This is a genomic window from Flagellimonas algicola (assembly GCF_005937185.1).
Classification (GTDB): Bacteria; Bacteroidota; Bacteroidia; order Flavobacteriales; family Flavobacteriaceae; genus Flagellimonas; species Flagellimonas algicola.
The window spans coordinates 1-115343 of record NZ_VCNI01000001.1 but is presented as its reverse complement, the minus strand read 5'-3'; the positions used below and the strand labels follow the sequence as shown (position 1 = coordinate 115343).

Sequence of the window (115343 nt, the reverse complement as noted above, 5' to 3'; positions counted from 1 at the left end):
CAAAATTTTGAAAAGTGCCCAGTACTTTTTAAAAAAAGGCAAGGGCTTTAATCTGGAGGATGTAGCCAAAAAGTCAGGGGTATCCAGAGCCACCATATATCGTTATTATTCCAACGTGGAAATCTTGACCACAGAGGCCAGTTTGGATATCAATACCCTGGATTCGGAAGTAATCTTGGAAAGGTATCAAGATAAAAGTTTAAAGGATAAGGTCATGGGCATCCAAGAGTATTTCAATGAACTTTCTTTAGATAACGAACCGTTATTCCGAAGATATTTGAGTGCAGTAATCGTTCCAACCACTCACAAATCTGTCCGTGGTGCCCGCAGAATCAAGGCTTTGCGCTTGGCCTTGGAAAAGGAAGACATTGCTCCCAAACAAAAAGAGGATTTAGCCAACCTACTCACACTTTTCATGGGCATTGAACCCATGATTGTGGCCAAGGATGTGGCCAATTTGGATAATCGAGAATCCATCAGATTGCTAAAATGGGGATTGGAATTGGTTCTAAAGGGTTACCTTACATCTTGAATATTATAGCATTACAGCGACCACAGTAAGGAAATCAAGGCCAAAATCATGCAGCAAACCATTCAAGTAAAAGTCGGGAAATTAATCTTCGATTGCCGCACTGAAGGCAATAAGGAGGATGAGCTTGTCATGTTTTTACATGGTTTTCCTGAGAGTTCCTATATGTGGAGAAAGCTCATGTCGCATTTGGTAGAAAAAGGGTTTTATTGCGTTGCACCTAATTTAAGGGGATTTAGCAAAGGGGCTAGCCCCAAAGGTAAAAAGCACTACAGTCTGGATAAATTGTCCAAGGATGTTCTGGACATTTCCAAGTCGCTTGGTAAATCAAAATTCCATTTGGTGGGCCATGATTGGGGAGCTGCCATTGGCTGGAAAGTGGTTCATGATCATAGGGATGCTATTTTAAGTTGGACGGGGATTTCCGTCCCCCATCTTCAAGCGTTTGGAAAAGCCATTGTGGTTGATGAACAACAGCGTAAAATGAGTCAATACATCAAAAACTTTCAATGGCCCTATTTACCTGAGCGGGGTATCAGAAAAAATGATTTTAAGGCCTTCAAAAGGTTATGGAAACATAGTGAACCAGATGAAGTAGAGGCCTATTTAAAGATTTTCAGCGTTCCCAAACAATTGACCGCCGCATTGAACTATTACCGCGGAAACTATAAGCTGCTAAAGAAGGCTGCTGAGAATCAAATATTAGGAGATATTCATGTTCCCACCTTGTTCATCTGGGGAAAAAAGGACGTTGCCATTGGATCCTATGCTGTAGAAGAGGGTCATCAATACATGAAAGATGACTATCAATATCTGGAATTGGATGCGGGTCATTGGTTGATTCAAACCAACTATCAAGATTTACAACAGGCCATAAGTGTCCATTTGGACAGAAACAGCCTTGGCAATTAGCCTCCATAACTTACTTTGCAATTACATAACTAACTGATTTAGAAATAAATCGTATTTTATCCTTGTTGATTATTGCAACATTTAAAAGGGCAAGATAGATATGTGCCAAATGCCCTATCATTTCAAGTAACTCCGCAACAACCCTATAATTATGAAAAAGACACTGCTTTTTTTAATCGTTCTCATTGCTTTTTCAACTATACATGCCCAAAGTATTTCTGAAAATGACAGTATTTTAATCGTTAACAAAATTGATGACTGGAATAGGGCCTGGAAAACCAAAGATGCTGTTTTAGCGGCCAAATGGTACTCGGATGATGCCGATTTTACCAACGCTTTTGGTTTTAGTATGATTGGTAAAGATTCCATTGAATCCTTTCTTACCAGAGTTTTTAAAATGAATTTTGTAATGGCCGGCGACTCGGAGCAAACTTCCTTGAAACTGCGTCCCATGAGCGAAAATGTGGTTCTTGTGGTTTCAACCATTTCCAGGAAGGGTCAAAAGATGAGTGACAATTCTGAGTTGGGTGATCGCAGGACCACACATCACAGACTGTTCAAAAAGCAAAACAGTTGGAAAATTGTGGCGCACTTAATTTCTGATGCTCGAAAAATAGGAACCAGCAAACATTAAATCACAGTATGGCAACAACCCCGGAACATGATCAGCGCATGGCCAGTATGACCTTTACCTCTGTATATCCGCATTATCTGGCAAAGGTGGAGAAGAAAGGCCGTACCAAGGAAGAACTGCATCAGGTAATCACCTGGCTAACGGGTTACAATGAAGCCACCTTGGCCAAACATATCTCTGAAAAAATCACGTTTAAGGAGTTCTTTGAAAATGCAACCCTGAACCCTAAGGCCCAAATGATCAAAGGGGTCATCTGCGGATATCGCATTGAGGATATTACCACTCCCTTGACCCGACAAGTGCGTTACTTGGACAAGTTGGTGGAAGAACTTGCTAGAGGACGTAAAATGGAAAAGGTTTTGAGAGTGTCCTGAACGGTTTAAACACATCTTTCTCAGTTGCTTTCAACATACTCGGAGGGCGAATGTCCAAACTCCTGTTTGAACACCGTAGAAAAATAGGCGGGTTGGTTAAATCCTGTGGCGTATGCCACCTCAGCAATGCTACTATGCCCTTCTTCCAATAGCTGAGCAGCAAGCTTTAAACGTTGGCTTCTAATAAATTCCGTTGTGGAAAGTCCGGTTAGCGCCTTTAGTTTACGATGCAAGTGCATACGACTCAATCCAACTTGTTCAGCAAAAGTTTGGGTATTAAACTCCGGATTGGTCAACTCTGTATCCAATATGTGCTGGATTCGGTTCAAAAGCTCGGTGTCCACATGGGTAAGTTCAATGTTCTTTGCTTTGAAAAATGGTTGATTTCCAAACTTTTCCTGGATAGCCGTTCTAGTGGCAATTAACTTATCAATAACCACCCTTAATTTCTCTTCTTTAAACGGCTTTACCATATAGGCGTCCGCACCGGTTTTGAGTCCTTCCAGCTCGTTTTCCTCCCCAGATTTTGCGGTCAACAATATTATGGGAATATGGGAGGTCCTTTCATCGGTTTTAAGGGTATTGCTTAGTTCGATTCCATTCTTTACCGGCATCATCACATCGGAAATAATCAAGTCAGGAATCGTTTCCAATGCAATGTTCTCCCCGTCTTTTCCATTTTCGGCCTCCAGTATTTTATACTCTTTTTTGAACAGGGTTTTGATAAAAAGTCTAATTTCTGAGTTGTCATCCACAACCAGAAGTACGGGTAGGGAGCTTTCTTCAACGTATTTGTCCTCCATATCGGGTTCGAGTCCAATATCAGCATTATCCGTTTTATTGCTTGACAGCAGCTCATCCTCAGCTACTATCTCTGCTTTGGAAAAGGCATTTTTTGTGACGGGCAATGTTACTTCAAAGGCCACCGTTGCGTCATTGGGTTTGTATGCGCGTACTGTTCCCTTTGCAAGATTTGCCAATTCCTGAACCAGGGAAAGGCCAATGCCAAAACCTTGGTTCATCGTATTGGTTTGGTAAAAGCGGTCAAATAAGAGCGGTAGTTCTTTTTCTGACAGGTCATTGTTTTGGTTCATCGTAGTGATGTTCAATTGCTGCCCAAGTTGAACAGCCTTGAATTGGATTTGACCTTTTTGTTGATTGTACTTAATGGCATTGGACAGGAGATTCGTAACAATTTTATCCACCACATCCCTATCAAACCATGCCTTGTTGGCGACATCAATCTGACTATTGAAAACCACATCTGTTTGTTGGGCCCGGTACTGAAACGGCTCTACCAAATGCGTCATAAAAAGTTCCATGTTCCCCTTAGAAACCCGAAGTTTTCTGCTACCTGCCTCAATTTTGGACAAATCCAATATCTGATTTACCAGTTTTAGCAAACGGTTGGCGTTTCGTTGGATCAATCCTAAATCTGTTTTATCATCCACAGAAAGTCCCTTTTTGGACAACTGATGGGCAACAGGACCAGAAATTAAGGTGAGCGGTGTTCGGAATTCATGGGAAATATTGGCAAAGAACTTGGATTTGGCCGCCTCCAGTTCCTTTAATCTTTGATTGGTTTTTTGTTTGTTCCTAAAAAGAAAAAACAAGGTGATAAACGCCAATCCCAAAACTGAAATACTGCCAACGAATAGATTCTGTTGATTTTTGGATTTTTGCTCGGCCAATTCCGATTGGGAAGTCAGTAGCTCTATTTCCTGTTGTTGTTTGTCCGTCTGATATTTTTTGTTGAGTTCCTCGACTTCCAACTCGTTTTGGGAATTTTGCACAATAGTTTCCAATTCCATTTGGTTTTCAAGCGCTGTCAAAGCATTCTTGAAATCCTTGCTGTCTTTGTAGGCTCCATACAATCCTTGATACACATTGAGAAGCTGCATGCGCATGGTCTCCTCCTTACCATCCTCTTTAATAAGCTCCAAAGCCTTTTCAAAATGGATAATAGCTTTTTGGTATTGCTTTCTATGCCAATATAAATCTCCTAAGTTGGTCTGGTTAGTAACCTTGCGTATTCCTCGCTGAGAACTTTCTGGAATCGCAGAAGCTTTTAAAAGATACTTCTCCGCATCTGCGAAGTTGTCTATTTCCAAGTAGGTTTCACCCAATCTTCCATAAATGCTTCCTAGGATTAGCAAATCTCCATAAGATTCATAATACTCCTCAGCCTTAAGCAAGTGTTCAATGGCCTTTTCATTCTCCTGTAATAGATCGTAATGTGTACCTAAGGCAAGTTCGCCATAATGTACTCCCTCTTCCAATCCCAAGGTCTGGTAGATATCAATACTTTTTTCAATGTACGGTACTGCTTCTTGGTTTCTTAGTTCGGAATATATCATCCCAATATTGGTATAAGCAACCGCTAAGGATTTGTCCAATTCATTTTGAGATGTGTAAATAGAATCCAGCTTTAAATAATACGTAAGTGCCTCTGGGTATTCTGCACGTTCAAAGTGTTGATTTCCCAATAAGATATATATGGAGGAAAGGGTTCTCCAATCGTCGGTTTGCTTTGCATTGAACAAGGCCAACTTCGCATACTTTTTAGATAAGGAGTCGTTTCTTCGGATGTTGTAAATTACCCCTATTTTCTTATAGCAGTCCGCCAAATAGGATTTGTTCTGGAGTTCTTCGGCAATTTTTGAGGCCTTTTCGATATGGTAAAAGGCACTGTCAATATCGGATTTAGCAAATTGATAGCGCCCGCTGAGCGATTGATAGAGATACTCGCCATTCGTGTAGTTGTTTTTTTCGGAAATCTCTCGAATATTCTTTCTATAGCGGTCTGCGGAATCCGGGTAAGTATAGAGATAGGCCACAAAAAGCTGCTCATTTATTTCCACCGATTCCTCAACATTGGTATTTCCCTTCAGCAACTGCCTCAAAGAATCAATTTCCCTTTCGGTTTGACCCCACGATACGGAAAGACCGAGGAGCAGGAGCGTTATGGAAACTACATGCTTCATTTTAAGGTTGAATCATAAAAAGGTACAAAAACCATATGAATGAAAGTTAGCTGAATTTCAAGCTTATCGATAATAGGTAATGTATCCAGAAGAGGGAAATTCGGATGGGCAACTACCTGAAGTCTCCCTGGCAACCCGCAACGTACCATCTGCCTGCAACTGAAGGTAGAAATATCCCCCCGATTCCACTTCGTAGCAGTGTTCAGTGGTCACATCTTCAGGATCGGCATGGGTAGCAGCTCCCAGAAGAGTTCTATGTACATTGGATTCGGTACCTCGGACAAGCTTGACCGTTCCATCCAAGGTTGTAGCCACAAGCAGAGGTGAAAATTCGGTTTGCCCGTGATAGGGTGTTGAAAAAACTTCTTCCGTGTCAAACCAAGGCCCGGCAATGGTGCCAGCCCTTCCTCGTGGGCCTCTACAACTTAAGGGCTGTGCAAGAGGTTTGGGGCCAAAAAGGTCATACATCTGATTTCGCAAGTCGGATGTGAAATAATCATACGGACAAGTGGCATGTCTGAAAGTTTCTACGGGATGGAAGCGATCATTGTTCAGAAACGTTAGTTGTCGCTCCGAGTGATACACGCCAAAATCGAAGCTCTTTGCCTGAACAGTACCGGAGGTGGTTCCTATCAGTTCTCCAGCAGAAAAACTAACCAGTGTTGAAGCCTGTGCATCAAACAAAGGTATACCTTGGGTCACCACTGCATCCCGAATTGTAGAAACAGGATTGGTAATATGTCCAAATCGTAACACCACCTCACAACTGGCCCGGAACATGGGCTGATAGTCCGTGCCATTAAAAGTAACGTTTACCAAATCCATGTCAACCGGAGCATAAACAGGTACTTCCGTAACCCCGGGCTTGATAAAAACATAGGTATGCGCCGAAAAATTATGGAACGCCTGTAATTCACCCAGCGGTTCTATATGGGCAATAGCATCAAGGTCTGTAAATGAAGTCGTAAAGGTTATATTGGGATTGGAACCTGTTTCACAGCCCGACGACGGAGGCGGTTCCCCGCCATCATCGCTTCCGCAGGCAAGAAGGAAGAAAACTACGGAGGTTTTCCAAAGTTGCTTAGCCCAAATTTTAGCTCCATAACTTTTCACAATACCTCTCATCGTTTAGCTACAAAAGAATTGCTCTTATCCGTAAAGCGGTGCAAACGGGTATCGTTGGAACCGCGTTTGTAATAATCCCTGTCCCTGCTAGTTCCCTTAAAAGCTTCAATATGTAGAGCATTCATATTCCAGTTGTCGCCACCTACTCCCCCTCTAAAAGTAGTCTGCAAAACCACTTTAGAAATGTCTGAAGTAGCATAAATCTTTTTATTCAGCGTTACGTCCACAGAAGTAGTAGCATGGTCTTTCCATCTAGTGCTTTTATTCACATTCCGTATGGTCTGTGTTCCCCCACTTCTGTAATGCACCACAATATTTAGATTGTCGTTTCCTCCCCTTAGGTCATCATCCCCGGTCCTAATCCAGAATCGTAACCTATCAATTGGTTTTCTTGCTGGTACAGTCTTAGCCTTGATTGGACCTGAGGTGGATGTGCTGGTGGCAGTTCTTGCTTGGGGTGGTCTGTTGTTGATCACAGCTAAAAAAGTTTTGTCCTGACCAGTAAAGCGTTTGAGTGGGGCACCACGCTTTTCAAAGACTTTCCTATTTCTATTGAACCCTTTGACATGTATACGTAACAAATCAAGATTGAAATTGTCGTTCCCTGAAATTGTATTCAACTGGACAGATTTAATCGTATTTAGAGGAACAGGTCTGCGCAAGGGGATGGTAATGTATTGCGAATAGTCATCTATCCATTTGTTCCCTTTGTTTACATTATACACCCTTTGCGGGGCGGCGTTATGATATAAAATCGTCAAGTTTAAATTGTCGTTTCCTCCCCTTAAGTCGTCCTTACCCACTCCAAATTCGAAAACCAGTTCGTGTATTTTGCCATCGTTTGGGTAATCCCTCAACGAAGTTCTCAAAGGTGTCTTTTTCCGGTAATTCTTATCCACAAAATAGGTTCTCCACCGCATATGTGGTTCTTCTTCGTAATAAAAAACCTCATCTTTGAAATTGGGTCGGAGGGTCATGATTTTATTGGGGTAGTTGGGATCATAGGTATAGATCTTCATTTTGTGTTTGTATGTCCCTTTTGCCAGATCTTGGGCAGTTCCAAAATCATAGCCAATAGCTACCACCTGATGGTTACCTGGGTCGGAATCTTTCTCCCCAACGCTTTGAAGACCCAGAGGTACGGGCTGCCCACTGTTAATAAAAGGACGAAGTTCATTGATCCGGCTTCCCTTTTTGTTTTCTACACCCCAATTGAAAAATTCACTATTTCGGATGCCCTCTATATTGATCCCGATTTCTCCCCATTTGTCCAAATTGGAAGTTATGGAGGTTACTTGACGGTCATAGAGATACTTCTGTAAAGGACTCCCTTCCGTGGGGCGAAGCGTGGTTTTTGGAGTGGAAATGCCTCTAGCGTGATAATAATCCAAAGCGGAATAGGACATTCCCCCGCAAAGGCCTCCCGTTCTCCAATCTATAGCGTCAATAAAGATGTTCTTAAAACTATTGTTGAATTTAAATCCATGCTGAACTGGATTAAAGGGTGTCATTTTTTTGGTCTGGCTCCAAATAGGGCTTACCAAAGTGCAAAAAAGAACGAATCCTATTATTTTTTTCATTGTTACTGATTTAAAAGTGTTAATCTGGAAGGCTGTAAAAAGATTTTACCGCCTCATAGTTGGAATAGTCCAATTTACCCGATTGGGCACTTTCAGGAATCAACACATATCGAAACCTGTTTCCTCTGGAGCCTGAGTACTGAAATTCAGTTAAATCAACCCCGTTGGTACTTACAAGCGTTACGGTAATACCGTTTAAGGTTATCCCATTATTTCCAAACGTATAGGAGTACAATGTGTTTGACCAACGACCAGCATTGGGCATGGGATAAATACTTGAAGTTCCCCATTGTTGTAGATATACAAACACCAAGCTTCTATTCCTAAGCTCAATATTGTCTATCTCTGTAATCAATATGTTCATTGATTTTGCCCTGGGGTCGTCTTGTACATTCCAATCCGCGTCCATCCAATTGGAAAAAATTACATTGGCGTTGCCATCTTGCCCGTCAGTTCCGTCCTGGCCATCTGTTCCATCTAGCCCATCTTGTCCGTCAATTCCAGGAATTCCTTGTGGGCCTTGGGCTCCTGGCGGCCCGGTCTCACCATCTTCCGCAGAACAGGCAATCAAAACTGTACATGCCATTGCAACAACGGCCAAAAAAATGAAGTGTACTTTTTTCATGATTTTAGATTTAATGTTAACCTTGTTTTTAGGGGGAAGTTTTCTTAGATATTTCCATCCATTACAGCATGGAGGTCGTCGCTGTTTCAAAATTAGAAGCGACTACTTTTGGGGCATTCTCCATATGTAACAAATGCTTTTGGAAATGTAACAAGGGAGCCCAAAAGTGAATGGGAAAGGGAGCTGGGATTGTATTTATTCACTATATTAAATCAAAAAAATGGACAAACTAACTACTCCCCAGATAGAAGCCCAATTGAAAAACCTGGATGGATGGACCTATGATAATGGTAGCATCTGCAAATCTTTTGTTTTTAAGGACTTTAAAGAAGCCTTTTCAGTCATGACCCATATTGCTTTTGTAGCCGAACAACAAAACCACCACCCCAATTGGGAAAATGTGTACAACCAGCTGACCATTAAGCTGAATACCCACGATGCGGGAGGCATTACCCAATATGATTTTGACCTAGCCAACGCTATTGAACAGATTGTGTCCAAAGGGTAGTACTTCAGCTTGACAAGGAGGCTTTTTTTGCTAAATTTGTCGCTGTCCAAAATCAAGATAAATGGGAAGAGCATTTGAATTCAGGAAGGCACGGAAAATGAAACGCTGGGCTGCTATGTCCAAAGCGTTTACCCGCATCGGCAAGGATATTGTTATTGCGGTAAAAGAAGGCGGTCCAGACCCGGATTCCAATTCCAGATTGCGTGCTGTAATTCAGAATGCCAAGGCAGTCAATATGCCCAAGGACAATATTGAAAGGGCTATTAAAAGGGCTTCCGACAAGAGTCAGGGCGATTTCAAAGAAGTACTTTTTGAAGGTTATGCACCTCATGGTATTGCCATTTTAATCGAGACAGCTACGGATAACAATACCCGAACCGTGGCCAACATCCGCAGTTACTTTAACAAGTGCAACGGTAGTCTGGGCACCTCCGGCTCTGTAGAATTTATGTTTGATCATACATGTAACTTCGCCATAAATGGAGAAGGTCTTGATCCTGAAGAACTGGAATTGGAAATGATCGATTTTGGAGCAGAAGAGGTATTCGTGGATGAAGATGGCATTCATATCTATGCTTCGTTTGAAAGTTTTGGTGCTATTCAAAAGGAGCTGGAATCCCGTGAAATTGAGATTATTTCCTCCGGTTTTGAGCGTATTCCCCAAGTTACAAAGGAACTTTCCGAAGAACAGATTGCAGATGTGGAAAAACTCTTGGAAAAGATTGAGGAGGACGATGATGTGCAGAATGTTTACCACACCATGAAGGAATAGCCACATTTGTACCGTTTCCATATTTAACTTTCAGCATTTATTTTTTACTGATATAGTTTGTAACTTATTACTCATCAACGAATTATATCAATCATGAAAGTAATCACCAGATTTTTTGGATGTGCCTTACTTCTCATATGTCTTTATGCATGTGGAGAAGACGAAGGACTTGACCTAGACGGATCGGAAATTTCCATCAGTGATATTGCGGGAAGTTGGAATGCTACTCGAGCGGAATTTGATATTGCAGGTAGCGGAGCTTCCTTGGCAATTGATGTGGTGGAACAGGGAGGCACAGTAACCCTTGTCATTCAATCCAATGGAAGATTTACATTGACCATTACTGAAACGGGGGAAGATCCTGAGATTAGCACCGGGCAAATGTCATTCGATGAAGACCTATTGGTAGTTGAATTTGATGACTCTCCAGGGGATGACGAGTTTTTTAGCATACAAAGTACGGCCAATACCCTTTCCATCAGTGGTCCTGCAGAATTTGATTTGGATGGGGATGGTACAGATGACCCTGCAAGGGCAGAACTTGATTTTGAGCGAGCCTAGTTAAATTCCTGATTAGTAATGGGCCGCTGTTGAACACGTTTTAAAATTTAGGTTGTTATTCCACAACCAATATTCCCCCTTTGACCAATTCTGAATGCCTGATTTCAGACTCAGGGATTTCTTCATGGTTAAACACCAATTTAGAAATGGCATCCAATGTGCTATCCTCGACCTCAATAACAAGTTCTTTTCCTGGAAAATAGTTCTGATCTAGTTGAATGGTGAGCCTGTCAAAAATGGGTTTGGTTACAATGTATTTGGGCTCCGCCTCCACTCCAGCCGTCATTTGGAATAAGCCCATTTTGAGAAGAACTGCTAAAGATCCCATTAACCCCTGATCTTCGTCACCGTTATAGCCTGTTTCTGGACTCAGTCCACTATAAACGTCATCCACTACCTTCCGTACCCATAATTGCGTCAAATCTGGTCTGTCCAAAAAATAGAACACATGTGCGGTCTGCATGGAGGGTTGATTGCCGTAATTGATAGGAATGCGTTTATATTCAGGGTGGGTCTCCACGGCATGCGAAGTGCCAGAGGTAAATCCCATTTTTTCGGCCTCCATGAACTGATCTTGCAATTTTTTCACTGCTGCTTGCTTGCCGCCCATCAATTGGGCCAAGCCTTCAAGATCATGCGGGACAAACCATGTTGCTTGGGAACCATTGGCCTCCACAAAACCATTTTGATAGTCGTGCGGATCAAAATCAGGTTTCCATTCTCCTTTATCATTTTTAGGTCTGATCCAGTTGGTCTTGGAATCAAAAACATTCTTGTAAGTTTTTGATCGCTCCAAAAAGTACTTTTGATCCTCAATTTTTCCTAGAGATTCTGCCAATTGGTCCAAAGCGTAATCCTGATATGCATACTCCAAAGTCATGCTCGCGCCATCCTGGTGGCCTCCAAAATCTCCCTCGGGATTGGGATACGGCACATAACCCTCACTGATATAATGTTCCAATCCTCCTCCTTTCGTTGTCTTATGCTCGTATCCAGCCCGGGCCATAATTCCCCCAGACATATGATTTTTTCTAAGTCCCTCATATAATAGTTCCGGGTCATAGCCACGAATCCCTTTTTGATAGGCGCCCACCATGAAAGGCGTTGCGGACGCTCCCGTCATCACGTACGTATAATTGCCTCCTGAGGGACCACGGGGTACCATCCCTCCATCTTGATAATACTGTAAAAGAGATTGGACAAACTCATCCGCTATTTCAGGGTACACCAACTGCCAAAGTACCGCAATGGTCCACTGTGCACCCCAAAAAGAATCGGAATTGTAATGGTTGAACTTGGGATTGCCCTCTTGATCAAGAGGTATCTGCCCAATTCGAACATCTTTATTTGTGTTATCTGGATATGCTCCATTTACATCACTTATGATTCTTCTTCCTTGCAGTGCGTGCCATAAATCGGTGTAAAAACGTCTCCGTTGCTCTTGGGTATTGCCCTCCACCTTAACCCTACCCAACATTTGGTTCCATTGGGAGCGGGAATCTTGAACAACTTCATCAAAATCCCAATGGGATAGTTCAGCCTCCATGTTTTCTTTGGCATTGGCAATGGACGTATAGGATATGGCCAGCTTCATCTTAACCTTTTTTCCTTCGTCATCCAATCTAATCAGGAATTTCCCCTCCTTGCTTTCCAAAGTTTCAATGGCAGTATCCAAAAGTGCATGGAAATAAACAGTAATGGGTTTTGGCCTTCTGCTTGTAGGGGCATTGACCACTTTTCCAGAAATCATCTTATTGCCGACAATTTCCAACTCGGGTTCAATCATTTTGGATGGGCCATTCTGCCCCTCCAGATTAAACATAATAACTTTATTGGACTTGGATGGGAAGGAATATTGATGAAAACCCACTCGCGTTGTACTGGTTAGCTCTACGTTTATTCCGTGTTTCTGCAATTCAACGTAATGATAACCAGGATGTACTTTCTCTGTTTCGTGTGTAAAATCAGAATGAAAATTGGCATAATCTTTTTGCGTTCCATCTGAAATTAACGGCATAACTGATGGGCCTGACATTTGCCAGGCATGCACATGCGAAAATCCTTTAATGTTGGTAGTTTTATATCGGTAGCCACTCCCCCATGCCCCCTCGGTTTCTGTGTCTGGGCTTAAATTGACCATGCCAAAAGGACGGCTAGCAGACGAGAAGAAAAACCAGCGGGAATTGGCCGTATCCAAAAATGGGTATACCAAATCTACATAGTCCTCTTGCGCTGCAACCGGAGTTTCCTTTACTTGGGAACAGCCCAAAATTAATACTGAAACGAGCAGGATAAAACGGTTTTTTCTCATTTTGAATTTATAAAAATGGGAAGTTAATTAATCTTTAGGGAATAGATCGTTATAGACCATAACCGTATAAATGTTTAATTTAAGGGTTGTAAGAAATTGGATTTTGCCAAGAATTCAGGGGTTTGGAAATTTGCCACTCTAGGTTTCCTTGTAAAGTAATTTGCAATCTCGCGACCAAAAAACAAAGCTTGTCCTATGCGTAATTATATCTTAGCATTTTTCATGTTCCTTGGCTTCGGGATACTATCTGCCCAAGAAATGACCCCGGCCAAACTCTATGAAATTATTGAAAAAGAGGCGGATACCGTCAAAGTAAATGGGAATCAATACCAGTTTTTATTTAATGAAGCCATGTTAATCTGTGTTTTTGATGAAAATGCGAATCGGATGCGGATCATTTCGCCCATTGTGGAACGGGAAAAGCTTGGTGAAGAAGAGTTATTGAATGCCCTGGTAGCCAACTTTCATTCAGCTTTGGATGTAAAATATGCCCTCAGTGATGAGATTATTTGGTCCGTATATACCCATCCCCTGAAAGAGCTTTCAGAACATCAGGTGGTGGATGCCATTCAGCAAGTATATGCTGCGGCACTGACCTTTGGCGGCAGCTATTCAAGTACCAACTTGGTATTTCCGGGAAATAAGAAAAAAGTGGAAAAACCCAAGGCGAAACCGCTTAAAAAGACCTAGTAGCTATATTCCGGAATCCTCCCCTGAACCCCCTTGAAAAAGGCACGGATTTTTTTAAAATCCTGTTGAATATCCTCGGTTGGTAGAAATGGCTCGGCAATCTTTACCTGTTTATTTCCAAAGTCAAACGCCACCATAACTATGGGAACTTGAGCCTTTTTGGCAATGTGATAGAATCCGGTTTTGAGTGCGGTTACTTTTTTCCGGGTTCCTTCTGGTGCCAATGCAAAACGGAATACCTTCCTTTCCTTAAAAATTTCAGCCACACTGTCCACCGTATTGGAGTTTTTGGTTCGATCTATGGGAGCGCCGCCAGTCCATCTGAAAAACCAGCCAAGAGGAGGTTTGAAAAGGCTCTTTTTTCCAATATAGTTCATCTCCTTATTGATAACCTTACGCACTAAAAGTCCTAAAAAGAAATCCAACCAATGGGTATGGGGAACTACAATTATCACGCATTTATCCAAATCCGGAAAGACACCTACCAGCTTCCAACCCAAAACCTTGAAGTATAAAAATTTGGCGAGCTGGTGCATCATAGCAATACAGTTTTAAACAGATAGGAAGATCTTCCTAGATACGGGAGTAAAGTTCCTGAAGTCGTTGGGGAGTCATAATGCTTTTCCAATCCTTCCCCAGTGCATTTTCCCACAATGCACACATTCCCAGTGACACCTCTACCATGGTATCAAAATCACTTTGTGAAAGGTTGGAACAGATACCTTTGGGCATTTGAATATTGTGCTTGGAAAGCATCTGGTTAAAGAGTTTCACTCCCTCTGGATAAAACTCCTCCAAGTGTTGAAACACCAAACAGTTGCCAATACCATGTTTGATTCCCAAAAGATAGGACAGACCATAACTCATGGCATGCGCTATCCCCACCTGGGAGTACGCAATGCTCATCCCTCCATGCCAAGAGGCCATCATGAGCATATCTCTAGAAGCTTCCTCTGGATGGTCCTCCAAGAAAACTTCCTTGCATAAATCCAATGCCTTTTCGCCATAGCTTTGACTAAAAGCATTCAAATAGGTCCCTTCCAAAGACTCTATGCAATGGATAAAACAGTCCATTCCCGTGTAGAACCATTGTTCCGTAGGTACCGTTTGTGTCAAATCTGGATCTAGAATTACCTGGTCAAAGGTGGTATGGTCAGAGTTGATGCCCAGTTTTTTCTCTGGCCCCAACAATACCGTTGTGCGTGAGACTTCAGCTCCCGTTCCGCTTATAGTTGGAATACCAACATGATATATAGCGGGGCGCTGTACCAAATCCCACCCTTGATAATCCTGCGCCAAGCCATCATTGTTCAAGAGGATGGACACTGCTTTGGCCAAATCCAGTAGGGTTCCCCCTCCGATTCCAACAATTCCTGAAGGAAGTTCATCAAAGTTCTGCTGAATCCTTGCAACCAAGGCGTCCACCTGTGCGGTTTTTGGCTCTTCATCTGCTGAAATAAAGATAAGTTCATCATTGAACAACAAAGGAATTTCATTGGCCAAACTCCTGTTTTCAAAAAAGTCATCCACTAAAAAGATGAAGGGAGCTTCAGAATTTCGCCTTTGCGGCAATAGTATTTCGCCCAGTTGGGAAAAACTTCCCTTTCCAAAAATCACTCTGGGAACCATGGGGAAGTTCCGGTACGAGGTATTTTTTGATATGGTCTCCTTGCTTTCCAAGTTATAGTTCGTGTTCATTAATTTTCCAAGTACTTTAGAACATCCTTGAGGTTGTTCAATTTTAGATGATTGTTTATCTGTTCATCTTCGGTGACCATTTCGTGAGCCCATGTGGTGTGAAAGGGTACATGAATGGCTTTGGCCCCGATATTCAAAATGGGTAGGACATCCGACTTAAGGGAGTTACCGATCATCAGGAATTCCGTAACGTCTATCTCCAAATGCTCTAATAGATTTCGGTAATTGTTCTCTTTTTTATCACTTAAGACTTCTACGTGATGAAAATATTTGGAAATTCCTGACTTTTCCAGCTTTCGCTCCTGATCCAACAAATCGCCCTTGGTAAGTACAATAAGCCTGTACTTGTTCTCTAATTTGGACAATACTTCCTGCACCCCATCCAATAGTTCCACAGGATGGGAAATCATTTTTTTTCCCAAATCCAAAATCTCGGTTAGGGTTTGCTGGGAAATTCTGTTGTTGGACAAATCCAATGCGGTTTCAATCATGGACAGCACAAATCCTTTTACTCCATATCCATAGAGTTCCAGGTTTTGCATTTCGACCTTGAAAAGTTCCTGGTCTATCTTGTTCTTGGTCTCATATCCCTCCAACAACTCGGCAAAGCGTTCCTCGGTCTCCCTAAAATAGGTTTCGTTTACCCAGAGTGTGTCGTCAGCATCAAAGCCAATGACCTTTATGTCTTTAAAATCTATATCCATGCTTTTTTGGCGCGTTCTAGGTCTTCGGGGGTATCAATTTCTATGCCGGTCACGTGAGTTTCCACCATTTTTATTTTTTTTCCATATTCCAAAAATCGGATGGCCTCAATTTTTTCCTTGGCCTCCAAAGAGCGCATTGGCAGTCTTTGGAAATCCATTAGGGCCCTTTTTCTAAAAGCATAAATGCCCTTGTGTTTGTAATAAGTGGCTTCTACCTCTTCATCCCTTGGATAAGGAATGGGTGATCTTGAAAAATACAGGGCAAAATCCTCCTTGTCCACAATGACTTTTACCGTGTTGGGATTTGCTATTTCATCCCAATCCGTAATTGGAGTCATCAAAGAGGCCAAGTCTATCTCTTCGGTATCATCGTTTTTGAACACCTCAATTACTTTTGCCAGACTTACCTTGTCTATAAAAGGCTCATCGCCCTGAACATTGATTACGATATCCACATCCATTTCTTCCACAGCTTCAGCGATGCGGTCGCTTCCGCTTTCGTGTTCCCTTTGGCTTCGAAGTGCTTTTCCACCGATACCTGAAATCACATCATAAATAACATCACTGTCCGTAACCACATACACTTCGTCAAACAAACCCGTTTGGACTGCGGCTTCGTAAGTGCGAACAATAACCGGTTTGCCATTTAAATCCTGCATTAGCTTAGCCGGAAATCTAGAGGCCTGGTACCGGGCCGGTATCATGGAAATAATCTTCACCTGAATTGCTTAAAGGTTTATCTATCTACTTTTTGGCCGCAATTTGCGATAAATTCTAAAAATGACAACCAAAATAATGATTACTAGAATAGCGGCAATGGGTGGTACCAAAATAGAGGCAGTGGATACGACCACGGCCGTACCTGTCTCCACGGTAGATACCACGGGGTTCGCCACACCGCCGGTAGTTGCTGTTGAGGTTAGTCTTCCTGCTGCGTTGGCCCCTTTTATGGCGGTGGCCGTACCACCTCCTGCTATAATGGCAAGAGACCATGTTACCACAGGATCAAGGTTGGCTACAGTAGATACCACTACTGCTGTTCCGGCAATAGCAGCCAAAGGAACGGCCAAACTGTCCAAGGCATTGTCCACCCAAGGGATGAAATAAGCAAATATCTCAACCACGGTGGCCACGCCCAAGGTAATCAAGGCGACCAAACTGCCAATCCATTCCCAATTTTCATTGAGATCCCAAACTCCAAGATATGCGGCCAAACTCAACGCAAATAGGGGCAGAAAAACCCTAAATCCTACCGAGGCGGCCAGGCCTATGCCCAAGAAAATGCTTATTATGGTATCTGGTGTCATGCCCATGGCTTTGTCTAAAATAGAATATTCCTAGTCAAGAAAAAAATCATCCTTGAATCCGATCAAAAATAGCTTTTCCTTGGCCCGGGTAACCGCCGTATACAACCATCTTAGATAATCCTTATCCACTCCATTTGGAAGATAGGGTTGTTCCACAAAGACATTGTTCCATTGCCCACCCTGCGACTTATGACAGGTTATTGCATAGGAAAACTTCACCTGCAGCGCGTTAAAGAACTTATTGTTCTTCACTCCCAAAAACTTTTTGTATTTGGATTTTTCATGATCGTAATCCTTCATAACCTCTTGATACAGTCTATTACCATCTTCATAGGAAAGTGAAGGGGTCTCGGCCTTTATCGTGTCCAACAGCAAGACCGTTTCAAAAGGTCTTTGATTAGGGTAATCCACCATTTTAACCTTGACCTCGGCAAATGAAAACCCATACAATTCCTTGATGGAAAAGAGTTCCAGGATTTCCAAAATGTCTCCGTTGGCAATAAAGCCTGCTTCGGAACTGGGCCGTAGCCAGAAATAATTGTTCTTCACCACCATCATATAATCCCCTACGGCAATTTCGTTGTCCAGAAAAAGAATGCGCTCCCTAATGTTTTGATTATATAGGTTTGCCCTTTTATTGGATCGCACCACTATAGCTGTTTCCTCCTTGCCATCATTTGCATAAGAGGAATCAATGGCTTCCTGGATTTCGGTTCCGTCCACCAATCGAATGATATCCTTAAAGGATCCCAATTCAAATTGAAAGGTATCATAGTATTGGGTTTGTAATTGCTCCCTTAAATGCGTTGCATTATATAGGATACCCGAATCATGGGTTTGCCGCATTACTTCATCCAATTCCAGACTCTCCACTTCCTTATTGTAATTGAGTGCAATCCTGTCCTGTTCCAAAGCGGGACTTAAATCCAGTTTAACTGGGGGCAACTGCGCAGTATCCCCTATCAATAGTAATTTACAGTTGTGGCCAGAATACACATAGTACATCAGATCATCCAGGAGAGATCCATTTTCAAATAATTTGGAATCTGCAGGGGTATCTGGAATCATGGAGGCCTCATCCACTATAAATAGGGTATTGCGGTGCTTATTGGGAGCCAATACAAACTGAATACCTCCTCCGGATTGCTTTTTGGGAAAGTATATCTTTTTATGAATGGTGAACGCTTTTGTTCCGGAATAGACGGACATGACCTTGGCAGCCCTTCCGGTTGGAGCCATTAAAACGGAACCCATTCTTATTTTCCACAAGCTATTGACCACAGTTCCCACCAAGGTTGTTTTACCGGTTCCTGCGAATCCTTTTAAAAGGAAGACTTTCTCTTCCTTCTTAGTAAAAACAAAGTTGGAAAGCTTCTCCAATGCAATGTTCTGCTTAAGGGTCGGCTCGTGTGGAAATTTCTGGTATAGAATCTTTAAAAATCCAGAAGGTGTAGGGTCTGTCATAGGCTCGTTTGGAAGGTATGGATTTTTAAAGCAAAAAGTTTCGTGATTAAAAAAAAATTGTAGATTTGTCAGTAACCGCTAAATTAACTAAGAAAGACAATATTCGCATGTTAAACTTAATTCTTATTGTTGTTGTTATTTGCCTTGTGACCATAGGCCTTGTATTTCTAATTGACAGATTTTTGCCTCAAAAAATCAAGCCTGTTTTGGTAATAACCTTTGGCCTTTTGAGCATTTTTCTTGGCTACAAAATCTATCAATCCATCAATGCCCCTATTGAGTTCAAGAAGGTAAGAAAAGAAAGGTTTTCCCGAGTTATCGCCAAGCTAAAGGATATCAGGGATTCCCAAGAAGCCTATAAAACAGTAAACGGACGATTTGCCGGTAATTTCAATAGCTTGGTTCAGTTTGTGGATACCGGTAGTTATACCATTACCAGCCAGAAGGATTCTTCCTTTATGCGTTATGACAAGGTGTACCAAATTGACTTGCAAGTGGACACCATAATTATAGATACTTTAGGGTTTATTAAGGTGAAGGATTCCCTTTTCAAAAATGATGATCGCTATAAGACCATGATGGACATTCCTTATGCCCAAGGCGGAGAAAAATTTGAAATGAAAGCTGATATCATTGACAAGCAAGGATATAAAGCACCAGTTTTTGAAGCCAAAGCAAAAAAGGATTTGGTATTGTATGATCAGCCTGTGGATCTATTGGCTAGAGAAAATGCCCATCAAAGTGTGGAAGAGGTAAATGGAACAGAAATTAAGGTTGGTTCACTTACCGATGTAAGTACCAATGGAAACTGGCCTCCAATCTATGACAGAAAAGACCAATAATATCTCGGAGCAAAATTCCGAAAACACTTTTAAGAAATTGTCCATTCAAGTTGGTTTGAATGGACTTTCTTTTTGTGTGCTGGATACCATTTCCAATGAAATCCTTGCATTTGAAAAGGTAAGCTTCAAAACGGCTTCCACACCCTATTTGCTCCTTAAAGAACTCAAAGCAGTGCTTAATAAGAATAGCACGGTGGGCACCAATTTTTCAGAAGTGGTGGTTATCCACAAAAATGGCCTATTTAGTCTGGTGCCAAAAGCTTTGTTCAAAAAAGAGGAGCTTGCCAACTATTTAAAGTTCAATGCCAAAATAATGGCAAATGATCATATTGCGCATGATGAAATTTCCAATCACGACCTTATTAACGTTTATGTTCCGTTTGCCAATGTGAACAATCATATTTTTGATCTTTTTGGAGCCTTCGAATTTAAACATACCGGTACCGTTTTAATTTCCACATTATTGAACCAAACCCGTGCTACATCCCAACCTGTGTGCTATGTTCACGTGGCGGAAAAGGAAATGGAAATTGTGGTCATATCAGATAAAAAGCTGCTCTTTTACAACCACTTTGAATACAAGACCAAGGAGGATTTTCTGTATTTCTTGCTCTTTAGTTTGGAGCAACTCCAGATTGATTTGGAACAGGTACAACTCAAGTTGTTTGGACTTGTGGAGGAAGGGGATGCCATTTTTGAGCTTTGCTATTCGTATATCCAATCGGTTTCAGTTTTCGTTCCTGTTGATTCCAACTATCCATTAGATCAATTGGAAAGTCAAGCCATTGATTTTACCTCCTTAAGCAAGTTGTAATGCGTATTATTTCCGGCAAGTACAAGGGTAAAAGGCTTTCCGCGCCAAAAAAACTTCCCGTCAGACCTACGACCGACATGGCCAAAGAAGGGCTTTTCAACATTTTGAACAATCGATATTATTTGGATGATGTCAAGGTCATGGATTTGTTTGCAGGTACCGGTAACATCAGCTTTGAATTCGGCTCTAGAGGAAGTAAGGAAATAATCGCTGTTGACCGTTTTTCGGGCTGTGCCCAGTTTATTTCCAAGACCGCAAAAGAACTGGATTTTCCCATTGTTGCCATCAAATCGGATGTATTCCATTTTTTGGAGCGCACCAAGGAACAAGCCAACATCATCTTTGCAGACCCGCCTTATAATTTTGATACTGATCAATTTCTGAAAATTGTAGATTTGGTCTTTGAGAATAACCTATTACTGGATGAGGGACTCCTGATTATAGAACACGCTGCCCAGACCGATCTCTCCCAACACCCCAGTTTTTCTGAACAAAGAAAGTACGGGGGAAGCGTTTTTAGTTTTTTTGAGATGGGAGTATCAGAATAACCCAATCCGAGTGCATAATCAGTTATTTAGAAAAGCAGGCCATAAGCCGGATTCTGTATGTCCTTATCATTTATCTAGGCATTTGGTTGCCCAAAAGCTCTAACCGCCTACCCTCCAATTTGGGCGTGCAGCCCTCAAACACTGGTATACGTGACGTTTCACCGCATAGAGTTTACCTGATTTCACTACAGCCTAACTGTACTTGCTTTCTGTTGCACTGGTCCTCGTTTTTCAACGGACGGGCGTTACCCGCTATGCCGCACTATGGTGTCCGGACTTTCCTCCCCAATCCCAAAGGGATTGCGACGATAAGGTGGCCTGCTGGCGGCAAAGGTAAACCAATTGTTAATAAAAAAAAGCGATGAAGTACCTCCCCCTATTTCTTTGCCGCTTCCTATTTTTATATTTGTAGTAAAGCAAAACCTTACCCCTTTGGAACCGTTTATAGTATCGGCACGAAAATACAGACCCCAAACCTTTAAAGATGTTGTGGGGCAAGGTGCCATTACTAATACTTTAGACAACGCCATTGAAAATAATCATTTGGCCCAAGCCTTGCTGTTTTGTGGACCAAGGGGGGTGGGAAAGACCACATGCGCCAGAATTCTGGCCAAAAAAATCAACCAGGATGGTACGGAACGGGAAGATGAGGATTTTGCCTTTAATATTTTTGAGCTTGATGCGGCCTCCAACAACTCTGTAGACGATATTCGAAGTCTTATTGACCAAGTTCGCATACCCCCACAGGTAGGTAAATACAAAGTCTATATTATAGATGAGGTACATATGCTATCTCAGTCAGCCTTCAATGCATTTTTAAAGACCTTGGAGGAACCTCCAAAGCATGCCATTTTTATTCTGGCCACTACTGAAAAGCACAAGATTATTCCAACAATTCTCTCTCGCTGTCAAATTTTCAATTTCAAGCGGATTACAGTCAAGGATGCTGCGGAGTACCTGAAATATATAGCAGAAGAACAAGGGATTGAAGCTGAAGAAAGTGCACTTCATATCATTGCGCAGAAAGCGGATGGTGCCATGAGGGATGCTTTGTCCATTTTTGATAGAGTAGTTAGTTTCTCGGGGAAAGAATTGACGCGAAAAGCGGTCACCGAAAATCTGAATGTGCTGGATTACGATACCTATTTCTCCACCACTGATTTGATTTTGGACAATAACATCCCGGATTTGTTGATCTTGCTCAATAAAACGTTGTCCCTAGGATTCGATGGGCATCATTTCATCACCGGTTTGGCATCCCATTTTAGGGATTTGATGGTTTGCCAGCATCAAGATACCCATGCCTTATTGGAAGTTGGTGAGGATGTAAAGCAGCAGTACAAAGATCAAGCGAAGAAGGCAGATCAGCAGTTTTTGTTGAGAGCCTTGGAAATTGCCAACGATTGCGACCTCAAGTATAAGGGCAGCAAAAACCAACGTCTTTTAGTTGAACTTACTTTGATGAAATTGGCCTCCATTACGTTTAATGGAGAAAAAAAAAACCTTGATTTCATAGTCCCTGCTTTTTTCTTCAAAACCACTGAGGAAAGAATTGATGCTCCGGTACCAAAACAAGAACCCGAAGCAAAGGAGGTAAAGGTATCCGAACCAGAGGCCGTTCCAACAGAATCACCTGAGGTTGAAGATAAGGCTGAGATATCTTCGCCATCACCAACCCCAGCTCCAAAAATCCATATAAAGTCTCCTGAAAGAAGAGTATCCGGTTTATCACTGCGTAGTATTCAAACCAAGAAAGCGCATGAAAACGTTAAGGCACCCGCCATAAATCAGGAAGATTTACCCAAAGAAAAGTTCAGTGAAGCGGACATGCAGGCCCATTGGAATGATTTTGTGCAACATTTGGAGGATAAGGGTCGTAAAATATTGGCAAGTAACCTTCAATGCGATATTCCCAAGCTCAAGGATGAGCAAACCATCTGGATCGAGCTACCCAACGGCACCATGAAAAAGGAAGTCGAGCGGGAACAAAGCCTCATGATGGATTACCTGAAGCAAAAACTGAACAACCATTCCATCAGTTTGTACATCACGGTCAATGAGGAGGTTGCCAAGAAATTTGCGTTTACGCCAGAGGAGAAATATGAAAAGCTTAGGGAAAAGAATCCGGCTATTGACATGCTTCGCCAAGAGTTTGACCTAGACTTTTAAGACTGCCTCTTTTAGCGAATACGATTATCTTTACGCTCTAAAATAAATTCAAGAACAATGCTGGGATTAAAGCTGCCAACAGACCCAAGATGGGTAAATATTGTGGAGAAGAACATTGAAGAAATTCTTACCGATCATGCATATTGTGAGCAAAAAGCCGCCAGTATGGCCATCTCGCTGATTATAGGGTTCCCTGAAAAATCTGAATTGGTCAAGGAAATGACAGCTTTGGCAAGAGAGGAAATGGGACATTTTAATATGGTCCATGACAAAATACTAAAAAGAGGCTGGGTGCTTGGTAGGGAACGCAAGGATGAATATGTGATTGAACTTATGAAGTTCTTCCCAAAGGGGGGCAGTAGGGAAACACACCTTGTACATAAGTTACTCTATGCAGCCATGATCGAAGCAAGAAGTTGTGAGCGATTTAGACTGCTTTCCGAAGAAATCAATGATGCGGAACTATCTGAGTTCTATAGAAGTCTGATGGCCAGTGAAGCCAATCATTATACCATGTTCCTAAAATTTGCACGTAAATATGGAAATCGTGAGGAAGTGGATGAAAAATGGCAACAATTATTGGATTATGAAGCTGAACTCATGAAAAATCTGGGCAAAAAGGAAACCATGCATGGTTAATTCTCCTGATAATACAGCGTCTTGATCATCCCATCTGCCAATCCAATTTTGGGTACATGAATTTTTTTGGCACCACTCCATTTGGCTGCCGATAGAAATATTTTGGCTGCCGGAATAATTACATCCGCCCGGTCCTGATTTAACCCCAGCTCAGAAATCCTGTCTTCATACTCCATGCTGTTCAAAAAATGATATTGGGCATTGAGCCAAATATAGGATAAGGGCTGACCTATTTTCCTTCCGGACATCTTGTGTAATTTATTGATGTTTCCTCCAGAACCGATAATCTCAACTTTGGTCTCCCCTTTTAAGTTTGCCGAAATCCAATCTTGGACAACATCCCACAACTCCTCCTCCACCAAGTCTTCTAAAATTCTGACCGTACCAATTTTAAAGGATTTTGAAACTTTGAGCTCTCCGCTACTAAATATGGTGAACTCCGTACTTCCCCCTCCCACATCCACATAGAGGTAGGCCCTATCTTTTTTGATGAGTTCCTTCAAATCGGTGGAAGCGATGATGGCAGCTTCTTTTTTGCCATCAATAATCTCTATCCCAATCCCAGATTCTTGGAGTACCGCGGCAACAACTTCATCACCATTTCTGGCTTCCCTTAACGCAGAAGTTGCAGTGGCCATATATTTTTCAACTCCATAGATATCCATCAGTAAATCGAAGGATTTCATGGTTTTGATCAGGCGTTGTAAGCTGTTTTCCGAAATTTCCCCTTTGGTAAAAGAATCCTCCCCTAACCTGACCGGTACACGGATAAGGGCACTTTTTTTGAACGCTGGAGGTTTATCCTCATGCTCAATAACGTTATGCACCAATAGCCTAACGGCATTGGAGCCAATATCAATCGCTGCCAGCTTGCGAATAATCAATTTGGAAGAATTAGGATTCTAGTTTCTGTTTGTAATAATCATATAGGGCAAACTGGGACCTTGTTTCGGTGTCTTCCGCGGTTTTCTCACGATATGCATTGTCCTGATTTGCGGAAAAAACTCGGGCCTTTTGGTTATCCTTCCATGAAATATCGAAGGTATCCAGTAGTTCTTGTTTGATATCCGGATCGTAAATAGGACAGCCCACCTCTACCCGAAAATCAAGATTCCTTGTCATCCAATCCGCAGAAGAAATATAGATTTTGGGATCTCCTTCATTACCAAAAATGAAGAGTCTTGGGTGTTCCAAAAACTTGTCCACCACACTTATGGCCTCAATATTTTCACTCATGCCATCAACACCAGGGACCAAACAACATACACCCCTAATGATAAGCTGAACTTTTACCCCTGCCCTACTTGCCTCATATAATTTATCCACCATCTTGTAAGAGGTAAGACTGTTCATCTTAATCCTGACAAAGGCTTCCTTGCCCACCAGCGCATTGGCAATCTCATTATCTATGAGTTTCATAAAGGTGGTCTTGGTATAGTGTGGAGAAACTACCAGATGCTTGTACTTGTGAATCTTGTAATTGGTTTCAAAAAAGTCGAATACCCTGGCCATTTCCTTTAGGATTCCCTCATGGGAGGTAAACAGGGTATAGTCCGTATAGATTTTGGCAGTAGATTCATTGAAGTTTCCAGTACTAATGAAGCCATATCTTTTGATACCTTCGGACTCTTCCCGCTCAACCAAACAAATTTTACTATGCACTTTAAGCCCAGGTACACCAAATATGAGGCGGATGCCCTCTGCCTGGAGCTGATTGGCATATTTGATATTGGCTTGTTCGTCAAATCTGGCCTGCAATTCAATTTGTACCGTGACCTGCTTCCCATTTTTGACCGCATTGATCAATGCAGATGCTATTTGGCTATCATTCGCGAGTCTATAAATCGTGATTTTGATGGCCCTGACCTTTGGGTCCAACGCTGCCTCCCGTAAAAACTTGGTCACATAGGAAAAGGTATGATAAGGTGTATAGATCATGTAGTCCTTTTGGGCTATCAGTTCCAACAAACTCCCGTTCATACTGAATCCCTTTACAGGTAATGGCTCTATTTTTTCGTACATAAGGTCATCGCGCCCCAAACTTGGGAATCCCATATAATCCCTACGGTTGTGATAACGCCCTCCAGGAATAACACTATCGGTATCCACAATGTTCATCTTCTCTTTAAGAAACTGAAGGGTGTCCTTGTCTATACTTTTGTCATAAACAAAGCGGACGGGATCACTTATTTTTCTATGCTCCACGCTGGAAGAAATCTTTTGGATAAAACTTTTGGTCAAATCATTGTCAATATCCAACTCCGCATCTCGGGTAATCTTAATCATATGTGCGGAAATCGACTCAAACTCGAACATGGTAAACACACTGTCCAAACAAAAGCGAATGAGGTCATCAAGAACAATGATGTAGTTTTTATCCCCTTCTTTGGGAAGCACAATAAACCGGTCTATCCCTTTGGGTATCTCAATAAGTGCATATCTGTTGTTGTTAGAGGCCCCATTTTCATTTTTGGTCATGACTATTTTTACCGCCAGATAAGCAGCCGTATCCTTTAACAATGGGAATTCAGTGAGATCATTAAGAATAATGGTCATCAGTTCCTGGTTCACCTTCTTGAAAAAGTAATCCCGAATGAACTCAGCCTGGTTTTCATTAATCTCATTCTCGTTGATGATAAAAATGTTCTCCTCCTTAAGCTCTTCCTCTATATTTTCCAGAATTTCTTGACTACGTGTTTGCTGCTCAATAACAATCTTGGTGATTTCCTCCAACAAATCCTTGGCCTTTTCACCACCCAAAACACTCTTTCCTTTTTTTCCAGCATCCACAATGCGTTTGACAGTTGCATAGCGCACTTTGAAAAACTCATCCAGATTATTACTGAATATACCCAAGAACCTTAACCGGTCAATCAGCGGAACTTTTTTATCCACACTTTCCTGAAGTACCCTTGCATTAAAATGCAACCAACTGATTTCCCTGTTTACGTATTCGTTCTTTACTTTAATCATGAATTATTTAAGGTGTTTTGGAAAAATTATCGTTTCTGAAGTTCCTTTTGCTACTTTATCCCAACTATCCGTGTTGAATTTGATGTGAACCAGTCCAGACGTGGGAACGTTATCAATATACTGATCTCCCCAAGTATTTGCAAGCGTTGTGAAGGCATAATTATGCCCGAATATCATGACGGTTTGGTGTTGGTTATCCAAGCCCTGAACAAAGTTCGCGACGCTGTTACCAGAAAAATCATAAAGTGCTTCCTGGACCTGAAAATTGCTTAAATCAAAACCGATATTCCTTAGCACGATCATACTGGTATGGAGTGCCCTATTGGCTGGGCTTGAAAAAGCAAAATCAATTGACAGATTACTTTCAGCAAATTTATTGGACACCAAGCCAGCATCCCTTATCCCGCGTTCTTTTAATGGTCTGTCTTTGTCCGAAACATCGTACTCCCAAGACGATTTCCCATGCCTGACCAGAATTAATTGTTTCATTGTAATCGCTTTATGGTGCCAACCGTTCTATCTTCCAATTCAAATCTTCCTGAAGTTCATATCTAATTCTGTCATGAAGTCTGTTGGGTCTTCCCTGCCAAAATTCAATGGAAACTGGTCGTACCAAATAACCGCCCCAATGCTTGGGTCTTTCAATTTCTTTTCCCTCCAGTTCTTTCTCCAGTTCAGCAAGCTTCTTTTCCAACACTTCCCTTGAACCAATAACTTCACTCTGATCCGACACTATGGCACCCAGTTGACTTCCCGCAGGTCTTGATTCGAAATAGCCGTCCGACAGGTTTTCAGCAATTTTTTCAGCTTTTCCCTTTATGATCACCTGCCGCTCCAAATTGGGCCAAAAAAAGGAAAGGCACACCTCAGGATTTGCCAAAATAGCCCGGCCCTTTTCGCTATTGTAGTTCGTATAAAAAATAAACCCCTCATGCGTGTATTTTTTCATCAGAACCACCCGATTTTTTGGAAAGCCATCCAAACCGATGGTGGAAATAGTCATGGCGTTAGGTTCATCTGGGCCGCCAGCAGCCTCAATCTCATAAAACCACTTTTGAAACTGCTCCAACGGATTTTCCTTAATGGAATCTTCCACCAAGTTACTTTTCTCGTATGTTTTGCGATAACTGCTTAAGTCTTCTTGCATATCCCCAAGGTTCTACACAAATTTCAGCAAAAGAAGGCAGAATAGAAAGGCAGAAGGGCTAGATATCAAAAGATTTTCCGTCATCGGCCAATGCCACTCTGGGAAATACCTCCAAGGCTTCCTCTTTGAACAAGTCGATGGACTTATATCGGGTAGAATAATGTCCCAAAATCAAGTTTCCAACTTGAGCCTTATGCGCAATTTGGGCAGCCTGCTTGGCGGTGGCATGTTTGGTTTTTTGACACAATCTTGATTCGGATTCCAAAAAGGTGGATTCATGGTACAACACATCCACATTTTCAATTAGGGGCAAGATAGTTTCGTTATATGCAGTATCACTGCAGAAGGCGTAACTCTTGGGATTCGGTGGATCCAAAGTGAGTTTTTGGTTTGCCACCTCAACCCCGTTGGCAGTTTTCCCATTGGCCCCGTTTTTAATGTTGTTAAATTGGCTGCGATCAATATTATGTTTGGTCGTGGCTTTTACGTCCAGTTTTCTTGGTGCTGGTTTTTCCTTAAAAAGGAAGCCGTTGGTGTATACCCTATGGTCCAATGGAATTGTTGACACACTTACGGAATCATCTTCAAACAACAACTCTGTATCCTTGGATTCAAGCTCGTGAAAAATCAATGGATAGTTGGTCCAAGAATCCCCTAGTTTTAAAAACAAGGTCACTGCTTCTTTGATCCCCTTAGGACCGTAAATATGTAGTTCGGATTCCCTGCCCAGTAACCTAAAGGTGGAAATAAGGCCTGGAAGTCCAAAAAAATGATCTCCGTGCAAATGGGAAATGAAAATATGTTTGATTCGGGAAAACTTAATCTTGTATTTCCTCAACTGCACCTGGGTACCCTCTCCGCAATCAATCAAGAAAAGGTGATTTCTTACTTCAAGAACTTGGGAGGTAGGGTTGGTAAAGGTACGTGGGGTGGCGGAATAACAGCCAAGAATCGTTACTTTCATTTACCATTTAACATTTATCATTCAACATTAGATTCCCAAATCGCGTTCAATTTCTTCCATTTCAATAATATCCTTGGCCTCCTGAATGGTTGGCACCACACTTATTTGATCAGGAATTTCGTCATACGAAACCTTGTTCGTGACCAAGATAAATGATTTACCGGTGTTTTTGTGTGCATTTGAAATATCCAAAAACTCCAAAACATTCCCAGCTGACAGCTTACTGAACGAAAACAAATTCACGATAATGTTATCGTGCTTGATTTTGGGATACCCTTTTCTCAAGTTATCCAGGAAGGTTTTAAGGGAGGTCTTTTCCTGGAAAACAATGGTTGTTGTTCCTTCCTTATCAAAAATCATGATATTATTTTTTTGCCGCAAGCAAGTAAATTACCGCCATGCGTATGGCTACTCCATTTTCAACTTGCTCTAAGATAATGGATTGATTTGAATCTGCCACATCACTGGTGATTTCAACCCCGCGATTGATAGGTCCCGGATGCATGATCACAATCTGTTTGTCCAGACTATTAAGCAAAGCCTTGTTCACCCCAAATTGTTGGGTGTATTCCCTGGTGGATGGGAAATAACTAATGTCCATGCGTTCATTTTGGACGCGGAGCATATTGGCCACATCGCACCATTCCAGTGCTTTCTTGAGATTGGTCTCAACTTGTACCCCCAAAGATTCAATATGCTTTGGAATCAGCGTCTTTGGGCCACATACCTTTACATTGGCGCCTTGTAGCTTTAGTGCGAAAATATTAGAGAGTGCTACACGGGAGTGCAAGATATCCCCAACAATCACCACATTTTTTCCGCCCACATCTCCCAATTTCTCTCGAATGGAATATGAATCCAGCAAAGCTTGGGTAGGATGTTCATGGGCACCATCCCCGGCGTTAATAATGGAAGCATCCACGTGTTTTGACAAAAAGATTCCTGCTCCCGGATTCGGATGACGCATTACAACCATATCCACTTTCATGGAAAGGATATTGTTTACGGTATCTATTAAAGTCTCCCCTTTCTTGACCGAAGACTGGGAAGCCGAGAAGTTGACAACATCTGCGGACAGTCTTTTTTCCGCCAGTTCAAAAGAAAGTTTGGTACGGGTGCTGTTTTCAAAGAAAATGTTGGCAATGGTAGTATCCCTGAGCGTGGGTACCTTTCTAATGGAACGGTTTATGACTTCCTTAAAGTGGTCTGCTGTTTCAAAAATGAGCTCAATATCCTTCTTGTTCAGATACTTAATTCCTAATAAGTGGTCTACACTTAGTTCGCTCATTTCAAATTATTTATTTACTAAATACACAACATCTTTCCCATCGTTCTCCTCCCACATTACCTTGACCTTTTCCTCATTGATGGCATCTACCTGTCGCCCCCTATAATTGGGCTGGATGGGCAGGTGCCTACTAAATCTTCTATCTATAAGAGTCAAAAGTTCAATATCAGAGGGCCTGCCAAAAGATTGGATTGCGGTCAGTGCAGCTCTAATGCTTCTCCCGGTATAGAGCACATCATCAATAAAGACCACGTTTTTATCTTCCACCAAAAAGTCAATTTTGGTGGTGTTGGCTTTCAAGGTCTTGTCGCCCCGACCAAAATCGTCCCTGTAAAAAGTGATGTCTAAAAAACCTAGCTCAATATTCTTCACCTTATAATCTTCTCGAAGAATCTTCGTCAATCGCTCTGCAAGAAAAACCCCTCTGGGTTGTATTCCGATTAAAGCTGTATTGGAAAAATCGAGATGATTTTCTAACAGTTGGCAAGCCAAACGATGCAGTATGATGTTTATCTCTTTGGAGGTAAGAAGTACTTTTTGGCTCATTTGCTAGGCTACCAACTGGGTTGCATGCAAAAGTAAACATTTCTACCAAAGATTACGGCACAAAAAAAGCCCCGACTGTTACCAGTGGGGCTTTGTTTTGGTAATAGAACCGGATTACTTTTTCTTCGAATCCGCTTCCATTTTATCCTTCAACGCCTGTAATTGTGCATTGGCATCACCAAAAGTAGTTTTGGTCTCCTCTGCGGATGCTGCAGCCTTTCTTCTGGCAGCACTGATATTGCGTTCTTCTTGCTCTCTAAAGATGGCTGTGTGACTTGCCACAACTCTCTTGAAGTCCTTGTTGAATTCAATGATCTTGAAATCAACCTCTTCTCCTTTGCCAAGTTTTTTACCATCCTCTTTTTCCATGTGTCTTGAAGGAACAAATCCTACAATATCCTCATTGAAATTAATGGTAGCTCCTTTGTCAACAACCTCTGCGATAGCTGCCTTGTGAATAGTTCCTTCAGCAAACTCATCAGCATATTTGTCCCATGGGTTTTCAGTGGTCTGCTTGTGACCCAAGCTCAACTTGCGTCCTTCCACGTCCAATTCCAACACTTCCACTTCCAAAGTGTCACCAACGGTAACGAACTCAGATGGATGCTTGATTTTCTTGGTCCAAGATAGGTCAGAGATATAGATCAATCCGTCAATACCTTCTTCCATTTCTACAAAGACTCCGAAATTGGTAAAGTTTCTAACAATTCCTTTGTGTTTTGATCCCACAGGGTATTTGGAAGTGATATCGGTCCATGGGTCTGGCGTCAATTGCTTGATACCCAACGACATTTTACGATCTTCACGATCCAAGGTCAACACAACCGCTTCAACTTCATCTCCAACTTTCACGAAATCCTGTGCAGATCTCAAGTGGGTAGACCAAGACATTTCAGAAACGTGAATCAATCCTTCAACACCTTCAGCAACTTCGATAAAGGCACCGTAGTCTGCAATAACAACTACCTTACCTTTTACTTTGTCTCCAATTTTGATCTCATCGCCCAAGGCATCCCATGGATGTTTCTCCAATTGCTTAAGACCCAACTGGATTCTGGATTTATTGTCATCAAAGTCAAGGATTACAACGTTCAATTTCTGATCCAACTCAACAACCTCGTTCGGGTGGTTGATACGGCTCCAGGAAAGATCGGTAATGTGAATCAATCCGTCTACACCACCAAGGTCGATAAAAACCCCGTAAGATGTAACGTTTTTGACCACACCTTCCAATACTTGACCTTTTTCAAGCTGACCGATGATCTCCTTCTTCTGCTCTTCAATATCAGCTTCGATAAGTGCTTTATGGGAAACCACAACGTTCTTGAACTCGTGGTTGATTTTCACCACCTTGAACTCCATGGTCTTCCCTACATACTGGTCGTAATCGCGAATTGGCTTCACATCAATTTGAGATCCAGGCAAGAACGCCTCGATTCCAAATACATCCACGATCATACCACCTTTGGTTCTGCATTTTACAAAACCGGTAACAATTTCCTCTTTGTCATGGGCAGCATTTACGCGATCCCATGCCATGATGGTTCTTGCTTTTCTGTGCGACAATACCAATTGACCGGTTTTGTCTTCACGTATATCTATTAGAACCTCAACTTTGTCCCCTACCTTAAGATCTGGATTATAACGAAATTCGTTTAGGGAGATAACTCCTTCGGATTTTGCGTTGATATCGATGATAGCTTCACGGTCCGTCATGTGAACTACGGATCCTTGAACTACTTCCTCATCGGCAGTATCCACAAAATTCTCCTCAACAAGTTTCTCAAACTCGTTTAATTTGCTGTCTTCAACCTTCTCAATACCCTCTTCGTATTTGTCCCAGTCAAAGTTGTCCAAAAATTCTTGGGGATCTTGTTGGGTTTGAACCTCTTCTTTAACTTCTACAGTCGCGGTAGTTTCCTCTACCTCAACTTTTGCTTTTTCTTCAGCCATGTGCTGATACAAATTTGTATTCCACAGTTTTCAAGAGCTTGGCGATGCTGTGAAAGTGATTAATAAATATTTAGTTTCTATAACAGTTCCCTTTCTTCTCTTGTGGTTCGCCAAAAAAGGAGTGCAAAAATACAATTAATTCCTTGTTTTACAAACCCTTGTTGGCACTATTTCAAATCCTTGGATTATTCATGGAAATTTAATCTGAAATGTGACTTTATTTGATATCTTGTTTCTTAATATTAACCATTAAAACATTAAAGAACATTATGAGTGTAAAAGCAAAATATCAAGCAGTTTTGGATTTGGGCCAAGAATTGGCAATCAAGGGTGGTGACGTGTCGGAAGATGGTGGCGTTTTGAAAATCAAAGGTGAGGCCGCTACCCCTTATGAAAAGAACGTTATTTGGGATAAAATCAAGGAAATTGGAGGGCAAAGTCCTTCGGATATCAAAGCCAATATCACTGTGGGCGATGAATCTGTTTATCACAGACATACAGTAAAAAGCGGAGAATCCTTAAGCAAGATTGCCAAACATTATTACGGGGATGCCATGAAGTACAAGCAAATTTTTGAGGCCAATACCAATATTTTAAAGAATCCGGATTTAATCCATCCTGATCAAGAATTGGTGATTCCGAATCTATAAGAATCCACAGGCATTTGTTCCGAAACTTTGGGTATTGAAAGTTTTAAGCTTCTGGAACCTATTGAAAGGCACGATTTTATTTATGTAAGATCGTGCCTTTTGTATGCCATTAATTATAACTTGTGGGCATCATTCAATCTCGAAACTAAACGTCATGGTAAAATTTAACTTGAAACCACTTATAGTAGGTGTTATTTGCTCTCTGCTATTTTCGTCTTGTGAAAATAAGGTCAATGCACAGGCGCTATCTGCCCAAATCGCGGATCATGCGGTTCAAATACAGTCCATTTCTCCTGACGCCACTGATTTTTCGGACTTAACACCTTTAAAAAAAGTCATTGGGGATTCCAGAATTGTGCTTTTGGGCGAACAATCCCATGGTGGGGGTTCAACCTATTCAGCAAAGGTTAGGTTAATCAAGTTTCTACATCAGGAAATGGGCTTTGAGGTCATGGCTTTTGAAAGTGGCATGTATGATTGCGCCGAAATAAGTAGAAATATGTTGGCGGGGAACCCAATGGAAGATGAAGTTTTAGGCAGCATGTTTTATATGTATGCCACCAGTACAGAAGTTAAGCCGCTGTTTGGTTATATGGATGAACAAATAAAAGGCCCTAAACCTTTGTTATTCTGTGGGATGGATAGTCAGCATACAGGTGAAAAGTCGCAAAAGAATTTAGTAGCCAATTTAGAAACTTTTCTAACGCAAAATGAATCCGAAATTCAAAACCATAATAACTGGGAAGTTTTTGTGAGAAAGGTTGGGGATATTATAAAAATGGATAGGAGCGCATCAAAAAAGGATAAAGCCAAATTTTATGAGGTTATTGATCTTCTAAAATCCGAGCTGAATAAGTTTAAATCCAATGACACTGCAGTATTAAGCAATCCTGCTTTTTGGGGACAAATTGTTTTAAGTCTCGAATCACAGGCCAAAAGGTACTGGGGAGACATTCCGGATATGGACCGTGACCGACAAATGGCCAGCAACATGAGTTGGTTGCTGAATAATCCCTATAAGGACAAAAAGATAATCATCTGGGCCCATAATTTTCATATTGCAAGAGGATTGGATCCTGCGCTGCCCATGGGCCACTTTCTTAAAAACGAGTTCAAGGACGAAATGTATGCCATTGGTTTTACAGGATATGACGGTGAGTTTATCAATTTTGTGAATGACAAAAAAACGTCGATAGTCAAATCCTCTAAATCAAGTATTGAACAGTCCTTTAAAAATTTAGGCTGGCCCTACGCCATGCTTGATTTTGGTGGTTTGGAAGAAAGTTCTCTTTTAAAACAAGAACAGAAATGCCGATTGTTCAATTTTGGTGAGAATTCTGTTGTAATGCCCAATATTTTTGATGGCCTTTTTTATATAGAAACGACTACGCCCACGGTCAGGGAATAGAAAATCATAAATCACTTTAAGGTGATACGGGCTAAATTTGACGAATATCGCTAGGCGCTCCGCCATAAATTTTCTTCCAAACCCTTCCTAGGTTCTTTAATTTGAGAGGCCAGAAAGCCGTGCGGACTCATCCACGGTATTGTTCGAAAAGTTTATCAAGTTTTTGGCCAATTCCAGTTTTACGATTTGACTAAATTCAGTAATGGTTACGCCCGTTGCTTCTTTAAACTTACGGGTCAGATTGCGCGAGCTCATGTTTGCTTCCTCAGCTAACCTGTCCAAGTTGAACTTTCTTTTAGGAAACCGTGTGATTAGGTTCTGCACTTTATGAATTCCCCCATAGGGATGATTTCTATAATTGAAATAGGTACTTACTTGATGATCCTCAGGATTTCTTCTATAATAGACAATCAACTTAGCTGCAACATCGGATGCTATATAGGGTCCGTAATCTTCCTCAACAAGTGCAAGGGAAAGATCTATTCCCGAGGCGACTCCCGCACTGGTATAAACAGGAAATTCTTTGGTATATAGCACATCGGGCATAACATTGATCTCCCGATAACTTTTCTGAAAAATTTCCTGACACGTCCAATGGGTTGTGCAGGATTTCCCATTTAAAAGTCCTGCTTCCGCAAGAAAAAAAGAGCCGGTGCAGACAGAACAAATCCTTACATCTTCATTGTAAAGTGACCACAACCACTCCCAAAGGCTTTTGGGCAGCTGGTCGTAATAGTTTTGATTAAGCAGTTCTGGCCTGGTTCCTGGGATAAAAAGCGTATCTCCCTTATTAAGTTCAACTTCCTCAAAATACCGTAGTTCACTAAAAACAGGTCCTTGTGCCGTAACAATTCTATCTGATACACCCACAAATTCGATTTCGTAATTGGCACCCGAATCATTGGCTTGATCATAGACTTGAGCGGGACCGGCCAAATCTAAAATCTGCAATCTGGGCAGCAACAGAAATACAGTTTTTGACATATTTGTTTCTCAGTATTAATTCAAGATAACTTTTCCTTTATAAAGATCAACACCCTATTGATCCAAAAGTCCTTGCTTTTTTAGGTATTCTGGATAAACTCCTTTAGATGATTCTTCCTTCGCCTGCTTAATCCCTTCGAAAGAAGTAGGTCTAAGGTGAGTCCCTATAATGGTAAAATCATCCAGCTTATTTGCACGGACCCAATCCAAAAAAAAGCAGAAAATATCACCCCATGGTGAAAATTCAAAAAAACTGTCGGCCTCAATCACAACTTCATCCGAATTCACTATAACATAGAGCATATCATCCACATGGGGAGTCCTGCCAACATTTTCCACCGTTAACTCTACGTTGCCATCCGATATGCCCTTAGACCTACCCGGGTCAATAGTCTCTATCATACACTTTCGATTTTCTTCAGCTATGTACTGACCTACCCGACCTTGGGTTTTCTTGGATGTCAATACGGTAACCCCTTCTAAATTATATCCACGTAACCCGCTAACATGATCAGTGTGATTATGACTCAGCACCACATACTTTACGGGTTTATTGGGAAAATCCTTTTTTATTAAGTCCAAGAATTTATTGGTGATTCCAGGACTAAGTATGGCATCATAGACCAATATAAAATTGGGAAAAACAACAAATGAAATATTGTAGAGCTGCCCGCCCAGACCCTGATATTGAAATACATTTTTAGATACGGCTTTCAACACCCATGAATCCTTATCAAACAAGGATAAATCTTTATCCAATCTAAAGGTATCTTCCAACAATTTATCAGACTGGACTCGTTTTATAGTTCTTATCTGTCGCTTCTCATCATCAACATATTTTTCAATGCTATTAGGCACCTTAAATCCGTACAAATTAATTCTTTTACCATAAGAAATGGTATTCTGTCTCTTACCCCTTATAAGGTCATTGGTCACCCAGCTCACCTTTTGAAGCATATTGGAATCATTGATGTAAAGTCTCCTCCTCAATCCATTAAAGGTCAACTCAATAATCTCTTGGCCCTGCTCAGATTTGCCAATATATGACAGTCCTAGATTTTCATCATCCAATTTGGACAGCCACAGACCAGGGATATTCATACAATCGTCCTTAGTATTTTCAAATGGGTTGCTCGCTGAATTGTACTTCCTCAATTGAGTGGTTATGTAATAGGAGGTATCTTTATGATTGAGTTCTTCAAACCGAAGGTCATGACCACCATGATATAATGCCCGGGTGTAGTTCCTATATTTTTTATTTTCAAAGTCGTAGAACCAATGACCTATAAAAGTTTCTTTGGAATCTTCAATTTTGACCTTTTTGGTCATATCATAAGCTTGTCGTGGGTTATTGTTCAAGCCTATTAAGGTGAAGCTTACTTTTTGAACTCCTTTATACCATTCTGAATGCTCAACTTCCTTCAAGCTTTTAAATAATGTCACAGCTTGCTGTTGATCCCTTTTATGGGAAATATCCTGACCTATTGCAAAGTAAGAAAGTAGGCATTGAATGAGTAGCATCAACCCCAGAGATTTACGATGGAACATCATAGAATTTTCAATTTATCCAAAGGCTAAAACTATTCAAAAAACAAGCGTAAAGAAGGACAAATGATACTCGGATATGGCCAAAACTGCAAGTTAAAGAACACCGGAAACCTACTCCAGGACACATAAAGGTGGATTTCAAACATTTATTCTCGTTTCTGTTAGTCAGCATCTATAAAAAAGGAAGACGTTTTCCCCATCCGTCAACTCAAAAGGGGCATTCATCAATTTGTAATGGATTCCAAACGTAAGAAGTTTGAACTTCACTTATCGCATGCTAAAAAATCATTACATACAATTTTTAGCTTGATGTTGTAAAGCAGTACCAAACTATAACATTACTATGAAAACTAAGTTAGGTGAAATAAGAATTACTAATAATAAACTCCAAATAATAGATCTTGACTCCATGGACTATTATAGTGAGGACTTTATTAATGATGATGTTACAGATAAATATGGTATTATCGAGTTTGGTGAATACAATTTATTTTTTGCGGCTGTTGAAAATAAATTGTACAACGTATTTGGTATTAAATCAAAAAACGAGTTTCAAGAATGGGACGAACTCGTTGTTGAATTGAATGATGAAGAAATATCTTCTACTGAAAAAATAGGTGAACTCTATACAGATTCAACCTCATTAATTATTTATGATTCAAGTCTAATAAATAATTGGAGTGTAGCGTCTGTTGACGGTTTGGCTAATGTAGTTTGTTGGGGCCGTCATGCTTCGAAGATCGCTAATAAATTAGACCTCGAACAAAAAAGAAATGTTTATGGATGGTTTGGCATTCCATCTGAGAAAGCAGATGAATACATTAAAAAAATCAAAAGAAAAAAAAGGTTTTGGTACGGTCTTCAGTATTTTTCAGAACCACATTCTTCTAAAAATATCTTGAGATATTCCATAGAAGAATCAAAAAACAATGTGAGTGATTTAGCCTTTGGATCAAACAAGGTTATAGGTCTTGGTCTTCATCAAGATGGAATTTGGCCTATCTATATAGATTTTTCTAAAAATACTAAACCATGTAGGATTAGAATTTCACTCAAATAAACTATTGCTATAGGATGCTTTTGTTAAAAAAAGCTTTACAGCACAATGTAAAAATGCATTAAAACGAATTTTACACAAAACGATGGGTGAGCACCAAAAAAACTAACTCTTTTGGGGAGGAATTTCTACTTCTGATTTGCAATCACTCTTTTGGCACTCGCATAAACCCGCTCAAACTGCTCTTCCAGTCCCATATCACTATTATCAAATTCTATGGCGTCATCCGCCTTCCGTAAAGGGGAGACTTCTCGGGTGGAATCTATAAAATCTCTTTTCTGGACGTTTTCCAAAACCTCTTCATAAGATACTATTTCCCCTCGATCTAAAAGTTCTTTATAACGCCGTGTGGCCCTAGCTTTTGGGGAGGCAGTCATGTAGATCTTCAGCTCCGCATCCGGGAAAACCACCGTTCCAATGTCCCTTCCGTCCATAACTAGACCTTTGTCCATTCCCATTTGTTGTTGCATCTCTACTAGCTTATGCCGTACTTCGGGAATGGTAGCCACCTTGCTCACATGCCTAGACACTTCCATAGCTCTAATTTCCCTTTCAACATTTTTCCCGTTCAAGAACATTTCCGACATCTCCAATGCTGGGTTGGGAACAAAATTTAAATCAATCTTGGGTAAATCGGCAATCAAGGACGGAATATCTTCTTCACTACCCAAGTAGTTATTGTTCAATGCATGAAGGGTAACTGCCCTGTACATGGCACCAGTATCCACGTAAATATAGTTAAGCGCATTGGCCAATTTTTTAGCTATGGTGCTCTTTCCGGTGGAAGAATAGCCATCTATGGCTATGGTTATTTTTCCCATATCCCAAAAATAGATAGAATTGGAGGAAATTCCCGTACGTTAAATTAAATTAGAGTGCTTTTGCGTTCTTTACTTTTCTGCTGGTAACAGCAATGTCGATGACCTCACTCATATCCGACACATAGTGGAACGTAAGACCTTTGAGATAATCTTGTTTGATTTCCTCAATGTCCTTACGGTTATCCTCGCATAGAATAATTTCCTTGATTCTTGCCCTTTTTGCAGCCAGGATTTTTTCTTTGATTCCACCAACGGGAAGTACCTTTCCACGAAGTGTTATCTCCCCTGTCATGGCCAAGCTCTTCTTCACCTTTCGTTGCGTAAACAAGGAAACCAAGGAAGTCAACATGGTAATTCCCGCACTGGGACCATCCTTTGGCGTTGCACCTTCAGGCACGTGGATGTGCACGTTGTATTTGTCAAACACATCAGGGTTAATTCCAAACAAATCGGAATTGGACTTGATATACTCCATGGCAATTGTGGCGGACTCTTTCATTACTTTGCCCAAGTTTCCTGTAATGTTTAAGGTTCCTTTTCCTTTGGAAAGAATGGACTCGATAAACAGAATGTCGCCACCAACACTAGTCCAGGCCAAACCGGTTACTACACCGGCAACATCGTTGTTTTCGTATTTATCCCGTTCCAAACGTGCGGGACCCAATACCTTTTCCACATCTTCGTTAGTTACCTTTATATGGTATTCCTCTTCTATCGCAATGGATTTGGCTGCATAGCGCACCATTTTAGCCAATTGTTTCTCCAGATTTCTAACTCCGGATTCCCGTGTGTAACCTTCAACGATTTTTTCCAATTGGGGTTTCCCAATTTTCAAATCCTTGGTAGAAAGTCCATGTTCTTTCAATTGCTTGGGAAGCAAATGCTTTTTGGCAATCTCCACCTTTTCCTCAATGGTATAACCCGTTACATTGATAATCTCCATTCTATCCCGCAGTGCAGGTTGAATGGTTCCCAAATTATTGGCCGTTGCAATGAACATCACTTTGGATAAATCATAGCCCATCTCCAGAAAGTTATCGTAGAATTCGCTGTTTTGTTCAGGATCTAAAACCTCCAGCATAGCGGAAGAAGGATCACCTTGATGACTGTTTGAAAGTTTATCGATTTCATCCAGGATAAAAACTGGATTGGAAGTACCCGCCTTCTTCAAACTTTGTACAATTCTACCTGGCATGGCACCAATGTAGGTTTTTCGGTGACCACGGATTTCGGCCTCGTCCCTGAGTCCACCCAAGGACATACGCACATATTCCCTTCCCAACGCTTCCGCTACGGATTTCCCAAGGGATGTCTTACCTACCCCAGGAGGGCCATACAGGCAAAGGATGGGCGATTTCATGTCATTGCGCAGCTTTAAGACTGCCAAATATTCTATGATTCTTCGCTTTACGTCCTCCAGACCGTAATGATCTCTATCCAGGATTTGTTGGGCCCGCTTTAAATCAAACTTATCCTTGGAAAACTCGTTCCAGGGGAGATCTAAAAACAGGTCCAAATAGTTCCTTTGAATGGAATATTCAGCAACTTGGGGATTCATGCGTTGCATTTTGGACAATTCCTTTTCAAAATGCTCTTTTACTTTCGTATCCCATTTTTTCTTTTTGGCCTTGACGCGCATCTCGTCCACTTCCTCTTCATAGGAAATTCCTCCCAATTCTTCCTGAATGGTTTTCATCTGTTGGTGAAGGAAATATTCCCTTTGCTGCTGATCCATATCGTTGCGCACCTTGGACTGGATGTCATTCTTTAGCTCCAGTTTTTGAAGTTCCATGTTCATGTACTTCAATGTGGTCAAAGCGCGATCTTGCAGATTAGGGATTTCCAACAAGTTTTGTTTCTCAGCAACCGTCAAATTCAGATTGGAGGAAACAAAGTTGATCAAGAAGGAATTGCTCTGGATGTTCTTGATGGCGAAGGTGGCTTCGCTGGGTATGTTGGGGTTGTCCTTGATTATTTTAAAGGCCAGCTCTTTGATGGAATCAATGATAGCAGCAAATTCTTCACTGGACTCATCCGGGCGTTCTTCCGAAGCTTCTCTCACGGTTGCCGTAAAATAAGGTTTCTCCGTGATGACCTCCGCAATCTCAAAACGCTTTTTACCCTGGATGATCACCGTAGTGTTCCCATCTGGCATTTGTAGGACCCGTAAAATCCTTGCAACAGTACCCAAAGTATTGATATCCTCTACCCCTGGGTTTTCGGTTTCCTCATCTTTTTGGGATACTACCCCAATGGTCTTTGAGCCGTTGTTGGCATCCTTGATCAAATTAATGGATTTGTCCCTACCCGCCGTAATGGGTATAACAACTCCAGGAAATAAAACGGTATTGCGCAACGGAAGCACAGGAAGGGTTTCAGGTAGCATTTCCCGATTCATCTCCTCCTCATCTTCCGGGGTTAGCAAGGGTATCAACTCGGCATCTTCCTCCAAACCTTGCATGGATATATTGTCTAAACTTGAAATTTTTATCTCTCCCATATCTAATTTTCGGTCATTTTGTCATCAATGACATATATCTTCAGTCCATTTATGGGCTATAAACCTACAAATCACACTCAAAGTGGGTGATATCAAGGCTTTTGAACCCTTATTCTTAGCTACAAGGGCAATTCTTGTGCCATTAAAAATTAAAATTTCAGAAAAAGTGTAACAATTGATAATTTCATCCCTCTATAAGACAAACCATTCATTTTTTGAGCCACCAAAATGAACATATAGATGCGCTGCTTCAATCGTGCTTAATAGGCAAATCTAGTGCACAGATGGAGGTTTACAACCGCTATTACAAGGCCATGTACAACACAGCCTTTAGGATTGTAAAGGACTCCGCCGAAGCTGAAGATGTGATGCAGGAATCGTTTTTGAATGCGTTTACGAAACTGAACACTTTTAAAGGAGACGTCACTTTTGGAGCTTGGTTGAAACGTATTGTGATAAACAATAGCATCTATCATTACAAAAAACAGCAAAAAACAAGAGCTGTTGATTTGGATGATGTAATGTACAAGGTCGAAGATAATGACGGAGTTGATCTTGATCACAATGGTTATACAGAACTGAAGGCTCAAAAAGTGATGGAGACCATGAAAAGTTTGAAAGACAATTACAGAGTTTCTTTGACCTTACATTTAATTGAAGGGTACGATTATGAAGAAATCAGTGACATCATGAACATTAGCTATGCTAATTGCAGAACCACAATTTCCAGGGCAAAAGAAAGCCTCAGAAAAAAATTGACAATAAACGTTTGATTATGGAAAAGGATAATCTAGAAGAGTTGTTCGGAAGACTTCAAGGGAAGTTAGACCTTGAGGAGCCCCAAATGGGCCACCAAGATCGTTTTTTGGAGAAATTGAATCAATCCAAAGGGGTAACCCACTTGAATTCCAAAAAGTCCAATTGGTGGAAACCACTTTCCATTGCGGCATCCATTGCATTTCTCTGCTTACTTGGCATTCAGGTAATCAATACCAAGCCCAGTATAAAGGAACAGGTTGTGGAAATTGCACCGGAGGTGTCACAGACCGAATTTTACTTCGTAAACCTCATTGAAGAACAGGTGCAACAGTTACGGAACGAAAAATCTCCTGAAACTGCCCAACTTGTAGACGATACCTTAGTTCAGTTGGAAAAATTGGAAACTGATTACGAAACCCTTGAACAAGAACTGGTAAACGGAGGTAACAGCAAAATTATCCTGAATGCCATGATAACCAACTTCCAAACCCGGATAGACCTTTTGAAAGAAGTGCTGTCCAATATTGAAAATATAAAGAATATAAAATCCCATTATGATGAAAACATTACGATATAAATATGTCTTTTTGACATTGGCTCTACTTCCTCTGATGCTGGTTGCCAATAATGGCAAACTAAAAGGCAGGTATACCAAGGAAAAGACTATTAAAAAGGAGTTCAATGTAAATTCAGATGCGCTATTTAAAGTACGCAACAGCTACGGCAACCTAAACATTACCTCCTGGAACGAAGACAGGGTGGTAGTGGAAGTCCATATCAAGACCAATGGCAACAACGAGGAAAAGGTCCAGGATAGATTGGATGAAATTGATGTGGATTTTGAAAATAGCAGTAGCCTTGTGTCGGCCAGGACCATGTTTGGTGACCGTGGAAAAAGTTGGGGCTGGAAATGGGGCAGACGAAACAACGTGAGCGTACAGGTTAACTATACAGTAAAAATCCCGGTAAAAAATAGTGTGAGTCTTAGCAATGATTACGGAAACATTTATTTGGACCGTGTAGATGGCCATGCGAAAATCAGTTGTGATTACGGCAAAATAGATATTGGGGAATTACGGGGGCGGAACAACGAACTTAGATTTGATTATACTTCACGATCCAATTTTGAATACATCAATAGTGCAGAGATCATAGCGGATTACTCCGGATTTACCGTAGAAAAAGCAGGCAACTTAATTATCAAGGCCGACTATACCAATAGTGTGGTACGCGAGATGGAAAACCTTGAATATGCCAGTGATTATGGTTCCTTGGAGGTGAACGAAGTGAACAATGTATCTGGAAATGGGGATTATGTTGGGGTAAAATTGGGTACTGTACATGGAGATGTGAGTATTACTTCAGATTACGGTTCCTTAAAAATTAACCAAATGGCATCTGATGCTGGAGACGTCAACATTAAAACAGATTACACCGGAATGAAGATTGGCTACCACCCCGATTATCACTTTGATTTTGAAATATCTGCGGAATACGCTGGGGTTAGTGGTAAGGAGGCATTCGAAATCAACATTAGCAAGGAAAAATCCAGTGAAAAGTACTATAAGGGATATTACGGTTCCGAAAACTCTGGAAATACTGTACTGATCACCACCGATTACGGGGGGATTACTTTTTATCAAAATTGAAAATCAAAAAACAAAAATTAAAACACAATCATGAAAAAACTAATCACATTAACACTTGCGCTGTCCATGGTGGCAGTGACCAATGCCCAATGGGGAAAGCGAGTAAAAGGGAACGGGAACGTAGTTACCATAGAGCGTTCTGTAGGCGAATATGATGCCGTTGCTTTGGCAGGCTGGTTCGATTTAGAGCTGGTTGCCGGGCAAGAGGGAGAAATTACCTTGAAGGGGGAATCCAATCTTTTGGAGCACATTAAAACCGAAGTCAAAAATGGCAAATTGGTTGTAAAACAAGAACGAGGGGTTAATCTAAGACCATCCAGCTGGAATTCGGGCATCATAGTAACGGTACCTATCGAGGACATCAACTCTGTTTCCCTATCAGGTTCTGGAGATGTGGTAAGCCGCACTACTATCAAAGCTGATGACTTTCATGCGGGCATGTCAGGCTCGGGAGATGTTTCCCTGACTATTGAGGCCGAAAGTGTGGATGCTTCTTTGTCTGGTTCAGGAGATATTAATTTAGAAGGAAAAACTACCGACTTAAACGTTCAAGTTTCCGGTTCTGGAGATGTAAAAGCTTATGCTTTGGAAGCGGAATTTGTGACCGCACAGGTTTCGGGCTCTGCTGACATCAAAGTTACAGCTAACCAGTCCTTGGATGCACGTGTATCTGGATCAGGAGATATCAGCTACCGCGGGAATCCTAAAAAAATCAATAGCAAATCATCAGGCTCAGGAGATATTTCCAAAGGATAATAGGAGTTTATTACCAATCAAAAAACTTAAAACCGGGCCGATGTCCGGTTTTTTTATTGTCTTTTCTTTACCTTATTCACCCTAAGCAATAAGAATACCCCGATTAAAAAGAAAAGCCCCAAAAAGATGGTACTGTTCCTCATACTTCCAGTAAGTTGAGCCACAGCGCCATACAAAAAGGTACCAATAACGATTCCTATTTTCTCAGCCACATCATAAAAACTAAAGAAAGATGTAGTATCTGTGGTTTCAGGTAGAAACTTGGAATACGTAGATCTTGACAATGCCTGGATTCCTCCCATTACAATCCCCACTAGCCCAGCGGCTATGTAAAAATCCATGGGTGTTTGCAGAAAATAGGCATACACACAAAGTAGTATCCAAATAATGTTGATTACGATCAGGGTTCTCACATTCCCATACAGCTTAGATGCATAGGCCGTAAACGTAGCACCGGCAATGGCCACAATTTGAATCACCAGAATACTTATGATCAATCCGGTGGTTCGCTCCGTATCCGTTCCCCAAGCAATTTCTTCTTCACCAAAATAAGTGGCAATCAGCATAATGGTCTGTACGGCCATGCTATAGACGAAAAAAGCACCCAGATAGCGTTTCAATCGGGTTTCGCCACCCAATTGTTTCCAAACGCTCTTCAACTCCCTAAAACCATTGAGAACTATATTGGTTCTTTCCCCTTCTCGTTTGTATCCCTTAGGTAAGTGGTAAAAAGTATACTGACTAAACAAAATCCACCAAATACCTACTGAAATAAAGGAGTACTTCATGGCCTTGATTTCGGCCACTTCGCCTCCACTATCTGTAATCCCAAAAACAGCAGGCTGCATCACCATGGCCAAATTAAAAACGAGTAGAATCACACTTCCCACATAGCCAAGGGAAAAACCTTTGGCACTTACGCCGTCTTGTTGCTCTGGAAACGCTATATCGGGCAAGTAGGAATTGTTTATAGCAAAGCTTACCCAAAAACCAACCAATCCAAAGAAATAGCAGACCAAACCGAAATAGATATTCTCAAGGGAAAACCAGTACAACCCTATACAGGAAGCAGCCCCCAAATAACAGAAAAACTTAAGGAATATTCGCTTGTTCCCCATATAATCGGCAATACCAGAAACCAAGGGAGTCACTATGGCAATAAACACAAAAGCAAGTGAAGTAACGTAGCTAATTAAGGGAGCCCGGGCTATTTCACCACCAAAAATGGTCACTTTTTCTATCTCCGCCACCCTAAACAAGGCCCCGTAAAAAATAGGGAATATGGCCGAGGAAATAACCAGGCTATACACCGAATTTGCCCAGTCGTAGAAGGCCCAAGCGTTCAACAATTTCTTGCTTCCTTTAAGTGCCAATGCTCGTGCCATACCTTTTAAAATAAAAATGTCATTTACAGCAGCAGATGAAGACTTTTACATCTTCTTTGCACTATAAATGACATTAAATGTTGGTTTATCAATTGGTTATTTAAATGTTGTTACCCCATACTTGGCGGCTTCCTGCTTTGCAGCCGGCGCCCAAACCGTAAGGTTGTTGATTCTTGTATCGTTGGACGGGTGCGTGCTCAAAAACTCAGGTGGAGCCTGACCTCCGGCCTTGGCCTTCATTCTCTTCCACAATTCAGCCGCCTCATCAGGATTATACCCTGCAATGGCCATAATTTGAAGGCCGATTCTATCTGCTTCAGTTTCATGACCTCTACTAAATGGTAACATTACCCCCACCGTAGAACCCAATCCATAAGCTTGATTGAACGTATTTCGTTTCTCAGGATCTTTGATGGCAACGTTACCTGCCACAGCTCCTATTTGTTGCAACATTCCGGCACTCATACGTTGTGCACCATGATCGGCCAAAGCATGGGCCACTTCGTGTCCCATAACCACTGCAACTCCGGTTTCTGTCTGTGTTATGGGCAATATACCGGTATAGAAAACGATCTTACCTCCTGGCATACACCAAGCATTTACTGTTTCATCGTTGACCAAATTATACTCCCATTTATAGTCTTTCAAATAACCAGGATACCCGTTGGCATCCAACCATCGTTCTGCGGCAGTGGATATCCGCTGTCCCACCTTGGTAATCATTTGGGCATCAGAAGTGCCAGTTATTACCTTGTTTTCATTCAGGAATTGATCATACTGAGCAAATGCCATGGGGAAAATCTGGCTATTAGGGTAAAAATTGAGCGTACTTTTCCCTGTGAACGGATTCACCTTACAGGCCGTAATAGCCACAAAAACCGCTACGGTTAGAATAAATTTTTTCATATGTGTTAATAGTGTTTAGTAAAGGAAAATTACAAAAAATTATTTTCCAACCAGATGCAGTTCCGTAAAATCCTTACTGACCTCAATACTATTGTTTCCATTCAGTTTAATGTCCTTGGGATCTACCTGTTCATTATCCAATTCCACAACTCCAATTTGAAAGGGGAGCCCGTGAAAAGTGAGTTTGATCCTCTCATAAGGAGTAATGAAATTTCCGTCTTTGAACTGTTGGATGATCAATTCGTTTTCCTTGCCTCGTAACCTAAATCGTCTTAGGCTGTATCTTCCTTTCTTATAGTCGTACCCGTCTTGTTGGTCCTCATATACCTCGGAAATTTCAATTCCTTCCTTGAAATACACATCAATGGCCAACTCCGTTATTTCCTTTTCCCCAACATATTGCTGCACTGGATACTTTGGAATCATGGAGCCTTCCTTGATAAACATTGGGATTTTCTGAATATCTGCGGCGACCCATTTTTCAACGCCGCCTTCCACAACTTCTTCAGTCCAATAATTATACCATTTCCCTCGGGGAACGTACATTCGCCTACCTTGGGCATTGGGTTCTTGAACCGGACAAACCAATATCTGTTCCCCAAAAAGAAACTCATCTGTCCTAAAATGGGTTTGGGTATCTTCCTGATCATAAAACACCAAAGATTGCAGCATGGGCATACCACTTTTGATGTACTTATAGAACATTGTATACAGATACGGCAAAAGTTGATAGCGTAACTCTATGTAATTTCTTGTAATGTCTGTAATCTCATCACCAAACGACCAAGGTTCCTGATCTCCGTGGTCTCCACTGGAGTGTACACGACAGAACGGATGGAACACAGCCAACTGTATCCATCGAGCAAAAAGTTCCCCATTAGGTTGCTCAGCGAAGCCTCCAATATCTGAGCCAACAAAGGAATATCCGCTCATACACATGCGTTGCATCTGTACATTGGCAATCCATAAATGCTCCCAGGTAGCTACGTTATCCCCAGTCCAAGTGGCACAATATCTCTGGGTTCCTGCATAGGCAGCCCTTGTTAATACAAATGGTCTCTTTGGAAACATAAACTTTTTGACCCCATTATAAGTAGCACGCACCATTTGCATTCCGTACACATTGTGGGCCTTCCGATGGCTACAAGGATGGCCGTCATAATCATGTCGAACGTCCAAATTGGCCGTTTTAGTAGGAACTTCCATAACAGCAGGTTCATTCATATCATTCCAAACCCCGTGAACCCCCAAATCAGCAATCATTTCTTTATAGAGTCCAGCCCACCAGTCCCTTACTTCTGGATCGGTGAAATCTGGAAATTTGCACTCCCCAGGCCAAACTTTGCCCTTAAAATGGGGGCCATCTGCCCTTCTACAGAAAAAGCCATTGTCCATAGCTTGTTGGTATACCCAATAATCCGGGTCAATCTTGATTCCTGGATCAATCATGGTAATGGTCTTAAAACCATCCTCTTCCAATTCCTCAATCATTTTTTTGGGGTTGGGAAAACGCTTATTGTCCCAAGTAAAGCAACGGAATCCCTCCATATAATCGATATCCAAATAAATGGCATCACAGGGAATCTTCATTTTTCGGAAGGTAGAAGCTATGTTTTTCACCTTTTTCTCTGGGAAATAACTCCATTTGGACTGATGAAATCCTAGCGCCCATAGCGGTGGAAGTTCCGGTACCCCGGTTAAATCCGTGTAGGCCTCTACCACCTGGCTCATTTTGGGTCCGTAGAAGAAATAGTAGTTCATCTCTCCCCCATCGGCCCAAAAACTGGTTACATTCCGCTTTTCATGGGCAAAATCAAAATAAGTGCTGAAGGAATTATCAAAGAATATACCGTAAGCAATACTTTCTTTTAGTCCCACATAAAAGGGAATGGACTTGTACAAAGGCTCTTGATCTTTTCCATAGGCATAGGAATCCGTGACCCAATTGTTTACCCGTTTTCCTTTTAAATTGGTATGTGAAGCCTTGTCGCCCATTCCGTAGTAACTTTCCCCAGAATGGCTCACCTTGCCCATTTTAACAATGTTTCCCCCGTAATCATAATTCTCCTCCCAATGGAATCCAAGCTCATCCTCCAAAATCACGGTTCCTTCCAAATCCTCAATTTGAATCTTTAAATCCGCCTTGCGGACATAAACCTTCACTTTGGAAGTGGTAATCACATACTCCGGAATTTCCTCTTTTACCTCTAATTCATTGTATCCCAAATTCACATCGTCACTAAGGGCGTATGAAAAGTCGGGTTCAAAAACATGTTCCGTGGCAAATCTGAAACGAATGGCACTATCCCGTAAAATGGTCAACTCTAGGATAACCCCATTGTGGGTGGTGAAAAAAAGCTTATCGTTCTCCTGCTTAAAATCAACTATATGGTTGGGAAATTGATTTCCCCTTTTTTCTATTTCGGTGTTGGTAATCATCAATGTTGGGTTATGTAACCCACAAAAGAAAGACTTTAGGGCGAGAAATTAAAAAGATGTTTTGAACACCGGTGAACTACAACGTTTGCGTCTCGTATCTATTTGTAAATAAGCACTCCAAGAGGTGGTAATGTAATAGTTACCGATTGTTTACGCCCATTCCATTCCTTGGCGGTGGGTTTTAGCGTTTTCTTGGCCACTCCACTACCAGAATATTTGGTGTCGTCGCTGTTAAAAATAAGCTTCAGCTGGCTAGTTTTAGGAACCCCAACCCGGTAATTTTCCCGAGGAACAGGCGTAAAATTACAAGCTATGATTAGGTCATCCTTGGGTTCTTTGCCCTTTCTGATATAGGTCAATACGGTGTTTTCCTGGTCGTTGTGCTCTATCCATTCAAAACCATCCGGACTGAACTGCTTTTCGTACAGTGCTGGATTGTTTCTGTACAATTTGTTCAAGTCTTTGATAACTTCTTGAATTCCCGAATGGTAATCATATTGGGTCAAGTGCCAATCCAAGCTTTCTTGGAAATTCCATTCCGAAGATTGTCCAAACTCCGCTCCCATAAACAAGAGATTGCCACCTGGGTGTGTGAACATATAACCATATAATAGTCTCAAATTGGCAAAGCGTTGCCATTCATCGCCCGGCATGCGGTAGAGCAGTGAATTTTTCCCGTATACTACCTCATCATGGGAAAAAGGCAGCATAAAATTCTCTGTAAAGGCATAGGTCATGCTAAAAGTGATCTTATTTAGATCATAGGATCGATGGATGGGTTCCTTTTTGAAAAATTCCAGAGTGTCGTGCATCCATCCCATCATCCATTTCATTCCGAAGCCCAAACCGCCTAAATCTACTGGTTTGGAAACCCCGTTAAAGGCGGTGGATTCTTCCGCAATGGTCTGAATCCCTTTAAAACTAGCGTAGATTTCGGTATTCATTTCACGCAGAAATGACATAGCCTCAAGATTTTCATTGTTCCCATACATATTGGGTTCCCATTCCCCATCTTCCCTGGAATAATCCAAGTACAGCATAGAGGCCACGGCATCCACCCGAAGTCCATCCACATGAAATTGATCTAGCCAAAACACAGCATTACTAATCAAAAATGCCCGAACCTCATTTCTCCCATAATTAAAAATCAAACTCTTCCAATCTGGATGATATCCTCGTCTTCTGTCTGGATGTTCGTAAAGGTGCGACCCGTCAAAAAATCCAAGTCCATGGGCATCTTCAGGAAAATGGGAAGGTACCCAGTCCAAAATCACCCCGATGCCTTTCTCGTGGAACTTGTCCACCAGTATTTTGAATTCTTCAGGAGTACCAAATCTAGAAGTTGGTGCAAAGTATCCTGTTAGTTGATATCCCCAACTGGGATCAAACGGATATTCCATCACCGGCATAAACTCCACATGGGTAAAACCCATATCACTGACATAGTTGACCAGCTCATCTGCCATTTCGGTGTAGGTCAAAAACTCCCAACCATTCTTTTTCTTCCAGGAACCCAGATGCACCTCATAAACCGAGTATGGTTTATCCAGGGCATTGTGTTGTTCCCGGGTTTCCATCCAAGCTTTGTCTTTCCAGGTGTAGGGAGCCTCCCATACCACAGAAGCAGTATTTGGAGGTTGTTCGCAATAGCGGGCAAATGGATCTGCCTTCTCCGTCCAAATATCGTTATTATGGGAATGGATCTTATATTTATACTTATCGCCCTTCTTTACATCAGGAATAAATCCCTCCCAAATACCGCTTGCATCCCATCGCACATTTAGTTGGTGCTCCTTTCCATCCCAAAAATTAAAATCCCCAATCACGGAGACCGATTGGGCCGTGGGCGCCCAAACCGCAAAATAGGTGCCTGTCGCTCCATCCTTTTCCGTAAGGTGGGAACCCAACTTATCATAAAGTCTGAAATGTTTTCCCGATTTAAAAAGATTGATGTCAAACTCAGTAAAAAAACTATGGGCAACTACTTTGGACATAGGTGGTGGTTTAGCAATTACAATATTACACATCTTTGGCAAAGTATCCGATTTTAAGGCCTTCACATCACAAAATAGCCTAGATTTTAAAAAATGGAATGCTTTTTGATTTTCATCCCCCAAGAAGATAAATGAACACAAATCTAAAATCAAAAATCATGACAAAATTCAATACAATACTTGGAGTATTTCTTATCCTACTAATATCCGCCTGTGAAGGCCCGGCAGGCCCTCCCGGATTTGACGGACTTGATGGAAGAGATGGTCTTGACGGGCTTGACGGTCAAGATGGAATCCAAGGTCAAGTTGTTGAAGTTGACGGGGTTAACTTCAACTATGATGTAGCCGGAAACATATACAGTATAATAATCACTTTTAGTGATGTTACGGATTTCGAGGTCTTTGAATCGGATGCTGTTTTAATATACAGGTTTGATGGAACCATTGATCTGGACGATGATAGTACCGCAGATGCCTGGAGCCAAATCCCTCAGAGCTTTTTCCTTCCAGAAGGAACCATTCAATATGTTGCGGCCCACACTTTTGTGGATGTAGAACTTTTTATTGACGGAAATTTTGACCTTTCCGCCTTGGATACCAGTTTTACCGATAATCAATCCTTTAGGATTGTTTTTGTGCCCAGCGTATTTGCCAATTCCTCTAAAATGGATACTTCCAAACTCTCCAATGTGATGTCTGCATTGGGAATCCAGGAAGATGGGGTGAAGAAAATAGATCTACAATAGTCTTTCAAAAATGCTAACTTAAGGTCCCGTTGATTGCAGCGGGACTTTTTTATTTTAGGATTGAAAGGATTTTAACAAATACACGTCTACCTATAAAAAGAAATGGGAAAAAAGTTGTTTTTAGCGATGTTTTTGGTTCTTGTAGGATGCAAGGGCGTATCCCAGGAAGAGCCAAAAACCAAGGAAAAAGAAAAAGTTTATAAGGTCACCAAGACCGATGAAGAATGGCGTGCGGAGTTAACGGAAATGGAATATTACGTGCTCCGCAAAGCCGCTACCGAAAGTCCATTTACCAGCGAGTTGTTGGAAAATAAGGAAAAGGGAACCTACATTTGTGCCGGATGCGCTACTCCTTTATTCCGAAGTGAACACAAATACAGGTCAGGAACCGGATGGCCAAGTTTTGATCGGGAAATTGAAGGCAATGTCGACTATGATGTGGATTACAAAATAGGATATAAGCGCACTGAGGAGCATTGTGCAACCTGCGGTGGACATTTAGGGCATGTATTTGATGATGGCCCAAGAAGAACAACTGGCAAGAGACATTGTATCAACGGGGTGGCGCTTAATTTCATTCCAGATTCCAAGTAATTCCATATTTTAAATCCTGTGGAATTCGCTCAAAAGTAAAGCGGTTTCCTATTTATGTCCTTTAGGACAAACACCCTCTTTGTACATTATTAATTGATAATTGTAAATTGTCATATGGAAAACAAATTCACTTTAAATAAGTCGGAGGAAGAGTGGAAAAAAGAACTCTACCCGGAAGAGTATTATGTACTTCGCCAAAAAGGCACCGAAAGACCATTTACCGGGAAATACAATTTACATTTTGAAAATGGGGATTATCACTGCAAAGCGTGCAACACCAAATTGTTTGAGAGTGAGAACAAGTTTGAAAGCGGTTGTGGTTGGCCCTCCTTTGACCAAGCGGTAGAAGGCGCCATCGAGTACATCCGGGATACTACACATGGAATGATCAGAACAGAAACGGTCTGTGCCAACTGCGGAAGCCATTTAGGACATGTCTTCAACGACGGACCCCAGGAAACCACAGGACAACGTTATTGCATCAACTCGGTGAGTATTGGCTTTAATCCTGAAGAAGAAAAATGAATTTCCAAGAAAACTATTTAAAAAGTGTCCGCTCCGAATTTCTTCGGTACAAATCCCTTGGGGAAAAAACTTTTGACCAATTATCAGAGGAGGAAATACATTGGAAATACGCAGATTCTGACAATTCCATCGCCATCATTGTAAAGCATATTGTTGGAAATATGCTGAGTCGCTGGACCAACTTCCTTACTGAAGACGGAGAGAAAACATGGCGGAACCGTGATACTGAATTTGAGGGGCCATACACCTCCAAATCCGAGATGCTGGATGCCTGGGAAAAAGGATGGGACTGTCTCTTTGCCGCATTGGATGGTATTGACAACACGAACTTTAATTCCAAGGTCAAAATCCGGAATGAGGATCACTCCATAATCGAAGCCATAAATCGTCAATTGGCCCATTATCCAAGTCATGTGGGTCAAATATTATTCTTGGGGAAAATGATAAAACAGCAGGATTGGGTATCCCTATCCATTCCTAAAGGGCAATCCGAAGCATTCAATAAAAAAATGTTCGGGTAGACGTCCCGTTACCATTTCACATTTATAACAATTCTGCAAAACCAAAGCTTGGTATTTGGCACCCGAATTGCGTATTTTTGCACCTGCCTTTCAAAAGGCGGGTTTCTAATTTTTATTCAACTAAAATCAAAATCTGATGAGCAACTTCGATGTAATTGTTTTGGGTAGTGGTCCTGGCGGATATGTAACGGCGATACGAGCGTCGCAACTAGGATTCAAAACAGCCATTGTGGAAAAGGAAAGTTTAGGGGGTGTATGTCTTAATTGGGGCTGTATCCCAACCAAAGCCTTGTTGAAGTCCGCCCAGGTTTTTGAGTACCTAAAACATGCTGAAGACTACGGATTGAATGCCAAAAAGGTAGAGCACGACTTTGGAGCCGTGGTAGGAAGAAGTAGAGGTGTTGCCGAGAGCATGAGCAAAGGTGTTCAGTTTTTGATGAAAAAAAATAAAATTGAGGTACTCAATGGTTTTGGAAAGGTTCAACCTGGAAAAAAGGTTTTAGTTAAAGGAGAGCATGGAGATACCGCCGAGTATACAGCAGATCATATCATTATAGCTACCGGAGCCCGAAGTAGGGAATTACCAAGTTTGCCCCAAGATGGTAAAAAAGTAATCGGTTACCGAGAAGCTATGTCCTTGGAGACCCAACCCAAGAAGATGATTGTGGTGGGAAGTGGCGCCATTGGGGTGGAGTTTGCCTATTTCTATAACTCCATGGGAACCGAGGTAACCATTGTGGAATATCTTCCCAATATTGTTCCTGTTGAAGATCAGGATGTGTCCAAGCAGTTGGAACGTACGTTTAAGAAAAATGGAATCAAAATAAAGACCTCTGCGGAAGTAACCCAAGTAGACACTTCTGGTGATGGAGTAAAAGCTACCGTGAAAACAGCCAAAGGGGAAGAAGTTCTGGAAGCGGATGTTGTGTTGTCCGCTGTTGGAATTAAAACCAACATTGAAAACATAGGTTTGGAAGATGTGGGAATCGCCGTGGATCGAGATAAAATTTTGGTCAATGACTACTACCAAACCAATATTCCTGGATACTATGCCATTGGGGATGTTACCCCTGGACAGGCATTGGCCCACGTGGCCTCAGCGGAAGGTATCCTATGTGTGGAAAAAATAGCTGGAATGCATGTGGAAGCCTTGGATTACGGCAACATTCCAGGATGTACCTACTGTATACCAGAAGTTGCATCTGTGGGTATGACCGAGCAGCAAGCCAAAGAACAAGGATACGACCTTAAGATTGGAAAATTTCCTTTCTCCGCCAGTGGAAAGGCCAAAGCGTCGGGAACTCCAGATGGCTTTGTAAAGGTGATTTTTGATGCGAAATACGGTGAGTGGCTGGGTTGTCATATGATCGGAGTTGGGGTTACCGATATGATTGCGGAAGCTGTTGTGGCCCGTAAATTGGAAACCACGGGCCATGAGGTACTAAAAGCCGTACACCCGCACCCAACTATGAGCGAGGCTGTTATGGAAGCTGTTGCAGATGCTTATGACGAAGTAATTCATCTTTAATTATGTTAAAGGCTTTTCGGGTAACGGCAATTCTAGAAGGAATATCCTATCTCCTCTTGTTTAGTATTACCATGCCATTGAAGCATTGGGCACAAATATTAGAACCCAATTTGGTTGTGGGTTATGCCCATGGCGGATTGTTTATCCTGTATGTATTGTTGGCCGTGGTCCTCAGTTGGGAACGCAAATGGGGCTTTAAACGGTTTATGATTTTGTTTATAGCCTCCCTACTCCCCTTTGGGACGTTTTATGCGGATAAAAAATACCTGAAAGTAGCGGATTTATCCATCTCGGGATAACCTCTGGTTTGTTGGGTTCCGGCTAACAGGGGTGTACTTGTTTATAGGAAACTTTGTACGGCCAGGTCATAACTTTGAAGCCCGAATCCCAAAATCACACCTTTGGCGCCTGAGGATATATAGGAGACATGTCTAAAATCTTCCCTTTTGTGCGTATTGGAAATATGAACTTCAACTACAGGGGCAGAAACCGCTTTAACAGCATCACCGATACCAACGGAAGTATGCGTGTATGAAGCAGCATTTAACACAATTCCATCATAGGTAAATCCAACTTCCTGAATCTTGTCAATTAGCTCCCCTTCAATATTGGATTGATAATAGTCCAATTCCAAATCTGGAAAATTACTTTGCAATTGACTAAAATACGCTTCAAAAGTAATGCTCCCGTAAACTTCGGGCTCTCTTTTTCCCAAAAGGTTCAGGTTGGGGCCGTTGATGATCATTAGTTTCATGGTAGTAAAAGTACAATATCTGTTAAAAAGAAAAAGCAGGCGATCGCCTGCTTTTGTTCAATTTGGTTCTATATCCTACTTGATGGCAAACTGAAGCCCAAAACCAAAGGCAGCTGCCTCTGTATCTCCAGTTTCACTAAGCGCAATAGCCGGTCGCCAATCAAAATTGACCACAAAGGGCACTCCATTGGGTTTAAAATCAAGCCCTAAATGCGGTCGTAGTGAAAAAATATTATCAAAATCATCTACCAAGATGATACTTGGTCCTACACCTCCATACCACCTAAGTCCCCTGGCTCCAACAATTTGCTTATGGTAGGAATACAGGAAGGTCAATATGGTTCCGCCATCTTCAAACCCAACATCGGCTTGCCCCACATGATGGTCTGAAAAGAAATATTTTCCAGTTGCCCCAAAAAAAGTGGCTTCGTCATAAGCATCTACGCCTAGACCCAAAGCAGCCCTGTAACTGGTCTGTGCACTGCCTATGGATGTGAATAAAATGGTTAAGGTGAAAACAATACATACTTTTTTCATTTTTAGTGTATTTACGGTTATTATTTATGGTTTTACAGCTCCTGGATGCTCCAAAAGCCGGATTTGAGGTTGTCAAATCTTAAATACCATAAACCGTTTTCACCTTAGGCTGAAGATTCCTGTATTAGAACAAGAACAAAATTCCAACGGTAGCAATGGCAAAAGTTCCGTCGTTCTGTATTGCGGTATATGAGACATTCAACTCGGTGTTACCTGTAATATTGTAACCAACAACAGGTCTATAAAATAGTCCACCTTCATTGCCGTCATTAATGCCTACTGCGTAACCTAGGTCTCCTCCAAACTTGAAATGATAGGTTGGGTAAATCCTTACAGAACCAGCAACAGGGAGAAATTGAATATCCTCAAACTCTGTTTGGTTGGGCAAGGTATCACCAAAGGCATTTATAAAACTTGCAGCTATCCCAGCATCTACGAGTTCTGAAACTCCCCAGTGATAGTTAAAATCCAATCCAAGGCTGAAACTGGATATATTCTCAGCATCACCTACCGGGATACCTCCGCTAAATCCAGCTTTAATATTGCTCCTATCTTGGGCATTCACAGTAAACATTACAGTAAAAAGTGCAATTGCAATAAGGTATGTTCTTCTCATAATTGTTAAAACTTTGTGAATAGCTAGAACGTACCCTTAACAAATCTAGTATGGAAATTTCCAATTTTCCATTACTCTGCATTCAAAATACTACAGCCAGAACTTAAAGCTAAACTACAGCCATTGACCATTTTTTCTTGCTGAGAATTGATCAATGCCCCTTTTGAATTGACCAATGGGGTAAGTGGTCTAATATGAATTGTGTTTATCTTTAAAACATGAACTGGAAACAAGGCTTGCAGGATTACCAACATTATATGAAAATTGAACGTGGCTTATCCGACAACAGCATCTTTGCCTATACCCAGGACTTACAAAAGCTGGTAGATTATCTGAATCAGTATGAAATTAGATACTCTCCGGTGGAAATTGGCCAAGAGACCATTCAGCAGTTTATTTATGAACTCGCCAAAATCATCAATCCTCGTTCCCAGGCTAGGATTATATCAGGCTTAAAAGGCTTTTTCACCTATCTTATTTTTGAAGACTACCGAACCGATAACCCAATGGATTTAATAGAATCACCCAAAATCGGTCGGAAATTACCGGATACCCTCTCCTCCACTGAAATTGACCAGTTAATTGGGAATATAGACCTGGGCAAATCTGAGGGTGAACGCAATCGCGCCATGTTGGAAACGCTGTATGGTTGTGGACTTCGCGTTTCGGAGTTAATAAATCTAAAATTGTCCGATCTATATTTTGAGGAAGATTTTATAAAAGTAACAGGAAAAGGCGAGAAGCAACGTTTTGTACCCATTGGTCAAGTTGCCAAAAAATATGTCAATCTCTATAGAAACGAAGTCAGAAACCACTTGAAAATCCAGAATGGGCATGAGGATTACCTCTTCCTCAATCGAAGGGGCAAACAACTGACTCGCGCCATGATTTTTACCATCATTAAACGTTTGGCGGAAAAAATGGGACTACAAAAGAACATCAGTCCACACACTTTTCGTCACTCCTTTGCAACACATTTATTAGAGGGTGGAGCTGACCTTCGAGCTATTCAGCAAATGCTGGGCCACGAAAGCATTACTACCACAGAGGTCTATATGCATGTAAACCGGAAACACTTGCACGAAGTACTTTTAGGACATCATCCTAGAAATAAAGTGATGGATGAAACTAGCCAAACTCAGGTTGGAGGGGAATCCTGATATCTTTTTTTGAATGGTCTGATAATCAAACGGGCTTCACGATCAAAACGAACGTAGTTGTACACCCAATTTATAAAAACCACTACCCTATTCCGGAAGCCTATAAGAAAAAACAGGTGTACAAACATCCAGACGAACCAAGCAAATACCCCTTGGAACTTAAATCGCCTTAAATCGGCAACCGCCTTGTTTCTGCCCACCGTGGCCATGCTGCCCTTATCTTTATACGTAAAAGGTTGCATTGGCTTGTTTTCCAGCATTCGAACCAAATTTACCCCAAGATTTTGTCCTTGCTGTATGGCGGGTTGTGCCATCATGGGGTGTCCATTGGGAAAAGCTTCGGTTTCCATATGGGCAACATCGCCAATGGCAAATATTTCATTGTGCCCCTGTATCTGATTAAATTCGTTCACAATTAGTCGATTGCCCCGTGAAAGAAATTCCTGGGCATCCAAACCCTTAATGCTCACCGCTTTTACCCCGGCCGCCCAAACCAATGTTGCAGCCTCAAAGGTGGTATCTGTGTTCGTGCTTATGTGTTTTCCATCATAGTCCGTGACTCTAATGTTTTTCCAAACATTGACGCCCAATTTTTCAAGAAATTTTTCCGCCTTTTGCGAGGCAATTTCACTCATGGCCGGCAAAATTCGATTACCGCCTTGTACCAAATTGATTTGCGCACGACGTGTATCCAAATCCGGATAATCCTTGGGCAAAATTCCTTTTTTGATTTCAGCCAATGCACCTGCTAACTCCACCCCTGTTGGACCCCCTCCCACAATGACGAAATTCATTAGTGCATCCCTTTCGTGAAGGTCATCTGTGAGCAAGGCCTGTTCAAAATTCTCAAGGATCAAGCTTCTTAAATTCAAAGACTGCGGAATGGTCTTCATGGCCATAGCTTTTTCCTCAATGTTCTTGTTCCCGAAAAAATTGGTTTCGGAACCCGTGGCTACCACCAAATAGTCGTAATGGATGGGACCAATATTGGTATGAACCCTTCTATTTACGGTGTCAACTTGAACCACCTCTGCCAAGCGGAAATAGAAATTGGGATAACCCTGCAGTACTTTCCGAATTGGATAAGCAATGGAATCTGGCTCCAGTCCTCCAGTAGAGACTTGATATAGAAGCGGCTGGAAATTGTGGTAATTATGCTTATCCAATAGCACTACTTGAACCTCTTTTTTAGCTAGCTTTTTGGCTAAGGCTATACCGCCAAAACCACCCCCTATGACGATTATCCTTGGGAGATTGGATTGTGGAATATTCATGCTGGACATAGCCGCAAATTTACATAATACCCTATGTCTAAAATCATGTTTGGAAAGGTTTTTTGCTATCTTTAAATCTTGACTAACGAAACAACTATCCTAATGAAAAAATCAATCCTGTTTGGTATTATGGGCATCTTGTGCATACATACCGTACTATCCCAAAAAAATAAAGAATCCGTAGTTAAATCCTTAGATTCCAAATCCAAAAAATATGGGGAAATTGCCCAAGAAATATGGCAATTGGCTGAAATGGGCTATTTGGAACATAAAAGTTCGGCCTTGTTACAAAAGACATTGGAGGATGAAGGCTTTTCCATTACCAAAGGCGTAGCGGGAATTCCTACTGCCTTTATTGCCGAATATGGTTCCGGATATCCGGTAATCGCCATTTTGGGGGAATATGATGCGCTACCCGGTCTGTCGCAACAGGCTGTTGCAGAAAAAAAATCGGCCAACGCTGCCGCGGGCCATGCTTGTGGACACCATTTGTTTGGTACTGCGTCTACCGCAGCGGCTATTGAAGCCAAAAATTGGCTGAAAAAATCCAAAAAACAGGGAACCATTCGCTTTTATGGATGTCCAGCGGAAGAAGGGGGTTCAGGCAAGGTATATATGGTGCGGGATGGGCTTTTTAATGATGTGGATGTAGCCCTTCATTGGCACCCAGGGTCTCAAAATGCAGCGAGCGCGGGAGCAGCATCGGCCAACAAATCAGCTAAATTCAGATTTTATGGCACCTCGGCCCATGCAGCAGGGGCTCCGGAAAGAGGACGCTCTGCCTTGGATGGTGTTGAAGCCATGAATATTATGGTCAACATGATGCGGGAACATATTCCGCAGGAAGCCCGCATCCACTACGTGATCACTGATGGCGGCAAGGCTCCCAATGTAGTACCCAATTTTGCTGAAGTCTATTATTATGCCCGGCATAACAGTCGTGATGTGGTCATTGACATCTTTGACCGAATCGTGAAGGCTGCCGAAGGCGCAGCATTGGGAACTGGAACTACAATGGATTACGAAATGATTGGGGGAACCCATGAACTGTTGCCCAATCTGACGCTTCAAAAGTTAATGCACGAAAATCTTTCCAAGATTGGAGGTATCAATTACACGGATGAAGAAAAATTATTTGCAGAGCAAATCTCCAAAAGTCTTGGGTTTGATCAATTGGATGAGGCTCGAGCACTCAACGTTCAAGCCTATAAAGAAGAGGCTCGCGCATACGGATCCACTGACGTTGGTGATGTAAGTTTTGCTGTGCCCACAGTGGGTATGAGTGCTGCAACTTGGGTTCCAGGAACCCCTGCACATAGCTGGCAGGCGGTAGCCGCGGGTGGAACCTCCATAGGAAATAAAGGAATGATGGTCGCCGCCAAAACCCTGTCGCTTACAGCCATAGATCTTTTGGAAAACCCTGATACGGTTACCAAAGCGAAAGCTGAATTGGAAGAACGAAGAGGAAAGGATTTTAAATATATTCCCCTTTTGGGAGACCGCCCCCCTGCCTTGGATTATCGGAAATAAACAATTCGAAAAAAAGATCGTAACAAAAGTGGTCTAACACCTACCAATTAGTCAAACAACCAACCTGAGTGAACAAAGAACTGGAACATCGTTTTGTGACGGAGCTTGAGAACAATCAAAATATTGTTCATAAAGTATGCAGTCTCTACACCAATGATAGGGATTCCCATAACGATCTCTTCCAGGAGATTACCATACAATTGTGGAAGGCCTATCCCAAGTTTCGGGGAGATGCCAAGTTCAGTACTTGGATGTACCGTGTGGCTTTGAATACCGCCATCACTTTGTATCGGAAATCTAAAAAGAAAGTGCAAACACAGGACTACGATTCCGTAATTTTTAAGGTCAAGGCCGACGAATATGACGATACCCAGGAGCAGCAGCTCAAATTAATGTACAAGGCAGTTAAACAGTTGGGAGATATTGACAAGGCCCTGGTATTTCTTTATTTAGAAGACAAGGACTACGCTGAGATTTCTGAAACACTGGGAATTACCGAAGTCAATGCAAGGGTTAAAATGAACCGGGTCAAAAATAAGCTAAGAACCATATTAAATCCCTAACCTATGATGGATGAATTGGAACTCTTAAAAAAAGACTGGCAGAAAAAGGACGAACATCTTCCTAAACTGTCCTACGATGAAATACATACCATGATCTGGAAGAAATCCTCTTCCATTGTCAAATGGATATTTTATATCAGCATCATTGAATTTATAATTCCCCACCTGCTCTATCTCATCCCGTCCATGCGAAACAGCTCTTTGGACATTGTTGAAAATTTGGGCCTGGGCAAGGTATTTTTGGTAGTAAGCATAATCCAATACTTGGTTGTGTTTTATTTCATTTACCAGTTTTATAAAAGGTACCGTGAGATTTCGGTTTTGGATAGTGCCAAAAAACTGACTTCCAAAATACTTCGAACCCGAAAAACCGTAAAGCACTATGTGTTCTTTTCGCTATCCATGGTGCTTGTGGGCTTTGCCATTTGGGTGGTTGGTATTTATTTCAGTGATAATGTAATTGAATCATTGAATCTCCAAGGTAATTTTGACGGTATGTCTGCGGAAAAGGTGAAATTCACCATCATGGCGGTGTTTGCCGTATGTGGAGTTCTTATTACAGCACTTTTCGGAGGGATATATTTTTTGTTATATGGTCTATTGACCAGAAAACTTAGAAAAAACTTCAGGGAGCTACAGAAACTAGAGCTTTAGTCACCTCGGTAACTGTATCTCCGCTTTTGGTGGTCGGCCTCATAAGCGGCCAACTCCTCTTTAGAAATCACCTTTAAAAAAGATGGATGCTGCTCAATGGCATATTCCAATTTTTCCAAAATAGAATCAATGGATTCATTGTCGTAGTCGATTTCCAATGGGGCTTTGATTTGCATGGACTGCAAAATGCCCTTTTTCTTTACCCGCAATCCTTTTTTATCGAAAGATCTGCGAAACCCATCAATAACAACGGGAACCACAACAGGCTTGTATCTTTTGATGATATGCGCCGTTCCTTTTCTTAAAGGTTTCCAAGGTGTAGTGGTACCTTGTGGAAAGGTGATTACCCAACCATCATCCAGCGCACGGGCAATATTGCTGATATCACTGAACTTTACATGCCGGTTTACATCCTGCCCATCCGCTCGCCATGTACGCTCAATACTGATGGATCCTGCATAGGCCAATATTTTGGTGAGCAGGCTTTTTTTCATGGTTTCCTTAGCCGCCACGTAATAAATGTTCAATTTCGGATTCCAGAGATAACCCAAATTTTTGATGGAATCATCCCTCCCTTTTAAACTGGCATTGAATACATGGAACATAGCTACCACATCCGCAAAATAGGTTTGATGATTGCTAACAAACAACACATTGGTTTCAGGTAAATCCCTAATGACTTGGGAGCCCTCAATTTCCAAGGTATTGAACCCTTTGTATCGTTGATGGGTCATCATTCCAGCAACACGGATCAACCAACGTTTTAAGAATAATATGTGACCAAAAGGATTTTCTTTGAATAGACCCATGCGCTTGCTGTTGGGGGCTAATTTACAAAATAGCCGTTAAAGCACTTCCTCCAGAAGATGCTGAATCTCGCTAAGCATCATGGCTGTGGCGCCCCAAACGGTATAACCATTTAATTTATAAGCGGGTACATTGATACTTTTGGCATATGAAGTGCTCAAGGTTTCTTCGATACGATTTTTCTTGTCCATAAAATCGTACAGATTTACCTCGACTAGGGCCTCAACTTCACTCTGCTGGACCACAAATGGACTTGGTTTGGCACAAAAACCCATGAACGGTCTCACCATAAAATTGCTCGGCGGAATATATAGCTCACTCAACTCCTTGACTACCTCCACAGATTCTGGCGGTACGCCTACTTCCTCATAGGTCTCCCGGAGGGCGGTTTCCTTCAAATTGCCGTCTCCGTCCTCCACCTTGCCACCAGGGAATCCAATCTGGTTGGAATGAACCCCTTGATAGGCTTTTCGAAGTATGAGCAGCATTTTGGTATGTTGTTTGATATCAGGATAAAACAAAGCCATTACAGCGGCCTGCTTGGGATTCCTTTTTTTGATGTCATTGGATTTGAGCCACTGTACTCGCATCAAGGGAGACATTTTATGATGTGATTCCTCTCCGGGAAGTGGCAGATTCTTTATTTTTAAAGCTTGATGATAAAATTCGTTAAAATCCATGTTGATCAAACCCTCAAAGTTCATTGCAATTATACCACTATTTTTTCTCGTCGCTTGTGGTGATACTCCAAAAAAGGAAGCACCAAAGACTGAAGAAAATAGGGTGGAAACGGATTCTGTTCCAGAACAGCCCATCGCTGAAACTGTTGAGGAAAAAGAAGAAGAAATTTTTTTGCTCAATGAGGAAAACGCCATTGATTTCTTTTTCAACTACGCCAATGAGCTTAAGGAAGATAAGGTGCGATTGACCACCAGTATGGGTAGTTTTACCATTCAACTTTACGATAATGTGCCCTACCACAAAGCCAATTTTATCTACCTGAGCAAGAAAGGCTATTTTGACAACACCCAGTTTCATAGGGTGGTCAAGGATTTTATTATTCAGGGTGGCAATTCTGATGATACGAAGACTGCCAAGAAAAGAAGATTGATTGGCAGATATTTACTTCCCCCAGACACGCGCAAAGGGCATAAACATCATCGTGGAACCATTTCAATGCCTAGTAGTGAACGACACAATCCGCACAAGTTGGCATCTCCCTATGAGTTTTTTATTGTGGTCACCAAACCAGGTTCCTACCATTTGGATGGCTCGTATACACCATTCGGGAAGGTTATAGAAGGAATGGACGTAGTGGACGCCATTAACAATGTTCCTGTGGGCGATGGCGATTGGCCTTGGCAAAATGTCTATATACTAAAGGCCGAAGTACTATAATTCCTTGGGCTTCTTGTAAATATTAGGAAGACTTATTCCAAAACGGACGGCCAATAGTCGTAAGCTGATTACCACCACTATGGCCGCTATATAAGCATAGCTTTCCTTAATGGGAAATTGGGTGAACAAGAAGTAGCTGGCTCCGCCCAAAATACAGGCCGTGGCGTAAATTTCCTTCCTAAAGATTACAGGAATCTCGTTGCACAGCATATCCCTAATTACCCCTCCAAAACTAGCAGTCATGGTTCCCAAGGCAACGCACATTATTGGGGAAAGTTCAGCTTGTAGTCCCTTCTCCACCCCAATCATTGTAAAAAGTCCAATCCCTATAGTATCAAACAAAAACAGGGAGCGTCGCAAGTATTTGAGTTGGTTCGCGAACAGTATCCCAACCACCACACTTATGAATATGGTGCTTACATAGGTTAGATCACGCATCCAGACCACGGGAGTATTTCCTATGAGCAAATCGCGAAGTGTACCACCACCAATGGCAGTTACAAAGGCAATGATCAATACCCCAAACAAATCCAATTTCTTGTCCATGGCCACCAAAACTCCTGAAATGGCAAAGGCCACCGTACCCAAAATATCTATGGTTTGATAAAACACGATTACATTTTTTGAGTGTAGTAATTGTAATCCTTGATAACCTCATCCACAAATTGGATGGGATGCAAGGTGGTCTGAATCCCAGTTACTTCCTTAATCTTTTTATCCAAGGAAACAATAACATTATGATCCCCGTTAAGCTTGGATTTATCGTACAGTTCTTTAATGGTCTGTATCTCGGAATCCTTAAAAACGGTGACTTGCGGAAATTGGGGTTTGTAATCCTTTGGCAACTCACGCAATAAGGTATCCTTTAGGGAAACTTTCTTTTTTTCGCTAATCACCGTAGTTCCTGCAGCAATATCTCCCAGTCGCTGCCCCTTGCCTCGAATCAAAATTGTTAACACCGCGCCTCCACCAGACGTAAAGCCAACATCTATGATACGCAGAACCCAACGCACAAAATAGTTGGCAAAACTGGGTTTGGAACCATCCAGTTTTACCACGCGAAGGGACATCAATCCTTTGCCTATGGTTTTTCCATCAGAAAAGGTCTCGAAAAGCAAATAATACAAAAATGCCGGAATACTCATCACCAAATAGTAGGCCCACTGATCAAACAAATCCATATCCAAGGACGCCAAAAGAATAAAGACCAATATGGTGTAAACCCCAATAACAAAACTATCAATAATATAGGCCAGCATGCGCTCCCCAAGGTTGGAAGTATTTTGGGTGATACTTATATTTTGGGCCGTTTCTATTTGAAATTGATCCATATTTTAGTTTCTTTACTTACAAACCAAATTTAATGCGAGAGGCTGCTTTTGTTAAGCAAAATAAGGACAAATGGATTGCTTTTGAAAATGTCTTGAACAATAAAGATCAGTTGACTCCAGATAAGTTATCCGACCTCTACATTGAAATCACAGATCACCTTAGCTACGCTAAAACTTTTTATCCCAAGAGCAATACCGAGTTGTACCTCAACGCTCTGGCCTCACAGGCACATCAGAAAATATATAAGACCAAACGGGAATCCAAGAACCGTATTGTGGGCTTTTGGAAAACAGAATTTCCATCCATGTTTTACCAGCATCATAGGGAACTGCTGATTTCTTTCTTGGTTTTTGTTTTTTTCTCCTTGGTTGGGGCCTTTTCATCGGCCAATGAAGGGGACTTTGTCCGCTCCATTTTGGGAGACGGCTATGTGAACATGACCTTGGAAAATATTGAGAAGGGCGATCCCATGGCGGTGTACAAAGAACAAGGAGAGTTCAATATGTTTTTGGGCATTACCATAAATAACATAAAAGTTGCGGTCTACGCCTTTGCCTTGGGAATTTTTCTGGGTATTGGCACCTTGATTATCATGTTACAAAACGGAATCATGTTGGGCAGCTTTCAGTACTTCTTTTATGAGAAAGGGCTATTATGGGAATCAGTGCGTACCATTTGGATTCATGGCACCATAGAGATTTCCGTAATTATTATAGCAGGATGCGCAGGTTTGGTCATGGGTAACGGGATGCTGTTTCCAGGCACGTATACCCGTATGGAATCCTTTAAACGCGGAGTGAAAAATGGACTGAAAATTATGATCAGCACCGTTCCATTCTTTATAATTGCGGGATTTTTGGAGGGCTATGTAACCCGTCATACCGAAATGCCGGACTGGTTGGCCATTTTAATCATTTCAAGTTCTTTATTCCTTATTGTATTTTACTATATCATATATCCTAACCAATTCAAACGAAAAGCAAAGCATGCAACAGTACATTGAATTTAAAAAACAACGTGAACTGGGGGAAATCTTATCGGACACCTTCGGTTTTATCCGAAGCCAATTCAAACCTTTTTTTAGCACAATCTTAAAGATTGTTGGTCCCTATCTATTGGTAATGTTGATCTCCCTGGGATTCTACTATTACTTTATTGGTGACATGTTCTCCTTTAGTGTGCAGACATCCAACGATTTTTTCAATCCCATCATGATGGTGTTGGTATTTTTTATCTTTTTTCTGGCCATTATTGCGGCCTATGTAATGGCTCAAGCCACTGTGCTGTTTTATATCAAGTCCTATGCAAACAACAAAGGAGTCATCAACTTTGATGAAATCAAGAAAAACGTATACGCCCATTTCTGGAATTTTATTGGCCTAGGGCTACTGGTGAGCATATCCATCATGATAGGGTTAGTTTTTTGTATCATCCCTGGCATTTACCTCTATCCTATTCTAGCGCTGTCCTTTAGTGTGATGGTCTTTAACCAGAAAGGGGTAAGCGAAGCTTACGGATACAGTTTTACCTTGATCAAGGACAACTGGTGGATTACCTTTATCACCTTTTTTGTTATCGGAATAATCGTGGGAATCGCTAGTTATGCCTTTAGCATTCCTGCCTATATTTATATGATGGTAAAAATGGGTACTATGGCTGGGGAAACAGATCCAGTTGCAATAACCGGTGGTATTTTTGATCCTATTTACATTTTGTTGAATTTACTATCCGTTTCCGTGCAATTCTTGTTGAATATCATCACTTTGGTTGCAGGGGTACTTATTTACTTTAACCTCAACGAAAAGAAGAATTTTACGGGAACCTATGAGCGTATAGATAATTTGGGAAAATCGTCAGAGGGATAAATGCAGAAGTGGTTAATTTTTGTTGTGTTTTGGTCGATTTGCTATCCAATATTTGCGCAAAACGATACCCTGGTAAAACATGACGATGCCAATATTATTCCACTCGAAATTTCCGAAGAGCGTCTAAAACCTTTTTTGGAGGACGAAGCCTTCAACTATGAAATTGTCAAGACTGATAGCAGTTCGTGGGACAGTTTCAAAGATTGGATGTATAACATCCTGCTTCAGATTTTTGAATGGCTTTTTGGTGTAGAGGCAGCGGTGGGTGCTGTGGCTTCCTTCCTTCAGATACTTCCCTATATTTTGCTTGGGATCCTATTGTTTTTGATTATCGGATTTTTTGTCAAGGCAAATACCCGTTCTTTAATACATACCCAGAAAAACCCAAATATTGTTTCCCTTTCCGAGGAGGAAAGGATTATCAAAACAGAGGACATACAACAATTGATACGAGACGCTCTTTCCAACAATAATTATCGCCTGGCCATTCGCTATTATTACCTTTTTATCTTGAAACTACTTACCGAAAGGGAGCTGATTGAATGGCAGTTGCAAAAAACCAACGATGACTATATTGAAGAGCTTTCCAATAGCCAGTTGAAGATCCCTTTTAGCAGGGCCACCTTGCTATACGACTATATTTGGTACGGAGAGTTCAACATAGATCAAGACCGATATACCAAGGCCGAACAAGTGTTTATCACCTTAAAAAATGCCATTGCCACAGATGTTTAAGAAGGGAAGGGCATATATTATCATCAGTGTTATCACCGTAGGGCTTCTGCTACTTTTGGAGTATAACAAACCCAAAAAGGTGAATTGGTTTCCGTCCTATGTTACCCATCATAAAATACCTTATGGGACTTATGTGCTCAATGAACTTATGGAGGATTTTTATCCCGAGCGCTTACAGCAAGTGACCAGACCACCATTTGAATTCTTACAAAACAGGGAAGATCTTGAGGGCACCTACTTTTTTGTAAATGAGTCTGTCTATTTTGGAGAATCCGAACTAAACGCATTGTTGGACTGGGTGGATCAAGGAAATACTTTGTTTGTAGCCTCCAAAGGATTTGATGAGGCACTTTTAGACACTTTGCACCTAGCAGAGGAATACCTCTATAGCACCGAAGACCTAGAACCAGAGTTTCACCATAAATTGGTAAACCCCAAACTTGCTTCCAAAGAAATATCCTTTAGCAAGAACTACAATGCACAAACTTTTAGCAAAATAGACACCTTAAATACTGTGGTGTTGGGGGAGGTTCGGAAAAATGCAGACAGCGTCCAAAGCACTTCCAAGGGAATCAATGCCATCAAACAGCCTTTTGGCCAAGGTACCATCGTACTATCCTCCTTTCCTGAGGCATTTACCAATTATTTTATCCTAAAGGAGGAACATAGAAATTATACCGCAGGGCTGCTTTCCTATTTGCCAGCAAGTGGAGCAATTTTGATGGACAATCATTACAAATCCGGGAAGTCTTTTTATACCTCACCCATGTACCTGTTCCTGAATACCAAGGAATTCAAATGGGCCTATTATTTAGTCCTTATCGGGGCATTGGTTTATGTCATTTTTGAAGGAAAGAGAAAACAGCGGGCCATCCCCGTGGTTACTCCTTTAAAAAATCAAACCTTGGCATTTACCCGAACCATTGCCGATATGTACTTTGAAAATGGAGAGCAAAAACAAATAACGGCACACAAAATTGCTTACTTTTTGGATTATATCCGCATGCGATTGCATATTTCGACGCAAACTATGGACGAAGCATTTCTCAATCGATTAGCCATACGCAGCAATAACGACCCAACGGATGTTCAAAAATTATTTAAGCTGATAGCAAAACTGCAGGGCAAAACCCAAATATCCAATACCGAACTTGAAGAACTGAACAAAAAAATAGAAGCATTTAAAGCAAAAGTTGATGGAAAATAACGATTTGAATTTTGACAGCCGCGTTCCATTGGAGGAACTAAAAAATACGGTTACACAAATTAAGGAAGAACTCTCCCAAGTCATCGTGGGCCAACGAAATTTTATGGATCTCCTTATTGTATCCCTGTTGGTAGATGGGCATGCCTTAATTGAAGGGGTACCCGGAATTGCGAAGACCATCACCGCTAAATTGTTTGCAAAAACCTTAAAGACGGGTTTTAGCAGGATACAATTCACCCCAGATTTAATGCCGAGTGATATCTTGGGAACTTCGGTATTCAACATCCAAAATTCAGAGTTTGAATTTAAAAAGGGGCCTATCTTCTCCAATATTATCCTAATTGATGAAATCAATAGAGCTCCGGCCAAAACCCAGGCAGCCCTTTTTGAAACCATGGAGGAACGGCAGGCCACAGTTGACGGCACTACCTATAAAATGGCCGAACCCTTTATAGTATTGGCCACACAAAACCCTATAGAACAAGAGGGAACCTACGCGCTGCCAGAAGCCCAATTAGACCGTTTTTTGTTCAAAATCAAAATTGATTACCCTTCTGTTGAAGAAGAGGTTCAAATCATCCAAGGGCATCATGAACGCAAGGGAGAAAAGCCCCAGGATAAGGTAAAAGCGGTATTGACATCAAAAAAATTGGCCGAGTTTAAAAAGAACATCCATGATGTGATTGTTGAGGAAAAAATCATCAACTACATTGCCAGCATCATTACCAATACTAGAAACCATCCACATCTTTATTTGGGAGCCTCCCCCAGAGCCTCAATAGCTACTTTGGCGGCATCCAAGGCTTTTGCAGCCATATCCGGTAGGGATTTTGTGATTCCGGAGGACGTTAAAAAAGTGCTTGTTCCAGTGCTAAACCATAGGGTCATCCTTACTCCTGAGAGGGAAATGGAAGGAATGAGCACTGAAAATGTAATCCATATGATTATGGAATCCGTTGAAATTCCCAGATAGCCATGCGTATTCTCAGGTCGTTTTACATTCATAACCGATTCTTTTGGTATATCGCAATTTTGGCGGCCTGCTTTGTTATTTCCTATTGGGTACCCAGTATTTACCCCATTGCCTGGATGTTGGTCTTTGGCCTATTGGCTTTATTCTTATTGGATTGTTATTTGTTGTTTGCTACAGGCGATGCCATCAGGGCACAAAGAGAACTGCCCCAAAAACTTTCCAACAGTGATGAAAATCTGCTGGCCGTTCAGCTAACCTCCAAATATCCGTTCAGGACGGGTATTGTGGTCATTGATGAACTCCCTGTCCAGTTCCAAAAACGGGATTTTGCCTACGAAACATTTCTGAACAAAAATGAAAACCACACCTTTGATTACACGGTGCGACCCGTGGAACGCGGGGAATATGTTTTTGGAAACCTAAATGTGTATGCTTCTTCGCCTCTGCAAATGGTAAAGAGGCGCTTTGTGTTCCAAAAAGATCAGATGGTTCCAGTATATCCTTCCATTATTCAAATGCAGCAGTATGACTTTTTGGCCATTAATAATCGATTGTCTGAAATTGGATTGAAAAAAATTAGGAGAATTGGACATACCCAGGAATTTGAACAGATCAAGGAGTACATCAAAGGTGATGATATCAGGACCATAAACTGGAAGGCTACGGCCAAAAAAAACCAGTTGATGGTTAACCAATATCAGGATGAAAAGTCCCAACCCATTTACTCCATTATCGACACGGGCAGAGTGATGAAAATGCCCTTTGAAGGTCTTAAACTATTGGATTATGCCATTAATTCCACCCTGGCTTTTTCAAATGTGGCCCTAAAGCGGAATGATAAAACAGGGATGCTTACATTTTCCAAAAACATAGAAACTTTTGTTCCTGCAGTGCAAAAAATATCGCACCTAAACACCATTCTGGAAAAACTCTATAACATTACCACCGACTTTACAGATTCTGATTTTGGATTGCTTTATGCGCATATCAAAAGAAAGGTTAATCAACGGAGTTTGTTGCTGCTTTACACAAACTTTGAACATATATCGGCTTTAAAAAGACAACTACCTTTCCTCTTGGCCATTGCGAAAAAACATGTGCTTGTGGTCGTCTTTTTTGAAAACACTGAGTTGGAGACCCTAATTTCCACAGATGCTGAAGATCTACAGACCATTTATCATAAGACCATTGCGGAGAAGTTCTCATTGGAAAAAAGATTGATGCAAAAAGCACTGCAGCAGTATGGTATCCAGACCATATTGACCAAACCTGAAAGTTTGACCATTAACACGATTAACAAATATTTGGAGATAAAAGCTCGGGGGTTACTCTAGATAGGGTTCGCCTGGCGCATTAAATCCCAGCGCATTAATGGTTGGCAGCTGTAAATCCGAAGCAACCGGTAGGTAAATACTGGTGTTCACCCTAAAATCTTCGGGATTAAAATTTTGGGTGGTCAAACTTCCCATGGGTCGTCTTTTATTTCGCTTTTTTGAGAACAGTTCTATGGACACCCCAACGGTTACACCTCCCAAAACCGTTGCCAATAAATCCTCGTTATCCCAGCCGTTATCTTGTTGACCGGAATCTATGGCTTCTTTCGCCACACCTACCAAGGCACTACCAGCAACAGCACCTACAAATGTCCATACCCGATTTCCATCTGACGCATGTTTAGCAATACCTGCGCCAGCCAGGCCAAAAAGCCCGCCACCTACAAAATGAAGTACTTTGTCACGCTCCAATTGTGCATGCATTTGCGATGCAAAAAGGAGTACGACTAATGTGGGGATTAGTGTTCTCATTACCCGATAAAAGTAGGGAAAATTATCCATTTGGTGGGTCTAAAGCCCCTTGACATCTTGGATGGCAGCCTTGTATTCACCCATCAAATTCTGGACGATTGCTTTAGCAGGTAAAATCTCGTGGATTAGTCCGGATACCTGCCCAATCTCCAATTCACCTTCTTCCATATCCCCTTCAAACATGCCCTTTTTGGCCCTTGCGCGACCCAGGAGTTGTTTCAATTCTTCAGCATTAGCTCCATTGGCGTAAGCTTGTTGTACATCTTGGTAAAACTTATTTTTTAACAAGCGTACCGGAGCCAATTCTTTTAAGGTAAGTTGGGTATCCCCTTCTTTCGCATTTACAATATAATCCTTGAACATGGCATGGGCAGATCCTTCATGACTGGCCGCAAAACGGCTTCCTATTTGAACTCCGTCTGCTCCCAAGACCATAGCTGCCAACATGGCCCTTCCTGTAGCAATACCTCCTGCAGCAATTAATGGGATGTCCGCTTTTTCCTTAACTGACGGAATAAGCACCATAGTGGTGGTCTCATCCCTTCCATTATGTCCCCCAGCTTCAAAGCCTTCGGCCACAATGGCGTCCACACCAGCTTCTTGTGCTTTTAAGGCAAACTTCACACTGCTGACCACATGTACAACAGTAATTCCATGTCCTTTCAAAAAAGTGGTCCAGGTCTTTGGATTTCCAGCCGAGGTAAAAACAATCTTGACCCCAGATTGAACAATGATATCCATAATTTCCTCAATGTTGGGGTAAAGCATAGGAACGTTTACACCAAAGGGTTTGTCCGTAGCCTGTTGGCATTTATCAATATGTTCCTTGAGTACTTCTGGGTACATGCTTCCGGCCCCCAATAGTCCTAATCCACCGGCATTGGAAACTGCAGATGCCAGTCGCCAACCACTGGTCCAAATCATACCTCCTTGAACAATGGGGAACTTAATACCAAAAAGTTGGGTAATGCTGCTGGGATTCATAATCATGAGATAACTCCTGAACCCACAAGTTCGTCTTTTATGTACCAAGCAACAAACTGACCTTCGGTTATTGCGGATTGTTTGTCTTTAAAATCAACATATTGACCATTGTCCGTTTTGTAAAGTGTGGCTTGTTGCAAGGGCTGTCTATAACGGATTCTCGCCATGACCTCCATGGTTTCATCCACCTTCAATGCCAAATCTGGGCGTACCCAATGCAACTCATCGGCCTTGACAAACAGGGTGCTTCTATATAGCCCTGGATGGGATTTTCCTTGTCCCGTAAAAATGACATTGGCATCCACATCCGTTTCTATGACGAACAAAGGTTCCTTGGTGCCCCCTACATTGAGTCCCTTACGTTGGCCTATGGTAAAGTAATGCGCCCCTTGGTGTTCGCCCACTACCTTGCCATCAGCAACGGAATATGATGGTTTTTCCGCTTGAAATGCCAACTCTTCTTTTTTGCTATTGAACGATGGGATTCCATGGTTATATTGGTCTGCATCATCAGGAACTTCAACTATGACTCCCTTTTTGGGTTTCAACTTCTGTTGCAAAAATTCGGGTAGGTGCACTTTCCCGATAAAGCAAAGTCCTTGGGAATCTTTTTTATCTGCGGTAATCAAATTGTTATCCGAAGCTATCTGTCTAACCTCGGGTTTGGTAAGTTCCCCAATCGGAAACAAGGTTTTGGCCAATTGATCCTGGGAAAGTTGGCAAAGAAAATAAGACTGGTCCTTGTTATTGTCCACACCCGCTAACAGTTGGTATGTTTTGGTGCCATCTTCATTTTCTATAATCCCTTTACGACAATAGTGTCCGGTAGCCACATAATCGGCCCCCAATTGCAATGCGATTTTTAGGAAAACATCAAATTTAATTTCCCTGTTGCAGAGTACATCCGGGTTTGGGGTGCGCCCACGTTCATATTCATTGAACATATAATCCACGATTCGTTCCTTGTATTCCACACTTAGATCAACCGTTTGGAACGGTATTCCTAGCTTTTCCGCAACAATTAGAGCATCATTGCTATCCTCCAACCAAGGGCATTCCTCGGAAATGGTAACGCTATCGTCGTGCCAATTCTTCATGAACAAGCCAATAACATCATATCCCTGCTCTTTTAAAAGATAGGCTGTAACACTGGAATCCACTCCACCAGAAAGTCCAACTACAACTTTTTTCATCCTATTGAATTACAACTGCAAAAATACAAAATGACAAACATTGACGCTAGGTCGTAACACTAAAGTAACCGTTACAACATAACACTTAGATGTTAGCATCAAGTTGAACCAAATCATGCCTGCATTTTAATTGCACACTGGGTCAAATCAAAATATTTAAAATAACTATTTGACTAAGTATATGATATATATTGTTAAACATTTTTATAGCAACTTTTAACTAAGTAATACCAATATTTCAAAAACAAGCCCTATAAAGGTTCTATAAAGAACAAAGCCTAACTAGCCCAAACTAGTCATAAATATTCCTATTTCAGTTTAATTCACCTCTTTTTACTGATAATCCTGAAAGAAATAAGATGTAAAAGTCAAGCATTTGATTAAATTTTGTTAAACTTTTTGTAAAAAACATTAAACATTTTATATATTTACAATGTTTAATTAAATATTTGTTTTGTTAAACAAAATGTATAATCTAAAATTCTACCCATGAAAGCACTAATTAATTTTTCAAAATTGACCTTGTTAATTTTCGCATTGATCTTTACTTCCTGTTCGGAAGATGACAATGGAATTACTGATCCACCACCTGAGGAGTCATCCAACATTGTTGAGGCTGCCCAGGCTACTGCAGACCTAAGCAGCTTGGTAAGTGCCTTACAAAAAGCCGACGAAAGCGCCAATAATGATTTAATTAGTGCTTTAAGTGGTGATGGGCCTTTCACGGTCTTTGCACCTACCAACGCTGCCTTTGCAGATCTATTGGCACAATTGGACGGTTTTGATTCCTTGGATGATTTCAACTCTGAACAACTTCAAGATCTATTGGCTACAATTCTTACCTATCATGTCATTTCAGGAACTGCAGCCATGTCCACAGATTTATCGGATGGACAAACCTTAACCACCTTGCAAGGATCCAATTTAACCGTTTCTACGGATGGAGGTGTTTTTATTGGTGATGATACGGATGCAGATGCTCAGGTGACCACCCCCAATGTAGAAACTTCCAATGGAGTGGTGCATATTATCAATAAGGTGTTGCTACCACAAACTGTTTTGGACGAATTGGCCGGTATTTTACTTGTTCCCATCACCGATTTGGCCCTAGGAAATGAAAACTTGGAGAACTTAGTGGCCGCTTTGGTCGCTGCTGATGGAGATTTACCTACAGTTTTACGAGGTGCAGGGCCTTTCACGGTTCTAGCTCCCAGCGATGCAGCCTTTGAAGCTTTCTTGGATGGAGCAGCACTAGGTGATATCCCTGTAGATGTGCTCACTAATGTTCTATTGAATCATGTTCTGGAAGGTGAGTTGTATCAAGCTGACCTCGAAGGATTAGGCTCAGGATACAGCAATACCTTAGCTACCGGGGCTGGAGATCAGCAAATGAGCATTTTCTTTGACACATCAGATGGTGTATCTTTTAATGGAGTTTCTTCAGTTGAAGCCGCCGATGTAAAAGCACTGAACGGGGTTGTGCATATTGTTGATGCCGTTATTGGCCTGCCCGATATTGTGGATCACGCAGCGGCAAATCCAAATTTGACATCTCTTGTTGCAGCACTTACTGATGGCGGTAACACCACATTTACTGATTTGCTATCCGACACTGGGGAAGTGTTCACCGTGTTTGCTCCTGTCAATTCAGGCTTTGATGCGTTCATGAATCCAAATGGCAATGATATCAATGATATCCTTTCCAACCATGTTGTTGTAGGTGCAGCCGCATTCTCTTCGGGATTGTCCAATTCCTATGTAAATACCGCAGCGGCCTTTGATACTGATGAGCCTTTAAGTTTGTATATCAATACCGATGATGGAGTTACCCTGAATGGAATGAGCCAAGTGGCCATTGCTGATATCGTGGCAACAAACGGTGTAATTCACGCTGTGGATATGGTAATTGACCTTCCCACCGTAGTTACTTTTGCAACTGCAGATCCCAATTTCTCAACTTTGGTAACCGCACTAACGGAATTGACCCCTAGCACGGATTTTGTTTCGGTCCTATCTGCCCAAGATGGAAATGGTTCCGACCCATTTACCGTATTTGCGCCAACAAATGCAGCTTTTGATGCACTGGCCGCCATTCCTGCGGAAGCCGATTTGATTCCTATCCTACAGCACCATGTAATTGCTGGAGCCAATATTCGCTCTGGGGACTTAACTCCTAATGGGGATACCGTTACCCCAGCCACTTTGGAAGGAGATACATTCACCATTACTTTACCGGGTACCGAAGGTAATATTGCCGATGTAACCGATGGAGCTGGGAATATGGGTATTGGAATTGATGCCGTAGACGTTCAAGCCATAAATGGAGTTATCCATGTTTTGGACGCTGTCTTGATTCCGGACACTATGAATTAAATTGATACGGGCCGGTGTTCAACCGGCCCTTTTTCACCCCTCCAATTTAAGAGAACAATTAGCAACACTATTATGAGAACATTATTACAACCCAGGAAACACTTCCTATGGTTGGCACTGATCCTTTTTACCTTCGTTTCATGCGAATTAGAGGACGACCAAGCCATAGTTGATGATGAAATAGCAACAAAAAACATTGTTGAAACAGCACAGGACACGGATGCCCTTAGCTCTTTAGTGGCAGCCTTGACCAAAGCGGACGAAAATGACGATTCCGATTTAATAACCACCTTAAGCGGTACTGGACCTTTTACTGTTTTTGCGCCAACCAATGAGGCTTTTACAGAGCTTTTGAACAATTTGGAAGGCTTTGATTCATTGGAAGATTTCGATACCGATGAAGAACGCGCTATTCTTGCCAGCATACTTCAATATCATGTCATTGCCGGTGCAGCAGTAGCTTCCGGTGACCTTACCAATGGTCAAGAAGTAACTACGGTTCAAGGAGAGGGTTTAAAAATAATACTGGATGACGGCGTGTTTATTGACGATGCCACTGATCAGAACGCTGAGGTTGGCATCCCAGATGTAACAGCCTCCAATGGAATTGTCCATGTAATCAACAAAGTATTGCTGCCTCAAGCTATTATAAATGCACTAAACGAAGGTGGAACTTTGGTAGACATTGTAGTTGCAACTGAAGACCTATCACTTCTGGAAGCTGCTGTGATCAAGGCCGATCTCGTGGATACCTTGAATGGCGATGGGCCGTTCACTGTCTTTGCCCCCACCAATGATGCCTTTGAAGCTTTACTCATGGCATTGGGAAGTGACTATATGGGCTTGGACGATTTTGATACTCCTGAAGAGATTGAATTGTTGAAAAGCATTTTATTGTACCATGTGATTCCAGCTCAGGTTCTTGAAGCTGACCTTGCCGCTGGTGAGGTAGGTACTGCCCTTCCAGATAATTCATTGATGATTATTGAGGAAGATGGCAAATTTGTCATTGGGGATGCGTCGGATACCAATGCCAACATCTCAGGTACAGATATTATGGCCTCCAATGGCGTTGCCCATACCATAGATAAAGTCTTGCTTCCTCAGGTAGCCGTTGACTTTGTGGCTTCCCTTCAGATGAAAAACATTGTGGAGATTGCCGTTGAAACCGATGACTTGAGCCTATTGGTGGATGCCTTGGTCCAGGCCAATGCTGGATTAGTTGAAACACTTAGCGGCGAAGGACCGTTTACCGTATTTGCTCCAACCAACGAGGCATTTGCTGCCCTGTTGGACGTATTGGGTGATGATTACAACGCCCTCTCGGATTTCGATACCCAAGAGGAATTGGATCTTTTGGTGGACATTCTCACCTATCATGTGGTTGCTGGAACAGCTGCATTTTCCACAGATCTATCCGATGGACAGACCATCCCAACAGTTTCCGAAGATGAAGTGACCATTAAACTTGAAGGAGACTATGTATTCGTCAAAGATGCATCGGATGAAAAGGCCAAAGTAGTTCTTCCAGATGTGGCGGCGAGTAACGGCGTGGTGCATGTTATCGACAAGGTTTTGTTACCTCAAACAGCAATTGATTTTGTGGCTTCGCTCCAATTGAAGAACATCGTGGAGATTGCCATTGAAACTGATGACTTGAGCCTATTGGTGGATGCCTTGGTCCAGGCCAATGCCGGATTGGTGGACACCCTTAGCGGCGAAGGGCCGTTTACCGTGTTCGCGCCAACCAACGAGGCTTTTGGTGCCCTATTGGATCTATTGGGAGATGACTACCACTCACTATCCGACTTTGACACCCAAGAGGAATTGGATCTTTTGGTCGATATTCTCACGTATCATGTGGTTGCAGGAACAGCTGCCTTTTCTTCGGATCTTTACAATGACCAAACCATTCCTACGGTTTCCGATGATGAGGTGACCATCAAATTGTACAGTGGTCATGTATTTGTAAAAGATGCTTCAGATGAAAAGGCCAAAGTGGTCATTCCAGATGTTGAAGCCAGCAATGGAGTTGTGCATGTCATCGATAAAGTGCTGCTTCCGCAAGCCGCCATTGACTTTGTGGCTTCGCTCCAGATGAAAAACATAGTCGAGATAGCCATTGAAACCGATGACCTCAGCTTATTGGTTGATGCCTTGGTTCAGGCCGATGCCGGCTTGGTGGAAGCGCTAAGCGGTGATGGCCCCTTTACTGTTTTTGCACCAACAAATCACGCTTTCGTAGAACTGCTGGACACCCTCGGCTTCCATGGCTTAAGTGACTTTGATACAGAAGATGAGATTGCATTGTTGATCAAAGTTCTTACCTACCATGTGGTGGCAGGAACGGCGGCATTCTCGACAGATCTTTCAGATGGTCAGCATATAGAAACCCTACAAGGTGAAAATGTAGGCATCAACATCAAAGACGGAAACGTACATATTGAAGATGCCACCGACTCCAATGCAACGGTTGTTCTGCCAGATGTTGCAGCTAGTAATGGTGTAGTCCATGTAATTAACAAGGTTTTGTTGCCGCAAGAAGTGCTGGACATTCTCAATCCTCCAGTCCCAAATATTGTGGCGTTGGCTGCTTCCGTTGATGATCTAAGTCTTTTGGTGGAAGCTATCATCCAAGCCGATGCTGGTCTGGTAGACGTTCTTAGTGGAGATGGACCATTCACCGTCTTTGCTCCTACCAATGATGCTTTCGAAGACTTGCTACATGCATTGGGCAATGATTACAACAGTCTGGACGATTTTGATGATGACGATGATCAAGAACTATTGGCCAAGATTCTCACATATCATGTGGTTGCAGGAGCAGCCCTTGCTTCTAACGATTTATACAACCATCAGCAATTACATACCGTACAGGGAGAATCCTTGTTCGCCATCATCAACCACGGGGTGTTCGTAAGGGACAAAACCCACGTTGATGCGGAAGTTATTGGTCCAAACAACGAGGCCAGCAATGGCATTGTACATTTAATTGATAAAGTATTGTTGCCTCAAGAAGTTTTGGATGAGTTACATTAAAACCATGGGCCATACAGATTTATTTTGTAGGTCAAATATTACAAAAGAACTCCCTTAATTTGCTTTAAGGGAGTTCCTTTATCTATAAGGGTTTACCGTTCGTCGATGACACATCAAAACGGGTCTCTTTTACCATACAAAATAGCTGCTTTGACAACTATTAATTTTTTGGGCAACTTTTAAGTGGCATCTTTGAAGTCCCAAATCTTTCCAAACTATACCTATCAATGGTGAAAGCTCCCCCAACGTTCTTGGGGGAGTTTTTGTTTTTTTGTGAAGGATTATCTTTTACCGGTCTTCTTTTGCTCCTCGGCCTGTTCCATCATCTCCCGCATTTTTTTCTGGAATTTATTTTCCTTTTTCGGCTTCTTTTTGTTCTCCTGGATTTGTGCATGAATCTTATCCTCATCCAAGATATAATTCTTGATGGCCAACATTATAAAGATGGTAATCAAGTTGGAGATGAAATAATACAAACTCAATCCACTTGCATAATTGTTGAAGAAAATCAACATGATCAGTGGGGAGAGATACATGATAAATTTCATGTTGGGCATACCAGGCTGTTGTTGCATCTGCATGGTCTGACCTGTGGTCAAAGTCATATAGAAGAAAATAGCAATGGATGCCAATATGGGAAAAAGGCTCACATGATTTCCGTAGAAGCTGGAAATTACCGGAATGTTTGTAGTCCATTCAAAAATAGAATCGTAAGAAGCCAGATCCTCTGCCCATAAAAATGATTTCTGTCGCAATTCAAAAGAAGTTGGGAAGAACATAAAGAGCGCGTAGAAAATAGGTAACTGCATCAAGGCCGGAATACATCCACTCATTGGACTTACGCCTGCTTTACCATATAACTTCATGGTCTCTTGCTGCTTTTTCATGGCATTGTCCTTGTACTTGTCGTTTATCTCCGTAATCTCAGGTTTCAGGACTTTCATCTTCGCCTGGGAGAGATACGACTTATAGGTTACCGGTGACAAAGCCAATCGAACCAAAATGGTCATCACAATAATTGCGATTCCATAAGGCAAGAAGGAACTCAAGAAATTATAGAACGGCGTAAACACATATCTATTGATCCAACCGAAAATACCCCAGCCGTATGGAATGGTATCCGCCAATCCCAAATCCTTATATTGATCTAAAACTTTTACATCGGTTGGTCCAAAGTACCAGTGCATGTTCATGGACAGTTCCCCACCCTGAAGCTCCAAAGGCGCCTTGGTCTTATAAATCTTGGTGAATTCAGTTTCCTTGCTCTCCTCTTCCACCAAGTTTTGAGAACTCAATTCAGCTGTTTTAAAATGAGTGTCAGCAGCCAAAATTGTGCTAAAGAAGTGCTGCCTGTAGGATAACCATTTTATGTCCTCCTCTGTTTCCTCGTCAAATTCACTACCCTCGGATAGCTTACTGATCTTTCCTTCATCATGATTGTAGGTCAAACGAGTATATCGGTTCTCATACTTGACACTTTTCCCGTGTCGTATCCCTTTTAAATCCCATTCCAAGTCAATCGGTCTTCCAGAATTGATTACTCCATTCAACCCTTGGGTTCTTATGGTAAAGCCCAACAAATAGTCATTGGGTTTCATTTCGTATCTATATTCCAAAAACTGGCTGTTGGAAACCTTGGCTTTCATGGAAAGCACTTGGTTATCCCCGTTGTTGGAAATGGAAGGTTCAAAATAGAGGTCCGACGTGTTCAAAACCCGATTGTCCGCAGAAGTAAAATTCAAGGCAAATTTGGCATTGCCGTCCTTTACCAAGTATACAGGAACAGAATCGTAGGTGACAAAATTCTTCATTCGTGCCTCTATAATCTGCCCTCCCTTATTGGAAACTTCCAAGTACAATACTTCATTTTCCAATTTGGTAGTCCCTTCTTGGGTAGTGGTGTATCCAAAAGCCCCAACCGAATTCTTATAGCTGGCCACAGCGGTAGAGTCTTGTGTATTGATGGGTGCAGGGGTCTCGATGTCTGGCTCATTGGCAACCTCCTCCTGCTCCACTGCTGCCTCAATCTGTTCTTGTTCCGCTTGTTGGGCCTCCAATTCTTCTGGTGTAGGTTGATTTTGGTAAAACATAAAAATGAGTATTCCAAAAATCAACACAAATCCAATTACGGAATTGAGGTCCAGTTTCTTTTCTTCCATGAAAGTTATTTAGTGAAAATCTTTATCTGCGCTTTTCCGGTCGCAAATATATGTCCAAAACCGCAGTTTATGCCAAACTGGCATTAGTTTGTTGTTGCTTTTGCGCCAAAACCGCCTTTACAAATCCAACAAACAAAGGATGGGGATTGGCTACGGTGCTTTTGTATTCCGGATGGTATTGCACTCCAATAAACCATGGATGTGCTGGAATTTCAATCACCTCTACCAAACCCGTTTTGGGGTTATAACCAGTGGCCTTCAATCCTGCTTCATCCAACTGACTTTTGTAATCGTTGTTGAACTCAAATCGATGCCGGTGCCGTTCAGCTATTTCGGTTTCTCCATAAACTTCATGTACCAAGCTGCCTTCTTGCAAATCGCAATCCCAGGCACCCAAACGCATAGTGCCACCCATATTGGTCACCTTTTTCTGCTCCTCCATTAGGTTGATCACTGGATCTGGTGTAGCTGGGTTCATCTCTGTAGAGTTGGCTTTGTCATACCCCAAAACATTTCTAGCAAATTCTATAACCGCCATTTGCATTCCCAAACAGATTCCCAAAAAGGGTATACTATTTTCACGTGCGTATTGAACCGCTTTAATCTTACCCTCAATTCCTCTTTCACCAAAGCCTGGTGCTACCAAAATCCCATCGAGCCCCATCAATCTCTTATCCACATCATTTGCGGACAAATGTTCTGAGTGTATAGAACGAACGACCACCTTTACTTCATTGGCCGCCCCGGCATGGATAAAAGATTCCAAAATGGATTTATAGGAGTCTTGCAACTCCACATATTTCCCTATCAGTCCTATAGTCACCTGATGCTTGGGATTCTTGTGTTTTTGTAGAAACTGCTTCCATTGTCCCAATTCCGGCTCCACATCATTGGGCAAGGCCAATTTTTCAAGAGCCACTTTGTCCAATCCCTCTTCGCGCATCAACATAGGTACGTCATAAATGGTAGAGGCATCTATGGATTGAATCACTGCTTCTTGCTTCACATTACAGAAAAGTGCCAACTTCCTTTTAATATCATCAGAAATATGGTGCTCAGTACGGCACACCAAAATATCAGCTTTGATTCCACTTTCCATCAAAGTCTTCACTGAGTGCTGGGTTGGTTTGGTTTTTAACTCCCCTGCTGCTGACAGGAAGGGCACCAAAGTTAAATGGACCACGATTCCATTGTTGTCCCCTAAATCCCAAAGCAACTGCCTTACGGCTTCTATATAAGGAAGGGACTCAATATCACCAACGGTCCCTCCTATTTCCGTTATCACAATATCATAATCGCCGCTATTCCCCAAAATTTGGATTCGCTCCTTAATCTCATTGGTGATATGTGGAACCACCTGAACAGTTTTGCCCAAAAATTCTCCTTTGCGTTCCTTTTCAATAACGCTTTGGTAAATTCTACCTGTGGTCACATTGTTGGCCTGTGAGGTCCTTACGTTCAAAAAGCGTTCGTAATGGCCCAAATCCAAATCGGTTTCTGCTCCATCATCGGTCACATAACATTCCCCATGTTCATAAGGGTTCAAGGTACCGGGATCAACATTGATATAGGGGTCCAACTTCTGGATGGTGGTTCGGTAACCTCTGGCCTGTAGCAGTTTGGCCAAAGATGCGGCAATGATTCCTTTTCCCAAGGATGAAGTTACCCCTCCCGTAACGAAAATGTACTTTGTCTGTGACATATTTGGATACTCTATTACGGGGTATAAAGGTACAAATTGCAAGTAGAAAACTAACTCAATCGACCGGAAATTCTTTTTGAATTTTCCGAATTATGGGTTCCAAACCATTTTCCCTGATATCCAAAGTAGTACTGAGATACTCCCCCAACTTCCCTTTTGGGAAACCTTTCTGCCTGAACCATACCAAATAAGCTAAAGGCAAATCGATTAAATATCGTTCCTTATACTTTCCAAATGGCATTTTGTAGTGAGCCAGTTCCAGCAGCTTTTGTTTGTCCGGGCTAATTTCCATATCAATCCCTAAAGTACTATCTTAACCTCAATAATCCATCCATCATGAAGAGAAGAAATTTCATTGCAACCACGGCCGTAGGGGCTGCAGGTATTGCAACAACCAAAGTTAACGCACAAAACATGGAAACCACCAAGGACTTTAAACTAAAAAACAATATTAATCACAGCGTTTGCCAATGGTGTTTTGGCGATATCCCGCTTGAGGATTTTCTTAAAACTTTGAATGGATTGGGCATCAAGGCCATCGACCTTATAGGTCCAAAAGACTGGCACCTCCTAAAAAAATATGATATCCATTGTTCCATGTGCAACGGTGCGGAAATTAGTTTGGAAGAGGGTTGGAACGACCCCAAAAACCATGAGGTACTCATAAAGAATTATACCGAAATGATTCCGAAAGTGGCTGATGCCGGCTACACCAATCTTATTTGTTTCAGTGGTAACCGAAATGGCATGAACGATTATGTGGGTTTACAAAATTGCGTGGATGGACTTTCACAGATAATTCCTTTGGCTGAAAAATATGGGGTCATCATTCAAATGGAACTTTTCAACCAAGTAAACCATCCGGATTACATGTGCGATAGTTCGCTTTGGGGCGTAGAGCTTTGCAAGCACTTGGGAAGTGACCATTTTAAATTGCTCTATGATATTTACCATATGCAAATACAGGAAGGTGATATCATAAGGAGCATTCAGAATTATCACCCCTACTTTGGGCATTACCATACCGCTGGGGTTCCGGGAAGACATGAAATTGATGATTCCCAAGAATTGTACTACCCGGCTATCATGAAGGCCATTTTGGATACGGGATATACCGGCTATGTGGCTCAAGAATTTTTGCCAACCTGGGATGATAAAATAGAAGCACTTAAAGATGGTTTTTTACGGTGTGATGTGTAATAATGAAGAAGTAACCAAATACCCTCTATATCAATGAGAAATCAACCTTTCTTTTTAGTAATACTAGTATCTGCTCTTATTATTTCTTGTACTAATAAAGAACATTTGTTCCAAGAAAATACCAATGACTGGTTCCAAAAAGGTGATGCTTCATGGTCCCATAACAACAATGAACTGGTTGGTAGTATTGAGGAAGGAACTGGCTTTGTCATGACCAATAAAATGTACAAAGACTTTATACTAAAACTTGAATTCTATCCGGATAGCACTATCAATTCAGGGGTGTTTCTGAGGTGCAAGGAGCACAACATTGACGCGGCAGATTGTCATGAAATCAATATCTGGGATTTGCATCCCAATCAAGATTTTAGAACCGGCTCTGTGACCACAAAAGCAATTCCATTGGCCAAGGTAAATACTTTGAATAGATGGAATACCTATAAAATAAAAAATGAAAACGATCGCATAGAAGTTTGGGTCAATGACACCCTAACTGCTGATCACCAAGACAATAGCTTAGATCAAGGATTTATTGGCCTTCAAGCTGCCGGAAAGGGAAAGATTAAATTTAGGAATGTTATCGTGGAACCCTTGGATTGATTTACAGCTGAAACCCTAAGTACCAAATGAAAAAAGTCTCGACATATCTAATGATCCTTTGGGTTTTGGTAGCATGTAATCAGAGACCAACAGCTGAACCTGATGAGCAAGCACAACAGCAACCTGGAAAAAAAGTACTTGTTGATCTTTCCCATGCCTACTCAGATGAAACGGTTTATTGGGTTACCGCTCGAGAATTTGAAATGGATACCGTTTTTGAAGGCCAAACAGAAAAAGGCTACTACTATTCTGCTTATAATTTTAGCACTGCCGAACACGGGGGTACCCATATTGACGCTCCTATCCATTTTTCAGAAAGCGGCAAGACCGTAGATCAAATACCATTGGACAAACTCATCGGAGATGCCATCAAGATTGACGTTTCTTCCAAGGCATTGAACAATCCTGACTATTTAATCACAGTGCAGGATTTAAAAGATTGGGAACACCAACATGGAATTCCAATTCCAGATGGCAGTATTGTCCTGTTGCAAACTGGTTTTTCCCAATACTACCCCAACAAAGTGGAATATTTAGGAACAAATGAACGCGGTGAACATGCCGTTAAACTGCTTCATTTTCCAGGACTCTCCCCGGAAGCAGCAGAATGGCTTGTCCAAAATCGAAATATCAGTTCCATCGGAATTGACACACCGAGCATAGATTATGGGCAATCCCAGTATTTCAAAAGTCACGTCATTCTTTTGGGAGAAAACATCCCAGCCTTTGAAAATCTGACCAACTTAGATCAACTACCACCTAAAGGTTTTGAAATTGTAGCCCTTCCTATGAAAATACAAGGTGGTAGCGGGGCTCCCCTCAGGATTGTTGCCCTACTACCTTAATGATTTTTTTTGAATGTATTCTACAAATCACTAGATTTGTGATGTATATACAACACAATATGAACTATACATTTGAATCTTGTTTGGGTTCCCGTGTCAGGAGTTTATCCAGAAAACTGGATGGCATCTATAGAAAACATCTCGGAAACGCTGATATTACAGAAAATCAGTTGAGCATTATGATGGCGCTTTATAAGACTGGCAGTATAGAGCAAAACCAAATCGCACAGCTTCTGACGTTGGAAAGGTCCTCGCTCAGTAGAAACCTGGTTAGATTGGTGAACTCTGGATATGTAAGCAAAACAGGCCCAGCTAACCGACCCAAAATAAATCTCACCAAAAAAGGGAAAGCACGAGTGGAGCAACTAAGTCCGGTTTGGGAAATGGCGATGGATGAAATCCATGCCGTACTCAGTTGGTATGACCTTAAGAGCTTCCAACAATTTGAATCCAAAATCAATAATCTGTAAAATTGTAAATTTTCTTGTTGTATATACATTATAAATATGTTTGGTAGGCAATTAACGGATAGGTATAATTTAACAACTAGCCGAGGAATTAGGAATTGGTTTTGAAAGTAATCCTTAAACGAATACTTTTAATGGATGATTATGTAGACCCAGCGTGTTTCAGGATCATCCACAAATCTGTCTCCTATGAATTCTTTTGATTTGGATAATGTTCAAATGAACGTGGTACAGACCGCTGCAAACGGTGTGGTGAACCATGAGACCATCTTTTCCTTTTCGCAACAAGATGTTCAGGTGCAAGCCTCATATTCTGGAGGAAACATCGCCAAAGGGTTTCTAATCGGGGTACTGAAAAAGGAAATTCTCAACTTTAGCTACTGCCAGCTTCAAACGGATGGTATTTTGGATAATGGGAGTTCGAAAGCTCAACTTTCAATCACCGCCGAAGGCAAACTCCGTCTGACAGAGCATTTTGATTGGAAATCCAGACCGGGAGAAATAGGTATCAATGTATTTGAACAACTATAAACCATGAACTCCTTCAAAATCATACTATTTACATTATCCGTTGCTTTATTCCTACACTGTTCACCAAACCCAAAATCTGAAGAAACCTCAGCAGCATCCAAAGAAAAACTCCTGGTCGCATTGCAAAAATTCAATACCGCATTCCAGCATGGAGATATCAAAACCCTGGATTCCATGATAACTGATACTTATGTGCACACCAACGGAACTTCCCAAGCGATTCACAAATCAATTTGGTTGAGCTATCTCAAAAAAAGAAACGCTCGTATAGCAAATGGCGAATTGGAAGTGCTGCACTACGAAATGGGCGATTTGGGCTTTGTCCATTACACGGATTTTGCCATAGTCACTGGCAGGGTGTTGGTTACGAACAGAATTTCCCAAGACACCATTGAAAATCAGTATAGGGTTACACACCTATGGGTAATCGAAAATGGAAATTGGAAACGAGCAGGATTCCACGATGGGAGAATCAAGTGAAGTGTTTGGGTGCTATTCCTCGCTTAGAGCTTGGGCAATTTTACGATTCCACTCCAATTGTTTTTTCGCATTTCTGGAATATCCAGTTTCCCAATCGTATTGATCTTGGAAATCCTGAAGCTCTTGCAATATATCCTGGTAAATATCCCGGATTTCTTGTTTTACATTGTCCGAAAAGGAAGTTCGCTGCAATTTGTTGCGCATCTTTCTGGCGAAAAGCTCCGCAATATCAAAATGGAGTTGTTCATGACTTAGGATAAGGTCGTCGCAAACTTCTGGCTTGTACCAAGATTCATTAGGATAGAAATAAGCGTTAACCTCAAAATCCAAGTTTACTTCATGGTGAATCAGATTTGCTGAATATCGATAACTGATACCGCTAGCGGTGGTTGCGGCTGGATCGGCTGCTGGAGGTACTTTCCCCTTAAAATCGGACCAAGATAGGCGCTTGTTGGCATCCCATAATACTCCCTCCTCAATTTCCTGGCCCCAACCCAAAAAACCAAAAAGAAGCAAGCATATTATGGTATTTACTTTACCCAATTAAATTCAATTATCTTTTCAATGTCTGGGTGCAAACTGTAGTGTACTGGGCAGGTGTTTGCCGTATTTTCAAGAATTTTCCGATGTTTTTCAGAGACATTTGCAGGAAATTCCATTTTCACTTCAATCTTACTGATACGTCTGGGGTTAGCCTCCATATGTTTAGTCACTTCTGCGGTAGAACCGGCCAAATCCACCTCCAAATCACGGGCTTTAATACCCATCATGGTCAGCATGCAACTGGCCAAGCCTGTTGCCACGGTATCTGTAGGTGAAAAAGCCTGCCCCAAACCGTTATTGTCCACTGGGGCATCAGTTACAAATTCATTGTTTGATCTAAGATGCAGACAAGTGGTTCTTAGTTCGCCCTTATAAGTTACTTTTGAGGTCATCCAGTTGTATTTCCTTGATTTGTAAACTATCGTATTCCATCAGATAAGCCGCCCTATTGTAGAACCCTGACGCGTATTCATTGAAGTAGTTGAAACTATTTCCGGTGTATTCGGTCAACCCGACTATTTTGGAAGTTTCGAATAGATTGTTCTTATGGGCCAGTTTCAACAAAAGATCAAAAGTGACATCAAAGCCCCTCACCGCATATCGGTCGGGCTGCAATCCCCTATATTTCTGTCTATAGGCCCTGGTAAAGGAATCATTAGCTGCCTTCCTATAAAAACTGGGGTAAGTAAATTTCAGGTTGGACAAATGGGTAACGGAAACCGCATCATTTTCAAAGGCACTGTTAAAATTGGTAGTGAACATGCGTACGGAAATCTCTTCGGTGTTGGCTGAGTTCAAAATGGAACTTACACTGGAAACCATATTGGCCTGATCGGTTTCCAAGAATACCCAGTTTTCCTTTTCCTCGGATAATTGAATCAGGAACTCATCCAAATGCAGTGATTTGTTATCGATGACCTTGGCTATCTGAGCTACAGGAAATTTGGATAAAATGGAGTCATACGCAACTTGATGGGTCGAATCAGCAATGATCACGACATTTTGATCCGTATGTACTTTGGCCAGGTAATCCAACATCTTTTTTCTTAGCACCTCATCCTTGGGTACGGAGTAATATACATTCCCATGACTCAATTCACTATCGGAAGCAGTTGGGGAAATTACAGGAATGTTCTTGCTTGCCGCCTGCACAGCAACTTCATCCAAGGCCTTGGTTGATACCGGACCAATAATTGCGTTCACATCCCATATACTTTCACGGAAAAGAATCTCCTTTACCTTAGCTTGGCTCAATTCGGTATCATAGGTATCCACTTCCACCGAAACACCCATTTTTTTAATGGAATCCAAGGCTACCAACGCTCCGGAATAAAATCCAAGACTCAACTTTAGATCCCTTCTGGTACTAATTTGACTTGAAGTCTTTTTACGGTCATTCAGGTCAATACGATCCAATCGGAAAGGCAACATAAATACCACTTTGGGCCTGTTTTCCAGATTAACACTGTCCGCCAAATTGATTTTATCTATGATCAAGGCATTTTTAACTACCAATTCCTCTGAACTTGCTTTCGGCAACTTCAGTACCATTCCTGCTTTAAGCCCATTTTCCAAGGTAGGATTCAAGGCAAAAAGGGTGTCCCTGGAGATTTTCAGGTTTTGGGTGAGCCTAAAAATGTTTTGCTTGGGTTTTACTTCGTAAAAAATAAAATTGTCCGTGTTGACTTCCCCAGATTTATTTTTCTTTTTAGGCAAGCGTAAAATCATCCCTTCTTTCAATCCACCTTGCTTCATGATTTCAGGATTAAGCTTTACAATGGAGTCCGATGGAATTCCATATTCCTTTCCTAAGCTATATAGCGTCTGTTTGGGGGGTACGGTAAAAGAGGTAAAAAGATCTATTTCCTGTTCCAAGCTATCGCCCTTGGGCCTTGGCAGGTTGAGTTCCTGTCCAATAGCCAAATAATCGGAAGTCTTATCCAGCTCAGGGTTGAGCTTAAGCAAACTATCCACAGTGATACCATATTTATGGGCAATACTCCATCTGGTCTCCTTGGGTTGTACCGTATAGGTCTCAAAATCCAGTGCTCTTTCCTCCTCTTCTGTAAGTTCGGGATAGACAGGAATCTGCAAAATCATGCCTTTTTTCAAAGGTTCTGCATACAACTGTCGATTATGCCTTTTCAACTGCTCCTCTGTTATCTCATAGCGCTGGGTAAGTCCAAATAGGGTTTCACGCTTCCGTACCCTGTGCCTAATAAAGCTTGTAGGTTTGCGCTCTTCCACCACCTTTTCCACTTTCGGCTCAGTTTCAGGGGTCATGACACTACCGTCCAAAGGAATGACCAACAGGGTATTGACCTTAATATCAGCAGCAGTTTTTATCTCCTTATTGGATTGTATAATGGTATAAGGCGTAACCCTGTATTTTTGGGAAATGCTCTGCAAGGTTTCTCCCTCCTTTACGGCATGTGTTGTAAACTTTTGCGCAGAAAGTTGCGCAGTGGCCAAGAAAAATGCCACAAAACCCAATAATACAAGATGTTTTTTCATTCCCATTCTATAGTTGCTGGAGGCTTGGAGCTAATGTCATACACTACTCTATTAACGCCCTTCACCTTATTTATTATATCATTAGAGGTCTTTTGTAAAAATTCGTAAGGTAAATTCACCCAATCCGCCGTCATTCCGTCCGTACTTTCCACTGCTCTGAGCGTTACACATTTTTCATAAGTGCGTTCATCTCCCATAACCCCTACACTATTTACGGGTAAAAGCATGGCTCCGGCCTGCCAAACCTTATCATAAAGTCCCCATTTTTTGAGTCCATCGATAAAAATTGCATCAACTTCCTGTAAAATAGACACCTTTTCGGCGGTAATGTCACCCAAAATCCGAATCCCCAGACCTGGGCCTGGAAACGGGTGTCTTCCCAAAATTGCAGGATCCATTCCTAAATTTCTGCCGACTCTTCGGACTTCATCCTTGAACAACAAATGCAAAGGCTCCACAATTTTCAATTTCATATAGTCCGGAAGGCCTCCTACATTATGGTGACTTTTGATGGTGGCCGATGGTCCGCCACTTGCCGAAACCGACTCTATCCGATCCGGATAGATCGTTCCTTGAGCCAACCACTTTGCATTTTCCACCTTATGGGCTTCATCATCAAAAACTTCAATAAAGACTCTTCCGATGATCTTTCTTTTCTTTTCTGGTTCGGATTCCCCTTTCAAGGCTTCCAAAAAACGTGCCGAAGCATCAACACCTTTAACATTGAGTCCCATGTGTTGGTATTGGTCCAAAACACTTTCAAACTCATTCTTCCGTAGCAAACCATTGTTTACAAAGATGCAGTGCAGGTGTTTTCCAATGGCCTTGTGCAACAACATGGCTGCCACACTGGAATCCACTCCACCGGAAAGCCCTAAAATCACCTTCTCATCCCCTATTTTGTCTTTAAGCTCAGCTACTGTGGTCTCAATAAAGGCGTCTGGTGTCCAATCCTGTTCTAAACCAGCAATCTTTACCAGGAAATTCTCCAATAGCTGCTTTCCGTCCTTGGTATGATATACCTCTGGGTGAAATTGAATACCATAAGTTTGTTCGCCTTCAATGCGAAAGGCCGCATTTTCCACATCATGTGTGCTGGCCAACCTAACGGCACCGGTTGGCAGTTCCTTAATAGTATCGCTATGGCTCATCCATACTTGACTACCTACTTCCAACCCATCCAGAAAGGTTTCTTCATCTTTAACTGTGGATAAGTTGGCGCGTCCATATTCCCGAGTTGCGGATGGAGCCACACTACCGCCATTGAAATGGGATAGATATTGCGCTCCATAGCAAATACCCAACAATGGGATTTTTCCTTTGATTTCCGTAAGATCCGGATGCGGGGCATCTTCACTTCTAACTGAATAGGGAGACCCTGAAAGAATAACGGCCTGATATTCCGATAAATCTTCAGGTGGGTTATTAAAAGGTTTGATTTCTGAGTAAATGTTCAGCTCGCGGACCCTTCTTGCAATCAACTGGGTGTACTGGGAGCCAAAGTCTAGGATAAGTACGTTGTTTTGCATGGGCAAAAATAGCAATTTGCCGGAGTTGGAAAAGTATCTTTTCGGGGATATTTTTTATAAGTTTTCAAAAGAGTTATTTAATAGCGCTTGCCCTTATTTTTTGTTGATTTAGCGAGCTTCAAGGGTATCCTCAACTTCTATTTTATTGCGAAATATCGCACTTAAATATAACGTCAATTCGTTTTTTTCTTTACATTTTTCATCATTTCTTTGCTGTCCTAAACACGCCAAACTATGATTAAGGGATTCATCTTTGACCTGGATGGGGTTATCACTGACACCGCAGAGCTTCACTATAAGGCTTGGAAAAACCTAGCCGATGAAATGGGCTGGGACTTTGATTACGAGATAAACGATAAACTACGGGGTATCTCAAGAATGGACTCCATAAAAGTGATTCTGGACCATAACCAAGCTTCTTTGGATGAGGAAACCCTTGCTGAACTGGCCACAAAGAAAAATGATATTTATGTATCTAGCTTGGATGAAATGACATCCGAAGACTATCTTCCCGGAGCCAAGGAGTTATTGACTCATTTAAGAACCGAAGGCTTTAACGTGGCATTGGGTAGCGCAAGCAAGAATGCCATCAAGGTATTGCAACAGCTCAATGCCAATATGTATTTTGATGTGATCGGGGATGGAAATAGTGTATCAAAAAGTAAGCCTGAACCCGACATCTTCCTATATGGTTCTGAGAAAATGAAGCTTCAGCCGGATGAATGTATAGTTTTTGAAGATGCCGAAAGTGGAATTGATGCCGCCAAGGCCGGTGGTTTTTATAGCGTTGGTATTGGCCCCAAGGAAAGGGTTGGCCATGCTGACTTAAGATTTGATTCCATGGCCGAGGCCACTCTTTTCGAAATCAAGTCCCATTTTAAGGATTTGTTCTAGGCTATCTGAGATCGCTGTCGTTAGAAATACCAGCTTTCAGAGTATACTGCAGAAAATAAAAAAGCCCCAGGAACCACTCCGGGGCTTTAAAATAAAATCAAAACCAACCTAAACATATGAGTTTACCAACTCATTTTGTTAAAAAAATTTCATAGCAATTTTCACTAGTAAAACAACTAGGTGGTAAAATACCCTACTTTATTTTTGATTTTTTTTGAAAAAAACATCTAAAAAAAGCCATTTACAGTTGTAATAAACTGAAAAACAAATGGTTAAAATAGATAAAATTAATCCTTTAGAATCAAGAATTTTCCTGCCAGCGGGTCTAAAGACTCCATAAGATTGGGAATTAGGCGCTCCCCAATTTCCAAATATACCTCGGAAAAGTTAAGTTGCCTTTCTTGCAAGGACCGGTTTGGAAAAAGTGCATTTTGGATATCCGTCATGCGGATAACATGATCTCGGAGTTTTCGTTTTTGCGCCTGAAGCAATCTTTTTTCAAGGGCATCCAAACCTTTTTTCTGCTTCACTTCTTGTGCTTTTACAGCACCAATAAAACTTTTATCGGTTTCTTCGGCCAATTTGTACATGGCCTCAAATTGTTCCTCTAGATGTTTCTTCTGCGGAGCAAAATCAATATCGATATTGGAAATTTCCCTAATTTTCTTGTTGATGAAACTGTTCTGTTTTAAAAAGAGATCAGGAATCTTCAATCCCAACTTCTCCACTTTTCCGTTTTGTTTTTCGGTCATAATTAGGGCCGAATTACGAAGTAATAACATGGGAAAGGTTACCTCCAAAGCGTTAAAATACGCTTTGAGTTCCAACCAATAAGCCAGTTCTCCTCCTCCTCCTATGTAACACAGATTTGGCAACACAATCTCTTGATACAAAGGACGCCCTATCACATTGGGTGAAAAGCGCTCTGGAAATTGCTCCAGTTCCTTTTCAAGCTCTTGCTTTGTGAATTTGATATCCGTATTGGACACCTCAAAATTTCCATCCTTGCCAACAATCCGCTCACGAATTCCATCTTTGTGATAGAAATAATTAATCTCCCGCGGGTTTACTTGAATCTTATAATCCGTTGATACTTTAGAGAGTCCATTGATTGAAGTTGTAACCAAATCAAACGGGATATTCTCAAAGATGTCCTGTTTGGCATACGGCACCAGCTCCTTTTTGAGGTTGGAATCATCTCCGTCCACAATAACCAAACCGAATTCCCCAAACAATGCATTGGCCAAAAATCTAGTGGCTTCGGTAAGCGTATTGTGCTCCAAATAAGCTGCCTGAAACAAGTTTTTAAGATGCTCGGCACTCGTTGAATTTCCAAGACCGGCGGAAAAAGTTTGGAACACTGCCTCCAACCCTTCAGTATTCAACGCGCCAACCGCTCCTGAAGCCTCCTTGTTCCACTGCACTTTTTGACCTTTGAAATTGAAGTAGTTGATCTCATCAAAATCATGATCTTCCGTGGCCATCCAATATATGGGAACAAAATTGTAATCCGGAAAGGTCTCCTTAAGTTTTTTGGTAAGGTTGATCGTGGATACAATTTTGTACAAAAAGTAAAGTGGACCTGTATACAGATTCAGCTGGTGCCCAGTTACCACGGTAAAGGTTTTTGTATCACCTAATAGGGAAATGTTCTCTTGCGTAAGTTCTGAAACCTGTAGTCCCTTATACTGTTCCTCGACGGCATCCACCAAAATGGCTCTACGGCGGGAAGGAAAGTTAGCCTCTTTTTCCTTTATCTGGTCTTGAAAATTTTCTATTTGGGGGAATCTGTTGTAAAAAGGTTTTAGGTCTTCCTTTTGATCCAAATAATCACAAATAAGTCTAGAAAAATAACCAGTTTCCTTAAAAGGTATACACGCTACGTCCATCAAAGTTCAAAATGAAGTGCTAAAGATACTTCTCTTCTTTTTTTCTCATCCTAAAAATAAGTTAATTAGATAAGGTCCAATATTGTTTTAAAAATGGTGATTCTCTAATTTATTGTTAGATTTGATTTCTACTAACACCCGCACGTATGACAAGATTTTTATTTTCTCTTTTGGCCCTTACAAGCTGTTTCCTTAGCGCACAAAATTTAAAATCCCCCTCTGAGTTTCTGGGATATGAATTGGGAACGGAATTCACCCGTCACCACGAAGTGGTGGACTACTACCAATACCTAGCAAAGCAGGCTCCAGAGATGGTCAAGTTGACCACCTATGGGCAAACCAATGAAAGACGCCCTCTGCTGCTGGTCTATGTATCCACTGCCACTAATATGGCCAATCTGGAAATTATTAGGCAAGAGCATTTAAAAGATACAGAAGGTACTGGTAACAGCTCAACAGCTATTGTGTGGTTGAGCTATAATGTTCACGGAAATGAAAGTGTAAGTACGGAGGCCTCCATGCAGACCATTTACGAGCTCCTTACCAGCAAACGTTCCTATTTGGATAACACTGTCGTAATCATGGACCCCTGTATCAATCCAGATGGAAGGGACCGTTATAGCAATTGGTACAATCAGTATAAAAATACGCCCCATCAGTTAGATCCAAACAGCAAGGAACACAACGAAGGTTGGTGGAGTGGACGAAGCAACCACTATATGTTTGACCTCAACCGTGACTGGGCGTGGTTGACCCAGGTAGAAAGTCAACAAAGAATTAAGGTGTACAACGAGTGGCTTCCACATGTGCATGTTGACTTTCATGAGCAAGGCGTGGACAATCCCTATTATTTTGCCCCAGCCGCAGAACCCTACCACGAAGTGATTACGGATTTCCAACGCGATTTTCAAGTTACGTTGGGAAAAAATCATGCTAAATACTTTGACGCCAACGGTTGGTTCTATTTTACCAAAGAAATTTTTGACCTCTTCTATCCAAGCTATGGGGATACCTACCCAACCTACAATGGCGCTATTGGAATGACCTATGAGCAAGGTGGAAGTGGACGCGGTGGACTTGGTGTGATCACTAGTATTGGCGATACCCTTACCCTTAAAGACCGAATTGCCCACCACCATACTACGGGTCTTTCCACCATTGAAGTTTCCCACCAAAATGCGGAACGATTAAATCAAGAATTCAAGAAGTTCTACCAAAACAAAAACTTCAAATACAAAAGTTATGTATTGAATGGCGATTCCGATAAAATTGAAGCATTGAAGCAACTGCTTTCCAAGCATAAAATCAAATTCGGAAGTCCAACAATTTCATCGGTAAAGGGCTATAACTACCAAACAGGCGGCAACGGAAGCATGGCTGTTTCGCAAAATAGTTTGGTGGTCTCAACCAACCAGTCCAAAGGTACTTTGGTAAAGGTGTTATTTGAGCCGAACGCAAAACTGAGTGATTCCCTTACCTATGACATTACAGCCTGGTCCTTGCCTTATGCCTATGGCTTGGATGGCATTGCATCCACTTCCTTGGTCTCAAGTCAAGCGCAAAATCCAGCGGTTAACTTCGGTACTTTGGATTCCAACAGCTACGCCTATATCTCCAATTGGAACAGTATGAAAGATGCCAAATTCTTGGCTGCTTTGCTTAAGGCCCGTATCCGTGTACGAAAAGCTGACCATCCCTTTTCTATTGAAGGTAAATCCTTCGCCAGAGGGAGTTTGATCATCACCAAAGGCGACAATCAAAATAATGCTGACTTTATTGGCCAGTTGACAAAGATCAGTAAGGAATTCAATCAAGAATTGACGGCCTCCAGTACCGGTTATGTCGATTCCGGAAAGGATTTTGGTTCGTCCTATGTACAAATGATTTCCAAGCCCAAGATTGCGGTTTTGTCCGGAGGACCAACTTCTACCCTTCGATTTGGAGAAATCTGGCATTTCTTTGAGCAGCAGTTGAAGTATCCCATTACGGTTATTGATAGCGAATATGCCGATCAGGTAGATTTAAAGGACTACAATATTCTGATACTTCCCAGCGGAGGCTACGGAAATCATTTTAGTGAGGCCCAGTTGACCAAACTCAAGGATTGGGTGTCGGCTGGAGGTAAGCTTATAGCCATGGGTGGGGCCATTGATGGTATTGATGGTGAAAAAGGTTTTGGCATCAAGAAAAAAGAAGCTGCCAAAGATTCAACAAAAAATAAACCTAAACCGCATAAGAATGCGCAACGTGAGCAAATCAAAAATGTCATTACAGGGGCCATCTTCAAGGCACGTGTGGATAATTCGCATCCACTGGCTTATGGCTACGGCACAGATTACTTTACCCTAAAACTTGGGAGTGCAGGATATGACTACTTAAAATATGGCAACGCTGCCTATTTGGAAGGTGAGAGTCCCAAGCAAGTGTCTGGTTTTGCAGGCAGCGAAGCGCTCAAAAAGGTGGCCAACTCTCTAATTTTTGGGGTTGAGAACCGTGGTGAAGGTTCGGTGGTCTATATGGTGGACAATCCATTGTTCCGCGGGTTTTGGGAGAATGGAAAACTGTTCTTTGCAAACGCCTTGTTTATGGTGGATTAAGTTTAGGGCTATTGCAAAAATTAAAGGGTTGGGACAGGTTTCCAACCCCATCTTCGCATTCTAAAAATTTGTATCTTTATAGATAGGATTATCTGTAAATTAATAGGCTATGAATTTATTTGCCAAGAGTTTATTCAAAGGGATTCGATTGGTTCCCACATTACTAATTTTGCTTGTTTGGATGCTTTGCCCTACGGATTCCATGGCATTTCAGGCTGTTCAGGTGGAGGACAATGCTTTTAATCAATATAAGGGAGAAATAAGAGATGCCTCTTCCAAAAAGCCATTGGTCTTTGCTACCCTATCGGTGGAAGGCACAAACATAAGTACCATCACAAACACGGAAGGTAATTTTTTACTTAAAATACCCAAGGAAATGACGGATGGAACAATTGTGGTTTCCTTTTTGGGCTATAAGAGCAAGAACATTTCGCTAGCCGATTTAAAGCCGAGTAAAAACAAGATTACCCTAGTGGTGTCGGTTACAGAGCTATCGGAGGTAAATATCAACGCCCCAAAAGATGCAGCAGCCTTGGTTAGAGAGACTTTGGCCAGAAAAGGCGACAATTACTTTGACGACCCCACACTGATGACAGCATTTTATAGGGAAACCATCAAAAAACGAAGAAAAAATGTATCCCTGTCCGAAGCTGTGGTAAACATCTACAAGTCCCCCTATAGTTCGCTTAGAAAGGATGCTGTTGAACTCTATAGGGCCCGTAAGAGTACAGACTATAGTAAATTGGATACGGTGGCTCTCAAACTTCAAGGTGGACCTTTCAACACGCTTTATGTGGATATCATGAAGTATCCTGAGTATATTTTCGCTGAAGGCTCCATTCAAGATTACCAGTTCACCTTTAGCCGTTCCACAAGAATTAATGACAAGTTGATTTATGTTATCAAGTTTAACCAATGGGAGAGTATTAAAGAGCCCTTATACCAAGGGGAGCTTTTTATCGATGTAGAGAACCGAACCTTGACCAGTGCCATTTATACCCTCAATATCACGGACAAATACAGGGCAGCCAGGCTCTTTGTCCGGAAAAAGCCCGCCAAAGTGGACGTTTGGCCCACAGAGGTGGCCTATAGGGTGGATTACCGTGAAAAAGGAGGTAAGTGGTATTACGGGTATAGCAATGTCCTTTTGGAATTCAAAGTGGATTGGGAAGACAAGCTCTTCAACTCCGTTTATAGTATGACAGCCGAGATGGCGGTTACGGATTGGGAAAAAAACGTGGACGGACAATTACCGAAAGTCAGGGAACGTCTTAAAAAGTCCATAATTTTAAGTGATGAGGCAGTCGGATTTTCAGACCCCGATTTCTGGGGAGAATATAATATCATTGAGCCAGAAAAATCCATTGAATCCGCGATAAAGAAAATACAACGGCAATTGCGTAGGGCAAGGTCAAAGGGTGGGTCAGCAGCTCCATAACCGCACATTCCTACGTCAGATATAAATTATGAAGTCAAAAATAGTCACCATATTTAAGGTGGCTATTTTATTTTGAGGCAACCCAAAACCTAAACCCGATGCTTAAAAGAAGGCAATTTATCAATCTATCCGCATTACTGTCTGCGTCCACTTTGGTCTCCCATGTAAGACCCAACATTGAGGGTTTAGCGCAAGATACCATCAAACTGTTACCCAAAAGACTAAAGAAAGGAGACACCATTGGGCTGATTGCGCCAGGCTATGCGGTTAAACCAGAGGTATTAAAAGAGATGAAGTCCACCTTGGTCGATATGGGCTTTATCCCTTTCCATACAGATCGCATTCATGGAAACCATGGATATTTTAGCGATACGGATGAAGAACGGGCAGCGGACCTCAACGAAATGTTCAGCAATCCAGAAATAGATGCCATTCTCTGTGCCCGTGGCGGCTATGGATGCACCCGGATCATGCAAATGATCAATTACGAAAACATAAAATCCAATCCCAAAATTTTGGTGGGGTTTAGTGATGTTACCGCTCTTCTGAATGGCATCAATCAAGAAACTGGATTGGTAACCTTCCATGGTCCTGTAGGTAGTACCCTAAACGATGATTATAGCAAGCAACAGTTGCTAACTAGGTTGGAATCTCCGAAATACCCCCAAACTATAGAAAATGTGGTTTTGGAGGATATGGAAATCCTTGAAAACCCAGAATATGAGCGATACACTATAACTGTTGGTTCCACATCTGGAAAATTGGTGGGTGGCAGCTTAAGTCTGATTGTAGCACTTGTGGGAACCCCTTATGAAATTGATTTTACCGATACCATCGTTTGTATTGAAGATGTGGAGGAAGCACCCTATAGAATGGACAGAATGTTGACGCAATTGATTGAAGGTTCCTCATTTAAAAAAGCCAAGGGAATCGTTTTTGGGGTTTGCGCCGGATGCGATAGAGATCCAAGTCCCAACGGTTTCACTCTAAAACAAGTACTCATGGACCGAATAGCTCCCTTGAACATTCCAGCGGCTTATGGCATGAGCTTTGGCCATGTCACCAATAACTTTACTTTTGCAATTGGTATCCATGCCCTATGGGATGCTGATAAAATGACCTTGAAGCTTTTGGAAAATGTAGTTTCATAACCCACCAATTTTAATGGAATAAAAAAAGGCCCGGATAACCGAGCCTTTATTCTAGGGAGTGGTTTTTATTTTTCAAACTCCTGAAGCGTTTTCTTGATAATGGAAATGCAATCCATCATTTGTTCATGGTTCATGACCAATGGCGGTGCAAATCGAATGATATTACCATGGGTAGGCTTCGCCAACAATCCATTGTCGCGTAACGCCATACAGATATCCCACGCAGTGGAACTATCTTCGGTGTCATTGATCACAATGGCATTCAGAAGGCCTTTCCCTCGTACCTTTAAAACCAAATCACAGCTTGGAATGAACTTGTTGAGTTCTTCCCTAAAAACTTCACCCAATTCCATGGCGTTTTCTGCTAGCTGCTCCTCCTTGACCACCTCCAGGGCGGCAATTCCAACAGCAGCCGCTACCGGATTTCCTCCAAAAGTACTTCCATGACTTCCCGGAGTAATGACATCCATGATTTCATCATTGGCCAAAACAGCAGATACAGGATAAGCTCCACCTGACAAGGCTTTGCCCAAAATCAAAATATCCGGTTTCACGTCTTCATGATCCACGGCCAATAGTTTTCCTGTACGGGCTATTCCCGTTTGCACTTCATCCGCAATAAAAAGAACGTTGTGCTGCTCACAAAGTTCCCTGGCCGCGGTCAAGTAGCCCTCTGAGGGCACATATACACCTGCCTCACCTTGAATAGGCTCAACAAGGAATCCTGCCACATCTGGATTAGCGATCAAAGCACTTTCCAAAGCCTGCAGATTATCGTATTCAATCTTAATAAAACCCTCGGTATAGGGCCCATAGTTCTCCCTGGCAACAGGGTCATTGGAAAAAGAGATAATCGTTGTTGTTCTTCCGTGGAAGTTGTTTTTACATACAATGATCTTCGCCTGATTCTCCGGAATCCCCTTTTTCTGATAAGCCCATCTACGGCAAATCTTCAAAGCCGTTTCAACAGCTTCTGCCCCAGTGTTCATAGGCAGTAATTTGTCAAACCCAAAGGTGGTGGTCACATACTTTTCATAAATGCCCAACATGTCGTTGTAGAACGCTCTGGAAGTCAATGTGAGGGTTCTTGCCTGATCTACCATGGCCCCAACAATCTTTGGATGGCAATGGCCCTGGTTCACGGCCGAATAGGCCGATAAAAAATCGTAATACTTTTTTCCTTCAGCATCCCAAACATACACACCTTCTCCCCGACTCAGTACAACGGGTAGTGGGTGATAATTGTGGGCTCCGTACTTGTTCTCTAAATCAATCGCTTGCTGCGACGTTAAATGTTCTAAAACAGCCATTTTAGTAATTTTTAAATTGATAAAACAACCATTCCTTCTGTACCTTTATTCTTTCGAGGACTCGAAAAAGCAGCGTGGGAGAGAAATCATCCCTAGTAGTGTCGCAAAAATATCAAATTTTTATCCAATTAAAAGTGTATTCAACGTCACTTTTTATGGGATAGCGCGGAGATTTGCAGTTCCAATCGTTTTAATTCCCGAAGCAGATCGTTTTTGTCCATTTGCATCCAAAAATAGACTTTGAGCATGCTCATCATAATAAGGCAAATAAATATGCCCACTCCCCATTTGATAAGGTCGTTGGTAGCTTCCGAGTCCAAAAACTGTATGCTGCAGTAAATAAGCACTCCTAAGAATACAAATACCATGATGTTCATGATTACTATCAACCAACCCATTTTGCCTTTAAAAATTCCCCCAAACTTTTCCAAAACATTCTGTTCTCCCAGTTCATCATAAAATTTGGCTTCGTCTTGGGTCAACGCTTCCTTGATCAACTTGTCTATTTCTTCCATCTCTTTTTTCATCTTATTTATCTTTTAAAATTTTCTTCAATTTTTCTCTTGCGTGGTACAACCGTGATTTTGTAGTACCCACGGATATGTCTAAAATTTCCGCAATTTCCTTAAGTGAGTATTCTTCCGTGTAAAACAACTTCAATACCATTTGCTGGTTTTCCGGAAGCTCTTTGATTGCACTCAACAACTGGCTTACTTTACCCGTGTCATCAGTTTCCTTTTGCGTTTGCTCTTGATCGTTCTCCGCAAAACTTTTCAGATTTTTTTGACTGGATTTGAGCTTGTTCAGGTAATCCAAACTTTTGTGCGTCACAATCCTGGTGGACCAACTACTAAAACTATTGGGATCCTTTAGCGTATTTAATTTTTTAATGATTACTCGCCATGAATCCTGAACAATGTCCTTTGAGGCCTCAACATCTTTGGTATATCTATACGAATGTCTGCACAATCGATTATGATGTCGGTTCACCAGCACCGATAAAGACTTTTGGTTCCCAGACTGGTATTCCAATACCATTAAGCCATCAAATACAAAACGGGTTGTTTTCATATCTACTTTCAATACAAGGACGTTTGGCCAAGGAAAAGGTTCAAAAGTTTGAAGAATTTTTTGGGATACATTTATACAAGTTAGTTGTTCTGAATAAAAACCTATTCCTACTTTTGCGCCATGCGAAGAAAAAAGAGCCGACAGACCTTTGAGCACGTTGAAGTAGTAGACGCCGGAGCCAAGGGAAAATCCGTTGGGAAAGCCCCTGATGGAAGGGTGATATTCCTTTCCAACGCCGTGCCTGGTGATGTGGTTGATGTAATGACCACAAAAAAAAGAAAGGCCTATTTTGAAGGGGTTGCCACCAATTTCCATCAACGCTCAGCAAAACGAACAGATCCCCAATGTGAACATTTTGGGGTATGCGGGGGATGCAAATGGCAACACATGGCGTATGAGCACCAGCTGTTCTATAAGCAGAAGGAAGTGGAGAACAATCTACAGCGAATTGGTGGTGTGGAACTGCCAGAGACCATGTCCATCCTAGGTTCCGAAAAGCAGTATTTCTATCGGAACAAAATGGAGTTTTCATTTTCCAGCAGTAGATGGCTAACGGAACAGGAAATTAACTCTGAGGAAGAAATTGTGGATCGCAATGCCCTTGGCTTTCATATTCCGGGCATGTGGGACAAAATTCTGGACATCAACAAATGCCATTTGCAAGAAGATCCGTCCAATGCCATCCGAACAGCCATTAGACAATTTGCAGTGGAAAATGGACTTTCATTTTTCAATCCAAGGACTCAGGAAGGCCTACTTCGAACCTTGATGTTACGGACAAGCAGCATTGGGGAGGTTATGGTGCTGATTCAATTTTTTGAAGATAACAAAGAACCCAGGGAACTATTGCTGACTTTTTTGAAAGAAAAATTTCCCGAGATTACCTCCTTACTCTATGTCATCAACCAAAAGCAAAACGATACCATTTACGATCAGGATGTGGTCTGTTTTGCAGGTCGTGATCATATTTTTGAAGAGATGGAGGGCCTAAAATTCAAGATAAACGCAAAATCATTTTATCAGACCAATTCGGAGCAAGCATACGAACTTTACAAGGTCACTCGGGATTTTGCCGGACTTACCGGGCAGGAATTGGTATATGACCTGTATACGGGAACCGGAACCATTGCACAATTCATTTCCAAAAAAGCCAGAAAAGTTATTGGGGTCGAATCTATTCCCGAAGCTATTTCGGACGCCAAAAACAATGCCCTAGGGAATGACATATCCAATGTGGAGTTCTATGTAGGAGACATGAAGAATGTGTTCACTACTGAATTTATTGAACAGCATGGTCAACCTGATGTTATCATCACCGACCCACCACGGGACGGCATGCACAAACAGGTTGTTGAGCAGCTGTTGCAGGTAGCTGCCCAAAGAATTGTTTATGTGAGTTGCAACAGCGCAACCCAAGCCAGGGATTTGGCTCTATTGGACGAAAAATACCAGGTAATCCAAGTGCAACCGGTAGATATGTTTCCCCAAACACATCACGTTGAAAATGTTGTACTTTTGGAGAAACGGGTCTAATTTTTGATAACCTATGTTTTAAACTTTGAATGAAAAAAGTACTCCCTAGCTTACTCATCGCCTTCTTATTGATCTATTCTGCTTCCTGCGAAAAAGATGATATCTGCGTGGATGGCGATACGCCTTTGTTAATTATTGGTTTTTATGATGTCGAGAATACCGAAGAATTCAAGGAAGTGCCTTCCATAAGAATCAATTCGTTGGACATAGACAGTGTACTGGAAAATGACTCCTTCACGGATCGTTCGGATTCACCAGATTCCCTTTTGGTGCCCCTTCGGATAGCTGATACTTCTACCACTTACGAACTCATAATGGACTCTGCCGCTGACGCGGATACTGGGGAAGAAACGGGAAACAGCGATGCCATTACGATAAATTATGGGGTGCAGGAAACTTATGTTTCCAAGGCTTGTGGGTTTGTTGCAAATTTTGACAACCTGACCGTCACCATACCCGATAGCGATACCAATTGGATACAGAACATCACCATAGAACAAGAAACCGTAGCAAATTCCAATAGCATCCATGTCAAAGTATTTCATTAGCCTTCTTTTCTTCGGCCTACCTATTTGGGGAATCTCCCAGGACGAACCTGTGGATCTTCAACCCAAAGACACGGTGGAGTACAAGCAACAATACGGTTTACGAGTGGGTGCAGACCTCAATAGGCTTGTGTTTTCATTTTTGGATGAAGATTACACCGGTTTTGAGGTGACGGGTGACTTTAGACTTTCCCAAAAATTGTATCTGGCCGGGGAACTGGGAAATGAAGAAAAAACAATATTTGAAGACTTGGGCAATACCCCTTTGTACAACTACACTTCCAAGGGTAGTTATATTAAACTCGGGGTTGATCTGAATACGTATGAGAATTGGTTCGGGATGCAAAATTCCATCATCATTGGCGGTAGATACTCCTTTGCCACATTTACCCAAACCTTGAACGATTACAAAATTTATGATTCCGATCGTTTTTTCAGTCCCACTGACTTTCTGAACGGCACAACACCCGGTCAAGAATTTAGTGGCCTCAGCGCCTCATGGCTGGAATTTGTTGTGGGAATAAAAGCAGAGCTTTTTGCCAATATTTATGTTGGAATAAGTGCCCGTTTGGGATTCTTGATTACCAATACGGAGGATGAACAATTTCCCAATTTATGGATTCCAGGATTTAATCGGGTAACGGATGGAAGTAACTTTGGGGTAAGCTACAACTACACCCTTTCCTATTTGATTCCAATATACAAAAAGGCCAAAAAACCAAAAGATCAACCCGAATAATAAGCACGGAAACCATGGAAAACAGCCACATCAATTACGTTGAATTCAAAACAAAAGATATTGAAAAGGTAAAAGCCTTTTATCAACAATCGTTTGGGTGGACTTTTACCGATTTCGGTCCTACCTATACCGCTTTTTCCAATAGCGGTTTGGAAGGAGGTTTTGAACTTACCGAGGACGATGTTGTTAACGGTGCATTGGTAGTGCTCTATCATGAAAACCTTGCGTTAATTCAGGATAAAGTGGTTGAAGCCGGAGCGGAAATTTGCAAACCTATTTTTTCTTTCCCCGGTGGCCGTCGGTTCCATTTTAAGGATCCAGCAGGCAATGAATTGGCTATCTGGTCGGATAAATAACGGAATCCATGATTGTTAGAGTATTTACTGCGGAAGTGCCTCAAGACCTTCATGCTGAGTTTGAATCCAAGTTCAAGGAAATTTCAGTCCCATTAGTGGAAGGACAACAGGGTTTGATTCGCTTGGAAATTGCCCGGCCAACCCGGTGGAATCCCAATACGTTCTCCATGATATCGTATTGGGCCAGCGAAGAAGATATTCGGCTTTTTGCAGGTGAACAATGGAATCAGGCCCATATCCCGGCTGGAATGGAAAAGTACATCGAATCCTGCAGCGTTCAGCATTTTGAACAAATTAGCCTATAAAAACAGGGAAGAACCAGGATATTGTTACCACTTAATCCGTGGGCTTGTGTTTCTTAGTACCCTCGTACATTTCATATTTCACCAGTCTGGACTCGAGCTTGCCGTTAAAGGTCTTTATCCTTCTCGAAGTCTTTAGCCCCAGGTATTTGAGAGCTTCCAAATTGGAAGTTATCAACCAAGCATCCGTTCCTGGATAATCCTGCTTTAAGGCATCTCCAATTTTGGCATAGAAGGCATCAGGGTCAATTTGAAGTCGTTCCCCATAAGGTGGGTTAAACACTATATGCAATTTGGAATCCGTAGGTTTCTCGGTTCGGAAGAAGTCTTTGCGCTCAATGGTGATATAATCTGAAAGATTGGCATTATCCACATTTTCCTGGACTTTTCTCACCGCAGATGGTGCTTTATCGTATCCGAAGATTCTATGGTGAAATTCCCTGGTTTTGTTCAAACTGGCATTCACAATCTTCTCATGTAGGCCCGCATCGTAGTCCTTCCAATGTTGAAAAGCATAGAATTCCCGATTGATGTTCGCTGGAATATTACAAGCAATCATACCCGCCTCAATCAAAAATGTTCCACTGCCGCACATTGGGTCCAAAAAATCCGTCTGACCATCCCATCCACTGTGTAAAAGCAATCCTGCGGCCAAAACCTCGTTGATGGGAGCAATATTGGTAGCAATTCGATAACCGCGTTGGTGCAAAGAAGGCCCAGAGCTGTCCAAAGAAACCGTGCAGTTGTTCCGGAATAAATGAATATTGATACGAACATCCGGGTCATGGGAATCCACATTGGGTCGTTGCCGGGTCACGGCCCTAAATTTATCAACGATCGCATCTTTCGCTCGTTGGGAAACAAACATGGAATTTCTAAATACATCAGAGCTCATGGTGGTATCAATGGCAAAGGTCTTATCCTCCCCAAAAAGCTGGGGCCAATCTATTTGATATACATTGCGATAGAGCTCCTTTTCGTTGTGCACCTTAAACCTGGAAATAGGTTTCATGACCTTTAACGCGGTACGTAGGCAAAGGTTGGCCTTGTACATAAAGCCAGTATCCCCTTCAAAGGAAACATTCCTCACACCCTCTTCTACCCTACCTGCACCAAGATTGCGCAGCTCTTTGGCCAACAGCGGTTCAAAGCCGTATAAAGTTTTGGCCAACATTCTAAAATTTCCTGCCATGTCCTATGAAAATCTTTCGGCAAAAATAGGCTATTTTTACGCCTTCAATCCAGCGTATGGAATTCCCATTTGTTTTGATTTATGTAATACCCATCTTGGCGGTTTGGGCCGGATTTGCATTTGTATGGCTCACAAAGCCCAAAGACAAAAAAAATGTGCGTTTGCTCTTGGCTTTTAGTGGAGCTTTTTTGTTGGCAATTACCTTTTTTGAACTCCTCCCAGAGGTTTACGAACACCATAGCCCAAGGACCATTGCCGTCTTCATTTTAGCTGGAATTTTGCTTCAGATTTTTTTGGAGTTCTTTTCCAAAGGTGCAGAACATGGCCACATGCATTTGGATTTGGAAAAAACGGGTTTCCCTCTCCTACTTTTTTTGAGTTTGTCACTCCACGCCTTGATCGAGGGCACACCCATCCATGGAAATGAACCGATTTTGTACGGTATTATCATACATAAAATTCCTGTGGCCATTGTTTTGGGTATTTTCTTGTTGAACTCCAAAATGAACAAAGGATTGGCCATTCTGTTCATGATCACATTTTCCCTAATGACACCGCTAGGGAGTTTACTGGCAAATCAATCTACCTGGCTGGACAGTTATGGGCATTTGCTAACTGCCCTGGCCATTGGGGTGTTCCTTCATATTTCCACGATCATCCTTTTTGAAAGCTCCCAGGGGCATTCCTTTAATCTTAGAAAATTGGTGGTGATTATTTTAGGTGTAGGCCTGGCTTATTTTCTATAAATATCTGATTTTCTTAAGAGGCTAAAAAAATCCGTCAACCCAAAACGGGCATCCATCAATTCAAAACGGTGTTCCGTCCATTGACTCCAAATTGGGAGGGGTGCTACAGCTACATTCGCGCCATAACCCATAAAACCTTTTAAAATGAAAATGCAAAAATTAGCCCTGTATGCTTTGATTAGCACGTGGGCATTTCTGAATGTAAACTGTGGTAAAGATGATTCTCCGGACAACCCGGATGATGGTCCAACGGAAACTTTCTACCAAATTACCGAAGTAACGATCAACGATGATGGCTATACCGCTCCTGGGACCTTGTCTTTTTGGTATTCCATTGACAATGGAGAATCTTATACCACTGAAAAACCCGCAGATTTGTCCAAAGGCGATGAGCTTTGGGTGAAAATCAATAATGGGGAAGTAGACATTTTTGAGGAGGACTTTTATTTTGATTGGTCCGGTTCTTCACTTGCTCCTGCGGATACCGAAAGTGATCTGGCCAAGTTTGTGGTTAAGGAAAGTGACATAACCATTTCTGCATCGGTAACGGACAAGGTGGAATTGTTGGTTACCAACCGGGATACAGGCCAATTTTTTGTTTTGGATTTAAGTGATGGTGGTCTCACCCCCAGCTTTACCATGATGAAAGATGAAGAGAATGCACTGGTAGATATTAGAGGTGTTGTACATAATCCAAATAATAACCAAATCTACATTACCAACTCCGAAGATGGCAACGGGCAACTTTATGCCGTAGACCCAAGTAATATGACACCTACCCTGATCAACGATAATGGAGATGATATTTGGAAGGGAATTGCCGATATTCTAATCACACCAAACAACCAAATTTTGGCAACTATTGGATTTGGGAACGGGATTGACCCAGCCTTGATTAGTTTTGATACCGCAGGTAATGCAATTGAACCAATGACCTTTACCGGAGATGATGTACCATGCTGTGGATTAGGTATGACCTTTGGGGATAGTCAACAAGAAGTATTGGTAGGAACCGGTTTGTCAAATCCCGTTAAATTATATAAATCAGATTTACAGGGTAAGGTATCCGAAGTAATCGAGTTAACCTTGGATGGATTTACCATAACAGATAATGCATCAGACTACTACATTCGAAATCTAATTAGAGACAATGTCGGAAACGTTCATGCACTTTGTTATAATCTTGATAGTGGAAACACCCATATCGCCAAAGTGGATATTGATGGGAATAGATTGATTCATATTGCACAAATTGGAGCTAACGGCGTATACTTCGGTTTGGTTGCATTACCAGCTTATACGTTTTAAAATGTGAATAAGAATATTATCCAATGAAGAAAAGGAGAGGGTTGATTCCTCTCCTTTTTTTTGGCATTCACTACCTAAAAAATTCCACAAACCAAAAACCAATGACTCGTAGCCCCTCCCAATACAAATAGGTGCCATATCAAATGGTTAAAGGGGATACGTTTCATGACGTAAAAGAAAATCCCTAGGGTATAAAAGGCACCGCCCAGGGCCATCCAAAACAGGCCTGTAGTAGATAAATTTTGCGAAAGGAAACTGTAATCCAAAACGACCAAATAGCCCATTACCGCGTAAAGTATTAGGGACAGTTTTTCAAATTTTCCGGTAAAGAACAGTTTTACAATCGTTCCAAAGACAGTTATTCCCCAAACCATATACAAGAGCAGCCAACCCTTGGACTCTTGCAAAACCAGCAAACAAACGGGAGTATAGCTTCCGGCAATCAGGTAATAAATACTGATATGATCCAAAATCCGAAGCTTTGCCTTCAATTTGGGTTCTCGAACCGCATGGTACAAAGTAGAAGCGGTGAACAATAAAATCAAAGAAAGACTATAGACAACAATGCTGATGACTGCATAACTTTCGGAAAGGTCTTCTTGGATCAAAAAGAAAAACCCGACCACGGCTAAAATCGTACCCAAACCATGGGAATAGGTATTCCATTTTTCTTCCAAAACCAAAAGCCTTTCTTCCCGATCCAAAGACTATTTGTATTGCTTACCGTGCTTGATCACCATATCCACATCTTGCAGCAAACTAATGTATCGCAACACATCCCCATCCACAGCAATAATATCGGCATATTTTCCGGGGGTGATCGTGCCCACTTCATCGGCAACACCCGTCCAAAGGGAAGGCCAATAAGTTGCAGCTCGAATGGCGTACATGGGATCAATGCCAAATTCGTTCACCCATACATCCAGTTCATTCCAAGTGGATTGACTGTGGAACTTCATAGGAATCCCACTGTCGGTTCCCACCAATAAAACCACCCCAGCGTCCAAAAGCTGTTGAATCTTGGTTTGCAAGGTCGGTCTCCTTGAAGGCGTCAACTGAAAGTACGGCAAGCGATCAGGATGCTTAAAGCTATTTTTTATATCGGTTATCACGCTATCTGGTAACCCCAAGTGCCAGGAATCATTATCCAATTTTTCTGGATTGTCCCTGGTATATTCATAATTGTAAAGTCCTTCCACAGTGGGGCACCAAAACAAGGGCCCTTTGTTCATCTGTGCTGTTCGCTCCTTGATCATTTCCATGACATCATCAGGATATTTGGGTGCAGAGGATAATCCGGTATGCTCAAAACAATCAACGCCTACCTCCAGCCCTCTTCTTATTTCCTCAGGACGATGTCCGTGCGCCACCACCTTTAAATTGTATTTATGGGCTTCGTCAACCACCGCGCTCAGCTCTTCCATGGTCATTTGATCATGATCAATCAGTTTGATCACATCCACCCCTGCATCTGCCAATTTTTTAATTTTTCGCTTACCGTCCTCCGGGCTGTTTACTCCCCATCTAAAGTCCTCTGTTCCTGGATAGGGTTTATGCTGAATAAATGGACCGGATACATATAGGGTTGCACCAGGAATTTCACCCTTATTAATCCTATCACGTACCGAAATGCTTTCTTTGAGCGGAGCTCCCAAATCCCTTGCACTAGTAACTCCTGCCATCAATAGTTGATGGGCGGAAGAGGGCATGATCACATCCTCAAACAAAGGCGGGTAGGTCTTGTCCCAATAGGTGTAATTTGCATGGCCATTGATCATGGTATGCACATGCATGTCCCATAACCCTGGCAACACGCTCATCCCTTCTGTAGATATAATTTCGGCCCCTTCAGGAACCGGAAGGGTTTCCACCGTTCCAACTTCTTTGATACGTTCCCCTTCTATGATGATCACGCTATTTTTAATAGGGTCAGAACCAAAACCATCAATAAGGGTTCCGCCAACAAGGGCTTTGATTGATTTTTGCTGTGCTAAAATGGACATGGGCAGCGAAAGTACCAAAGCCCAAAGGAGTGTTGATTTTTTCATAATCTTAAATGTACTAAACATCTGATGAATGTAAAAAGGTCTGTCCTCTTTAAGTGAAACGGCTTAAAAGCTAAATTTTAACCCCAGCTGTGCTCTCCATCTCGAATTTTGGAAATCAACCACCCAAGGAGTTTCATTATCTGAGATATTGAACTGAAACTGCGGTACATTGTTTTCGATTCCAACAAAATTCAACAAACTAAAACTGGAATTTACCACATTGGGTACAAAGACCAATCGTCCCCAATCGCGATTGATAAAGTTCAAGACATTCAACATGTCCAAAGAAATGGTTAATCTTTTTTGATTCCCCAAATTCTTACTGAATTCAAACTTTGCATCCAATTCATGGTTCCATGGGGTTTTGGCGCCGTTCCGTTCTACATAATTGCCGCGTCTTTCACTGAGATATGGATTGTCTCGGATATAATTGTCCAACTGTTGCCATTGTTCCGCAGCTGAAACAGCAACGTTACCGCTGCTATCAGTAATATCTATCAATGCTATTTCATTTTCGTCTTGGGGCACATAAATCAGGTCATTTCTAGAAGAACCATCTCTGTTTAAATCACCTTGATAAATAAAGGAATATGGACTACCGGAACGACCATTGTATAAGAAGGAAACAAAAAGGCTGTCATCGTTACCAAAATCAAAACTATAGGCATGGGTCGACACAATTTTATGTCTTAAATCAAAATTAGAGAACGAAAGTCCGGGATTATTCCCAAAAATTGCCTGATTCCATTCATAATTGGCGGCTGGTGAACTTCGTACCGTACTGGATACATCCTTGCTTTTTCCATAGGTGTATCCTAAATATGAACTGTAACCGTTAAATCGCTTACTAAGCCCAAGCGAAGCATTATAACGATATCCGCCGTTAGTATTGGTCAATAAAAATACGTTGGTGAAATTCGGATTAATTTTGATGGCATCACCCGTTTCAAGATAATAGGGTCTGTTATCAGCACCATCAAATTGACCCAATTCGTCCTGTCGGTTTATAGACTGAAAGAAAATACCCTTGACCACTTCGGTATAGGTTCCTTCCAAATGTAATTTCCAGTCGTAGGGCAAATCTACATCCAAAGCCAAATTGGTTTTCCAATCCCTTGGAAATGTAAAATCCTGATCAATCAGGTTTATTTCGGCCAAGTTGGGTTGTTGATTGGTTAAATCGGATAAATTTTCAGTGAGGGTCAATTCAGTATCCGGCCGTAAATCAATATTGAAATACTCTGTACCAGAAATGTACTCCGCATAAGCAAACCACAAATAGGGTAATCGTCCAGAAAACAATCCAGTTCCCCCGCTTAACCTCAAATTCTCATTTAGATTATAATTGAACCCCAATCTTGGATTCAGCTGTGGTTTTCTGGTGATTTTGTTATCAAATCCTGTAAATTCCGGAGTATCCAATACCTCTTGGGAAATGGGAAGATCTTCTGTAAGATATTGACCATCCAACCTTAGTCCTAAGGTAACAGAAAAATCATCACTAATTCGAATTTTGTCTTGTGCATATAGTGCTGCTTCCAGGACTTCTATAGTCGCTGAAGGCCGATTGCTCACAAAATTGAAATCGTTATCATTAATATTGTAAACACCTCGAACTCTTCTAGGTCTGTCCGACAAAAAGTCCTCTACGGATCTATATTCCCATCTTCCGTTCCAAGCCGACAGAAATCCATAATCCACATTGTGTATCTGAGCCAGCCCGCCAAAGGTAAATACATGGTTCGGCATTACGTAGGTCAACTTGTTGGCCAATTGAAAAGTGGAAAAATCGGTTTTGTAAACGGAGGCTTCCCTATACGTTCCGGCAAAAATCCTGTTGGTAGAATTGGAAGCTATTTGAATGTGTGGAAATACCCGACCCTCGAAATCTCTATTTTCCTTTACCGTGTTATATCCAAGGGTAAGATTATTGGACAAATTGCTTTTAAAATTGGATTTTAATTCCAGAGCAAGGCTATTCGCGGTACTATTATGTCTGTAGCCTTGATTTCCAAAATTAAAAATACTGGCATTCCATTCCAGGTTATCCGCATAACTGTCCACATAATTATTCCGCAACGTTAACTTGTGTTTGCTGGAAATATTGAAATCCAAACGGGTAAAAAGTTTGCTGCTGGACGTTTCCAAATCTGCATTGGTAAACGTTCCGGGGTCATAATTGTAGTTGGTAATCAAATGCCCTCTAACCCGAGTTACATCTTCCAAAGGAATATTCGAGGTTTCACTTCCGGGAGCATTTAAGACTGGAATGCTGGATAAAGCCTGTTCAAAATTCACATAGTAAAACAGTTTGTCCTTAACCACAGCCCCGCCAATGCCAGCACCAAATTGTAGGTCATAAAAACTGGACTTGTTTTGTTCTTGCCCATCAGCATACTTACCAATAAAAGCTTGGTTATTACCATAGGCATAGACTTCGCTTTCAAAACTGTTAGTCCCATTTTTGGTGACAATATTGAGGTTGGCGCCATTAAAATTTCCAATACTCACGTCAAAAGGAGCAAGTTTGACCGAAAGTTGTTTTATAACCCCTAAACCAATGGGTTGTGATCGAGATAGGCTTCCAGGAGTACCATTGGCGGAAGAACCTGAAGCTCCACTAGCTGGTTCTTGGAATCCAATGACATCATTGTTAGCAATGCCATCAATATTGAGGTTATTGAATCTGTTACTCGCGCCGGCAAAGGAGTTCAAGTTGTTTTCGGAAAGGTTTCTCGTTAAATCCTGAATACTCCTATTAATGGTTGGGGTTCTTTTGATTTGGGTCTCGTTAACCAGTGCCTCATTCCCACGTTTGGTCTCCCCGTTGATGGAAATGACCACCACTTCATCCAATTGTAGGCTTTCTTCCTTTAGATTAAAGTTTTGATTGGTGGTGTTTCCCAATTTTATGTGGACATTTTCAATAACTTCCGTATGATATCCCAAGTAGGACACCTCCAATCTATACGTGGATGAAGGAGACAGATTGGTAATGATGTAATATCCATTTTCCTGGGTTGTAGTTCCAAAAATATAGTTGGTGGAAGTATCTTTTATAACTATTGAGGCAAAGGAAATGGGTTCGCTGTTTTCATCCATCACCTTTCCTTGAATGGTGCCGGTAGTTACTTGCGCGCTGATTATGTTGGAAAAAATAAAAAGGATGAATAGCGCAAACGTATGTCCCATAGTTAATTTACAGTAAACTTAATGTAACTATGACGTTAGCTCCAACTATTTCTTACAGGTAATTGGAAGATTTTTGCAAGAAATTTTGTTTGGTTTCGGGCTATAAAATAAAAAAGCCCTCCTAAGCTAAAGCTAAGGAGGGCCAAGGAAGGCGGCGACCTACTCTCCCACCTGGTGTGGCAGTACCATCGGCGCAAACGGGCTTAACTTCCCTGTTCGGAATGGAAAGGGG

At 41.7% G+C, this 115343-nt stretch carries 110 protein-coding genes, 1 rRNA gene and 1 other RNA gene (1 of these 112 running past the window's edge); 56 read left to right on the top strand and 56 right to left on the bottom strand.

From position 1 onward, the window contains the following. From FGG15_RS00565 to FGG15_RS00550, 4 genes are all read left to right on the top strand, one after another. On the top strand, positions 1-532 hold the 3' portion of the coding sequence (locus FGG15_RS00565; RefSeq protein ID WP_138832126.1) for a TetR/AcrR family transcriptional regulator. The gene continues 56 nt to the left of window position 1, outside the view; the window shows 532 of its 588 coding nt (coding positions 57-588); its start codon lies beyond the left edge, outside the window; the stop codon is at positions 530-532. A 48-nt stretch (positions 533-580) separates the two neighbouring features. Further along, a complete protein-coding gene (locus FGG15_RS00560; RefSeq protein WP_138832124.1) occupies positions 581-1441 on the top strand; it encodes an alpha/beta fold hydrolase in 861 nt (286 codons plus the stop codon). A gap of 151 nt (positions 1442-1592) precedes the next feature. Then, positions 1593-2075: a YybH family protein gene (locus FGG15_RS00555; RefSeq protein WP_138832122.1), complete on the top strand. Its 483-nt coding sequence runs from the start codon at positions 1593-1595 to the stop codon at positions 2073-2075. An 8-nt stretch (positions 2076-2083) separates the two neighbouring features. Then, entirely contained in the window at positions 2084-2449 is a 366-nt protein-coding gene (locus FGG15_RS00550) for a DUF2200 domain-containing protein (protein ID WP_138832120.1), read from the top strand. A 20-nt stretch (positions 2450-2469) separates the two neighbouring features. Here the strand turns inward: FGG15_RS00550 and FGG15_RS00545 are convergent, their stop codons facing one another. The 4 genes from FGG15_RS00545 to FGG15_RS00530 all read right to left on the bottom strand — a co-directional run bounded on the left by FGG15_RS00545 (position 2470) and on the right by FGG15_RS00530 (position 8763). Next, complete coding sequence (locus FGG15_RS00545; protein WP_138832118.1) at positions 2470-5433, bottom strand: response regulator; 2964 nt, start codon at positions 5431-5433, stop codon at positions 2470-2472. A 63-nt stretch (positions 5434-5496) separates the two neighbouring features. Beyond that, positions 5497-6558 carry a hypothetical protein gene (locus tag FGG15_RS00540; protein WP_138832116.1) on the bottom strand — a complete coding sequence of 354 codons (1062 nt, stop codon included), beginning with the start codon at positions 6556-6558 and terminating at the stop codon, positions 5497-5499. Further along, complete coding sequence (locus tag FGG15_RS00535) at positions 6555-8138, bottom strand: hypothetical protein (protein WP_138832114.1); 1584 nt, start codon at positions 8136-8138, stop codon at positions 6555-6557. Before FGG15_RS00535 ends, FGG15_RS00540 begins: the two co-directional genes overlap by 4 nt. Before the next feature lie 19 nt (positions 8139-8157). Continuing rightward, positions 8158-8763, bottom strand: coding sequence for a collagen-like protein (locus tag FGG15_RS00530; protein WP_138832112.1), 606 nt, complete (start codon positions 8761-8763; stop codon positions 8158-8160). Positions 8764-8983: 220 nt separating this feature from the next. Between FGG15_RS00530 and FGG15_RS00525 the strand changes: the two genes are divergently transcribed. From FGG15_RS00525 to FGG15_RS00515, 3 genes are all read left to right on the top strand, one after another. Continuing rightward, the gene (locus tag FGG15_RS00525) at positions 8984-9271 is read left to right on the top strand and encodes a 4a-hydroxytetrahydrobiopterin dehydratase (protein WP_138832109.1); all 288 of its coding nucleotides are present in this window, start codon (positions 8984-8986) and stop codon (positions 9269-9271) included. A gap of 61 nt (positions 9272-9332) precedes the next feature. Beyond that, entirely contained in the window at positions 9333-10043 is a 711-nt protein-coding gene (locus tag FGG15_RS00520; protein WP_138832107.1) for a YebC/PmpR family DNA-binding transcriptional regulator, read from the top strand. 93 nt (positions 10044-10136) lie between these two features. Then, complete coding sequence (locus tag FGG15_RS00515; RefSeq protein WP_138832105.1) at positions 10137-10604, top strand: hypothetical protein; 468 nt, start codon at positions 10137-10139, stop codon at positions 10602-10604. Positions 10605-10659: 55 nt separating this feature from the next. On the opposite strand, the gene FGG15_RS00510 is transcribed toward FGG15_RS00515, so the two are convergent. Continuing rightward, complete coding sequence (locus FGG15_RS00510) at positions 10660-12915, bottom strand: GH92 family glycosyl hydrolase (RefSeq protein ID WP_138832103.1); 2256 nt, start codon at positions 12913-12915, stop codon at positions 10660-10662. 195 nt (positions 12916-13110) lie between these two features. Here FGG15_RS00510 and FGG15_RS00505 point away from each other — a divergent pair, with 195 nt between their 5' ends. Next, positions 13111-13605: a hypothetical protein gene (locus FGG15_RS00505; protein ID WP_138832101.1), complete on the top strand. Its 495-nt coding sequence runs from the start codon at positions 13111-13113 to the stop codon at positions 13603-13605. On the opposite strand, the gene FGG15_RS00500 is transcribed toward FGG15_RS00505, so the two are convergent. Genes FGG15_RS00500 through FGG15_RS00475 form a run of 6 tightly spaced genes read right to left on the bottom strand, consistent with a single transcriptional unit; the run spans position 13602 to position 18778 of the window. Then, entirely contained in the window at positions 13602-14141 is a 540-nt protein-coding gene (locus FGG15_RS00500; protein ID WP_138835330.1) for a 1-acyl-sn-glycerol-3-phosphate acyltransferase, read from the bottom strand. The two genes, FGG15_RS00505 and FGG15_RS00500, sit on opposite strands and share 4 nt — an antisense overlap. Before the next feature lie 37 nt (positions 14142-14178). Beyond that, positions 14179-15303, bottom strand: coding sequence for an iron-containing alcohol dehydrogenase family protein (locus FGG15_RS00495; protein WP_237561709.1), 1125 nt, complete (start codon positions 15301-15303; stop codon positions 14179-14181). Then, positions 15303-16007, bottom strand: a complete 705-nt coding sequence (locus tag FGG15_RS00490; RefSeq protein ID WP_138832099.1) for an HAD family hydrolase — start codon at positions 16005-16007, stop codon at positions 15303-15305. The genes FGG15_RS00495 and FGG15_RS00490 overlap by 1 nt, the downstream gene beginning before the upstream one ends. Then, entirely contained in the window at positions 15998-16711 is a 714-nt protein-coding gene (gene kdsB / locus FGG15_RS00485) for a 3-deoxy-manno-octulosonate cytidylyltransferase (RefSeq protein ID WP_202619532.1), read from the bottom strand. Before kdsB ends, FGG15_RS00490 begins: the two co-directional genes overlap by 10 nt. A gap of 36 nt (positions 16712-16747) precedes the next feature. Continuing rightward, on the bottom strand, positions 16748-17314 hold the full coding sequence (locus FGG15_RS00480; RefSeq protein WP_138832095.1) for a DUF4126 domain-containing protein: 567 nt from the start codon (positions 17312-17314) through the stop codon (positions 16748-16750). Positions 17315-17344: 30 nt separating this feature from the next. Beyond that, positions 17345-18778 carry an ATP-dependent DNA helicase gene (locus FGG15_RS00475; protein ID WP_138832093.1) on the bottom strand — a complete coding sequence of 478 codons (1434 nt, stop codon included), beginning with the start codon at positions 18776-18778 and terminating at the stop codon, positions 17345-17347. A gap of 194 nt (positions 18779-18972) precedes the next feature. Here FGG15_RS00475 and FGG15_RS00470 point away from each other — a divergent pair, with 194 nt between their 5' ends. Genes FGG15_RS00470 through FGG15_RS00460 form a run of 3 tightly spaced genes read left to right on the top strand, consistent with a single transcriptional unit; the run spans position 18973 to position 20982 of the window. Then, positions 18973-19620, top strand: coding sequence for a hypothetical protein (locus FGG15_RS00470; protein ID WP_138835327.1), 648 nt, complete (start codon positions 18973-18975; stop codon positions 19618-19620). Continuing rightward, positions 19601-20434, top strand: coding sequence for a DUF3822 family protein (locus tag FGG15_RS00465; protein WP_237561708.1), 834 nt, complete (start codon positions 19601-19603; stop codon positions 20432-20434). The genes FGG15_RS00470 and FGG15_RS00465 overlap by 20 nt, the downstream gene beginning before the upstream one ends. Next, positions 20434-20982: an RsmD family RNA methyltransferase gene (locus tag FGG15_RS00460; protein WP_138832088.1), complete on the top strand. Its 549-nt coding sequence runs from the start codon at positions 20434-20436 to the stop codon at positions 20980-20982. The genes FGG15_RS00465 and FGG15_RS00460 overlap by 1 nt, the downstream gene beginning before the upstream one ends. A gap of 27 nt (positions 20983-21009) precedes the next feature. Here the strand turns inward: FGG15_RS00460 and rnpB are convergent. Next, an RNA gene (gene rnpB, locus FGG15_RS00455) (RNase P RNA component class A) lies at positions 21010-21307 on the bottom strand. 107 nt (positions 21308-21414) lie between these two features. Here rnpB and FGG15_RS00450 point away from each other — a divergent pair. Together FGG15_RS00450 and FGG15_RS00445 are read left to right on the top strand one after the other, a co-directional pair. Continuing rightward, the gene (locus tag FGG15_RS00450; protein WP_138832086.1) at positions 21415-23151 is read left to right on the top strand and encodes a DNA polymerase III subunit gamma/tau; all 1737 of its coding nucleotides are present in this window, start codon (positions 21415-21417) and stop codon (positions 23149-23151) included. 57 nt (positions 23152-23208) lie between these two features. Continuing rightward, the gene (locus FGG15_RS00445) at positions 23209-23790 is read left to right on the top strand and encodes a MiaE family protein (RefSeq protein WP_138832084.1); all 582 of its coding nucleotides are present in this window, start codon (positions 23209-23211) and stop codon (positions 23788-23790) included. Here FGG15_RS00445 and FGG15_RS00440 read toward each other — a convergent pair. The 9 genes from FGG15_RS00440 to rpsA form a co-directional block, all read right to left on the bottom strand. Then, positions 23787-24674, bottom strand: coding sequence for a Ppx/GppA phosphatase family protein (locus FGG15_RS00440; RefSeq protein WP_138832082.1), 888 nt, complete (start codon positions 24672-24674; stop codon positions 23787-23789). The two genes, FGG15_RS00445 and FGG15_RS00440, sit on opposite strands and share 4 nt — an antisense overlap. A 10-nt stretch (positions 24675-24684) precedes the next feature. Next, positions 24685-26763: a polyphosphate kinase 1 gene (ppk1, locus tag FGG15_RS00435; RefSeq protein WP_138832080.1), complete on the bottom strand. Its 2079-nt coding sequence runs from the start codon at positions 26761-26763 to the stop codon at positions 24685-24687. A gap of 3 nt (positions 26764-26766) precedes the next feature. Then, the gene (locus FGG15_RS00430; RefSeq protein ID WP_138832078.1) at positions 26767-27252 is read right to left on the bottom strand and encodes a SixA phosphatase family protein; all 486 of its coding nucleotides are present in this window, start codon (positions 27250-27252) and stop codon (positions 26767-26769) included. A gap of 10 nt (positions 27253-27262) precedes the next feature. After that, positions 27263-27910 carry a pyridoxamine 5'-phosphate oxidase gene (gene pdxH, locus FGG15_RS00425; RefSeq protein ID WP_138832076.1) on the bottom strand — a complete coding sequence of 216 codons (648 nt, stop codon included), beginning with the start codon at positions 27908-27910 and terminating at the stop codon, positions 27263-27265. Positions 27911-27968: 58 nt separating this feature from the next. Beyond that, positions 27969-28874 (bottom strand): ribonuclease Z, encoded by a 906-nt coding sequence (locus FGG15_RS00415; RefSeq protein ID WP_138832071.1) that lies wholly within the window; start codon positions 28872-28874, stop codon positions 27969-27971. A 27-nt stretch (positions 28875-28901) separates the two neighbouring features. Next, the gene (locus FGG15_RS00410) at positions 28902-29234 is read right to left on the bottom strand and encodes a ribonuclease Z (protein ID WP_138832069.1); all 333 of its coding nucleotides are present in this window, start codon (positions 29232-29234) and stop codon (positions 28902-28904) included. A 4-nt stretch (positions 29235-29238) separates the two neighbouring features. Next, the gene (locus FGG15_RS00405) at positions 29239-30162 is read right to left on the bottom strand and encodes an aspartate carbamoyltransferase catalytic subunit (RefSeq protein ID WP_138832067.1); all 924 of its coding nucleotides are present in this window, start codon (positions 30160-30162) and stop codon (positions 29239-29241) included. Positions 30163-30168: 6 nt separating this feature from the next. Beyond that, positions 30169-30708: a bifunctional pyr operon transcriptional regulator/uracil phosphoribosyltransferase PyrR gene (gene pyrR, locus FGG15_RS00400; RefSeq protein WP_138832065.1), complete on the bottom strand. Its 540-nt coding sequence runs from the start codon at positions 30706-30708 to the stop codon at positions 30169-30171. A 114-nt stretch (positions 30709-30822) separates the two neighbouring features. After that, the gene (rpsA, locus tag FGG15_RS00395) at positions 30823-32661 is read right to left on the bottom strand and encodes a 30S ribosomal protein S1 (RefSeq protein WP_138832063.1); all 1839 of its coding nucleotides are present in this window, start codon (positions 32659-32661) and stop codon (positions 30823-30825) included. Positions 32662-32930: 269 nt separating this feature from the next. Here rpsA and FGG15_RS00390 point away from each other — a divergent pair, with 269 nt between their 5' ends. Further along, entirely contained in the window at positions 32931-33311 is a 381-nt protein-coding gene (locus tag FGG15_RS00390) for a LysM peptidoglycan-binding domain-containing protein (RefSeq protein WP_138832061.1), read from the top strand. A gap of 154 nt (positions 33312-33465) precedes the next feature. Further along, positions 33466-34719 (top strand): erythromycin esterase family protein, encoded by a 1254-nt coding sequence (locus tag FGG15_RS00385; RefSeq protein WP_237561707.1) that lies wholly within the window; start codon positions 33466-33468, stop codon positions 34717-34719. A gap of 96 nt (positions 34720-34815) precedes the next feature. Here the strand turns inward: FGG15_RS00385 and FGG15_RS00380 are convergent, their stop codons facing one another. Both FGG15_RS00380 and FGG15_RS00375 read right to left on the bottom strand, forming a co-directional pair. Continuing rightward, complete coding sequence (locus FGG15_RS00380; RefSeq protein ID WP_138832057.1) at positions 34816-35703, bottom strand: GlxA family transcriptional regulator; 888 nt, start codon at positions 35701-35703, stop codon at positions 34816-34818. A gap of 54 nt (positions 35704-35757) precedes the next feature. Then, positions 35758-37224: an MBL fold metallo-hydrolase gene (locus FGG15_RS00375; RefSeq protein ID WP_237561784.1), complete on the bottom strand. Its 1467-nt coding sequence runs from the start codon at positions 37222-37224 to the stop codon at positions 35758-35760. Positions 37225-37594: 370 nt separating this feature from the next. On the opposite strand from FGG15_RS00375, the gene FGG15_RS00370 reads away from it, so the two are divergent. After that, positions 37595-38311 carry a hypothetical protein gene (locus tag FGG15_RS00370; protein ID WP_138832053.1) on the top strand — a complete coding sequence of 239 codons (717 nt, stop codon included), beginning with the start codon at positions 37595-37597 and terminating at the stop codon, positions 38309-38311. A 125-nt stretch (positions 38312-38436) separates the two neighbouring features. Here the strand turns inward: FGG15_RS00370 and cmk are convergent, their stop codons facing one another. Both cmk and lon read right to left on the bottom strand, forming a co-directional pair. Beyond that, on the bottom strand, positions 38437-39129 hold the full coding sequence (gene cmk, locus FGG15_RS00365) for a (d)CMP kinase (protein WP_138832051.1): 693 nt from the start codon (positions 39127-39129) through the stop codon (positions 38437-38439). A 49-nt stretch (positions 39130-39178) separates the two neighbouring features. After that, positions 39179-41629, bottom strand: coding sequence for an endopeptidase La (lon, locus tag FGG15_RS00360; RefSeq protein ID WP_138832049.1), 2451 nt, complete (start codon positions 41627-41629; stop codon positions 39179-39181). A 215-nt stretch (positions 41630-41844) separates the two neighbouring features. Between lon and FGG15_RS00355 the strand changes: the two genes are divergently transcribed. Genes FGG15_RS00355 through FGG15_RS00340 form a run of 4 tightly spaced genes read left to right on the top strand, consistent with a single transcriptional unit; the run spans position 41845 to position 44793 of the window. After that, positions 41845-42402 carry an RNA polymerase sigma factor gene (locus tag FGG15_RS00355; RefSeq protein WP_138832047.1) on the top strand — a complete coding sequence of 186 codons (558 nt, stop codon included), beginning with the start codon at positions 41845-41847 and terminating at the stop codon, positions 42400-42402. Positions 42403-42404: 2 nt separating this feature from the next. Further along, the gene (locus FGG15_RS00350; RefSeq protein ID WP_138832045.1) at positions 42405-42965 is read left to right on the top strand and encodes a DUF3379 domain-containing protein; all 561 of its coding nucleotides are present in this window, start codon (positions 42405-42407) and stop codon (positions 42963-42965) included. Further along, positions 42946-44037, top strand: coding sequence for a DUF4097 family beta strand repeat-containing protein (locus tag FGG15_RS00345; protein ID WP_138835325.1), 1092 nt, complete (start codon positions 42946-42948; stop codon positions 44035-44037). Before FGG15_RS00350 ends, FGG15_RS00345 begins: the two co-directional genes overlap by 20 nt. Positions 44038-44067: 30 nt before the next feature. Then, positions 44068-44793, top strand: a complete 726-nt coding sequence (locus FGG15_RS00340; RefSeq protein WP_138832043.1) for a head GIN domain-containing protein — start codon at positions 44068-44070, stop codon at positions 44791-44793. A gap of 53 nt (positions 44794-44846) precedes the next feature. Here the strand turns inward: FGG15_RS00340 and FGG15_RS00335 are convergent, their stop codons facing one another. From FGG15_RS00335 to glgB, 4 genes are all read right to left on the bottom strand, one after another. Further along, positions 44847-46178, bottom strand: coding sequence for an MFS transporter (locus FGG15_RS00335; RefSeq protein WP_138832041.1), 1332 nt, complete (start codon positions 46176-46178; stop codon positions 44847-44849). A gap of 96 nt (positions 46179-46274) precedes the next feature. After that, positions 46275-47084: a M48 family metallopeptidase gene (locus tag FGG15_RS00330; protein ID WP_138832039.1), complete on the bottom strand. Its 810-nt coding sequence runs from the start codon at positions 47082-47084 to the stop codon at positions 46275-46277. Between the two features lie 39 nt (positions 47085-47123). After that, on the bottom strand, positions 47124-49523 hold the full coding sequence (locus tag FGG15_RS00325; protein WP_138832037.1) for a glycoside hydrolase family 31 protein: 2400 nt from the start codon (positions 49521-49523) through the stop codon (positions 47124-47126). 98 nt (positions 49524-49621) lie between these two features. Further along, entirely contained in the window at positions 49622-51517 is a 1896-nt protein-coding gene (glgB, locus tag FGG15_RS00320) for a 1,4-alpha-glucan branching protein GlgB (protein WP_138832034.1), read from the bottom strand. A gap of 158 nt (positions 51518-51675) precedes the next feature. On the opposite strand from glgB, the gene FGG15_RS00315 reads away from it, so the two are divergent. From FGG15_RS00315 to FGG15_RS00290, 6 genes are all read left to right on the top strand, one after another. Further along, entirely contained in the window at positions 51676-52263 is a 588-nt protein-coding gene (locus FGG15_RS00315; RefSeq protein ID WP_138832032.1) for a collagen-like protein, read from the top strand. Positions 52264-52365: 102 nt separating this feature from the next. Then, entirely contained in the window at positions 52366-52857 is a 492-nt protein-coding gene (gene msrB / locus FGG15_RS00310) for a peptide-methionine (R)-S-oxide reductase MsrB (protein WP_138832030.1), read from the top strand. 114 nt (positions 52858-52971) lie between these two features. Beyond that, a complete protein-coding gene (gene msrB, locus FGG15_RS00305) occupies positions 52972-53382 on the top strand; it encodes a peptide-methionine (R)-S-oxide reductase MsrB (RefSeq protein ID WP_138832028.1) in 411 nt (136 codons plus the stop codon). Then, positions 53379-53903 carry a DUF1572 family protein gene (locus FGG15_RS00300; protein ID WP_138832026.1) on the top strand — a complete coding sequence of 175 codons (525 nt, stop codon included), beginning with the start codon at positions 53379-53381 and terminating at the stop codon, positions 53901-53903. The genes msrB (FGG15_RS00305) and FGG15_RS00300 overlap by 4 nt, the downstream gene beginning before the upstream one ends. Positions 53904-54039: 136 nt before the next feature. Next, on the top strand, positions 54040-55431 hold the full coding sequence (lpdA, locus tag FGG15_RS00295) for a dihydrolipoyl dehydrogenase (RefSeq protein WP_138832024.1): 1392 nt from the start codon (positions 54040-54042) through the stop codon (positions 55429-55431). A gap of 2 nt (positions 55432-55433) precedes the next feature. Continuing rightward, entirely contained in the window at positions 55434-55730 is a 297-nt protein-coding gene (locus tag FGG15_RS00290; protein ID WP_138832022.1) for a DUF3817 domain-containing protein, read from the top strand. Between the two features lie 41 nt (positions 55731-55771). Here the strand turns inward: FGG15_RS00290 and aroQ are convergent, their stop codons facing one another. The 3 genes from aroQ to FGG15_RS00275 all read right to left on the bottom strand — a co-directional run bounded on the left by aroQ (position 55772) and on the right by FGG15_RS00275 (position 57338). Continuing rightward, a complete protein-coding gene (gene aroQ / locus FGG15_RS00285; RefSeq protein WP_138832020.1) occupies positions 55772-56185 on the bottom strand; it encodes a type II 3-dehydroquinate dehydratase in 414 nt (137 codons plus the stop codon). Between the two features lie 75 nt (positions 56186-56260). Continuing rightward, entirely contained in the window at positions 56261-56722 is a 462-nt protein-coding gene (locus tag FGG15_RS00280) for a hypothetical protein (RefSeq protein WP_138832017.1), read from the bottom strand. Between the two features lie 124 nt (positions 56723-56846). Then, positions 56847-57338 carry a hypothetical protein gene (locus tag FGG15_RS00275; protein WP_138832015.1) on the bottom strand — a complete coding sequence of 164 codons (492 nt, stop codon included), beginning with the start codon at positions 57336-57338 and terminating at the stop codon, positions 56847-56849. A gap of 218 nt (positions 57339-57556) precedes the next feature. Between FGG15_RS00275 and xerD the strand changes: the two genes are divergently transcribed. Beyond that, positions 57557-58498 carry a site-specific tyrosine recombinase XerD gene (gene xerD / locus FGG15_RS00270; protein WP_138832013.1) on the top strand — a complete coding sequence of 314 codons (942 nt, stop codon included), beginning with the start codon at positions 57557-57559 and terminating at the stop codon, positions 58496-58498. Here xerD and FGG15_RS00265 read toward each other — a convergent pair. Beyond that, positions 58477-59772 carry an NAD(P)/FAD-dependent oxidoreductase gene (locus FGG15_RS00265; protein WP_138835324.1) on the bottom strand — a complete coding sequence of 432 codons (1296 nt, stop codon included), beginning with the start codon at positions 59770-59772 and terminating at the stop codon, positions 58477-58479. The genes xerD and FGG15_RS00265 overlap by 22 nt on opposite strands. A gap of 102 nt (positions 59773-59874) precedes the next feature. Between FGG15_RS00265 and FGG15_RS00260 the strand changes: the two genes are divergently transcribed. The 3 genes from FGG15_RS00260 (at position 59875) to FGG15_RS00250 (ending at position 62519) form a co-directional block, all read left to right on the top strand. After that, a complete protein-coding gene (locus FGG15_RS00260; protein ID WP_138832011.1) occupies positions 59875-61302 on the top strand; it encodes an amidohydrolase in 1428 nt (475 codons plus the stop codon). A gap of 68 nt (positions 61303-61370) precedes the next feature. After that, complete coding sequence (locus tag FGG15_RS00255) at positions 61371-61865, top strand: RNA polymerase sigma factor (RefSeq protein ID WP_138832009.1); 495 nt, start codon at positions 61371-61373, stop codon at positions 61863-61865. A gap of 6 nt (positions 61866-61871) precedes the next feature. Continuing rightward, positions 61872-62519, top strand: a complete 648-nt coding sequence (locus tag FGG15_RS00250) for a hypothetical protein (RefSeq protein ID WP_470295075.1) — start codon at positions 61872-61874, stop codon at positions 62517-62519. Here the strand turns inward: FGG15_RS00250 and FGG15_RS00245 are convergent. Both FGG15_RS00245 and FGG15_RS00240 read right to left on the bottom strand, forming a co-directional pair. Next, a complete protein-coding gene (locus tag FGG15_RS00245) occupies positions 62516-63328 on the bottom strand; it encodes a lysophospholipid acyltransferase family protein (protein WP_138832004.1) in 813 nt (270 codons plus the stop codon). The two genes, FGG15_RS00250 and FGG15_RS00245, sit on opposite strands and share 4 nt — an antisense overlap. 36 nt (positions 63329-63364) lie before the next feature. Then, entirely contained in the window at positions 63365-64006 is a 642-nt protein-coding gene (locus tag FGG15_RS00240; protein ID WP_138835322.1) for an NUDIX hydrolase, read from the bottom strand. Between FGG15_RS00240 and FGG15_RS00235 the strand changes: the two genes are divergently transcribed. Beyond that, positions 64005-64724 (top strand): peptidylprolyl isomerase, encoded by a 720-nt coding sequence (locus FGG15_RS00235; protein WP_138832002.1) that lies wholly within the window; start codon positions 64005-64007, stop codon positions 64722-64724. The genes FGG15_RS00240 and FGG15_RS00235 overlap by 2 nt on opposite strands. Here the strand turns inward: FGG15_RS00235 and FGG15_RS00230 are convergent. Together FGG15_RS00230 and FGG15_RS00225 are read right to left on the bottom strand one after the other, a co-directional pair. Then, positions 64719-65336 carry a trimeric intracellular cation channel family protein gene (locus FGG15_RS00230; RefSeq protein WP_138832000.1) on the bottom strand — a complete coding sequence of 206 codons (618 nt, stop codon included), beginning with the start codon at positions 65334-65336 and terminating at the stop codon, positions 64719-64721. The genes FGG15_RS00235 and FGG15_RS00230 overlap by 6 nt on opposite strands. A gap of 2 nt (positions 65337-65338) precedes the next feature. After that, on the bottom strand, positions 65339-66055 hold the full coding sequence (locus FGG15_RS00225; RefSeq protein WP_138831998.1) for an RDD family protein: 717 nt from the start codon (positions 66053-66055) through the stop codon (positions 65339-65341). 32 nt (positions 66056-66087) lie between these two features. Here FGG15_RS00225 and FGG15_RS00220 point away from each other — a divergent pair, with 32 nt between their 5' ends. Genes FGG15_RS00220 through FGG15_RS00195 form a run of 6 tightly spaced genes read left to right on the top strand, consistent with a single transcriptional unit; the run spans position 66088 to position 72170 of the window. Next, complete coding sequence (locus FGG15_RS00220) at positions 66088-67059, top strand: stage II sporulation protein M (RefSeq protein ID WP_138831996.1); 972 nt, start codon at positions 66088-66090, stop codon at positions 67057-67059. Then, positions 67043-67921 (top strand): hypothetical protein, encoded by an 879-nt coding sequence (locus FGG15_RS00215; RefSeq protein WP_138831994.1) that lies wholly within the window; start codon positions 67043-67045, stop codon positions 67919-67921. The genes FGG15_RS00220 and FGG15_RS00215 overlap by 17 nt, the downstream gene beginning before the upstream one ends. Then, positions 67922-68656, top strand: coding sequence for a DUF4129 domain-containing protein (locus FGG15_RS00210; protein ID WP_138831992.1), 735 nt, complete (start codon positions 67922-67924; stop codon positions 68654-68656). Then, positions 68649-69863: a DUF4350 domain-containing protein gene (locus FGG15_RS00205; protein WP_138831990.1), complete on the top strand. Its 1215-nt coding sequence runs from the start codon at positions 68649-68651 to the stop codon at positions 69861-69863. The genes FGG15_RS00210 and FGG15_RS00205 overlap by 8 nt, the downstream gene beginning before the upstream one ends. After that, positions 69853-70836, top strand: a complete 984-nt coding sequence (locus FGG15_RS00200; protein ID WP_138831988.1) for an AAA family ATPase — start codon at positions 69853-69855, stop codon at positions 70834-70836. The genes FGG15_RS00205 and FGG15_RS00200 overlap by 11 nt, the downstream gene beginning before the upstream one ends. A 2-nt stretch (positions 70837-70838) precedes the next feature. Beyond that, complete coding sequence (locus FGG15_RS00195; protein ID WP_138831985.1) at positions 70839-72170, top strand: DUF58 domain-containing protein; 1332 nt, start codon at positions 70839-70841, stop codon at positions 72168-72170. Here the strand turns inward: FGG15_RS00195 and FGG15_RS00190 are convergent. The 3 genes from FGG15_RS00190 to mnmA are packed head-to-tail and all read right to left on the bottom strand — an operon-like array spanning position 72162 to position 74818. Continuing rightward, positions 72162-72641 (bottom strand): YfiM family lipoprotein, encoded by a 480-nt coding sequence (locus FGG15_RS00190; RefSeq protein ID WP_202619515.1) that lies wholly within the window; start codon positions 72639-72641, stop codon positions 72162-72164. The genes FGG15_RS00195 and FGG15_RS00190 overlap by 9 nt on opposite strands. Positions 72642-72680: 39 nt before the next feature. Beyond that, the gene (locus FGG15_RS00185) at positions 72681-73625 is read right to left on the bottom strand and encodes an NAD(P)H-dependent flavin oxidoreductase (RefSeq protein ID WP_138831983.1); all 945 of its coding nucleotides are present in this window, start codon (positions 73623-73625) and stop codon (positions 72681-72683) included. Positions 73626-73627: 2 nt separating this feature from the next. Further along, positions 73628-74818: a tRNA 2-thiouridine(34) synthase MnmA gene (gene mnmA / locus FGG15_RS00180; RefSeq protein ID WP_138831981.1), complete on the bottom strand. Its 1191-nt coding sequence runs from the start codon at positions 74816-74818 to the stop codon at positions 73628-73630. Between the two features lie 489 nt (positions 74819-75307). Here mnmA and FGG15_RS00175 point away from each other — a divergent pair, with 489 nt between their 5' ends. Next, complete coding sequence (locus tag FGG15_RS00175; RefSeq protein WP_138831979.1) at positions 75308-77191, top strand: fasciclin domain-containing protein; 1884 nt, start codon at positions 75308-75310, stop codon at positions 77189-77191. Between the two features lie 72 nt (positions 77192-77263). Beyond that, positions 77264-80230, top strand: coding sequence for a fasciclin domain-containing protein (locus FGG15_RS20420; RefSeq protein WP_138831977.1), 2967 nt, complete (start codon positions 77264-77266; stop codon positions 80228-80230). A gap of 281 nt (positions 80231-80511) precedes the next feature. Here FGG15_RS20420 and yidC read toward each other — a convergent pair whose 3' ends face one another. From yidC to FGG15_RS00155, 3 genes are all read right to left on the bottom strand, one after another. After that, positions 80512-82389 carry a membrane protein insertase YidC gene (gene yidC / locus FGG15_RS00165; RefSeq protein ID WP_138831975.1) on the bottom strand — a complete coding sequence of 626 codons (1878 nt, stop codon included), beginning with the start codon at positions 82387-82389 and terminating at the stop codon, positions 80512-80514. 67 nt (positions 82390-82456) lie between these two features. Further along, positions 82457-84091 (bottom strand): CTP synthase, encoded by a 1635-nt coding sequence (locus tag FGG15_RS00160; RefSeq protein WP_138831972.1) that lies wholly within the window; start codon positions 84089-84091, stop codon positions 82457-82459. Between the two features lie 55 nt (positions 84092-84146). Further along, positions 84147-84383, bottom strand: coding sequence for a DUF3820 family protein (locus tag FGG15_RS00155; RefSeq protein WP_138831970.1), 237 nt, complete (start codon positions 84381-84383; stop codon positions 84147-84149). 44 nt (positions 84384-84427) lie between these two features. Between FGG15_RS00155 and FGG15_RS00150 the strand changes: the two genes are divergently transcribed. The 6 genes from FGG15_RS00150 to FGG15_RS00125 all read left to right on the top strand — a co-directional run bounded on the left by FGG15_RS00150 (position 84428) and on the right by FGG15_RS00125 (position 88214). Next, the gene (locus FGG15_RS00150; RefSeq protein ID WP_138831968.1) at positions 84428-85291 is read left to right on the top strand and encodes a hydroxypyruvate isomerase family protein; all 864 of its coding nucleotides are present in this window, start codon (positions 84428-84430) and stop codon (positions 85289-85291) included. 105 nt (positions 85292-85396) lie between these two features. Beyond that, a complete protein-coding gene (locus FGG15_RS00145) occupies positions 85397-85891 on the top strand; it encodes a 3-keto-disaccharide hydrolase (protein WP_237561706.1) in 495 nt (164 codons plus the stop codon). Positions 85892-85917: 26 nt separating this feature from the next. Further along, complete coding sequence (locus FGG15_RS00140) at positions 85918-86736, top strand: cyclase family protein (RefSeq protein WP_237561705.1); 819 nt, start codon at positions 85918-85920, stop codon at positions 86734-86736. A 59-nt stretch (positions 86737-86795) separates the two neighbouring features. Further along, positions 86796-87206 (top strand): MarR family winged helix-turn-helix transcriptional regulator, encoded by a 411-nt coding sequence (locus FGG15_RS00135; RefSeq protein WP_161991886.1) that lies wholly within the window; start codon positions 86796-86798, stop codon positions 87204-87206. 186 nt (positions 87207-87392) lie between these two features. Beyond that, the gene (locus FGG15_RS00130; RefSeq protein WP_138831962.1) at positions 87393-87734 is read left to right on the top strand and encodes an avidin-fold protein; all 342 of its coding nucleotides are present in this window, start codon (positions 87393-87395) and stop codon (positions 87732-87734) included. A 3-nt stretch (positions 87735-87737) separates the two neighbouring features. Next, positions 87738-88214: a nuclear transport factor 2 family protein gene (locus tag FGG15_RS00125; protein WP_138831960.1), complete on the top strand. Its 477-nt coding sequence runs from the start codon at positions 87738-87740 to the stop codon at positions 88212-88214. Positions 88215-88226: 12 nt separating this feature from the next. Here the strand turns inward: FGG15_RS00125 and FGG15_RS00120 are convergent, their stop codons facing one another. From FGG15_RS00120 to guaA, 4 genes are read right to left on the bottom strand one after another with little or no spacing between them, the layout of a single operon-like run. Further along, on the bottom strand, positions 88227-88757 hold the full coding sequence (locus tag FGG15_RS00120) for a DUF922 domain-containing protein (RefSeq protein WP_138831958.1): 531 nt from the start codon (positions 88755-88757) through the stop codon (positions 88227-88229). Beyond that, complete coding sequence (locus FGG15_RS00115) at positions 88745-89149, bottom strand: OsmC family protein (protein WP_138831956.1); 405 nt, start codon at positions 89147-89149, stop codon at positions 88745-88747. Before FGG15_RS00115 ends, FGG15_RS00120 begins: the two co-directional genes overlap by 13 nt. After that, positions 89127-91271, bottom strand: a complete 2145-nt coding sequence (locus FGG15_RS00110; protein WP_138831953.1) for a LysM peptidoglycan-binding domain-containing protein — start codon at positions 91269-91271, stop codon at positions 89127-89129. The genes FGG15_RS00115 and FGG15_RS00110 overlap by 23 nt, the downstream gene beginning before the upstream one ends. Beyond that, positions 91268-92800, bottom strand: coding sequence for a glutamine-hydrolyzing GMP synthase (gene guaA, locus FGG15_RS00105; protein ID WP_138831951.1), 1533 nt, complete (start codon positions 92798-92800; stop codon positions 91268-91270). The genes FGG15_RS00110 and guaA overlap by 4 nt, the downstream gene beginning before the upstream one ends. Positions 92801-93034: 234 nt before the next feature. Here guaA and pgmB point away from each other — a divergent pair, with 234 nt between their 5' ends. Then, positions 93035-93694 (top strand): beta-phosphoglucomutase, encoded by a 660-nt coding sequence (pgmB, locus tag FGG15_RS00100; RefSeq protein ID WP_138831949.1) that lies wholly within the window; start codon positions 93035-93037, stop codon positions 93692-93694. A gap of 287 nt (positions 93695-93981) precedes the next feature. On the opposite strand, the gene bshC is transcribed toward pgmB, so the two are convergent. Next, positions 93982-95583: a bacillithiol biosynthesis cysteine-adding enzyme BshC gene (gene bshC / locus FGG15_RS00095; RefSeq protein ID WP_138831947.1), complete on the bottom strand. Its 1602-nt coding sequence runs from the start codon at positions 95581-95583 to the stop codon at positions 93982-93984. A gap of 146 nt (positions 95584-95729) precedes the next feature. Here bshC and FGG15_RS00090 point away from each other — a divergent pair, with 146 nt between their 5' ends. The 3 genes from FGG15_RS00090 (at position 95730) to FGG15_RS00080 (ending at position 100769) form a co-directional block, all read left to right on the top strand. Beyond that, positions 95730-98180 (top strand): M14 family metallopeptidase, encoded by a 2451-nt coding sequence (locus tag FGG15_RS00090; protein ID WP_138831945.1) that lies wholly within the window; start codon positions 95730-95732, stop codon positions 98178-98180. Between the two features lie 109 nt (positions 98181-98289). After that, positions 98290-99618, top strand: coding sequence for a carboxypeptidase-like regulatory domain-containing protein (locus tag FGG15_RS00085; RefSeq protein ID WP_138831943.1), 1329 nt, complete (start codon positions 98290-98292; stop codon positions 99616-99618). Between the two features lie 98 nt (positions 99619-99716). Then, complete coding sequence (locus tag FGG15_RS00080) at positions 99717-100769, top strand: S66 peptidase family protein (protein WP_138831941.1); 1053 nt, start codon at positions 99717-99719, stop codon at positions 100767-100769. Positions 100770-100834: 65 nt separating this feature from the next. Here the strand turns inward: FGG15_RS00080 and rocD are convergent, their stop codons facing one another. The 3 genes from rocD to FGG15_RS00065 form a co-directional block, all read right to left on the bottom strand. After that, positions 100835-102079, bottom strand: a complete 1245-nt coding sequence (rocD, locus tag FGG15_RS00075) for an ornithine--oxo-acid transaminase (protein ID WP_138831939.1) — start codon at positions 102077-102079, stop codon at positions 100835-100837. 146 nt (positions 102080-102225) lie between these two features. Then, positions 102226-102606: a DUF6768 family protein gene (locus FGG15_RS00070; protein WP_138831937.1), complete on the bottom strand. Its 381-nt coding sequence runs from the start codon at positions 102604-102606 to the stop codon at positions 102226-102228. A 1-nt stretch (position 102607) separates the two neighbouring features. Then, positions 102608-103150 carry an RNA polymerase sigma factor gene (locus tag FGG15_RS00065; protein WP_138835318.1) on the bottom strand — a complete coding sequence of 181 codons (543 nt, stop codon included), beginning with the start codon at positions 103148-103150 and terminating at the stop codon, positions 102608-102610. Positions 103151-103270: 120 nt separating this feature from the next. Here FGG15_RS00065 and rlmD point away from each other — a divergent pair, with 120 nt between their 5' ends. The 5 genes from rlmD to FGG15_RS00040 are packed head-to-tail and all read left to right on the top strand — an operon-like array spanning position 103271 to position 106628. Next, positions 103271-104683 carry a 23S rRNA (uracil(1939)-C(5))-methyltransferase RlmD gene (gene rlmD, locus FGG15_RS00060; RefSeq protein WP_138831935.1) on the top strand — a complete coding sequence of 471 codons (1413 nt, stop codon included), beginning with the start codon at positions 103271-103273 and terminating at the stop codon, positions 104681-104683. A 29-nt stretch (positions 104684-104712) separates the two neighbouring features. Further along, a complete protein-coding gene (locus tag FGG15_RS00055; protein WP_138831933.1) occupies positions 104713-105231 on the top strand; it encodes a DUF6452 family protein in 519 nt (172 codons plus the stop codon). Then, on the top strand, positions 105212-105967 hold the full coding sequence (locus FGG15_RS00050; protein WP_138831931.1) for a DUF6048 family protein: 756 nt from the start codon (positions 105212-105214) through the stop codon (positions 105965-105967). The genes FGG15_RS00055 and FGG15_RS00050 overlap by 20 nt, the downstream gene beginning before the upstream one ends. Positions 105968-105981: 14 nt before the next feature. Beyond that, positions 105982-106323, top strand: a complete 342-nt coding sequence (locus tag FGG15_RS00045; protein ID WP_138831929.1) for a VOC family protein — start codon at positions 105982-105984, stop codon at positions 106321-106323. An 8-nt stretch (positions 106324-106331) separates the two neighbouring features. Further along, positions 106332-106628 carry an antibiotic biosynthesis monooxygenase family protein gene (locus FGG15_RS00040; protein ID WP_138831927.1) on the top strand — a complete coding sequence of 99 codons (297 nt, stop codon included), beginning with the start codon at positions 106332-106334 and terminating at the stop codon, positions 106626-106628. A gap of 31 nt (positions 106629-106659) precedes the next feature. On the opposite strand, the gene FGG15_RS00035 is transcribed toward FGG15_RS00040, so the two are convergent. Then, positions 106660-107817: a THUMP domain-containing class I SAM-dependent RNA methyltransferase gene (locus FGG15_RS00035; protein WP_138831925.1), complete on the bottom strand. Its 1158-nt coding sequence runs from the start codon at positions 107815-107817 to the stop codon at positions 106660-106662. A 56-nt stretch (positions 107818-107873) separates the two neighbouring features. On the opposite strand from FGG15_RS00035, the gene FGG15_RS00030 reads away from it, so the two are divergent. Further along, entirely contained in the window at positions 107874-108563 is a 690-nt protein-coding gene (locus tag FGG15_RS00030; RefSeq protein WP_138831923.1) for a ZIP family metal transporter, read from the top strand. Between the two features lie 150 nt (positions 108564-108713). Beyond that, complete coding sequence (locus FGG15_RS00025; protein WP_237561704.1) at positions 108714-109871, top strand: hypothetical protein; 1158 nt, start codon at positions 108714-108716, stop codon at positions 109869-109871. 74 nt (positions 109872-109945) lie between these two features. Here FGG15_RS00025 and trhA read toward each other — a convergent pair whose 3' ends face one another. The 4 genes from trhA to rrf form a co-directional block, all read right to left on the bottom strand. Continuing rightward, positions 109946-110575 carry a PAQR family membrane homeostasis protein TrhA gene (gene trhA / locus FGG15_RS00020; RefSeq protein ID WP_138831919.1) on the bottom strand — a complete coding sequence of 210 codons (630 nt, stop codon included), beginning with the start codon at positions 110573-110575 and terminating at the stop codon, positions 109946-109948. 3 nt (positions 110576-110578) lie between these two features. Beyond that, entirely contained in the window at positions 110579-111919 is a 1341-nt protein-coding gene (locus tag FGG15_RS00015) for an amidohydrolase family protein (RefSeq protein WP_138831917.1), read from the bottom strand. Positions 111920-111982: 63 nt separating this feature from the next. Continuing rightward, a complete protein-coding gene (locus FGG15_RS00010) occupies positions 111983-115111 on the bottom strand; it encodes a TonB-dependent receptor (protein WP_138831915.1) in 3129 nt (1042 codons plus the stop codon). A gap of 146 nt (positions 115112-115257) precedes the next feature. Continuing rightward, positions 115258-115343, bottom strand: a 5S ribosomal RNA gene (rrf, locus tag FGG15_RS00005); the annotation flags it as partial.

Coding starts and splice junctions, on each gene's coding strand:
- FGG15_RS00560 (WP_138832124.1), top strand. CDS start 581: ATGCAGCAAACCATTCAAGTAAAAGTCGGGAAATTAATCTTCGATTGC.
- FGG15_RS00555 (WP_138832122.1), top strand. CDS start 1,593: ATGAAAAAGACACTGCTTTTTTTAATCGTTCTCATTGCTTTTTCAACT.
- FGG15_RS00550 (WP_138832120.1), top strand. CDS start 2,084: ATGGCAACAACCCCGGAACATGATCAGCGCATGGCCAGTATGACCTTT.
- FGG15_RS00545 (WP_138832118.1), bottom strand. CDS start 5,433: ATGAAGCATGTAGTTTCCATAACGCTCCTGCTCCTCGGTCTTTCCGTA.
- FGG15_RS00540 (WP_138832116.1), bottom strand. CDS start 6,558: ATGAGAGGTATTGTGAAAAGTTATGGAGCTAAAATTTGGGCTAAGCAA.
- FGG15_RS00535 (WP_138832114.1), bottom strand. CDS start 8,138: ATGAAAAAAATAATAGGATTCGTTCTTTTTTGCACTTTGGTAAGCCCT.
- FGG15_RS00530 (WP_138832112.1), bottom strand. CDS start 8,763: ATGAAAAAAGTACACTTCATTTTTTTGGCCGTTGTTGCAATGGCATGT.
- FGG15_RS00525 (WP_138832109.1), top strand. CDS start 8,984: ATGGACAAACTAACTACTCCCCAGATAGAAGCCCAATTGAAAAACCTG.
- FGG15_RS00520 (WP_138832107.1), top strand. CDS start 9,333: ATGGGAAGAGCATTTGAATTCAGGAAGGCACGGAAAATGAAACGCTGG.
- FGG15_RS00515 (WP_138832105.1), top strand. CDS start 10,137: ATGAAAGTAATCACCAGATTTTTTGGATGTGCCTTACTTCTCATATGT.
- FGG15_RS00510 (WP_138832103.1), bottom strand. CDS start 12,915: ATGAGAAAAAACCGTTTTATCCTGCTCGTTTCAGTATTAATTTTGGGC.
- FGG15_RS00505 (WP_138832101.1), top strand. CDS start 13,111: ATGCGTAATTATATCTTAGCATTTTTCATGTTCCTTGGCTTCGGGATA.
- FGG15_RS00500 (WP_138835330.1), bottom strand. CDS start 14,141: ATGCACCAGCTCGCCAAATTTTTATACTTCAAGGTTTTGGGTTGGAAG.
- FGG15_RS00495 (WP_237561709.1), bottom strand. CDS start 15,303: ATGAACACGAACTATAACTTGGAAAGCAAGGAGACCATATCAAAAAAT.
- FGG15_RS00490 (WP_138832099.1), bottom strand. CDS start 16,007: ATGGATATAGATTTTAAAGACATAAAGGTCATTGGCTTTGATGCTGAC.
- kdsB (WP_202619532.1), bottom strand. CDS start 16,711: ATGATACCGGCCCGGTACCAGGCCTCTAGATTTCCGGCTAAGCTAATG.
- FGG15_RS00480 (WP_138832095.1), bottom strand. CDS start 17,314: ATGACACCAGATACCATAATAAGCATTTTCTTGGGCATAGGCCTGGCC.
- FGG15_RS00475 (WP_138832093.1), bottom strand. CDS start 18,778: ATGACAGACCCTACACCTTCTGGATTTTTAAAGATTCTATACCAGAAA.
- FGG15_RS00465 (WP_237561708.1), top strand. CDS start 19,601: ATGACAGAAAAGACCAATAATATCTCGGAGCAAAATTCCGAAAACACT.
- FGG15_RS00460 (WP_138832088.1), top strand. CDS start 20,434: ATGCGTATTATTTCCGGCAAGTACAAGGGTAAAAGGCTTTCCGCGCCA.
- FGG15_RS00445 (WP_138832084.1), top strand. CDS start 23,209: ATGCTGGGATTAAAGCTGCCAACAGACCCAAGATGGGTAAATATTGTG.
- ppk1 (WP_138832080.1), bottom strand. CDS start 26,763: ATGATTAAAGTAAAGAACGAATACGTAAACAGGGAAATCAGTTGGTTG.
- FGG15_RS00430 (WP_138832078.1), bottom strand. CDS start 27,252: ATGAAACAATTAATTCTGGTCAGGCATGGGAAATCGTCTTGGGAGTAC.
- pdxH (WP_138832076.1), bottom strand. CDS start 27,910: ATGCAAGAAGACTTAAGCAGTTATCGCAAAACATACGAGAAAAGTAAC.
- FGG15_RS00415 (WP_138832071.1), bottom strand. CDS start 28,874: ATGAAAGTAACGATTCTTGGCTGTTATTCCGCCACCCCACGTACCTTT.
- FGG15_RS00410 (WP_138832069.1), bottom strand. CDS start 29,234: ATGATTTTTGATAAGGAAGGAACAACAACCATTGTTTTCCAGGAAAAG.
- FGG15_RS00405 (WP_138832067.1), bottom strand. CDS start 30,162: ATGAGCGAACTAAGTGTAGACCACTTATTAGGAATTAAGTATCTGAAC.
- pyrR (WP_138832065.1), bottom strand. CDS start 30,708: ATGAGCCAAAAAGTACTTCTTACCTCCAAAGAGATAAACATCATACTG.
- rpsA (WP_138832063.1), bottom strand. CDS start 32,661: ATGGCTGAAGAAAAAGCAAAAGTTGAGGTAGAGGAAACTACCGCGACT.
- FGG15_RS00390 (WP_138832061.1), top strand. CDS start 32,931: ATGAGTGTAAAAGCAAAATATCAAGCAGTTTTGGATTTGGGCCAAGAA.
- FGG15_RS00385 (WP_237561707.1), top strand. CDS start 33,466: ATGGTAAAATTTAACTTGAAACCACTTATAGTAGGTGTTATTTGCTCT.
- FGG15_RS00380 (WP_138832057.1), bottom strand. CDS start 35,703: ATGTCAAAAACTGTATTTCTGTTGCTGCCCAGATTGCAGATTTTAGAT.
- FGG15_RS00375 (WP_237561784.1), bottom strand. CDS start 37,224: ATGCTACTCATTCAATGCCTACTTTCTTACTTTGCAATAGGTCAGGAT.
- FGG15_RS00370 (WP_138832053.1), top strand. CDS start 37,595: ATGAAAACTAAGTTAGGTGAAATAAGAATTACTAATAATAAACTCCAA.
- cmk (WP_138832051.1), bottom strand. CDS start 39,129: ATGGGAAAAATAACCATAGCCATAGATGGCTATTCTTCCACCGGAAAG.
- lon (WP_138832049.1), bottom strand. CDS start 41,629: ATGGGAGAGATAAAAATTTCAAGTTTAGACAATATATCCATGCAAGGT.
- FGG15_RS00350 (WP_138832045.1), top strand. CDS start 42,405: ATGGAAAAGGATAATCTAGAAGAGTTGTTCGGAAGACTTCAAGGGAAG.
- FGG15_RS00345 (WP_138835325.1), top strand. CDS start 42,946: ATGAAAACATTACGATATAAATATGTCTTTTTGACATTGGCTCTACTT.
- FGG15_RS00340 (WP_138832043.1), top strand. CDS start 44,068: ATGAAAAAACTAATCACATTAACACTTGCGCTGTCCATGGTGGCAGTG.
- FGG15_RS00335 (WP_138832041.1), bottom strand. CDS start 46,178: ATGGCACGAGCATTGGCACTTAAAGGAAGCAAGAAATTGTTGAACGCT.
- FGG15_RS00330 (WP_138832039.1), bottom strand. CDS start 47,084: ATGAAAAAATTTATTCTAACCGTAGCGGTTTTTGTGGCTATTACGGCC.
- FGG15_RS00325 (WP_138832037.1), bottom strand. CDS start 49,523: ATGATTACCAACACCGAAATAGAAAAAAGGGGAAATCAATTTCCCAAC.
- glgB (WP_138832034.1), bottom strand. CDS start 51,517: ATGTCCAAAGTAGTTGCCCATAGTTTTTTTACTGAGTTTGACATCAAT.
- FGG15_RS00315 (WP_138832032.1), top strand. CDS start 51,676: ATGACAAAATTCAATACAATACTTGGAGTATTTCTTATCCTACTAATA.
- msrB (WP_138832030.1), top strand. CDS start 52,366: ATGGGAAAAAAGTTGTTTTTAGCGATGTTTTTGGTTCTTGTAGGATGC.
- msrB (WP_138832028.1), top strand. CDS start 52,972: ATGGAAAACAAATTCACTTTAAATAAGTCGGAGGAAGAGTGGAAAAAA.
- FGG15_RS00300 (WP_138832026.1), top strand. CDS start 53,379: ATGAATTTCCAAGAAAACTATTTAAAAAGTGTCCGCTCCGAATTTCTT.
- lpdA (WP_138832024.1), top strand. CDS start 54,040: ATGAGCAACTTCGATGTAATTGTTTTGGGTAGTGGTCCTGGCGGATAT.
- FGG15_RS00290 (WP_138832022.1), top strand. CDS start 55,434: ATGTTAAAGGCTTTTCGGGTAACGGCAATTCTAGAAGGAATATCCTAT.
- aroQ (WP_138832020.1), bottom strand. CDS start 56,185: ATGAAACTAATGATCATCAACGGCCCCAACCTGAACCTTTTGGGAAAA.
- FGG15_RS00280 (WP_138832017.1), bottom strand. CDS start 56,722: ATGAAAAAAGTATGTATTGTTTTCACCTTAACCATTTTATTCACATCC.
- FGG15_RS00275 (WP_138832015.1), bottom strand. CDS start 57,338: ATGAGAAGAACATACCTTATTGCAATTGCACTTTTTACTGTAATGTTT.
- xerD (WP_138832013.1), top strand. CDS start 57,557: ATGAACTGGAAACAAGGCTTGCAGGATTACCAACATTATATGAAAATT.
- FGG15_RS00265 (WP_138835324.1), bottom strand. CDS start 59,772: ATGAATATTCCACAATCCAATCTCCCAAGGATAATCGTCATAGGGGGT.
- FGG15_RS00260 (WP_138832011.1), top strand. CDS start 59,875: ATGAAAAAATCAATCCTGTTTGGTATTATGGGCATCTTGTGCATACAT.
- FGG15_RS00250 (WP_470295075.1), top strand. CDS start 61,872: ATGGATGAATTGGAACTCTTAAAAAAAGACTGGCAGAAAAAGGACGAA.
- FGG15_RS00245 (WP_138832004.1), bottom strand. CDS start 63,328: ATGGGTCTATTCAAAGAAAATCCTTTTGGTCACATATTATTCTTAAAA.
- FGG15_RS00235 (WP_138832002.1), top strand. CDS start 64,005: ATGTTGATCAAACCCTCAAAGTTCATTGCAATTATACCACTATTTTTT.
- FGG15_RS00240 (WP_138835322.1), bottom strand. CDS start 64,006: ATGGATTTTAACGAATTTTATCATCAAGCTTTAAAAATAAAGAATCTG.
- FGG15_RS00225 (WP_138831998.1), bottom strand. CDS start 66,055: ATGGATCAATTTCAAATAGAAACGGCCCAAAATATAAGTATCACCCAA.
- FGG15_RS00220 (WP_138831996.1), top strand. CDS start 66,088: ATGCGAGAGGCTGCTTTTGTTAAGCAAAATAAGGACAAATGGATTGCT.
- FGG15_RS00215 (WP_138831994.1), top strand. CDS start 67,043: ATGCAACAGTACATTGAATTTAAAAAACAACGTGAACTGGGGGAAATC.
- FGG15_RS00210 (WP_138831992.1), top strand. CDS start 67,922: ATGCAGAAGTGGTTAATTTTTGTTGTGTTTTGGTCGATTTGCTATCCA.
- FGG15_RS00205 (WP_138831990.1), top strand. CDS start 68,649: ATGTTTAAGAAGGGAAGGGCATATATTATCATCAGTGTTATCACCGTA.
- FGG15_RS00200 (WP_138831988.1), top strand. CDS start 69,853: ATGGAAAATAACGATTTGAATTTTGACAGCCGCGTTCCATTGGAGGAA.
- FGG15_RS00195 (WP_138831985.1), top strand. CDS start 70,839: ATGCGTATTCTCAGGTCGTTTTACATTCATAACCGATTCTTTTGGTAT.
- FGG15_RS00190 (WP_202619515.1), bottom strand. CDS start 72,641: ATGAGAACACTAATCCCCACATTAGTCGTACTCCTTTTTGCATCGCAA.
- FGG15_RS00185 (WP_138831983.1), bottom strand. CDS start 73,625: ATGAATCCCAGCAGCATTACCCAACTTTTTGGTATTAAGTTCCCCATT.
- mnmA (WP_138831981.1), bottom strand. CDS start 74,818: ATGAAAAAAGTTGTAGTTGGACTTTCTGGTGGAGTGGATTCCAGTGTT.
- FGG15_RS00175 (WP_138831979.1), top strand. CDS start 75,308: ATGAAAGCACTAATTAATTTTTCAAAATTGACCTTGTTAATTTTCGCA.
- FGG15_RS20420 (WP_138831977.1), top strand. CDS start 77,264: ATGAGAACATTATTACAACCCAGGAAACACTTCCTATGGTTGGCACTG.
- yidC (WP_138831975.1), bottom strand. CDS start 82,389: ATGGAAGAAAAGAAACTGGACCTCAATTCCGTAATTGGATTTGTGTTG.
- FGG15_RS00160 (WP_138831972.1), bottom strand. CDS start 84,091: ATGTCACAGACAAAGTACATTTTCGTTACGGGAGGGGTAACTTCATCC.
- FGG15_RS00155 (WP_138831970.1), bottom strand. CDS start 84,383: ATGGAAATTAGCCCGGACAAACAAAAGCTGCTGGAACTGGCTCACTAC.
- FGG15_RS00150 (WP_138831968.1), top strand. CDS start 84,428: ATGAAGAGAAGAAATTTCATTGCAACCACGGCCGTAGGGGCTGCAGGT.
- FGG15_RS00140 (WP_237561705.1), top strand. CDS start 85,918: ATGAAAAAAGTCTCGACATATCTAATGATCCTTTGGGTTTTGGTAGCA.
- FGG15_RS00135 (WP_161991886.1), top strand. CDS start 86,796: ATGAACTATACATTTGAATCTTGTTTGGGTTCCCGTGTCAGGAGTTTA.
- FGG15_RS00130 (WP_138831962.1), top strand. CDS start 87,393: ATGAATTCTTTTGATTTGGATAATGTTCAAATGAACGTGGTACAGACC.
- FGG15_RS00125 (WP_138831960.1), top strand. CDS start 87,738: ATGAACTCCTTCAAAATCATACTATTTACATTATCCGTTGCTTTATTC.
- FGG15_RS00115 (WP_138831956.1), bottom strand. CDS start 89,149: ATGACCTCAAAAGTAACTTATAAGGGCGAACTAAGAACCACTTGTCTG.
- FGG15_RS00110 (WP_138831953.1), bottom strand. CDS start 91,271: ATGAAAAAACATCTTGTATTATTGGGTTTTGTGGCATTTTTCTTGGCC.
- guaA (WP_138831951.1), bottom strand. CDS start 92,800: ATGCAAAACAACGTACTTATCCTAGACTTTGGCTCCCAGTACACCCAG.
- pgmB (WP_138831949.1), top strand. CDS start 93,035: ATGATTAAGGGATTCATCTTTGACCTGGATGGGGTTATCACTGACACC.
- bshC (WP_138831947.1), bottom strand. CDS start 95,583: ATGGACGTAGCGTGTATACCTTTTAAGGAAACTGGTTATTTTTCTAGA.
- FGG15_RS00090 (WP_138831945.1), top strand. CDS start 95,730: ATGACAAGATTTTTATTTTCTCTTTTGGCCCTTACAAGCTGTTTCCTT.
- FGG15_RS00085 (WP_138831943.1), top strand. CDS start 98,290: ATGAATTTATTTGCCAAGAGTTTATTCAAAGGGATTCGATTGGTTCCC.
- FGG15_RS00080 (WP_138831941.1), top strand. CDS start 99,717: ATGCTTAAAAGAAGGCAATTTATCAATCTATCCGCATTACTGTCTGCG.
- rocD (WP_138831939.1), bottom strand. CDS start 102,079: ATGGCTGTTTTAGAACATTTAACGTCGCAGCAAGCGATTGATTTAGAG.
- FGG15_RS00070 (WP_138831937.1), bottom strand. CDS start 102,606: ATGAAAAAAGAGATGGAAGAAATAGACAAGTTGATCAAGGAAGCGTTG.
- FGG15_RS00065 (WP_138835318.1), bottom strand. CDS start 103,150: ATGAAAACAACCCGTTTTGTATTTGATGGCTTAATGGTATTGGAATAC.
- rlmD (WP_138831935.1), top strand. CDS start 103,271: ATGCGAAGAAAAAAGAGCCGACAGACCTTTGAGCACGTTGAAGTAGTA.
- FGG15_RS00055 (WP_138831933.1), top strand. CDS start 104,713: ATGAAAAAAGTACTCCCTAGCTTACTCATCGCCTTCTTATTGATCTAT.
- FGG15_RS00050 (WP_138831931.1), top strand. CDS start 105,212: ATGTCAAAGTATTTCATTAGCCTTCTTTTCTTCGGCCTACCTATTTGG.
- FGG15_RS00045 (WP_138831929.1), top strand. CDS start 105,982: ATGGAAAACAGCCACATCAATTACGTTGAATTCAAAACAAAAGATATT.
- FGG15_RS00040 (WP_138831927.1), top strand. CDS start 106,332: ATGATTGTTAGAGTATTTACTGCGGAAGTGCCTCAAGACCTTCATGCT.
- FGG15_RS00035 (WP_138831925.1), bottom strand. CDS start 107,817: ATGGCAGGAAATTTTAGAATGTTGGCCAAAACTTTATACGGCTTTGAA.
- FGG15_RS00030 (WP_138831923.1), top strand. CDS start 107,874: ATGGAATTCCCATTTGTTTTGATTTATGTAATACCCATCTTGGCGGTT.
- FGG15_RS00025 (WP_237561704.1), top strand. CDS start 108,714: ATGCAAAAATTAGCCCTGTATGCTTTGATTAGCACGTGGGCATTTCTG.
- FGG15_RS00015 (WP_138831917.1), bottom strand. CDS start 111,919: ATGAAAAAATCAACACTCCTTTGGGCTTTGGTACTTTCGCTGCCCATG.
- FGG15_RS00010 (WP_138831915.1), bottom strand. CDS start 115,111: ATGGGACATACGTTTGCGCTATTCATCCTTTTTATTTTTTCCAACATA.